100 protein-coding genes, 1 other RNA gene and 1 other annotated feature (1 of these 102 running past the window's edge) are annotated in these 115,343 nt (G+C 48.8%); of the genes, 13 read left to right on the top strand and 88 right to left on the bottom strand.

The window, feature by feature from the left end; translation table 11 throughout:
* From rnpB to AM231_RS03860, 29 genes are all read right to left on the bottom strand, one after another.
* An RNA gene (gene rnpB / locus AM231_RS16575) (RNase P RNA component class A) lies at positions 1-182 on the bottom strand (it extends 225 nt beyond the left edge of the window).
* A gap of 118 nt (positions 183-300) precedes the next feature.
* Positions 301-1,416 carry a Nif3-like dinuclear metal center hexameric protein gene (locus AM231_RS03990; protein WP_054401418.1) on the bottom strand — a complete coding sequence of 372 codons (1,116 nt, stop codon included), beginning with the start codon at positions 1,414-1,416 and terminating at the stop codon, positions 301-303.
* A complete protein-coding gene (locus AM231_RS03985) occupies positions 1,392-2,150 on the bottom strand; it encodes a tRNA (adenine(22)-N(1))-methyltransferase (protein ID WP_054403525.1) in 759 nt (252 codons plus the stop codon). Before AM231_RS03985 ends, AM231_RS03990 begins: the two co-directional genes overlap by 25 nt.
* Positions 2,151-2,415: 265 nt before the next feature.
* Complete coding sequence (rpoD, locus tag AM231_RS03980) at positions 2,416-3,546, bottom strand: RNA polymerase sigma factor RpoD (protein WP_054401417.1); 1,131 nt, start codon at positions 3,544-3,546, stop codon at positions 2,416-2,418.
* Positions 3,547-3,588: 42 nt separating this feature from the next.
* The gene (gene dnaG, locus AM231_RS03975; RefSeq protein WP_053489134.1) at positions 3,589-5,409 is read right to left on the bottom strand and encodes a DNA primase; all 1,821 of its coding nucleotides are present in this window, start codon (positions 5,407-5,409) and stop codon (positions 3,589-3,591) included.
* 41 nt (positions 5,410-5,450) lie between these two features.
* Complete coding sequence (locus AM231_RS03970) at positions 5,451-5,930, bottom strand: YaiI/YqxD family protein (protein ID WP_054401416.1); 480 nt, start codon at positions 5,928-5,930, stop codon at positions 5,451-5,453.
* Positions 5,931-6,157: 227 nt separating this feature from the next.
* A complete protein-coding gene (gene glyS, locus AM231_RS03965; RefSeq protein ID WP_054401415.1) occupies positions 6,158-8,236 on the bottom strand; it encodes a glycine--tRNA ligase subunit beta in 2,079 nt (692 codons plus the stop codon).
* A complete protein-coding gene (gene glyQ, locus AM231_RS03960) occupies positions 8,229-9,116 on the bottom strand; it encodes a glycine--tRNA ligase subunit alpha (protein WP_053489137.1) in 888 nt (295 codons plus the stop codon). Before glyQ ends, glyS begins: the two co-directional genes overlap by 8 nt.
* A gap of 355 nt (positions 9,117-9,471) precedes the next feature.
* Positions 9,472-10,227, bottom strand: coding sequence for a DNA repair protein RecO (gene recO, locus AM231_RS03955; protein WP_054401414.1), 756 nt, complete (start codon positions 10,225-10,227; stop codon positions 9,472-9,474).
* Positions 10,228-10,263: 36 nt separating this feature from the next.
* Positions 10,264-10,404: a YqzL family protein gene (locus tag AM231_RS27970; RefSeq protein WP_082341536.1), complete on the bottom strand. Its 141-nt coding sequence runs from the start codon at positions 10,402-10,404 to the stop codon at positions 10,264-10,266.
* A gap of 134 nt (positions 10,405-10,538) precedes the next feature.
* Positions 10,539-11,441, bottom strand: coding sequence for a GTPase Era (gene era / locus AM231_RS03950; protein WP_054401413.1), 903 nt, complete (start codon positions 11,439-11,441; stop codon positions 10,539-10,541).
* Positions 11,442-11,508: 67 nt separating this feature from the next.
* Positions 11,509-11,916: a cytidine deaminase gene (cdd, locus tag AM231_RS03945; protein WP_053489140.1), complete on the bottom strand. Its 408-nt coding sequence runs from the start codon at positions 11,914-11,916 to the stop codon at positions 11,509-11,511.
* An 18-nt stretch (positions 11,917-11,934) separates the two neighbouring features.
* Entirely contained in the window at positions 11,935-12,321 is a 387-nt protein-coding gene (locus tag AM231_RS03940; RefSeq protein ID WP_242615066.1) for a diacylglycerol kinase family protein, read from the bottom strand.
* Positions 12,321-12,818, bottom strand: a complete 498-nt coding sequence (ybeY, locus tag AM231_RS03935) for an rRNA maturation RNase YbeY (RefSeq protein ID WP_053489141.1) — start codon at positions 12,816-12,818, stop codon at positions 12,321-12,323. Before ybeY ends, AM231_RS03940 begins: the two co-directional genes overlap by 1 nt.
* Positions 12,819-12,820: 2 nt before the next feature.
* Positions 12,821-15,127 carry an HD family phosphohydrolase gene (locus AM231_RS03930; protein ID WP_054401412.1) on the bottom strand — a complete coding sequence of 769 codons (2,307 nt, stop codon included), beginning with the start codon at positions 15,125-15,127 and terminating at the stop codon, positions 12,821-12,823.
* 14 nt (positions 15,128-15,141) lie between these two features.
* Positions 15,142-16,113, bottom strand: a complete 972-nt coding sequence (locus AM231_RS03925) for a PhoH family protein (protein ID WP_053489143.1) — start codon at positions 16,111-16,113, stop codon at positions 15,142-15,144.
* 6 nt (positions 16,114-16,119) lie between these two features.
* Positions 16,120-17,313 (bottom strand): sporulation protein YqfD, encoded by a 1,194-nt coding sequence (gene yqfD / locus AM231_RS03920; RefSeq protein WP_054401411.1) that lies wholly within the window; start codon positions 17,311-17,313, stop codon positions 16,120-16,122.
* Positions 17,310-17,603 carry a sporulation protein YqfC gene (yqfC, locus tag AM231_RS03915; protein ID WP_053489145.1) on the bottom strand — a complete coding sequence of 98 codons (294 nt, stop codon included), beginning with the start codon at positions 17,601-17,603 and terminating at the stop codon, positions 17,310-17,312. The genes yqfD and yqfC overlap by 4 nt, the downstream gene beginning before the upstream one ends.
* A gap of 192 nt (positions 17,604-17,795) precedes the next feature.
* Positions 17,796-18,371 (bottom strand): hypothetical protein, encoded by a 576-nt coding sequence (locus AM231_RS03910; RefSeq protein ID WP_242615065.1) that lies wholly within the window; start codon positions 18,369-18,371, stop codon positions 17,796-17,798.
* A gap of 35 nt (positions 18,372-18,406) precedes the next feature.
* A complete protein-coding gene (gene floA, locus AM231_RS03905; RefSeq protein WP_053489147.1) occupies positions 18,407-19,414 on the bottom strand; it encodes a flotillin-like protein FloA in 1,008 nt (335 codons plus the stop codon).
* Positions 19,415-19,506: 92 nt separating this feature from the next.
* Positions 19,507-20,868, bottom strand: coding sequence for an NfeD family protein (locus tag AM231_RS03900; RefSeq protein ID WP_053489148.1), 1,362 nt, complete (start codon positions 20,866-20,868; stop codon positions 19,507-19,509).
* 233 nt (positions 20,869-21,101) lie between these two features.
* Positions 21,102-21,542 carry a GatB/YqeY domain-containing protein gene (locus AM231_RS03895; RefSeq protein WP_053489149.1) on the bottom strand — a complete coding sequence of 147 codons (441 nt, stop codon included), beginning with the start codon at positions 21,540-21,542 and terminating at the stop codon, positions 21,102-21,104.
* A 16-nt stretch (positions 21,543-21,558) separates the two neighbouring features.
* Positions 21,559-21,732, bottom strand: a complete 174-nt coding sequence (rpsU, locus tag AM231_RS03890) for a 30S ribosomal protein S21 (RefSeq protein WP_005547957.1) — start codon at positions 21,730-21,732, stop codon at positions 21,559-21,561.
* Positions 21,733-21,917: 185 nt separating this feature from the next.
* Positions 21,918-22,277: a histidine triad nucleotide-binding protein gene (locus AM231_RS03885; RefSeq protein ID WP_053489150.1), complete on the bottom strand. Its 360-nt coding sequence runs from the start codon at positions 22,275-22,277 to the stop codon at positions 21,918-21,920.
* 281 nt (positions 22,278-22,558) lie between these two features.
* Positions 22,559-26,011, bottom strand: coding sequence for an AAA family ATPase (locus AM231_RS03880; protein ID WP_054401410.1), 3,453 nt, complete (start codon positions 26,009-26,011; stop codon positions 22,559-22,561).
* Positions 26,012-27,190: an exonuclease SbcCD subunit D gene (locus AM231_RS03875; RefSeq protein WP_053489152.1), complete on the bottom strand. Its 1,179-nt coding sequence runs from the start codon at positions 27,188-27,190 to the stop codon at positions 26,012-26,014.
* A gap of 47 nt (positions 27,191-27,237) precedes the next feature.
* On the bottom strand, positions 27,238-31,326 hold the full coding sequence (addA, locus tag AM231_RS03870; RefSeq protein ID WP_054403523.1) for a helicase-exonuclease AddAB subunit AddA: 4,089 nt from the start codon (positions 31,324-31,326) through the stop codon (positions 27,238-27,240).
* A gap of 29 nt (positions 31,327-31,355) precedes the next feature.
* On the bottom strand, positions 31,356-34,889 hold the full coding sequence (addB, locus tag AM231_RS03865) for a helicase-exonuclease AddAB subunit AddB (protein WP_054401409.1): 3,534 nt from the start codon (positions 34,887-34,889) through the stop codon (positions 31,356-31,358).
* 329 nt (positions 34,890-35,218) lie between these two features.
* Positions 35,219-36,589, bottom strand: coding sequence for a class I SAM-dependent rRNA methyltransferase (locus tag AM231_RS03860; RefSeq protein WP_054401408.1), 1,371 nt, complete (start codon positions 36,587-36,589; stop codon positions 35,219-35,221).
* Between the two features lie 190 nt (positions 36,590-36,779).
* Here AM231_RS03860 and AM231_RS03855 point away from each other — a divergent pair, with 190 nt between their 5' ends.
* Positions 36,780-37,751 carry a Na/Pi cotransporter family protein gene (locus tag AM231_RS03855; protein ID WP_054401407.1) on the top strand — a complete coding sequence of 324 codons (972 nt, stop codon included), beginning with the start codon at positions 36,780-36,782 and terminating at the stop codon, positions 37,749-37,751.
* Here AM231_RS03855 and AM231_RS03850 read toward each other — a convergent pair.
* The 18 genes from AM231_RS03850 to gpr form a co-directional block, all read right to left on the bottom strand.
* Positions 37,748-38,203, bottom strand: a complete 456-nt coding sequence (locus AM231_RS03850; protein ID WP_053489157.1) for an NUDIX hydrolase — start codon at positions 38,201-38,203, stop codon at positions 37,748-37,750. The genes AM231_RS03855 and AM231_RS03850 overlap by 4 nt on opposite strands.
* A gap of 85 nt (positions 38,204-38,288) precedes the next feature.
* Entirely contained in the window at positions 38,289-39,632 is a 1,344-nt protein-coding gene (gene mtaB / locus AM231_RS03845; protein WP_054401406.1) for a tRNA (N(6)-L-threonylcarbamoyladenosine(37)-C(2))-methylthiotransferase MtaB, read from the bottom strand.
* A 2-nt stretch (positions 39,633-39,634) separates the two neighbouring features.
* Entirely contained in the window at positions 39,635-40,405 is a 771-nt protein-coding gene (locus AM231_RS03840; protein ID WP_053489159.1) for an RsmE family RNA methyltransferase, read from the bottom strand.
* A gap of 72 nt (positions 40,406-40,477) precedes the next feature.
* Positions 40,478-41,170, bottom strand: a complete 693-nt coding sequence (locus tag AM231_RS03835; RefSeq protein WP_053489160.1) for a site-2 protease family protein — start codon at positions 41,168-41,170, stop codon at positions 40,478-40,480.
* Positions 41,171-41,172: 2 nt separating this feature from the next.
* Positions 41,173-42,150: a 50S ribosomal protein L11 methyltransferase gene (gene prmA, locus AM231_RS03830; RefSeq protein ID WP_054401405.1), complete on the bottom strand. Its 978-nt coding sequence runs from the start codon at positions 42,148-42,150 to the stop codon at positions 41,173-41,175.
* Between the two features lie 183 nt (positions 42,151-42,333).
* Positions 42,334-42,534, bottom strand: coding sequence for a YfhD family protein (locus tag AM231_RS03825; RefSeq protein WP_054401404.1), 201 nt, complete (start codon positions 42,532-42,534; stop codon positions 42,334-42,336).
* Positions 42,535-42,581: 47 nt separating this feature from the next.
* A complete protein-coding gene (locus AM231_RS03820; protein ID WP_053489163.1) occupies positions 42,582-42,953 on the bottom strand; it encodes a hypothetical protein in 372 nt (123 codons plus the stop codon).
* A 228-nt stretch (positions 42,954-43,181) separates the two neighbouring features.
* The gene (gene dnaJ / locus AM231_RS03815; RefSeq protein WP_053489164.1) at positions 43,182-44,300 is read right to left on the bottom strand and encodes a molecular chaperone DnaJ; all 1,119 of its coding nucleotides are present in this window, start codon (positions 44,298-44,300) and stop codon (positions 43,182-43,184) included.
* A 92-nt stretch (positions 44,301-44,392) separates the two neighbouring features.
* On the bottom strand, positions 44,393-46,231 hold the full coding sequence (gene dnaK, locus AM231_RS03810; RefSeq protein WP_054401403.1) for a molecular chaperone DnaK: 1,839 nt from the start codon (positions 46,229-46,231) through the stop codon (positions 44,393-44,395).
* A gap of 89 nt (positions 46,232-46,320) precedes the next feature.
* Positions 46,321-46,932: a nucleotide exchange factor GrpE gene (gene grpE / locus AM231_RS03805; protein ID WP_054401402.1), complete on the bottom strand. Its 612-nt coding sequence runs from the start codon at positions 46,930-46,932 to the stop codon at positions 46,321-46,323.
* A 63-nt stretch (positions 46,933-46,995) separates the two neighbouring features.
* Positions 46,996-48,531, bottom strand: coding sequence for a TCP-1/cpn60 chaperonin family protein (locus AM231_RS03800; protein ID WP_054401401.1), 1,536 nt, complete (start codon positions 48,529-48,531; stop codon positions 46,996-46,998).
* 13 nt (positions 48,532-48,544) lie between these two features.
* Complete coding sequence (hrcA, locus tag AM231_RS03795; protein WP_053489168.1) at positions 48,545-49,579, bottom strand: heat-inducible transcriptional repressor HrcA; 1,035 nt, start codon at positions 49,577-49,579, stop codon at positions 48,545-48,547.
* 109 nt (positions 49,580-49,688) lie between these two features.
* The gene (locus AM231_RS03790; RefSeq protein ID WP_053489169.1) at positions 49,689-50,150 is read right to left on the bottom strand and encodes an N-acetyltransferase; all 462 of its coding nucleotides are present in this window, start codon (positions 50,148-50,150) and stop codon (positions 49,689-49,691) included.
* A 76-nt stretch (positions 50,151-50,226) separates the two neighbouring features.
* Positions 50,227-51,393 (bottom strand): radical SAM family heme chaperone HemW, encoded by a 1,167-nt coding sequence (gene hemW / locus AM231_RS03785; protein WP_054401400.1) that lies wholly within the window; start codon positions 51,391-51,393, stop codon positions 50,227-50,229.
* Positions 51,394-51,593: 200 nt separating this feature from the next.
* Positions 51,594-53,411 (bottom strand): translation elongation factor 4, encoded by a 1,818-nt coding sequence (lepA, locus tag AM231_RS03780; protein ID WP_053489171.1) that lies wholly within the window; start codon positions 53,409-53,411, stop codon positions 51,594-51,596.
* Between the two features lie 89 nt (positions 53,412-53,500).
* On the bottom strand, positions 53,501-53,911 hold the full coding sequence (locus tag AM231_RS03775; protein WP_054401399.1) for a hypothetical protein: 411 nt from the start codon (positions 53,909-53,911) through the stop codon (positions 53,501-53,503).
* A gap of 105 nt (positions 53,912-54,016) precedes the next feature.
* Positions 54,017-55,339 (bottom strand): stage II sporulation protein P, encoded by a 1,323-nt coding sequence (locus AM231_RS03770; protein ID WP_054401398.1) that lies wholly within the window; start codon positions 55,337-55,339, stop codon positions 54,017-54,019.
* A gap of 179 nt (positions 55,340-55,518) precedes the next feature.
* Positions 55,519-56,520: a GPR endopeptidase gene (gene gpr, locus AM231_RS03765; RefSeq protein ID WP_053489174.1), complete on the bottom strand. Its 1,002-nt coding sequence runs from the start codon at positions 56,518-56,520 to the stop codon at positions 55,519-55,521.
* A 163-nt stretch (positions 56,521-56,683) separates the two neighbouring features.
* Between gpr and rpsT the strand changes: the two genes are divergently transcribed.
* Positions 56,684-56,956, top strand: a complete 273-nt coding sequence (gene rpsT, locus AM231_RS03760; protein WP_053489175.1) for a 30S ribosomal protein S20 — start codon at positions 56,684-56,686, stop codon at positions 56,954-56,956.
* Between the two features lie 142 nt (positions 56,957-57,098).
* Here the strand turns inward: rpsT and holA are convergent, their stop codons facing one another.
* The 6 genes from holA to AM231_RS03730 all read right to left on the bottom strand — a co-directional run bounded on the left by holA (position 57,099) and on the right by AM231_RS03730 (position 64,616).
* A complete protein-coding gene (holA, locus tag AM231_RS03755; RefSeq protein WP_053489176.1) occupies positions 57,099-58,118 on the bottom strand; it encodes a DNA polymerase III subunit delta in 1,020 nt (339 codons plus the stop codon).
* A gap of 294 nt (positions 58,119-58,412) precedes the next feature.
* Positions 58,413-59,711, bottom strand: a complete 1,299-nt coding sequence (locus AM231_RS03750; protein WP_054401397.1) for an anti-sigma factor family protein — start codon at positions 59,709-59,711, stop codon at positions 58,413-58,415.
* A complete protein-coding gene (locus AM231_RS03745; protein ID WP_053489178.1) occupies positions 59,708-60,256 on the bottom strand; it encodes an RNA polymerase sigma factor in 549 nt (182 codons plus the stop codon). The genes AM231_RS03750 and AM231_RS03745 overlap by 4 nt, the downstream gene beginning before the upstream one ends.
* A gap of 182 nt (positions 60,257-60,438) precedes the next feature.
* Positions 60,439-63,177 (bottom strand): ComEC/Rec2 family competence protein, encoded by a 2,739-nt coding sequence (locus AM231_RS03740; protein ID WP_082341535.1) that lies wholly within the window; start codon positions 63,175-63,177, stop codon positions 60,439-60,441.
* Positions 63,178-63,413: 236 nt separating this feature from the next.
* Entirely contained in the window at positions 63,414-63,932 is a 519-nt protein-coding gene (locus AM231_RS03735; protein WP_053489179.1) for a deoxycytidylate deaminase, read from the bottom strand.
* A gap of 48 nt (positions 63,933-63,980) precedes the next feature.
* Complete coding sequence (locus AM231_RS03730) at positions 63,981-64,616, bottom strand: helix-hairpin-helix domain-containing protein (protein ID WP_054401396.1); 636 nt, start codon at positions 64,614-64,616, stop codon at positions 63,981-63,983.
* A gap of 175 nt (positions 64,617-64,791) precedes the next feature.
* On the opposite strand from AM231_RS03730, the gene comER reads away from it, so the two are divergent.
* The gene (gene comER / locus AM231_RS03725) at positions 64,792-65,634 is read left to right on the top strand and encodes a late competence protein ComER (protein ID WP_054401395.1); all 843 of its coding nucleotides are present in this window, start codon (positions 64,792-64,794) and stop codon (positions 65,632-65,634) included.
* Here the strand turns inward: comER and leuS are convergent.
* From leuS to AM231_RS28955, 21 genes are all read right to left on the bottom strand, one after another.
* Positions 65,615-68,056, bottom strand: a complete 2,442-nt coding sequence (gene leuS, locus AM231_RS03720) for a leucine--tRNA ligase (RefSeq protein WP_054401394.1) — start codon at positions 68,054-68,056, stop codon at positions 65,615-65,617. The genes comER and leuS overlap by 20 nt on opposite strands.
* Before the next feature lie 90 nt (positions 68,057-68,146).
* Positions 68,147-68,408 (bottom strand) — a binding site (T-box leader).
* 39 nt (positions 68,409-68,447) lie between these two features.
* The gene (locus AM231_RS03710) at positions 68,448-69,365 is read right to left on the bottom strand and encodes an AraC family transcriptional regulator (RefSeq protein WP_242615063.1); all 918 of its coding nucleotides are present in this window, start codon (positions 69,363-69,365) and stop codon (positions 68,448-68,450) included.
* A 38-nt stretch (positions 69,366-69,403) separates the two neighbouring features.
* Positions 69,404-70,489, bottom strand: coding sequence for a Gfo/Idh/MocA family protein (locus tag AM231_RS03705; RefSeq protein WP_054401391.1), 1,086 nt, complete (start codon positions 70,487-70,489; stop codon positions 69,404-69,406).
* Between the two features lie 23 nt (positions 70,490-70,512).
* Positions 70,513-71,682, bottom strand: coding sequence for a Gfo/Idh/MocA family protein (locus AM231_RS03700; protein WP_054401390.1), 1,170 nt, complete (start codon positions 71,680-71,682; stop codon positions 70,513-70,515).
* A gap of 25 nt (positions 71,683-71,707) precedes the next feature.
* Positions 71,708-72,574 carry a sugar phosphate isomerase/epimerase family protein gene (locus AM231_RS03695; protein ID WP_054401389.1) on the bottom strand — a complete coding sequence of 289 codons (867 nt, stop codon included), beginning with the start codon at positions 72,572-72,574 and terminating at the stop codon, positions 71,708-71,710.
* 328 nt (positions 72,575-72,902) lie between these two features.
* A complete protein-coding gene (locus AM231_RS03690; RefSeq protein ID WP_054401388.1) occupies positions 72,903-73,673 on the bottom strand; it encodes a class I SAM-dependent DNA methyltransferase in 771 nt (256 codons plus the stop codon).
* A gap of 44 nt (positions 73,674-73,717) precedes the next feature.
* Positions 73,718-74,620: a CvfB family protein gene (locus AM231_RS03685; RefSeq protein WP_054401387.1), complete on the bottom strand. Its 903-nt coding sequence runs from the start codon at positions 74,618-74,620 to the stop codon at positions 73,718-73,720.
* Positions 74,617-74,964, bottom strand: coding sequence for a ribosome silencing factor (gene rsfS, locus AM231_RS03680; protein WP_053489190.1), 348 nt, complete (start codon positions 74,962-74,964; stop codon positions 74,617-74,619). The genes AM231_RS03685 and rsfS overlap by 4 nt, the downstream gene beginning before the upstream one ends.
* On the bottom strand, positions 74,961-75,542 hold the full coding sequence (gene yqeK, locus AM231_RS03675) for a bis(5'-nucleosyl)-tetraphosphatase (symmetrical) YqeK (protein WP_054401386.1): 582 nt from the start codon (positions 75,540-75,542) through the stop codon (positions 74,961-74,963). Before yqeK ends, rsfS begins: the two co-directional genes overlap by 4 nt.
* A complete protein-coding gene (gene nadD / locus AM231_RS03670) occupies positions 75,526-76,116 on the bottom strand; it encodes a nicotinate-nucleotide adenylyltransferase (protein WP_054401385.1) in 591 nt (196 codons plus the stop codon). The genes yqeK and nadD overlap by 17 nt, the downstream gene beginning before the upstream one ends.
* A 74-nt stretch (positions 76,117-76,190) precedes the next feature.
* Positions 76,191-76,481 (bottom strand): ribosome assembly RNA-binding protein YhbY, encoded by a 291-nt coding sequence (yhbY, locus tag AM231_RS03665; RefSeq protein WP_054401384.1) that lies wholly within the window; start codon positions 76,479-76,481, stop codon positions 76,191-76,193.
* 100 nt (positions 76,482-76,581) lie between these two features.
* Positions 76,582-77,448: a shikimate dehydrogenase gene (gene aroE / locus AM231_RS03660; RefSeq protein WP_054401383.1), complete on the bottom strand. Its 867-nt coding sequence runs from the start codon at positions 77,446-77,448 to the stop codon at positions 76,582-76,584.
* A gap of 81 nt (positions 77,449-77,529) precedes the next feature.
* The gene (yqeH, locus tag AM231_RS03655; RefSeq protein ID WP_054401382.1) at positions 77,530-78,657 is read right to left on the bottom strand and encodes a ribosome biogenesis GTPase YqeH; all 1,128 of its coding nucleotides are present in this window, start codon (positions 78,655-78,657) and stop codon (positions 77,530-77,532) included.
* Positions 78,654-79,184, bottom strand: coding sequence for a YqeG family HAD IIIA-type phosphatase (locus AM231_RS03650; protein WP_054401381.1), 531 nt, complete (start codon positions 79,182-79,184; stop codon positions 78,654-78,656). The genes yqeH and AM231_RS03650 overlap by 4 nt, the downstream gene beginning before the upstream one ends.
* A gap of 240 nt (positions 79,185-79,424) precedes the next feature.
* Positions 79,425-81,662 (bottom strand): transglutaminase TgpA family protein, encoded by a 2,238-nt coding sequence (locus tag AM231_RS03645; RefSeq protein WP_054401380.1) that lies wholly within the window; start codon positions 81,660-81,662, stop codon positions 79,425-79,427.
* Complete coding sequence (locus tag AM231_RS03640; RefSeq protein WP_054401379.1) at positions 81,659-82,906, bottom strand: DUF58 domain-containing protein; 1,248 nt, start codon at positions 82,904-82,906, stop codon at positions 81,659-81,661. Before AM231_RS03640 ends, AM231_RS03645 begins: the two co-directional genes overlap by 4 nt.
* Positions 82,907-82,908: 2 nt before the next feature.
* Positions 82,909-83,865, bottom strand: a complete 957-nt coding sequence (locus tag AM231_RS03635) for an AAA family ATPase (RefSeq protein WP_054401378.1) — start codon at positions 83,863-83,865, stop codon at positions 82,909-82,911.
* Positions 83,866-84,019: 154 nt separating this feature from the next.
* Entirely contained in the window at positions 84,020-84,370 is a 351-nt protein-coding gene (gene spoVAE, locus AM231_RS03630; protein ID WP_053489200.1) for a stage V sporulation protein AE, read from the bottom strand.
* Positions 84,371-84,374: 4 nt separating this feature from the next.
* A complete protein-coding gene (gene spoVAD, locus AM231_RS03625) occupies positions 84,375-85,388 on the bottom strand; it encodes a stage V sporulation protein AD (RefSeq protein WP_054401377.1) in 1,014 nt (337 codons plus the stop codon).
* 6 nt (positions 85,389-85,394) lie between these two features.
* Positions 85,395-85,883 carry a stage V sporulation protein AC gene (gene spoVAC / locus AM231_RS03620; protein ID WP_054401376.1) on the bottom strand — a complete coding sequence of 163 codons (489 nt, stop codon included), beginning with the start codon at positions 85,881-85,883 and terminating at the stop codon, positions 85,395-85,397.
* A 238-nt stretch (positions 85,884-86,121) separates the two neighbouring features.
* Complete coding sequence (locus tag AM231_RS28955; RefSeq protein WP_165593369.1) at positions 86,122-86,289, bottom strand: hypothetical protein; 168 nt, start codon at positions 86,287-86,289, stop codon at positions 86,122-86,124.
* A gap of 144 nt (positions 86,290-86,433) precedes the next feature.
* Here AM231_RS28955 and AM231_RS03615 point away from each other — a divergent pair, with 144 nt between their 5' ends.
* The gene (locus AM231_RS03615; RefSeq protein ID WP_054401375.1) at positions 86,434-87,507 is read left to right on the top strand and encodes a M42 family metallopeptidase; all 1,074 of its coding nucleotides are present in this window, start codon (positions 86,434-86,436) and stop codon (positions 87,505-87,507) included.
* A 135-nt stretch (positions 87,508-87,642) separates the two neighbouring features.
* Here AM231_RS03615 and AM231_RS03610 read toward each other — a convergent pair whose 3' ends face one another.
* Entirely contained in the window at positions 87,643-88,605 is a 963-nt protein-coding gene (locus AM231_RS03610) for an acetylxylan esterase (protein WP_054401374.1), read from the bottom strand.
* Between the two features lie 292 nt (positions 88,606-88,897).
* Between AM231_RS03610 and AM231_RS03605 the strand changes: the two genes are divergently transcribed.
* Positions 88,898-89,734, top strand: a complete 837-nt coding sequence (locus AM231_RS03605) for a sugar phosphate isomerase/epimerase family protein (RefSeq protein ID WP_054401373.1) — start codon at positions 88,898-88,900, stop codon at positions 89,732-89,734.
* 87 nt (positions 89,735-89,821) lie between these two features.
* Positions 89,822-90,097, top strand: a complete 276-nt coding sequence (locus AM231_RS03600; protein WP_054401372.1) for a hypothetical protein — start codon at positions 89,822-89,824, stop codon at positions 90,095-90,097.
* Between the two features lie 271 nt (positions 90,098-90,368).
* On the opposite strand, the gene sigK is transcribed toward AM231_RS03600, so the two are convergent.
* Entirely contained in the window at positions 90,369-91,070 is a 702-nt protein-coding gene (sigK, locus tag AM231_RS03595) for an RNA polymerase sporulation sigma factor SigK (protein ID WP_053489208.1), read from the bottom strand.
* Between the two features lie 414 nt (positions 91,071-91,484).
* Here sigK and AM231_RS03590 point away from each other — a divergent pair, with 414 nt between their 5' ends.
* A complete protein-coding gene (locus AM231_RS03590; RefSeq protein ID WP_054401371.1) occupies positions 91,485-93,059 on the top strand; it encodes an FAD-dependent oxidoreductase in 1,575 nt (524 codons plus the stop codon).
* A 70-nt stretch (positions 93,060-93,129) separates the two neighbouring features.
* On the opposite strand, the gene AM231_RS03585 is transcribed toward AM231_RS03590, so the two are convergent.
* The gene (locus AM231_RS03585) at positions 93,130-93,834 is read right to left on the bottom strand and encodes a 4'-phosphopantetheinyl transferase family protein (RefSeq protein ID WP_054401370.1); all 705 of its coding nucleotides are present in this window, start codon (positions 93,832-93,834) and stop codon (positions 93,130-93,132) included.
* A 185-nt stretch (positions 93,835-94,019) separates the two neighbouring features.
* On the opposite strand from AM231_RS03585, the gene AM231_RS03580 reads away from it, so the two are divergent.
* Positions 94,020-94,784 (top strand): aminoglycoside adenylyltransferase domain-containing protein, encoded by a 765-nt coding sequence (locus AM231_RS03580; protein WP_054401369.1) that lies wholly within the window; start codon positions 94,020-94,022, stop codon positions 94,782-94,784.
* 109 nt (positions 94,785-94,893) lie between these two features.
* Here the strand turns inward: AM231_RS03580 and AM231_RS28950 are convergent, their stop codons facing one another.
* The 11 genes from AM231_RS28950 to AM231_RS03530 form a co-directional block, all read right to left on the bottom strand.
* Positions 94,894-95,067: a hypothetical protein gene (locus tag AM231_RS28950; RefSeq protein ID WP_165593368.1), complete on the bottom strand. Its 174-nt coding sequence runs from the start codon at positions 95,065-95,067 to the stop codon at positions 94,894-94,896.
* Between the two features lie 239 nt (positions 95,068-95,306).
* A complete protein-coding gene (locus AM231_RS03575; RefSeq protein WP_054401368.1) occupies positions 95,307-95,576 on the bottom strand; it encodes a hypothetical protein in 270 nt (89 codons plus the stop codon).
* Positions 95,577-95,896: 320 nt separating this feature from the next.
* Entirely contained in the window at positions 95,897-100,585 is a 4,689-nt protein-coding gene (locus AM231_RS03570; protein WP_054401367.1) for an S-layer homology domain-containing protein, read from the bottom strand.
* 131 nt (positions 100,586-100,716) lie between these two features.
* A complete protein-coding gene (locus AM231_RS03565; RefSeq protein WP_054401366.1) occupies positions 100,717-102,255 on the bottom strand; it encodes an extracellular solute-binding protein in 1,539 nt (512 codons plus the stop codon).
* A gap of 94 nt (positions 102,256-102,349) precedes the next feature.
* A complete protein-coding gene (locus tag AM231_RS03560) occupies positions 102,350-103,267 on the bottom strand; it encodes a carbohydrate ABC transporter permease (protein ID WP_054401365.1) in 918 nt (305 codons plus the stop codon).
* Positions 103,268-103,283: 16 nt separating this feature from the next.
* A complete protein-coding gene (locus tag AM231_RS03555; protein WP_054401364.1) occupies positions 103,284-104,255 on the bottom strand; it encodes an ABC transporter permease in 972 nt (323 codons plus the stop codon).
* Positions 104,256-105,105: 850 nt separating this feature from the next.
* On the bottom strand, positions 105,106-106,713 hold the full coding sequence (locus tag AM231_RS03550) for a response regulator transcription factor (protein ID WP_054401363.1): 1,608 nt from the start codon (positions 106,711-106,713) through the stop codon (positions 105,106-105,108).
* 36 nt (positions 106,714-106,749) lie between these two features.
* Positions 106,750-108,543, bottom strand: a complete 1,794-nt coding sequence (locus tag AM231_RS03545) for a sensor histidine kinase (protein WP_054401362.1) — start codon at positions 108,541-108,543, stop codon at positions 106,750-106,752.
* A 29-nt stretch (positions 108,544-108,572) separates the two neighbouring features.
* Positions 108,573-110,129: an extracellular solute-binding protein gene (locus AM231_RS03540; protein WP_054401361.1), complete on the bottom strand. Its 1,557-nt coding sequence runs from the start codon at positions 110,127-110,129 to the stop codon at positions 108,573-108,575.
* A gap of 265 nt (positions 110,130-110,394) precedes the next feature.
* Complete coding sequence (locus AM231_RS03535; RefSeq protein WP_054401360.1) at positions 110,395-110,829, bottom strand: hypothetical protein; 435 nt, start codon at positions 110,827-110,829, stop codon at positions 110,395-110,397.
* Between the two features lie 42 nt (positions 110,830-110,871).
* Positions 110,872-111,492: a copper amine oxidase N-terminal domain-containing protein gene (locus AM231_RS03530; protein WP_054401359.1), complete on the bottom strand. Its 621-nt coding sequence runs from the start codon at positions 111,490-111,492 to the stop codon at positions 110,872-110,874.
* A gap of 203 nt (positions 111,493-111,695) precedes the next feature.
* Between AM231_RS03530 and AM231_RS03525 the strand changes: the two genes are divergently transcribed.
* From AM231_RS03525 to AM231_RS03505, 5 genes are all read left to right on the top strand, one after another.
* On the top strand, positions 111,696-111,881 hold the full coding sequence (locus tag AM231_RS03525; RefSeq protein ID WP_054401358.1) for a hypothetical protein: 186 nt from the start codon (positions 111,696-111,698) through the stop codon (positions 111,879-111,881).
* Positions 111,882-112,022: 141 nt separating this feature from the next.
* Positions 112,023-112,370 carry a hypothetical protein gene (locus AM231_RS03520; RefSeq protein WP_054401357.1) on the top strand — a complete coding sequence of 116 codons (348 nt, stop codon included), beginning with the start codon at positions 112,023-112,025 and terminating at the stop codon, positions 112,368-112,370.
* Between the two features lie 237 nt (positions 112,371-112,607).
* Positions 112,608-113,099, top strand: coding sequence for a cation:proton antiporter regulatory subunit (locus AM231_RS03515; protein WP_054401356.1), 492 nt, complete (start codon positions 112,608-112,610; stop codon positions 113,097-113,099).
* Between the two features lie 3 nt (positions 113,100-113,102).
* Positions 113,103-114,347, top strand: coding sequence for a cation:proton antiporter (locus AM231_RS03510; RefSeq protein WP_054401355.1), 1,245 nt, complete (start codon positions 113,103-113,105; stop codon positions 114,345-114,347).
* A 93-nt stretch (positions 114,348-114,440) separates the two neighbouring features.
* Positions 114,441-115,232, top strand: coding sequence for a YitT family protein (locus AM231_RS03505; protein WP_242615062.1), 792 nt, complete (start codon positions 114,441-114,443; stop codon positions 115,230-115,232).
* The last annotated feature ends 111 nt before the right edge of the window (positions 115,233-115,343 follow it).

Genomic DNA, 115,343 nt, shown 5'->3' with positions numbered 1-115,343 from the left:
GGGGTCTCTTACACCTCGGTTCCATCCTTGCCTGTGCCGCACTAAGGCGGCCATCGGCGGTCCATTTCTGTGGCACTATCCTTCAACTCGCGCTGACTGGACGTTATCCAGCACCCTGCCCTGTGGAGCCCGGACTTTCCTCTCGCGGCTTTGACGCCGCCAGCGATTGTCTGTTAAACTTTCCGGACAACATTACATATTATATCTTGATTTAAGAAGGGACACAACCCTTAAACTTTAACATTAGGTGCTCAATTTCCCAGTAGTGAAAGAGAGTTCTCTTATACTTCCTATTTCGGCTCATACAAACTGGAATGGTTCTGTATCGATACGAGAAGCAACAACTCGAGTTGCGTATTTATGCTCCTGCAGCTTCTGCTCCATCCATTCGGCTACCTTGACCTTCATGATCTTCTCTGCATTATGCCCCGGATCAATGATCGCCAGCCCCGCTGCCAGCGCATCTTGTGCTGTATGATAATCCACATCCCCGGTTATCAGAACATCTGCACCCCGGAATAGGGCCTTCATCATATAGCGCCCGCCAGAGCCGCCAATAACGGCAGCCTTGCGTATGGTACGGTCAAGCTCTCCTACGACCCGAACATGGGGCACATCCAGCTTCTCCTTTACCACCTCTACCAGTTCAGCCAGCGTTTTAACTTCCTTGAGTTTCCCGACCCTGCCAAGACCGAGAGACCTCCCCTTAAGATCCATGGAATAGAGATCATAAGCAACTTCTTCATAAGGATGAGCTTTCAGCATCGCCTGAATCACTTTGTTTTTGATATCATGGGGAACAATCGTCTCGATCCGGACTTCGTTCGCCCGCTCAATCTTACCTTGCTTGCCTTGAAAAGGATCGCTGCCTTCTCTTGGCATAAAGGTACCAAAGCCTTCGATATTGAAGCTGCAATGACTATAGTTCCCAATCCAGCCTGCACCTGCGCCCAGCACGGCATCCAGTACCTCTTGATGGTGGCTCTTCGGTACAAATACCACCAGTTTGGATAGCTGTTCATTATGCATGTCGTGGATAGGCGCTGTGTTTACGATCCCTACAGCCTCGCCCATCCAATCGTTCATACCGCCCTCCGTTACGTCCAGATTGGTATGGCTTATGTAGACCGCGATATCATGTTTGATAAGCTTCTCGTATACCTTGCCCATCGGCGTATCTGTCTGCAGCTGTTTCAGCGGGCGGTATATAATCGCATGATGCGCGATAATTAAGTCAGCCCCCAGCTCGATGGCTTCATCGACCACTTCTTCATTAACATCCAGTGCGACCAGTACGGTGCGAATGTCCTTTTGCAATGTTCCAAGCTGAAGACCAATCCGGTCATCCGGCTCGGCCACATGTTTTGGAGCCAGTTGCTCCATGTATTGAATTACGGTTTGTCCTTTGGCAAGCATGCCAGCACCTCCTGAATAAACTCTATATCCGATTGAATCTCACTGGCCTTATCGGCTGCTGTTGTAAGATCGGACCGTGATAAGGATTGAAGAATATGAGCCATCTTCTCAAGCTCTGATCTCCATTTATCATAGAACACCGAATTCGGGGATTGGGTCAGCCAGGGACCCATGCGTAACAGCCAGTTCGTAGATAATCGAACACGGTCGCCAATCGTTCTCTCCGTATATACCCTTTCGTTCGTCAGTTCTGTGGCTTCCGCAGGTTCTGCGACCAGAACCTCATAAATTTTACCGTCTTCCTCTAAAATAAATTCCTCAACGAGCACCCAATGATGGGAATACAGCCATTTACGCAAAATGTCTTCCCCGACATTCGGCTGAAGGACCAGCCTCCGCACACCGGCCAGCTTATCGAGGCCACGATCCAGTATCGAGGTAATCAACCCGCCCCCCATACCGGCAATGGTAATTACATCGGCCTCTCCTGCCGATAGCACATCCAAGCCGTCACCTCTTCTTACGCTGATGACATCCTTCATCCCGGATTCCATGACCTGCTTTACAGCCGCCTCATAGGGACCAAGATTGACTTCACCCGCAATCGCTTGGATAGCCGCTCCGCTTTCAACAGCAGCGACAGGGAGAAGGGCATGATCGGAGCCAATATCCGCGAGTCTGCTGCCGGGTGGAATTTTGCCCAGTATTTGCGTTAATCTTTTTGATAATTTCAACGTTGACACACCTTATCTCCTAATTTTTCGTTCAAATTACAGCCTATTTCTTACCCTAACAGAGACCATGCCAAACTGCAAACCAGCAGCTGCGTTTGCAAAGATTCTTCCAGTGTTATTTGCATTGGGCCGGGAAAAGAGCTAAAATAAAGACCAATAAAACAAAAGAAGGAAGAAATTCCAGAACCAAGGAGTTCTCCTCTTCCTCTTCAAACTCGAAAAAAAGGACCCGCTGCCGTTAACTGCAGAAGGTCCGTTGATGGGGCTATTCGAGAAAATCCTTTAGTCGCTTGCTGCGACTTGGATGGCGAAGCTTGCGAAGCGCTTTGGCTTCAATCTGGCGAATCCGTTCACGGGTCACGCCGAACACTTTGCCGACCTCTTCCAAGGTTCTTGTACGGCCGTCATCAAGACCGAAACGAAGACGCAGTACATTCTCCTCCCGCTCTGTCAACGTATCAAGCACATCTTCGAGCTGTTCCTTCAGAAGCTCGTAAGCAGCTGCGTCGGCAGGAGCCAGTGCTTCCTGATCCTCGATAAAATCCCCCAAATGGGAATCGTCCTCTTCACCGATAGGCGTTTCAAGCGATACCGGTTCTTGGGCAATCTTCATGATTTCCCGGACTTTCTCAACGCTGAGTTCCATTTCAGCAGCAATTTCCTCCGGCGAAGGCTCTCGTCCAAGCTCCTGCAGAAGCTGTCTGGATACACGTATCAGTTTATTGATCGTCTCCACCATATGCACCGGGATACGGATCGTACGTGCCTGGTCAGCGATAGCACGGGTAATCGCTTGGCGAATCCACCAGGTCGCATACGTACTGAACTTAAAGCCTTTCTTATAATCGAACTTCTCCACGGCTTTGATCAAGCCCATATTGCCCTCCTGAATCAAGTCCAAGAACAGCATTCCGCGTCCAACGTAACGCTTGGCGATACTGACAACCAGTCGCAAGTTTGCTTCGGCCAGGCGTCGTTTGGCTTCCTCATCACCATGTTCAATCCGATTCGCGAGTTCAATCTCATCATCAGCGGAGAGCAGCGGGACTCTGCCAATTTCCTTTAGATACATACGTACAGGATCATTAATCTTGATCCCCGGAGGCAAGGATAAGTCATCATCAAATCCAAATTCCTCATTCTCATGCGTTTCCGAATCTCCTGACTGGCGATGAGGGCCCTCTTCGTCATTCTCATTCACAACATCAATTCCAAGATCAGCAAGCTGCTCATAAAACTCTTCCATCTGCTCCGTATCCTGGTCGAATGGCGATAACTTCTCCATAATATCTTTATAGCTCAATACGGATCTCTTTTTACCCTGTTCAATCAACTGATCCTTGACTTGATCCAGCGTAAATTCCGTTTCTAATTCAGTATGCTGATCATTCGCCATCTTTCGACTCCCTCCTCCCTAGATACAACAATGAGCGGGTCTTCATTGTCTCTCCAGGGCAATAATCTCACTTGCAATTTGCGCGGCTCGCAAGAAATCACCCGAGCGTTCCGCTTTTATCATCTCTTCTTTTTTCTGGTTGATCTCTCTCTGCTGCGGAAATTTCAGCACCTCACGTATGCAATCATCAAGCACTTGTACATTCCACTCTGCTGGTGCTTCCATCATCATGATGGAGCTGACCGTCATTTCTAAGCGGTCGTCATGGAGCGATGACATGAATCGGCTGATATCCGGAGACTTGCCCTGTGCGTAAAAAGCATATAGATAAGCAGCAATCGCCGCATGATCTTCAATATTAAACGCTTCTCCCAGGCGATCTCCTACGTATCGCGCAGCCTCCGCATCCTGCAGCATCAGCGACAACAGCCGCCGCTCAGCAGCATGGTAAGCGGGCAGAAGTGTCGGGGTGGGCACGCGTCCTTTTTTATGCCTACCATTATTCCACCTATTTTCCTTATTATCCCCCTCATCCATCTTTTTTTGCATCATCGATTGCCGAAGCAGATTGCAATCCTGCTTAAGGCTTTCGTAGGAAAGATGGAGCTCAGAAGATAATTCCCTCAAATATACTTCCCGTTCAGTTGAGGAATTCAGTGCTGCGATAATCGGCAATGCCTCTTTGGTGTATGCGATTTTCCCGTCTTCTTCTAGCAGTATATGGTTTTTCTTCAGATATATAAGCTTAAATTTCGTTGTAGAAACAGCACTCTCTACCACATGCCTGAAACGCTCTGCACCGAACTTTCGAATATAATCGTCAGGATCCATTCCCTCGTTCATTAAAGCGATTCGCACTCTGAGACCAACACCTTCAAGGAGTGGAATGACCTTAAGTGCAGCAGCCATTCCGGCTTTGTCACCGTCATAGACAACAACCACTTCTTCAGCCAATGATTTCATAATGGCCACTTGATTTTCCGTAAGAGAGGTCCCCATTGTTGCCACACCATTATGAAGCCCTGCTTCCCATGACGAAATCACATCGGCATAACCTTCAAATAACAGAATTTGACGCAATTTACGTATGGATGTTTTTGCCTGGTGCAAGTTATACAATGTGCGGCTTTTATTAAATAAAATTGTTTCCGGGGAATTCAGATATTTCGGTTGGCCTTCCCCTAGTATTCTCCCTGCAAAAGCAATCACTTTGCCGCTGCGGTCATGGATCGGGAACATAATGCGTCCGCGAAAACGGTCAAGATAGCCTTCTTGTTCGTGTCTTGCAGATAATAAGCCACCCTTCTCCATTTCTTTTAAGTCAAAGGATCGCTTCGTCAAGAATTGAACCAACGTATCCCAACGATCTGGCGCATAACCGATCTGAAACTGATCAATGAGTTTGTCGTTCATTCCGCGGGATCGTAAATACTTCATCGCCTCTGTGCCGTGCTCCGTATTCTTCAGCAGGAAGTGATACAGCTTGGCACTAAGCTCATTCGCTTCAAACAATCGTTCTTTCTCCGGATTACGAGGAATTACGGGAACCCCTTGACCTTCCGGTAACGAAATATCATTCTCTTCTGCCATGGTCTTCACAGCTTCGGGGAAAGAAAATCCTTCGATTTCCATTCTGAACTTAATGGCATTCCCGCCCTTGCCGCAGCCATAGCAGTAAAAGATTTGGCGTTCCGGTGTAACCGTAAAGGAAGGGGTCTTCTCTGAATGAAACGGGCACAGGCCCTTCAGGTATTTCCCCTGTTTGGTAAGATGCACGTATTTACTGACCGTGTCGACAATATCGCTCTTGGCCAGAACTTCCTCAATGACATCATCCGGAATATTGCCTTGTCCGGTAATCATCCAAACCACCTTCATCTCTTTTGGCACGTAAATAGTATTCGCTACGGGTGGACATTCTCCTGCAATTCATGCAAAAGTTTTGTCAGTTTATGTTGAAAAAACCTCCGGTCTTCGTCAACCAATTTTTTGGGACCTTTTCCGTACCTTCCTTGCTTTCTCGCTTTGGCTTGATGGTGCCGGGAATCGAGCATAAAATCAATATCCGAATTATGGAAAATCCGACCCCGAAAGGATATAACATGGCATGATTTGGCAAGTGCAAGGGCAGCCAGTCCATAATCCTGCGTCACTACGATATCTCCTCTGGAGATATGGTTGGCAATGTAGAGATCCGCACTTTGGTCACTTCGATCCACCTGGATCGTTGTAACTCCTGTCTCCGGCTGCTGCAGATGATCATAGGAAGAAACAAGCAGTACCGGCACACGGAATGCAAGGGCCGTCTCGGCAATTTCTTTCTTAACTGGACATGCATCCCCATCAACCACGATCGAAATGGAGCAGCTATCGTTCATTCGCATCACCAGCTCTATCTAATCTTAGAATCATCTTTATAACTGTATATTATTATATACGTCTTTGGCCGAATAAAATCCTGCTTCACAAATAAACAATGCGGCAGCTATTGCTTGCTCCCCTCCAGCAATACCTGTTATGCATAGCGAAAGCGCCATCCGGCGCTTCTGCGCAGGCTGTCGCTTTCACTGAACAATGCATTATAACATTTGCTTAATCATACTGCCACCAACTACCACACCAATTTTGTGAAATCGGCGTAGCGTTTTAAATCACCGTCGATTCCCGAGAGCAAGGCAAGACGATTTGCACGGACTGCTTCATCTTCGGCCATAACCATGACGGAATCAAAAAACTTCGTGATCGGTCCTTTCAATCCACTGAGCAAGGACAGCGAGCGTTCGCCATCCGCTGCCTCTAGTGCAGCTTGGTAATCGTTACGGATCGCTTGCCAAGCTTCATATAGCTCGCTCTCCTCAAGCTCTGTAAACAGTTCCGAATTAACAGCAGCCTTGCCTGCCTTGGCAGCCAAATTGCTTACCCTATTGAAGGACTCAACCACCGTTTTGAAATCCTCAACATTCTCCACAGCATGCATGAGGGCATGGCCGCGGGATACAACCGACACAACATGATCAAATCCGGCTGTAATGACCGCATCCACCACATCATAACGCTGATCTTCAGACAGCAGCTTCTTCACACGCAGGCCGAAGAATTCCTTAAGGTCTTTACGGATTTCATCAGTGGAGCGCTTCAAGGCCCGAATGTTCTCATGAACCTCCAGAGCTATGCCAAACACATCCGATAACGTTACGGGTAGTTGATGCTCCAGTATAATTTGTACGATACCTGCAGCCTGACGACGCAGTGCATATGGATCCTGGGAGCCGGTTGGGATAATGCCGATGGAGAAGCAGCCTACAATGGTGTCGATTTTATCTGCAATGCTGACGATGGATCCGACTTGAGTGGAAGGGACTGCATCTCCCGCAAAGCGAGGCTGGTAATGCTCAAAGACCGCTTTAGCCACATCTTCCTTCTCACCGGCTTTTCTTGCGTAATCTTCGCCCATTACGCCCTGCAGCTCAGGGAACTCATAAACCATCTGGGTAACCAGATCGAATTTGCAAATATCCGCAGCTCGGCTTACAGAATCTGCCGTATCTGCCGAGATATTAAATTTTGCTGACAGCTGATCGGAAATCCGGCGGATTCGGCGGACTTTATCGCCGATGGTACCGAGTTCTTCATGGAACACAATGCTTTCCAGCTTCGACAGCGCGTCTTTGATCTGCAGCTTCTGATCTTCCTCGTAGAAGAATTTCGCATCTGACAAACGTGCGCGAAGCACCTTCTCGTTTCCTCTTGCAATAACGTCCAGCGAACGTCTGTCTCCGTTACGAACCGTTACGAAGAATGGAAGCAGCTGTCCCTGGTTATCGAGTACCGGGAAATAGCGCTGATGCTCGCGCATCGAAGTAATCAGTACTTCCTGCGGGATATGAAGGAACGAAGAATCGAATGTTCCGTACAACACGGTTGGAGTTTCAACCAGGAACAAGACCTCTTCAAGCAGGTCATCCTTGATTGCGATATTCCAGCCTTTCTCCTGGGCCAAATTCTCGATCTGCGCCACAATCATATCTTGGCGCTCCTTCACATCTACGATGACATGCTGTTCACGAAGAACATCACGATATGCCGAGGCCTCAGAAATAACAACAGCTTCACCACCAAGGAATCGATGACCACGTGTTACGTTTCCTGCCTTTACACCCGTAATTTCCAGATCGATTATATCACTGCCCAGCAAAGCGACCATCCACTTTATCGGACGTACAAATTTAAATTCGTGTGCTCCCCAGCGCATGTTTTTTGGGAACGTCATCGAAGTTAAGATACCATGAAGTCCTTCAGAAAGAATCGACTTCGTCTCTACACCGACGCTATTCTTGGTCACATAGATATACTCCACCCCACCGAGTTCCTTAAACGTAAAGCTTTCCGGATCTACGCCTTGGCTCTTGGCAAAACCAAGCGCAGCTTTGCTCCACTGGCCGCTCTCATCCAAAGCGATCTTGCGGGAAGGGCCTTTCACTTCCTCGCTGATATCCTCCTGCTTATCGGCAACGTTTTGTACCCATACCGCTAAGCGGCGCGGCGTAGCGTAAGCCGTAACTTCTCCATGCCCGATTCTGGAAGCATCCAGCCATTTAACCACTTTGTCCTGTAGCTGCTCCATTGCGGCGCGCAGAAACCTTGCCGGGACCTCTTCCAGACCAATCTCGAACAGTAAATCTCTAGACATGCTCTGCGCCCCCTTTCTTAATCAGCGGGAAGCCCAGCTTCTCGCGTTCCTCCAAATATGTTGCCGCTACCTGACGCGCCAGGTTCCGCACACGCATAATGTATCCCGTTCTCTCCGTAACGCTGATCGCGCCTCGAGCATCCAGCAGGTTAAACGTGTGAGAGCACTTCAGCACATAATCATAAGCCGGGAAGACAAGATGCTGGTTCATCGCTTTGTTTGCTTCTTCCTCGTACATGTTAAACAACGTAAACAGCATTTTGACATCCGATACTTCAAATGTGTACTTCGAATGCTCATATTCCGGCTGATGGAAAACATCCCCGTATGTGATGCCGTCCACCCACTCCAGGTCGAACACATTCTCTTTATCCTGAATATAGGATGCAAGACGCTCCATCCCGTAGGTGATTTCTACAGCGACCGGATTGGCGTCAATGCCGCCAACCTGTTGGAAGTAGGTAAATTGGGTAATTTCCATCCCATCCAGCCATACTTCCCAACCCAGGCCCCATGCACCGAGTGTCGGGGCTTCCCAGTTATCCTCAACAAAACGGATGTCATGATCAAGCGGATTGATGCCAAGACGCTCCAAACTCTCCAAATACAACTCTTGAATATTATCAGGCGAAGGTTTCAATATAACCTGAAATTGGTGATGCTGATACAAACGGTTCGGGTTCTCCCCATAACGACCGTCAGCCGGGCGGCGGGAAGGCTCCACATATGCCACATTCCACGGCTCAGGTCCGATTGAACGCAAATACGTCATCGGGTTCATGGTACCGGCACCTTTTTCCGTGTCGTACGGCTGCACGATGATACAGTTCTGTTCGGCCCAAAACTGCTGCAGCGTCAAAATCATTTGTTGAAAATTCATGATTTTTGCTCCTTTTCTTTCTTTTTCAATTCCAAATTCGCAATTTCTCTGTACAACAAAAAGCTCTCGTCCTACGCCTGTTGCACAGACATAGGGACGAGAGCTGTAGCTTCCCGCGGTTCCACCCTACTTGGCCTTGCTAATGGTCGCCGACAATTCTTAAGCGATAAGCAAAACCCACTTTATCGTTTCACCATGCTCCCGGGTGCCCTGTTCATGAATATCTCCTGCCAGGCTTCCACCGCCCCCGGCTCGCTATCACGGATGGATTACTCACTACTTTCCCGTTCAATGCATGTCAGTATTCAAAAAACTAATAAACTGATAAATATAATACCTCATTCTATACCTTACGTCAAATGTTGTACTTGTCCATTTGATCGAGAAAATTTTGCGACTTCAGACGTAATCCCAGCTGCATGTCCATGAGCGCTCTCAGTACTTTTTTGAGCTCGGCTTTCGTCTCATCCTTTACATCGATGTTGCCCAGCCGTCTTAAATCCAGTTTGCCAAACATGCGCAGCACCTTCAATGTTCGGGGCGAGATCGCCATGGCTGGGGGATCCAGATGTTTGCAGTAACGGCACAGTACCCCGCCCAAGCGGGGACTAACCAGCATATCTTCATCAGCCCTGGGTTGATTGCACGAAATGCAAACACCCAGCTCAGGCCCATAGCCCGCTGCCTGCAAAATTTTCATCTCGTACAAATTGATGATGATTTGAGGATCCTTATCCTCTTGAAGCGCCTGTAGACAAGCTTTTAGCTGATGAAACCAAAAAGCGCCCGTCTCCTCATCCTGCAGCACCCGATCCAAGAGCTCGCAAGCATAAGAAGCATAGGCCGCTTTAATTAAGTCTTCCCGGAGCTCGTGATGGGACTCCATGATCTCCCCGGCGTTCAAGGTTCCTAGCCCGGTGCCATTCCGAAAAAACACATACTCGCCATACGTAAACAGCTGGGTCAGAGCAGCATGCCGGCTTTTCACCTTTTTTGCTCCTCTGACCAGCACGCCTACCTTGCCCGATTCCTGGGTGCAAAGTGTAATGATTTTGTTCCCTTCTCCGTAGTCCATGCTGCGGATGACAATCCCTTCCGCCCGATATAGCATGCGCTTTCCCCCAACCATTCCTGGAGCAACCAATAATTATTCGTCTTCTTCATAAGGGGCCGCCTCATCTTCAACGGATGCAGCTGTAAGGACCGTTTCGCCTTCGGTTTCCTTATACAGCAAATACGCATCGACATCTCCAGTCATCGCAAAATACTTCCACGAAAAATCTCGCATTCGTATTCATCCTCTCTCTCGGAAATGACGTATCGCATATACGAAAATTAGGATGTACATTCATGGCGGATTTATGAATTGCAATTGTTGGCAGGCGGCCACAGTGCATAATCTACGTATAATTCTACCGAGTATTATTCTCCACGGTGAAATCCGAGATCTCGAAGAACGCGTTCTTGATTGCGCCAATCTTTTTTTACCTTGACCCAGAGCTCCAAGAAAATCTTGGACCCTAGAAGCCTCTGAATATCTTGACGGGCTTGTCTGCCTACTTCTTTCAGCAATGCCCCCTGCTTGCCGATGATGATGCCTTTCTGGGAATCACGTTCCACAAATATAACAGCTGAAATATATACCGTTCCGTTCTGTTCAACCCGCATATCTTCGATGGTGACCGCGATGGAGTGAGGCACTTCCTCTCTTGTCATGTGTAAAATCTTCTCACGAATCAGCTCAGCGCATACAAACTGCTCAGGATGATCCGTAACCTGGTCCTCCGGGTAATATTGGGGACCCGGCGGCAAGTAACGCTGAATCTGATCCAGCAGCGTATTCACATTACTGCCCAGTTTTGCTGATATCGGCACAATTTCCGCAAAGTCATGGAGCTTCCGATATTGTTCAATAAGAGGAAGCAGCGCAGGCGGCTCTATCTTGTCAATTTTATTCAACACTAAGATAATCGGCGTCTTGATTTTCTTCAGCTGCTCTGCGATATACCGGTCTCCCCCGCCAATTCCCTCGGAAGCGTCGACCAGAAACAAAGCGGCTTCAACTTCACCCAGCGTGCCGAGTGCAGTCTGGTTCATATAATCCCCGAGCTTGGATTGACGCTTGTGAATTCCCGGAGTATCCAGGAAGACCACTTGGGATTCATTAGTCGTATATACACCATGAATTTTGTTTCGAGTCGTTTGCGGCTTATCCGACATAATCGCAATCTTTTGGCCGATGACTTGATTCATGAGCGTTGATTTTCCTACGTTCGGTCTTCCAATTATAGCCACAAAGCCCGATTTAAACTGTTTTTTCTGCATACCATTCCTCCGCTACTGTTCATGAACACCTGTTGTTTAATTCTATATATTCCGTAATCTTGATTTCCTATTCCTTATTCAAATCCCAAGGTCCGAAAGCGCCCGGCAGCAATTCGCTGACGGTCATTTCCTTGATGTCACCCTTCATATTCCCCATGAACACTTTCATATCCGGTTTGCACAACTCGACCAGTACCTGGCGGCATATTCCGCATGGCGTACACGGTCCATCTGTATCAGCAACAATGGCGATAGCCTGGAAGCTTCCCGCTTCATGACCATCCGCAATGGCCCGAAACAATGCTGTTCGCTCTGCGCAATTCGTTGGACCATAAGCCGCATTTTCCACATTACAGCCTAAATGCACATCACCCCGCGCATCCAGCAGTGCAGCCCCAACACCGAATTTGGAATAAGGGATATAAGCACGTGTGCGTGCTTTAATTGCTTCCTGCATTAACAATCCTGCTTCCATGTGTCATACCTCCTAAGGTTAAGTGATCAACCTATGCTGTAGCCAATCCCATACTGGTTCATAGAAGACGATAATCCCGATTACGACGGCAAATACCGCTGCAACTAATGCTGCACCGGCTGCAGTATCCTTAGCCACCCGGGCTAACACATGCTCTTCAGGAGAAATCAAATCAACCACCGCTTCCACAGCGGTATTCATCAGCTCCGCCACGAATACCATAGCAACCGCCACCAGCAGGAATAACCAGCGTACTCGATCCAATTGCAGCATTGCTGCTGCAATGAATACAATCAAGGCAGCAGCAATGTGAATTTTCATATTGCGTTCGGTTTTAACGGCAGTCGTTATGCCGCGCATGGCACACCCAAAGGCTCTGTATAACGAGTATCTATGCGGCTTCACTATCTTGTCAATCCTACTTCTGCAAGTACAGCCTCCTGTTTGCCCATCATTTCGGCTTCGCTTGCCTCATCCTGATGATCGTATCCAAGCAAATGCAGAAATCCGTGGACAAAGAGAAAACCTAACTCCCGTTCCAATGAATGTCCGTATTCCTCACTTTGCAGCTTTGCACGAGGGACAGAAATAATTATATCCCCTAGAACATTCGGTATACCACCCGAAGCATCGTCCTCTTCAAGCTCATAAATGATCTCAAGTTCATCATTTGTGATCTCATTCATGGCAAAGGATAATACATCCGTTGGACGATCGATCCCCCGATACTCCCGGTTCAACTGATGGATCTGTTCATCATCGACAAAGGTTAAATCGACTTCTCCATCACTTACCCCTTCGGCCTCTCCAGCCTTCTGAAGTATCGCTTCGAGCAGAGCGATCAACTCATCGCTAATCTGAAAATTCTCTTGTTCATTATTCCATGCCAGCTGCAGGCTCATTCTTAAACGCTCCTTCTCTGTTCATCACTTGTTGCGGGTGTCCCAGACGTTGCCGGAGCTTCACCCTCGGATGGAACGGGCGGCTTGGGCCGTTTCACATCTTCCGGATACTCAATCCGGGAGTGGAAAATCCCCATGACCGTTTCCTTTAATGTCTTGGCGATAATATCCAGTTCCTTCATCGTTAAATCGCAATCGTTAAACTGGTGATCATCCAAGCGTCCTTTGATGATCTTCTCGATCATCGATTCCACCTGTTCCACCGTCGGTTTGCGCAACGATCGGACTGCTGCTTCCACGCTATCGGCTATGCCGACAATCGCAGATTCTTTGGATTGAGCCTTCGGTCCCGGATACCGGAAATCATCTTCTGTAAAATCGGGTTCTACCCCTTGCTCTTCCGCTTGTCGCACCGCTTTATGATAAAAATAATGTAAGAATGTTGTACCATGATGCTGCTCCGCAATATCCCGAATCGGTTTGGGCAGCTTGTACTCCTTAAGCATTTCCACACCATCTCTTGCATGGGCAACGATGATGGATTTGCTCAGTTTGGGTTCTATAGAATCATGAGGATTCTCCATATTGTTCTGGTTCTCAATGAAATAGATCGGCCGCTTGGTTTTCCCGATATCATGATAATAAGAGCCAACGCGGCACAGTAAACCATTGGCGCCTATTGCTTCAGCTGCAGCTTCTGACAAGTTTCCAACCATTACACTGTGATGGTAAGTGCCTGGCGTTTCCGTAAGCAGCTTGCGCAGCAATGGATGGTTCGGATTTGACAATTCTACAAGCTTTAGCGCTGAGAGGATACCGAAAGTTACTTCAAAGAAAGGCATTAAGCCGATCACCAGTATCGCCGTCAATAGACCGCCTGCAATGGCGAAGCCGATTGAATACAAGGTTTCTGAAGTCGTCCATGTATCGTTGTTGACCAGCAGCATGATGAATACAATCAGCGCACCAAAGAGTGAGGACATAATGCCCCCCTTCAGCATGGTAGAGCGCTGGCTTGCACGGTGGATTGAGAAGATCGCCACACATGAAGTTACAGCTGCATATAACCCGAAATGAAAATCAAACACTTCCCCTTGCACATTCAATATCACACTCGCCAGAATGCTGAAAATGATGACGCTGAAATAGGCCAGCGAGGTTTCCAGCAGCAGGGTAACCAGTATCGCTCCAATCGCCACAGGCGCAAGATAACCTACGTAGATTTGGGAATCACTCTGCAGGAACGCCGTCAAATGCATAGTCACCAGTGTAATAAAATATACCAGAACAAGCATTAACAGCTGTGCGTTGTTATATTTAAATTTGCCGGGTTCAGATTGCCGAATGAAGGTGAGTATGCCCAGAGACAGTAAGATGGACAGAAGCAGTACCCCCAGCTCCGGCCAATAATTAATGTCATCTTTCAGCAAACCATTCTTCCCGAGCAGCTCGTAAAGTTCCGGAGTGATGAGCTGGCCCTTCGCAACAAGGATATCTCCTTGCTTAATAAAGACGGTCGGGGTGTTCTCCCGAGCCTCAACCTTCGCTTCCTTCGTAGCGACTTCATCGTAGAACTTATTGGCTGTAATCGTTAAGCTCGCCAATTCCTGAACGACTTCCCTTGCCGTCCGGTCATTCAAAGAACTCGTATTAACTCTTTCAGCAACGCGAGCTCGTGCCGTGTCCGCATCCACAATTTCATTCAACATCAATCTGGATACAATTTCGCGTGCTACGGACTTCATCTGAATGATATCCTCGGAATTCAATCTCGGCAGCTTGATGTAAGTTTCTTCCGGTATCCGATAGGTTTGTTCGTTGATCACGCGCTGCATTTCCTGAAGCAGCTCTTTGGAATAGGCTTCATTCGTGCTGTTCGCCGACACAAAGTTCTGTACGAATTCTTTAGCCATTCTCGGAATTTCTCTCCGGTAGATTTCTACTTTTTCAGCAGAACTGACATCCATATCCTGATTCAAACGCTCTATGCGGTCGAGTATTTGAATGACCAAGACATCATTGCGCAGCAGGGGAACATGAGGGTAGATCGGCTGAACAGCCTCCGCCCTTTCCTCTTGTGCCTTCAGGGTTGCCTTGCTGTCCTCAATCTGCACAGGCGCAACGATATTCTTTTCACTTTTGGTATTCACTTGTATGTCGTAGCGCTCCGGTAATAACTTGGATGCTAGACTGATATAAAAGAGTAAAGCTAGCAGCAAAAACAGAATATAGCGTGTTGCCACGCTATATTTCCATCCGCTGTTTTTACCCCATATGGACTTGTCCGTCGATGGTTCTTTGGAGGCCATTGCGACAATCCCCTTTAATCTTGGTTTTCTGCTGCTTTATCATATGCGACGATGATTTTTTGTACTAAAGAGTGCCGTACAACATCCTGTTCCGCAAAATAGACGAATCCCACTTCTTCAATCTCGCTTAATATCTTCTTAGCTTCAATAAGTCCTGATTTCTTGCCTCGCGGCAGGTCAATCTGGGTTACGTCCCCGGTAATGACCATCTTCGAACCGAAGCCAAGCCGGGTTAAGAACATCTTCATCTGTTCAGGTGTAGTATTCTGTGCTTCATCCAGAATAATGAATGAATCATCCAGTGTACGTCCACGCATGTATGCAAGAGGCGCTATTTCGATTAAACCACGTTCAAGCGCTTTCGCAGTCTGATCCGGACCCATAACATCATACAACGCATCGTAGAGCGGTCTTAGATATGGATCAACCTTCTCTTGCAGATCTCCAGGCAGAAAGCCCAGACTCTCTCCTGCCTCAACTGCAGGCCTTGTGAGTATAATCCGTTTGACAGCCCCTTCCTTGAGGGCAGCAACAGCCAGGACGACCGCCAAATAGGTCTTCCCTGTTCCGGCAGGACCGATGCCGAAGACAATGTCCCGTTTCTTGATCGTGGTCACGTAGTGCTTTTGACCAATGGTTTTTACACGGATAGGCTTACCCTTGAAGGTAGTCGTAATTTCGCCTTTGTATAGATCGAGCAGCTGATCGGCTCTCAGGTCCTTGGCGAGTTCCACAGCATAAAGAATATCACGCTCGGTCAAAATGTAGCCGTTACGTACAAGCTGGAGCAGAACTTCAAACAGCTGCCCGAGACTCTCTACATTCCGATGCTGTCCCCGAATCGTGATAACCGCTTCCCGTGAAACAATCGTAGCAGGAATTTCTTTTTCGATTAATTTAAGGAATGTATCTTGTGGTCCGAATAACGCCAGACCTTCTGATGCGCTTTGAAGTAAAATTTGAATGCTGGTCGTTTGCTGTGACAAATAGCCTCATTCTCCTTGATCATATACTATGGGAAGTTCTTTCGCGATGGTCTCTTCCACCTCGAAAAGCACTTTCATATAAACTTTACCATTCTCTCTCTTATCATGCAAAATTTTTTGGCTTATGAATTTAGAATTCGCTCCATATTTCGCCAAAATATCGCGGCGTGCCCCCTCGATTCCTTCCTTTTTGGCTTCTTCCTCGGTAATCGATCGCTGTACCTCGGTGACCTCCATTATTTTTTCGGTCATCCAGCCAAGAGGCAGGCTACGGGACCTCCAGGTAAGGGGATCATAAAAGGTCAAGGTCTCCTGCTGCGAGAACGGTATCTTTCCATAGCCCCATAACTGAACGGCCCGGTCGCCAAATACGACGTAAGAACGCTTCTTTCCTTCCCCTGTATAAACCTTATGCGTTGTGACCAAGGGAATCTCGATATCGTATTCATGCCACACCAAGCCTTTCACTTCACCTTTGGCTACAATGCGCTCTGAGTTTTCCTCATCCCCAAGAACGCCGGAGATCAGTATATCGCCCTTCTTCACCCGGCTATTGATTGCAACTTTAGGGACGCCCTTCTCCGCATATATATAGGTGATGACAGCATCCCGTGTACTGATTAGATGCCTAGGATTCTGAAGCGGCGGTTTCTCCGGCATGGAAGCCTCCACAATCTGTATACGTATGCGTGTCCCATTGCGTTCCACTCCTACCCAGGAAGCTCCCGGAAGACGTGCGGTTATATTTCCTGACAGCTTGTCCATCGATTGCAGCTTGAATATCCATTGAAACGGGTATAATCCTTCCTGTTTAGCTGCATCTAGTACATCTTCCGAAGCTATGGTTGCATTTCCTTCGACTTCTACATTCCATACCATGGAGGAGAGAGCCAGCAATATGGCAAAAAACATAACGACGCCGATCACAAACGCTTTACGCTTTAATAGTCGGCGAGCCCTGAAAGGATACCCGTTCCGCTCCTTGATGCGTGTTCGGCAGCCTGTCCGCTTTAACAGAGGGCGGAGTCTTCTGAAATCCTTCAGCAGCAGCTTAAGCTCTGCTGAATGCGCCCCTGTTGGTGTAACGTCCCAAACCGGAATGCCCGCCTTCGCCAACGAATTGATGAATGCTTCTACATGCTCACCGCGAACAGTAAGCGTTAAATATCCCCGAAGGTGAATCATCGTCGGAATCTTCACGGTTTCTCCCCCATTCCTATGTATTGGATATGATGAATGGTGCCAATGATGGTCACTTCATGACTTTGAATAGCCTGAATCGCGAGTCCGGTCCCTGAAATCTCCAAAGAACCCTCGCTTAAAGACAACACGAGACGTTCCCCGGAAAAATGCCGTACTCCGCGATGATTTTCGATATGCAGCTCTTTATTGCCAACCAGGGTCAACCGCGGTAGATCAAATAACAGGTCCTGTGGCAAATCAAGCACTTCTTGAGTCCATTTCTGCAGCTTGCGGCTGATGCGGGACATATGAAGACGCTCCCCCTTCCTGTACTGTACACCTTATGCCCCGGAAAGCATTTTTATGAAATCAAAAGTAAAAAGACCGCCCCGTCAAAAACTGACGAGGCGGTCTCCCGCTCATGTAACTATATGAAATTTCCACTTATCCCCTATAAGAACAAAAGGCAACTTGTTTGGCGTCGTTAAGACTCCTACGATTTATCGACGGGGATTCATGGGGCGCTTGGCTCGCGGAGGCCCCAGGATTTCAGTCCATACAATTCCATTTCGAGCTTGTTCAGCAAATACCGACAGCTCATTATTCCGCCGCTCATGCTCTTCCTCATGGATTTCAACAACGGTTTCAGGTAACGCAATGGTCATTCTGTCCAGCTCTGAATGAATTCTGTCCAGATCCGACTGCATCATCTGCACCCGATGATCCATGCCGTCAGGTTGATGCTTCATATCTTGTTCACGCCTCATACGATCTATCTCTTGATGCTCCAGAGAGTATCCGTTCCCACTCTCAGCCTCTTCTTCATTCATCCTGTCCACCCGTGTACTTTCCTGAACAGGCGCAGGACGAGATACTCGTGGGGATTGTACCCGTCTTGCTTCAGGTCTTTGCGACCCGCGCTGCCCCTGATGTCCTTGATCCGGTCTTGCAGGACGTTCTCCTTCGCCACCGAAGGATGGCATCCGCGGGTTCCCTTCCTCAGGGTTTTTGCCGCGCTTTGCAAGGGCGGAGATGATGAAGAAGCCTATAATAGCTACAATGTGTAAATTATTCAATATCCAGCTCACTATAGGCTCACCTCACTTCATGGTTACTTGGTTTTGTTATCCCCTGAGCTATCATTATTGTCACCCATTTTACCGAAGGAGCCTCTCATTTGCGTGTCGGCTTCAATGTTCTTCAGGTTCATATAATCCATCACACCGAGCTGACCGCTGCGCAGCGCTTCAGCCATAGCGAGCGGAACTTGGGATTCGGATTCCACCACGCGAGCTCTCATCTCGACAACGAGTGCCTTCATCTCTTGCTCTTGGGCTACCGCCATCGCGCGGCGTTCTTCCGCCTTCGCCTGGGCAATCCGCTTATCGGCTTCCGCCTGTTCGGTCTGCAAGTATGCACCGATGTTCTTGCCTACATCCACGTCTGCGATATCAATGGACAGAATCTCGAATGCAGTACCAGCATCCAGCCCCTTGGACAACACCGTTCTGGAAATCGAATCCGGGTTCTCCAATACATCTTTATGAGAATTACTCGAACCGACAGTTGTAACAATCCCTTCACCAACGCGGGCAATGATCGTTTCTTCTCCAGCACCCCCGACCAAGCGGTCAATGTTGGCACGTACAGTTACACGAGCTTTAACTTTTACTTCAATACCGTCTTTAGCAACTGCGGCAACAGTCGGTGTCTCAATGACACGCGGGTTAACACTCATCTGAACAGCCTGCAGAACATCGCGTCCCGCAAGGTCAATCGCGGCAGCACGCTCAAATTCAAGCGGAATATTCGCACGTTGAGCTGCAATCAAGGCGTTAACCACCCGGTCTACGTTACCCCCTGCCAGATAGTGACTCTCCAATTGGTTAATGTTTAATCCCAATCCTGCTTTTGTTGCCTTAATGAGCGGATTTACAATCCGGCTTGGCGTTACGCGCCGCAGGCGCATAGCTACAAGCGTAATGATTCCAATGCGCACGCCGGAAGCGAGCGCCGAAATCCAGAGCATTAACGGGAAGAAACTGAAAAACACACTGAGCACGATGATCGCGACAACCCCGATCAGAAGTATCGTTATCAAAGATCCATCCAAATCCATTTACACTTCACCCTCCATGATTGTTATTTACTAGCATACCTCGAACGCTAAAACATCAGTCCTATTCATACTACACAATTCCGTGGGGATGTTCACCCTTTTTCTTCCTCTACTACAATTCTCGTCCCATCTGTCTTGATAATGCGGACTTGACGGCCGGCTTCAATGAACCCTCCAAGTGTAACGACATCAAGCCGTCGTCCCTCAAGCTCCATCGTGCCAGCTGGCCGGAGCGCTGTAAGGGAAGTTCCGATTAAACCGATTAACACATCGCGGTCTTCATTCGGAATATATCCCTGCTCCTTCGACAGGCTGTCGCTAAGTATAAATTTGCGCCATACCCCTCGCTCTTTGAATACGAGAGCAACCACGATAACCGCCACAAGAGCGCAGGCCGCTGCTATACCAAGAGACAGAGCAACATGAGATGTACTGTACGCCGCCATGACCACACCTGCAATCAAACTGACGGAGCCGATAATACCCAAGATGCCAAAGCTTGGTACGAATAGCTCCATGGCCAGCATCACAATGCCGATCACAAACAGCAGCCAGGTTTCCCAACCAGCAAATCCGGCTACCTGGTTACCGAAGAAATACAGTACAAATGCAGTTACGCCCAGGATTCCAGGTACTCCAAAACCGGGAACAATCAACTCGATAATAACACCGGCAATACCGATGAACAGCAGAATAGCCATAACACTACGATTCGTTAAAAAGGTAGCCAGCTTTTCCGAAAACGTTGGTTCCATCCGAAATACATCCTGCGTTGAATAGTCCATCCAAGCAATGACCTCTTCGGTGCTGTTGGCAATGGTATCCGCATAACCGGTCTTAAGGGCTTCATCATTCGTTAATGAAATAATATCACCCGCTTGCTTCGTCAATCCGATTTCCGGCACCTCGATCTTTAGATTAAGATCGGCCATGCCCTTGGCAATCTCGGGATTGCGCCCTGAAGCTTCAGCAGCACTGGCCATGCTCGTTTTCCACCAGGAGACCAACTTGGCATCCTCAACCGGATTCCCACTCGCGTCCACCATATAGGCAGCACCAATCATGCTGCCATTTGCCATGGCAATCTTGTCGGCATTGAGCGCGATATAACTACCGGCCGATGCTGCATCGCCCGTGATGTATGCTACGGTCGGAATCTTGCTGTCTCTCATCATGGTCGCAATTTTACCAGCCTGCTCGACAAGACCGCCAGGTGTGTCAATCTCAAGCACAATAAGACCCGCCGACATCTTCTCCGCTTCCTTGAAACCGCGTTCCATAAAGCTGGCTAATCCGCGTTCAATCGGCTGCTTGACCGGAATTACATATACAGCCCCATTGTTTGCCGCGGCTGCTGAATTCATGGGAAACACATACAGCCCAAACGATATGAACAGCATGACCAAGGCCGCTGCACAGGTCAGTAATTTACGTATTCCCATCTGTTTCGTCATTTTTCCCCCTCCTTTTCGAGTAATGTAGTCAATGTTATCCTAATACTTCGACAAACTAGGTTCATTGACCTGCCTATACCACTAACATATGTATATACTTGGCCTCATATGGTAGTTATTACGAATCAGAAGCCATTTCGTTTCAAAAAGTATGCTGGATTTAAATTCCATGAACATGGCCACACATAAAGAAAAAACACCCCTTGATTACAAGGGATGTTTCACTTATGTTGTTACAGAAATTGTTGAACAACTTGATTAACAAGCTTTCCATCTGCACGCCCTTTAACTTTCGGCATGAGAGCGCTCATAACTTTACCCATCTCGGCTTTTGAAGAAGCACCGGTTTCCTGGATGGTCTGCTGTACAATGACTTTAATTTCTTCTTCAGTAAGCTGTTCCGGGAGGTAGGCGCTAAGGAGCTCAATTTCTGCTTTTGCATCGGCGGCAAGATCGTCGCGTCCCGCTTTTTCAAATTCTTGGAGGGCATCTTTGCGCTGTTTGATTTCACGACTAAAAATATCAAGCACTTCGTTGTCATCCAAACTTCGTTTCAAATCTATTTCAAGATTTTTAATCGTCGAACGAACCATTCGAATCGTTGAGAGTTTGAACTTGTCCTTACTCCTCATCGCTTGCTTCATATCTTCGTTCAATCGTTCGCTAAGATTCATGCTAGTTCAGTTCCTCCTAAAACTTTCTCTTACGAGCAGCCTCGGACTTTTTCTTGCGCTTTACGCTTGGCTTTTCATAATGCTTGCGTTTCTTCACTTCAGCCAATACGCCATCTTTAGCAATGGAACGCTTGAAGCGACGAAGTGCAGCATCAATTGTCTCGTTTTTGCGAACTTTAGTTTCAGACACCAGTTTTCCCTCCCTCCGACCAGACCGTCCAAGAGCATAACACGGTTCATCAAACTTCATTATAGGGCAAACAGAAATATCGTGTCAACCTTGGGCGCGCTATTTTACGATACTCTCAATAATTGGAACTACCCCGAAGCGCTCATATGCTGCGGGGTTGTTATCGTTCTTTTTATGAAAAAAGTTTATGTATGAGCTGGCGAAATGCCGGTTAATGCGCCAAGACGGCGACCGCCCATCAGATGATAGTGCAGATGGAATACCGTTTGTTCCCCATCGGGTCCGCAATTATTAATTAATCGGTAACCGCTATCTGCGATGCCCAGCTTCGCTGCAGCTTCTTTAGCCGCCTTGTGCATCTCGCCAATCAGCAGCAAATCTTCATCCTGAATATCATTCATGGATTCGATATGCTTTTTGGGAATAATTAAGATATGAACCGGTGCTTCAGGATTAATGTTTTGAAATACAAGCACCTTATCGTTCTCCAGTATCTTCGTTGATGGAAGCTCACCCTTTACAATTTTACAAAAAATACAATCCATTCCCGGTTGCCCCTTTCATTCGTTTAGATCGTCTTTATCATATAAGAAAATGAACAGAGCGTCCAATGGATGGCTTCTTCTGGCAACAAAAAAAGAGAAGCACCCCTGGAACGCAGTTGTCCAGTAAGGAGGCGCTTTATCACGAGGACAAGGGAAAAGATGGGAATCCCTCATGATCAAGCGCCTGCCCGGTGCTTCTTTCAAATGTCGGCTTAGCTGTACTATAACAGCGCCTTGTTACTGTTTCAGTGATGCAAATCACACCACCTGATCTCATCTGGCTACATGGATTCTACTTCCAGCTGAGAGCCGGCTCCTGCCTCCTCCGCTGGCCGCACAATCAGCTTGCGCGGCAGACGCGAACGAAGCTCAGGCACGTGACTGATGATGCCGACGGTAAGCTTATCGTTATGGAGCCGTTCCAGTGCGGTAATAACCGTCTCCAGCAGCTCCGGATCCAGTGTGCCAAAACCTTCGTCAAGGAAAAAGAATTGCAGCGGGTATTGCCCCCGCAGCTGAATTTGTGCCGAGAGCGCCAAAGCTAAAGCCAATGAGGTCAAGAAGGTCTCACCACCAGAGAGTGTAGATACCGGACGACGGACGCCGCCATTGGCATCGTCCCGGATGACAAATCCGCCACCGGAATCCACCTCAAGCGAGTAACGCTGCTTAGTCAGGTAACGCAGACGCTGGGAAGCCGACTGGCTCACCTGCATCAGCTGTTCCTCCGCAATATATTCCACAAAGGCGTTACCGCGCAGGCAGGACTGTAATTTGGACAAGCGCTCGCTCTCCCGTTGAAGAGTAAATCGCCGCTCCTCCAATTCCATAAACCGGATATGACGTTTACGAAGGTCTTCCAAATCCCGCTCAGCGCGCGCTCTTGCCTGCAGAGCCTCCTCATCGGCTAAGCGAACCGCCTGCAGCCTCGCTGAAGAGCGATTCCAATCCTCTTCCTGATAAGGGTGGGTGCCAAGCTTCTCTTCGACGTCACGGAGTCTCAGCGTCCATTCCCGTTGCCCTTCCCGATGCTTCTCCACCAGCCGGACGCATCGTTCGCTTTCTGCTGGGGTTAAACAAGCTTCCATGACGGCATTCTCCGAAGCAAAAGGCGAATCTGCTAACTGACTCTCCCAAGCCAGCTTAGCTGCTTGATGCTGCTCCTGTGAAGTTCTTTCAGCCTGTTCGGCAAGCGCTGCCTCCTTGGCTGCACGCTGTGCCGCCTCCTCAGCCTGTCTGCAGTGGATCCTGGCTTGTTCAGCGGACTCCTTCAGCTCCGCCATTTTGGCCCGGCACTCGGCCAGCAATTCCTCTGCCGGCCGGTCACCAATCCAAGCTTGGAGACGCTCTTCCTTATCCTTCATTCCATCCGCTTTCCCTTCACGTTGGGCATCCCATTGAATCAGCTGCTTCTCCAGCTCATTAAGCCGCTGTTCCAAGCGCTGGACGGCCTGCTTCTTCTCTTCGATAAATGGAACGCTGCGTTCAAGCCCTTCCTTTATCGACTCAGACTCCGCATCCTTCTCCTGCATTTGCTGAAAGCGAACGGCTGCCTCCTCCAACAGGAATTCAGGCTTGCCCTCCTGCCAGGAATTCAGTATGTCTGCTGCTTCCGCTTCCAGACCGGCAAGCTGATTCCGTAGCTGGTTTTGCTGCAATTGACTATTTTCAAGCGAAGCCTTCTGTTTCATCATCTCTTGCTGACAAATAAGGAGGCTCTGCTGGGAATTGGAAGCTTCCTTGCGGCAATGAGCCAACGCAGCTGCCTGAGATTCGGCCGCTTTCATCAGCCATGAAGTATCCGATGCAAGCTTGTCCACATCTTCCAGATGATATTCGGCGGTAACGGTGGATATAGCCGCCTCCTGCCATCCCTGTTCCTGTACTCGCTCGTCCGTGTTAATGTCAAGCTGCTCGTCCCCGGCATACGGTTCCATTTGCGAACGCAATTGACCTACTAGCGCTTCTGCTTCCGTATGCTGCCCCCGCAAGGTTAATCTGGCCTCCTGGATTTGATGCGTGAACTGTACCAGCCGATCCATCTGATCATCCAAGGTCTTCGTGGACTGACCGGACCCAGCCGCCGGAAGAGGATGATGTTCACTACCACATACAGGACAAGGCTCACCTTCCCGGAGTTCAGCAGCCAGCGAGAGGGATAATGCATGGAGCTGTTTCTCACGAAGCGATTGGTTCATCAGCTCCTGCAGCCTGGCGGACGCTGCTGCAATTCGATCAGCAAATGCCAAAGCATCCGCTACATCTAGCTGTAAGCGACCCGCTTGCGAAGAGAGCTGTATGTACTGCCGCCGCAATTCCTCTTCCTGCTTCCGGTAATGGCCCAGTTTGTCTTTCTGCTCCTTCACCCGGATCACTTGCGACTGCTCCTCGGACTCCACCTTATGCTTTTGCTTTCGGTTAGCCTCCAGTGCCTGCACCTTCTGCATTGCCATATGAAGCGTCTGACGTTCACTTGAACGAACCTCAAGTCCCTTCAGCTTATTCTGCAATTCCTCCTGCCGCTTGCGCCCGCGTTCGAGCAGTTCTTGCTCCTTCTGCAGCTGTACAGTTACCCCTTCAAGTTCTTTTCGCGCTTCCACCCGCTGCATATCCAGCCGGGCCAGCTCTTCACGTAATACGTCACGATCCCTCTGCAGTACAACCGCTTGCTCCAACTGCTGCTCTCGCAGCACCAGCTTGGGTTCCTCTGCGCGAAGAGCTGCCTGGGCAGCTTCGTCTGCCTTGTACGCAAGCTCCGCCGCCTTCTGAGCGGATGCAGCTTGCTCCGTAAGATCTTCGGCTGTGCGGCGCCGAAGGTCCCAGGCCTTGCCGGATTCCCGCCATGCTTCAAGCGCTGGAAGAACAGCCGCTGCAGCCCCAGTCAGTTCAAGCTGGCGTTCCAGCTGCTTCATCTCTTCCTCATGAAGGGCAAGCTCATCCAACTTCCCCTGGAGCCGCCGTTTTTCCAAATCCAGCTCCCGGATCTTCCCCAAAGCTTCATGCGCTTCCATGGCAGTCTGCAGTTGATCCCGGGAGGACGCCGCATGTTTCTTGGCTTCTTCAAGTGCTCTGGTCGCTTCATCCAAAGCTTCTACCCCTGCATGACCCAATCCCTGCTGTTCAGCTTCAACGGATTTAAGTGAACTATCCGTATCCTTGACTCGGCGGCTGAGCTTGATCGCAAGCTGGTCGCCATAGCGCTCGAGATGAAACAGCCGCTGCAGCATCTGCCGGCGTTCACTCCCCTTTAGCGAGAGAAATTCAGCAAACTTGCCTTGAGGGAGAACAACGGCACGGGTAAAGTCATCCATCTTCAATCCAATTTTCTCTTCAACACAGCGGGTAACGTCAGCCAGCTTATCCGCCATGACTTGATCCCCTTCGGGTGTAACCTGAATAAATCGGCTGATGGTATTGCTGACTGAAAGCTCATTGACCCTTTTGAATTTGCGTTCTACCCGGTATCGCTCCTGACCTGCAGCGGAGGACAGATCAAACGTGAAGGAGACGGACAAACTGTCCTCTGAATGATTCATGATCCCCTGGGTCCCGTTAACTGCCCGCTCCACTTTTCCGTACATGGCCAGGGTAATGGCATCCAACAATGTAGATTTACCGCTCCCCGTTGGGCCGAATATACCAAAGAGTCCTGTTTCACACAGCGTTTCAAAATCAATCTCCTGCGATCTGCGGTAGCTCTGAAGGCCGGATAATTTCAACAAAATCGGTTTCATCTAAGAGGTCACCTCCGTCCCGTCAGATTCCTCTTCCTCTATAAGCTCCAGAAATAAATCGACCAGATGGTCTTCCGGCTCCGCGCCACCCGTTTGCCGCTGATAAAACTTCCGGAACAGATCCGGCAAAGGCAGCCGGGAACGCTCGCTCTCAAGCTCCAGCGCCGCCATCTCCGGATATACCGGCCGGATGTGGATAATGCCTTCCCTGCTCTTGCGCAGCCGCTGGATATCAGCAAGCCCCATCGCTTCTGTCAGGGTCACTTCAAGATCTATAAAAGCATCAGGATCTCGCTGCTCATCAAGCCAGCGGTACACTTCTTCCAAGCCGCCTTTAGCCTTCCAGCGTACAAGCGGGCGGCCGCAGCTGAGAAACAGCTCCTCGATCTCGGGCACCCCGCCTGGCGACACGTCAACCATAGTCACGGATTTGGCTTGTCCCGCCTCCGAGAAACTGTAGGCCAGCGGGGAACCGCTGTAACGGATTATCCCTTCTCCTTTTACAGCCTGGGAGCGATGCAGGTGACCAAGCGCTGTGTAGGATGCACCGACAGAGAGTGCCGACGGATCGACCGTATAGGCTCCCCCAACCTGAATTGGACGCTCGGATTCACTCTCAACGCCGCCAAGAACATAGATATGGCTCATCGCTAAGTTGACCGTCTGCGGGGTAAATTCCCTTGCCATCATCTTCATTAGTTTTCCGACTCTTTCACTATAAGCACGGCGGAGTTGATCCTCATCTCCGTCAACCGCGAGCAGCTCGTTAAGCCTGGCCTCAGATGGATAGGGAAGGGCTGCAATCTTGGCCGTTTCTCCGGTGCGTGCAGCAGTGACTGTCACCGCTTCAGCGATCGGAGTCCCGATCAGCGTTATGCCTCGGGTGGCAACAAGCGGTGTAACCGAGGCTACCCGCTCCGGCTGATCATGATTACCAGCTATGACCACCATAGGGCGGCCTCCCTCTGTAAGTCTAGCAGCTGCATCGTAGAATAGCTGCTCCGCTACAGCAGGCGGATTGACGGAATCATACACATCGCCTGCCATAAGGATGAGGTCTGCCTGCTGATCATCTGCCAGCCTGACCAGCTCATCCAGAAAGCGTTCCTGTTCTGCGATCCGGCTGCGGCCTTCGAGTGTACGCCCCAGATGCCAGTCGCCCGTATGCAAAATACGCATCGCTAATCACCTCTCTTGCTTCAAACTTTTAATAAATATATGAATGGTTATAATTGAACGGCTTGTCCTCCATCAAAAAAGAACAGCCATTTTTCATGCACCGGCTCGCCTAAAATATCCTCCAATGCTTTTGCGTACAGATCGAGCTGGAAACGATACTGCTCCGTTAAGGCGGTAACACCGCCGCGGTGCTCCAGCACGCGGTCTGTCTTATAATCAAGAAGCACAAGCCTACCCTCAAGTCTGAACAAGCAGTCCACCACCCCTTGGATTAGCACTGTTTCATCCTGAAGCAGCTGCATATCCGGTTTGTCCTCATCTGCTGGGTCTGAGATTTCATCCATGAAGGCGAGTCCATGATAGGCTTCACTAGCAGGGAGTGCGTAAGAAAATGGCATCTCGCGCCAAATATCTTCAGACGCCAAGAGGTTTTTCCCTATCACGCTGTCAAAAAGGCTGCTAATTTCCACCGGCTCCACAGCGGATGCCTGCTCGGTGGTTATGATTTCTTTCTCTAGAAGGTAGCGGATGGTTTCTTCGATCTCAGGTAGCGGCTCTGCTGCTCCCTGAGATCGTTGAAGAGGTACATGCTGCATAATCGTGTGATAGACCGTTCCTCGCTCTGCAGGCGTCAGCTTCGTCGATTCCATAAATTTTGGCCTGCGCAGGTTCAGCGTGAAAGAAGATCCCGCTCCCATACGTTCCTTGCTCTGTTGTTTCACAGCCTGTTCCTCCAGTAAATCCAGAGAAGGGCTGTCCTGTAATGCCAGCAGCTTCTTCATCTCCGTAACCGATGTCTTGGCCGATATTCGGCTAACCGCCTCATAGGGATAGCTCCAAGATAAACGCTGATGTATGTTTGCTCGCAAACCATCTGACAGTGCTTCTTCCGTATGGTTTTCGGATTTCACAGCAACAGGCTCAAGCTTACGGAGGGCATCCAGTATATGCTTCCGATCATCACTTTCCGCCTGATCATGATCCAAATGATCTCCCATGCCCTGCGCCAAAGAGTCTGGAGTTTCCACTGAAAGAATCCATTCCGTTTGGTCATCCCGTAACACGCGTGAATTTGACTGACCGGTTAGACCCGCCTTTTCTCGAAGTGCTTCTGCGGATGAATGTCGTATCAGGGCGGGACCGATCCAGTCCAGATAACTCCGTCCCCGGGCCAGAATGTAGTCCGGCAGAAGAAGCTCCGGGTACACATCAGCTTGTGCCCATGCAGACACCTTCTTCGGTAAATCCTTCACCGTACCGACTAGAACCATCTTCTCTTTAGGCCGTGTCAGCGCAACGTATAAGACCCGCATCTCCTCAGCCAACAGCTCTAGCTGCGATCTGCGCCGAATCGCCAGATTGGGCAGCGTGGGATAGCTTACACGCATGTCTTCATCCACGAACTTCGGTCCAAAACCCAGTTCCTTATGCATCAGGAAAGGGGAGTTTAAATCCTGTTGATTGAAGTTCTTCGATAACCCTGCTACGAATACAACCGGAAACTCCAATCCCTTACTCTTATGGATAGTCATTAGTCGTACAGCGTTGCCCTGGCTTTCCACACCGCCCGCGGCGCCCAGATCTCCTCCGCGCTCCCGAAGCCGTGAAATAAAGGTCAGAAAACGGAACAACCCTCTGGAGGCAGTATCCTGTTCATACTGCACCGCCCGGTCATACAAAGCCGTCAGATTGCCTTGGCGCTGCTTGCCGCCCGGCAAACCGCCAACCCAATCCAAGTAACCCGTTTCACTGTATATTTGCCAGATCAGATCACTAAGGCTCCCCTGGCGTGCTTCCTGCCGCCAGCGCTGCAGCCGATCCATAAACAATCCAAGTTTATATCCCAGCTCCGCTGATATTTCAATGGTCTGTCGCTCTTCCGATAACGCCGCATCAGGTACCTGACTGCCTGCAACCAGCTCATGACTTGCGGCCGCTTCAGCCAAACCTGACAGTTCGGCACCCGGCCTCCATCTTCCGTCGACGAATTCGATAGAATGTGCTGTATTCATAACAGATGTCTTGGCACTTAACGACACCGCTGCCTTAAGCGCATCATAATAAGTCCCTTTGGCGCACAGACGCACCTGAGCCATCTCTTCTTCCGATAATCCAAGTATCGGTGAGCGTAAGACGGAAGCCAAAGGTATGTCCTGCAGGGGATTATCAATCACTTGAAGCAGCGATAAGACGATTTCGACTTCAGTCGCCTGGAAATATCCTTTGTTCTGCTCGCCGAATGCCGGGATTCCTGCTTGCCGCAGCTCCTCAATGATCAGCGGTGCCCATACCATAGCAGAACGCAGCAAAATGACCATATCTCCATAACCTGCAGGCCGCATCGATTTCAATCCCTTGTCGTAAATCATGAGCGGCTTCCCGCTTTCGCCGGTCATTTCCCGGATTCGGCGGGCAATGGCACGCGCCTCCAGCTGGGCGGTTTCCATTTCGAGTACCTCCGACTCGAGAGGAGCCCCTTCTTCTTGAGCAGCCGATTCATCAGAAGATTCTTCTGGCCCTTTTCCGAGACGGTCAATCAGCAGTAATTCAGGTGTGTAGGGATTAGCCTCTTCCCCCACCTCCTGTTCCGGAAAGGTAGCACCGCATACAAGCTCTGCCCGCGCATCATAAGCGATCTCGGCTACGGACTCATTCATGATCTGCCGGAACAGCAAATTGACGGCGTTCACCACTTCCATTCGGCTGCGGAAATTTCGCGCCAGATCGATTCGGATACCTCGTTGGGGGGACACTTCATCTGAAGAAAACGTCTTGTATTTGTCAAGAAACAGTCCAGGCTCTGCCAGACGGAACCTGTAAATGCTCTGCTTCACGTCACCAACCATAAACCGGTTTCCCGGCATATCTCTTGCAATCAGTCGTACAATGTCCTCCTGTACGCTGTTCGTATCCTGATATTCGTCAAGCAGCACTTCATCAAACTGCTCGCGGTATTCCATCGCCGCATCAGAAGGCATCGTATGGCCCGGGACAGAATCGGGATGGCGGAGAATTTGCAGGCAGTAATGCTCAAGGTCATTAAAGTCAACCATCCCTTTAGCCGCCTTGGCTTCCCGGTATCGCTCGCCAAAAGCGATAACCGTCTCAGACAGCTCCATCATTAGCGGCGCTGCTGTGTGAAGTTCCTGCAGAAATTCCGCTGCCGGACGACCGAACAATGCGCTCTTCAGCTCGTTGACGGTTTTCTTCACATTGTCCCGCAGCTCTTTCACCTGCTCTTGAAGCTCCGGCAGCACGTCATCCTTCCGGACGGATTTGAGTTTGCCAAAGGACGCATCACGGAATAACCCGTACAGCGATTCCCATGGCGAAACATCGATCGATTCAAGCAGGGAAACCACAAGTTGCAGGTCCTCTTCCAGAGTGTCCACATACGGCGCAGGCCCTCCCGGCTGCATGGCAATCGCCCTAGCTTGCTGGAGCAAGCCGGCCGCTCCATTCAAAGCCAATCGTGCATCAGCTAAAATGCTCTGGACCCATGGCGTTTGTCCAAGCGCCTCGGTATCTTGCACCTGGAAGCCGGCAGCCGTCTCCCTAAGCCAGTGTGCCGGCCACGAGTGACTCCGGGAGAAATCATAGAGACGCTGCACAAGACGGTATAGCGCATCGTCTGTTCGCTCGCCGCTGAACCAGTCCGCCAAACGAAGAAAGAGACTCTTCTGATTTCCCTCGGCCTCGCCGTACTTCTCTTCAAACAGCTCCTCCAATATATCTTGCCGCATCAGATCGGCCTCATGTTCATTGAGGATCCGGAATCCCGGATCCAGGGGAATTAATTGGTAATAACGCCGAATGACCTCCATGCAAAAGGAGTGCAGCGTCGTAATTGATGCCCTGCCGAGCAGAGCCAGCTGACGGCGGATATGCTCATTGTCCGGATCACGGTCCAGCTCACGCTCAAGCGCTTCCCGGATTCGTCCCCGCATTTCAGCAGCGGCGGCTTTTGTAAAAGTAGCCACGAGAAGCCGGTCTACGCTGAAGCCCGCAGAAACGTCTAGTATTTTGCGTATAATCCGTTCAACAAGCACAGCCGTTTTCCCAGACCCTGCTGCCGCCGCAACCAGCATGTCATCGCCTGATTGTACAATGGCCTTCCACTGGTCATCACTCCACATGCTTCCCTCGGGTTTAGCTATGATCTCACTCACGAGTTCTCTCCTCCCTTCGGATGCCCTAGCAGATCCCAAACCTGATCTCTACCGGGCTTGCCCAGCAATTGATATTCGCTGCCCTCAATCGCCTCGTCAAACTGACATACAGGCCGGAAAGAGCAGTATGTGCAGGCCGTTTCCTGCTGGATACGGTAAGGTTCAATAGAGACGTCACCGCCCGTAATACGCATGCCGATCGTCAGCATATTCTCCCGCACGGCGGATAATAAAGTCTCCCATTGGTCAGGCGTTGCGACAGCGGCGCTGCTGTAGAAGCTGCCATCCGTTTTGACGGCAACCGGCAGAATGGCAGAGTGTCCTTTTTCAAGGGAGGTATCCATAAGAGAAATAGCTTCACGATCTGCCAGCAGCAGACCCTTCATTTTGTAGCGTTTAAGCAATTCTTCTGCCGCTGTCTCGGGCGTCATGCCATTAGCCGATTGCAGCACCGGATCATGAACGTGGAAATACAGTGTCCCCGCAGGCAGAGCCTGTTCGCCGAGCCAGTCCTCCGCAAATGTCAGCAGCACATCCAGGTAGGTCAGCATTTGCAAGGATAACCCGTAATAAACCTCATGCAGACGCAAATCCTTCTGGCTGGATTTATAATCAATGACCCGGAGCATGATGCCTTGCTCTCCTCGAGCCATATCAACACGGTCAATCCGTCCGACAATCTCCATCTTGACCCCATTCGATAATTCAAATGTCAGCGGTGGAAGCGGCTTGCCCGGACCAAAGTCGAGCTCCAGACCGATCGGCTCGAATTGGCCGCGTCTTGCTTGTTCGCCCAGGATTACGGACGCTCTGCCTACGATGTTCTTCAGCTTGCGTGAAATATATCCGTATCGTTTGGAGCTCAGCAGTATTTCGCCCTGAAGCATCGGAGCGAGCCGATCGACAGTGGCTTCCGCCTCACGCAGACATTCCTCTGCTGTCAGATCCCCCCAGCTTCGATGCTGTGATTGAAACTTCACCGCCATGCTGCTTAGGGCAGCATGAAACAGCTGACCAATGTCAGGAGCCTGGAGCCGGTACAGCTGTCTCTCTCTCAGCTTCAAACCATGAGAGGCAAAATGAGAAAACGGACATGCGACAAAACGTTCCATTCGGGATACGCTTGTTCGAAGCTTCGTACCATATAACTGCCTGCTGGTCTCCTGCTTGAGAGAACGTGCTTCATTCCGGTAAGACAAGGATGAGAGCATCGAAGATAGACGCAGCCTTAAATCAGGTTTCTCTGCATACCAGTTATAAACATGCCACCACACATCCGGGATGTCTTCTCCGTTCTTCCAGTCGCGCAGCCTGCCCGTTAAGTAAGCAAGCGTATTGTCTGGATGCGATGCATAGTGTTCCTGCTCAAGAGCCGTTTGTCCAGCATGCGGCGTAGGAAACAAAGGAATTTCCTCCAGCTGGAACATCAGCTTCAGCTGACGGATTACCTCGGAGGGCAACAATGGTTTGCCTTCTTCGTCCGCTGCAGGGTAACTGACCCACAGCTGCTTGCTGGCTGAAGTTAGCGCATGGTAAATGAGAAACCGCTCATCCAGCAATCTCCGGGAAATACTCGGAGCAAGCTCCAGTCCCTGCTCTTCAAGCTGGACCCGTTCCGGTTCTGTCAAAATGCCATCATCCTGAAATTGGGCTGGAAGAACACCATCATTAATCCCGAGCAGGAAAGCGTACTTCAACCCGCTCGTACGTGTCCGATCCATGCTGCCTATGAGTACCTGATCCAGGGATGGAGGCACAAGAGCCATTTTCATTTCCGTTAGGCCTGTGCCCAAAATGCCTGTAAACATATCGGTGCTCAGCTTCTCCGCACCCATCATCTCTACAATCTGGTCAAGCAGGCCAAGCACAGCTCCCCACACCTGACGATGCTCCCGCGCTTCTTCGGGTCGCCCTGCATCCAGAGCTGCCCTGCTTAAGAGTTCCAATTTGTCCGGAACGGCGGTTTCCTCCAACAGCCGATATACAGCAGTGCTCTGTTCCGTTGCATTCTTGGCCTTCTTCATCCGTTTCTCAAAAGCATGCAGGGGACCTGAAATCATCTTCCTCGCATACTCGATATCCTGCATACCAGCCTGATTAGCCGTCTTGCTCTCGCTCTCTCCATCTTCTAAAGACAGGCTGGGAATCCCTTTCCACGGACGGCCATCTGTCCAGCGAGAGCCGTGAATGCCGCAAGCAAGGACATGGTTCTCCAGACGGTCCATGTCTTCGCGGGTAAGAGAGCCGTCCAGCGGCAGCAGCAGATCTGTTTTGACACAGCGAAAGACATCTTCATACCGCCACCGTCGTTCGATGACATCCAGAGCGGCGCGAACAAATTCAACGAGCGGATGGTGCAGTTCACTTCGCTTCTGGTCTAGGAAATAAGGAACGCCGTATTCTCTGAATAGAGGGGCCATGAGATGCTCATACTCCCCCATGCTACGAACAAACACGGCCATATCCCGGTATCTTGCCCCTTCTTCCCGTGCGAGTCGGACCATTTCGCGAAGGGCTCCTTCAATCTCCGCACGGCGGTGGCTGGCAGCATGCAGAAGAAGACCTTTCCCGGTATCGATTCGGCTGCCCTGAGCTTCAGTTCCAGCAGTTTCGTTCCAGCGTATCTTCCGATCGTAGCCACGTTCGAGATGTGCCAGCATAGGAGATTCCTTGAACCGTGGCAGAACATCCGGACGAAGCAGGCGATGCTCTGTATCCAACCCCAGCTCATCAGCAATCCCTCTAAGCTTTATGTATGTCACCGCGGTAGGATGAAACAGATCCAGCTCATGCGGAATATGCCCGTTCATATAGGGCTTGTCCAGAGTCAGTGCAATGGTTACATGACGGGCATGCGCCATGATCTCCCGAAGCACCCGGTATTCCTGTGGCGTAAAACCGTAGAAACCATCGATCCAAATATCAGCATGCTTTATATATTCAGATTCCGTCACGCCCTCTGCCAAGGAAACCAGCGTGTCTTCCTCATCCATGTACAGCCTTGAAATCTCAAGCTCAAAATCACGAAAGACCGTTACCATATCCGCCAGCTTGCGCCGCAGCGTGGGGGTATTTCCTTGTACCGAGGCCATCTGCTCAAGCTGCTCCTCCACACACGAAGCATCAATGCAATATCGCTTCATTTCCGTGTACAGTTCACTCAGCTTACCAACAAAGCCATGCTGCTCTCCCGATGCACCGAACAATGGAAGCTCCTCTTTGCGTCGCCGTAAAATTTTATACAGCAGCATTCGCTTACCTTCTTCACTGATCGCCATTTTGGCCGCTCCGCCGGTTTCCTGCATAACTCGATAAGCGAGTCGACGGAAGCTGAGCACTTGTGCCCGCATCATTCCACGCACGCCTCCTGCATTCACAAGTGCATGCTCCGCTTCGTAGGACCCCTGCTCAGGCACGATGAGAATCATGGGATTACCCTTCGGGTCCTGTTCCAATCGATCGATTATCTCTTGGCGAATTGCCGCACTCTTACCACTGCCTGACCTGCCGATAACAAATTGAACACTCATGTTCTGCCATGCCCCCTCTACATCAATTTAGTCTACTAAAAAGGGCAATTCCATCCGTCCATAAAACAGATATAGCTGCGGTGAAATCATCCCTTATACCGATGAATCTATGTTTGAATATTTATATTAAATTCAGCCTGATAATGAGTTCTTTATCCTAAAAGATGCTGATTACTAGTATAGCATAAGTATGGAAGCATGGAACATACGTTTGGATTTCATTCCCTTTCCAAAATATTGCCGGAAACCAAAAAGGACCCTGCCATGATGGTTACCCATCCCATGCAAGATCCTTCTCTTGATGCGCTGCTAATCGCAGCCATAACCTGTTACAATTTTGATTTGCTGCGCACTTCAAATACGGCAAACTTCAAATAATGCCCTTCGTCAACTCCCAGAATTTGCGGATGATCCTTGCCAGCTGCGCGCCATTCTACCAATCGGAGAATTTTGCCGGCATCTTTCGCCGCTTCCTGGATCGTTTCCAGGAACAAATCCGGGCGCATATGATACGAGCAGCTCGCCGTCACCAGATAACCGCCCTCATTCACCAACTTCATGCCATGGAGATTGATGTCCTTGTATCCGCGGCAGGCTCCTTTAACCGCTGATCTGGTTTTGGCAAACGCCGGTGGGTCCAGAATGACCACATCCCAAGAGCGCCCGCCCGCAGTCAAAGGTTTGGAGGTATCCACCTTCTTGTCCCCTTGGGAACGCAGCTCCCGTTCTTCCAGCCCCTTCACCTGATTGCGCAAATATTGGAAGGCATCATCCACCACAAACTCCACGCGATCTTCGAATCCATTCAATTCCACGTTCTCTTTAGCACTTTCAATGGCATGCTCCGAGATATCGAGGCAGGTGACTTTCTTTGCGCCGTACTTGCATGCATGGAGCGTGAAACTGCCCGTGTGCGAAAAACATTCCAGCACTGTAGCACCGTCCCAATACGGAAAAGTTACTTCTTTTCCGCTTTTGTTCACCGGTAAAGTTTTTGTCTCACCATCACGCTCAATCGCCTGAAGTGTAATCCCGCTTCGGCTTCCCCAACCAGTCATTAACGGTTTAATGGATGCTCGGTTCTCCCGCTGATCAAAGAAATATCCGGTCTTCTGGCCCTCTTCGATATCGACTTTGATCTTCAAGCCGTTCTCCGTGACGGTGACGTGACGTGGGCATTCCCCATACAGAATTCCTTTGCGCTGTTCCAAACCTTCCAGTTCCCGAATGGACACATCGCTCCGCTCATAAATCCCTTGGGGATGCAGCACCTCAACAAGAGCGTCCACGATCTCCGTACGGCAGCGATCCATGCCCAGCGTCAGCAGCTGCACAACCAGCACGTCAGCAAATCGGTCTACGATCAGACCCGGCAAAAAATCAGCCTCTCCGTATACGAACCGATAGGCATTCTCATCAGTGATAAACCGTTCCCGATGTTTCAGGCACTCCTGGAATCTGGCAGTAAAAAAAGCCTTGTCCATTTTCTCAAGCGGCTCATACGAAACGGTACGCACGGTAATTTGAGATTGAGGATTGTAATAACCCGAGGCAAGAAACCGGCCTTGATGGTTTAGCACCGAGACGATGTCGCCGGGTACCGGTTCACCTTCCACCGAAGCAATTTCGCTTTTATAAACCCAGGGATGTCCCTGCTCCAGTCTCTTTTTTCGACTGCGCTCCAAAATAACCGATGGCACTTATATGTCACTCCTTAGATTGTCCCTGACGAATTCAATAGGCATGCATGTCCGCCTGGGGTCATATACGTAATTAGAAAAAGCACCTGCTCAAACCTAGCTGAGAATTCGATTCAGGTACTTTAAATGCATAATGCGTTGTCTTAGTATTCGTATCTTTACATTTTATTTCTCAAAAAAGGAGAACATCATGCTATCCTCACTCTGGTTTCCTGTCTGTTACGGTCTTGTCCTATTCCTGTTTGGTATGAAGGTGATGGAAGTTGCCCTCCAGCGCTGGGCCGGTCCACTGCTGCATAAGTGGCTCCACAATGCGACATCAACGCCTATTAAAGGCATGATCGCCAGCACGGTGGTTACAGCTCTGCTGCAGAGCAGTACCGCGGTTACCGTGCTGGCAATCGGCTTCGCCAATGCCGGTTTGTTAAGCCTGGCCGGTACCCTAGGGGTTATCCTCGGCACAAACATCGGCACGACGGTAACCACCGAGCTCATCAGCCTGCAGATCGGACAAGCAGCCATGCCCCTCCTTGTCCTCTCACTGATGCTATGGGTTGGTGCCGTCATCGCAAGTGAACGCGTGCCTTCAAGCAGCGACAATATAAAAAATCAATTGGTCCGCGGTCAGTTCCTGTGTCTTGCGATCGCCGGGTTCTCGCTGGTATTGCTAGCGATACAAATCATGCAATCCATAGGCCCGACACTGCAAACCCTCGGTTTGTTCCAGTGGTTTGTGGATCATGCCTCGCAAAGTGTTCTCTGGGGCATTGCAGCCGGCATGCTCTTGACTGCTCTCATGCACAGCGGCACTGCCGTGATCGCTATGGCTATGGGTCTAGCAGCCAGTGCGTCCCTGCCTCCAGTGATCGGGGTGGCGATCGTGCTTGGCTCCAACGTAGGCACCTGCGTCACAGCTCTGATAGCCGCCATAGGCAGCAGCCGGGCAGGGCGGTTTGTAGCCTGGTCCCACATGGGGCTAAATGTCGGTGGAGTCCTGCTCTTTACTCCCATGATATCGGGTTTAACCACCGTATCCGGCTGGCTCGCGGCAGACCCTGCTGGACAAATCGCCCATGCGCAAACTCTGTTTAACATTGTATGTTCGCTGATTGCCCTTCCTCTATGCTATCTGCCCTTCTGGAGCAAGCGGGCACAGACCTAACCCTTCATATCCTCATCCGCAGGGATGCTGACTTCAAGCAATGCGAGTGCTTTACGCAGAATAATATCATTGTTATTATAGCCGTTGCTCCGCTGCTTCCTCCATGCCGATAGGGGTTCGAACCAATCCACCCCGTTGATTTCCTCGACTTGGGGTTTTAAGGTGCCTCCTACTGCCTTAACCAGGTAGTAATGAACTTCTTTATCAACCTGACCGAATTCAGGATGCTGATATTTATAAGCAATAATGTCCACTGGAGAGGTGATGGATCCGACGATACCTGTCTCCTCGCAAATTTCTCGGAGAGCCGTCTGCTCAACCGTTTCTCCTGCTTCCATTTTCCCTTTGGGAAGCGAGGTTTTTCCATAACGGTCCAAGATGAGCTGGACTTGAAGCGCCCCTTCATGGTGACGGTATACAACGCCGCCTGCGGAAATTTGTGTGTATGTCACGTCCTATTCCTCCTTCATGTACAACAAGGATTCCACTTCCGGTAGCCAGGAAATGAAATCCTTGTCTGGATGGCTGCTATTGTAATTACTGGGCAGCTGCCTTTAGTCCATGATCCACGATGCTAAGGAGTTCGCCCTCGCATTCATTCACACCGGCTTTGGTCACTTTTACACGACACAGTTTGCCTTCGAGCTCAGGCGAACCATTGAACACAAGCTGCAGATAGTTATCACTATAGCCCTGCATCATGCCGCCCTGAGGAGCTCCCTTGTATTCTCGTTCCGGAATTACCTCGAGAATCTGACCCACAAAACGTTCAGCATATGCAAGCTGCAGTTGCTCTGACAAATCAATCAGATCATGCACGCGTGCATTCTTCACTTCGTCGTCCACCTGATCCTCCATCCGTGCCGCCGGCGTACCGGTCCGCTTGGAATACGGGAACACATGCATTTCGGAGAACTGAATCGCCTTCATGAGGTCATAGCCGTTTCGGAACATCTCATCGGTTTCGCCAGGGAAGCCAACGATAACGTCCGTCGTAATGCCCACATCGGGCATGGCTTGACGAATCAAGCCCATCTTGTTATAGAACTCTTCAGTTGTATATTTACGGCGCATCCGTTTCAGTACCGTATCATCCCCCGCTTGCAGCGGTATATGAAGATGGCGGCACATTTTGCTGGAACGGTTCAGAACATCCAGCATCTTCTCATCAATCTGACTTGCTTCAATGGAGCTGATCCGGATTCGTTCCAAACCGTCCACGCGGTCAAGATCCCATAGTAGATCTGATAATCGGTAATCCTCCAGATCATCGCCATATCCGCCGGTGTGGATACCCGTCAGCACGATCTCCTTATAACCGGCATCAACAAGCTGATGTGCCTGCTGTATAATGCTCTTCGGATCACGGCTACGTGAAAGACCGCGGGACCAAGGGATAATGCAGAACGTGCAGAAATTGTTGCATCCGTCCTGAATTTTAAGAAATGCGCGAGTACGCTCTGCGAAATCCGGAACGTCCATTTCCTCAAATACCCGGGTCTTCATAATGTTGCGAACAGCATTGATCGGCTGACGCGTTTTTTCGATATCGTGAATGAATTCCATGATTTTATCGCGATCCTGGTTCCCGATCACAAGATCCACACCCGGGATATCCAGAATTTCTGCAGGCGAGGTTTGCGCGTAACAGCCCGTTACAGCCACGATGGCCTCGGGATTGCGGCGAACCGCTCTTCTAATCATCTGACGACTCTTCTTGTCCCCAGTATTGGTAACATGACAGGTGTTAATCAGATAAACATCAGCGGTTTGTTCGAAGTCCACCTGGTCGTAGCCTTCATTCTTGAAGTATTGCCAGATGGCCTCGGTATCATAAAAATTGACTTTGCAACCCAACGTATAAAACGCTACGGATGGCATGTTCAAACGCCCCCCATTTCTCCAGATTCATATAGTGCGCAGGCAAGCGCCGTCATGCCGGCTGTCTCGCAACGCAGGATCCGTTTTCCAAGTCCAACAGATACGGCCCCTGCCTCCTCAGCAGCCCGGCTTTCCTCTTCCGTAAAGCCGCCCTCCGGCCCAATGACCAGCAGCAAGCTGGCCTTAGAGCCGAGCTCCGGCAGCGCCTGCTCCACAAAAGGCTTCAACATGTCCCTAAGCTGGGAACCATGCTCTTTTTCATAACAAAAATAGATTGCATCATAGCCAGAAAACGAGGCTAGCAGATTTTTCCACGACAAAGGCTGTTCAACAGACGGGACCCGGTTACGGTGGGCCTGTTCCGCTGCCTCCTTCGCAATCTTGCGCCAGCGCTCCAGCCGCTTGCCTTCTTTCTTGGCATCATACTGAACAATCGTCCTTTCCGACAGAAAAGGTACAAAGGATACCGCACCGATCTCGGTACACTTTTGGATAACGGTCTCCATTTTGTCGCCTTTCGGCAAGCTCTGAGCGATGCTAACTTGCAGGTGCGGCTCTTGAGTCATCTCCAGTGGTTCAACCACAACAGCAGCAACACTGCCTGCCTCAATACTCTCAATTTCCACCACGGCCTCGCGGGATACCCCGTCGCTAACAATCAATTGATCACCAAGTCTGCCTCGCATGACCTTGGTAATATGACGGGCATCATCGCCCGTAATCTCAACACGTTCTCCCTGAAATTGCGCGGGAGTCACAAAATATCGCTGCATCTCTATCCTCACCTAACTCCAAAATCGCCAAACCCCATCATACAACTTTTCGAACAAACTGACCAGAGAAAATCAGAGCCGGTAACCACCCGTCATCATAATGAACATATCCAGAAATTTGGATGACAGCGCATGTGCCGCATCATATAGAGGCTTGATCGTATAATCCTGAAAAACAGGCAACAGTATGATCAACAGGAATACTAGGATCGACCATTGCTCAAACTTCTGAATCTTCGCACTCATCCGCGGAGGAAGTGCATTCTCAAGAATTCGGTATCCATCCAATGGAGGCAATGGAACAAGATTAAACAGACACAGAAAGAAATTAAGTAATATAAATATATTAAAGAATAAATGCACCGCTTGATCCGTCTTCGTAATCCCTTCTGGAGGAATTATCCCTGTTTGATACAAAAGTGCATATATAAGCGCCCCCAGGATTCCGAGCACAAGGTTGCTCAGCGGACCTACTGCCGCGACAATGATACTCATACGGCGCGGGCTGCTGAAATTATCGCGATTAATGGGTACCGGACGAGCCCAGCCGAAACCGGCAACAAGCAAAAGAACGATCCCCAAGAAATCAAAATGCACAGCTGGGTTCAGCGTAACCCGTCCCAGCAGCTTAGCCGTAGGGTCTCCGAATTTATTTGCAAAATAGGCATGAGAGAACTCGTGCACGGAAAACGCGATGATTAGAGCAATCAGGTAAAAAGGAAGTTGTTCCAGCGGGTAAAATAGCAGTTGATCCAAAACATTCATGATTAGTTCTTCCTCGCCACGAATGCAACCCAATCATCTTCACGACAAATATCCGTAATTTCAAAACCGGCTGCAATCAGAGCCTTCTCCACGACCTCTTCCTTGTTCTTGTAAATGCCCGATGCGATATAAGCACCTCCCGGCTGGAGAGCCTGGTACACATCGTCTACAAACAACAGGATAACCTCAGCCAAAATGTTAGCTACAACGATATGAACCGGGAGCGTAACACCCAGATCCGATTGATCGGAAGAATCCGTAAGTACCGAGAGCAAGTCACTTTCCTTCACCGTAATCCGATCTTCCAAACCGTTCAGACGGGTATTCTCTTTTGCGCTGGACACAGCTACCGGGTCCAGATCGAGTGCCAGGATTCGTGAAGCCCCCAAATGCGCTGCACCGATGGAGAGAATGCCTGAGCCTGTCCCAACGTCGATGACTTCCTCTCCGCCCTTGATCACCATCTCCAATGTCCGCAGGCATAAGGAAGTCGTCGGATGTGCCCCTGTGCCGAAGGCCATGCCTGGATCCAGTTCGATAATCGATTCTTGGTCGGATTCTGGCGTGTACGTCTCCCAAGTCGGCTTGATCGTCAATCGCTCAGATACACGGATCGGCTTAAAATATTGCTTCCAGGCAGTAGCCCATTCATTCTCATCCACCGTTTTCATCTCATATCTGACTTCGCCAGCATCAATGCCGAAATCTTTCAGCTCATCAACGCGGGGCGCAATTTCATCGCGGATTGTGTCCAAATTCACAGTCTCATCAAAGTACCCCTTGATGACAGCAAAGCCTTCAGGAATATCGTTAAATGGGACAACTTCATCAAACCACTGTCCCAAAGAGGTATCCCGCTTCTTGTTCGTTGTACCGGATTCCTCAATAGAAACGCCTCCGGCTCCTGCCTCATGCAGGAAATTCGTAATCATCTCCACGGCTTCCTCCGTGGTATGTATCGTCAATTCATGCCATAACATCTATTACCGTTCCTCCTCATTCATACATAAATATTATTGTACTATATAGAGGACCCTGGATACAAAATTTGCACTGAAATTGAAAGAGGCCATGTATTTCCAGATTAACTCAAATAAAAGAAGCCCTCCCTTAAAACCTCCATAATCAGAGGGCAAGGTGGGCTCTTTCGTATTTGGAACAAACTAATCTACGTTTTTACTGGTTTCATCAAGGATTTTCTTCAATTGGCGTTCGTCCGCGGCCTCGCTTCTGCGCAAGGCTTCAACATCATCGCTGTCCGCTTCCATAGCCGAAAACTCAACATCCTCGGCTTTGGCGGATTGAAGGGCAATCATCTTTTCGGTTTTGCTGGAGATTTTCCCTTTCTTTACGCGTCTCATCATGGCTGCTGTTCTCCTCTTCATTAAAAATGAGTACATGGCCTGCTCTGTTAGATCATGCCGCCGGATTCTTCGATTAAACGCATGGCTTGCGGGAATACGTTTTCGTCTAATACAACCGTCAACAAAATATCACGGCCCTCGGTCCCGTCCTGGCCTCCACCACTCATACCGCTGGCGGATGGGTCTGCCGCTCCAAGGATACCTGCACTAGGCCCCGAAATATCCGCATTTAGAGTCAGGGTGGTTAAGCTTGTAATCTTGCCAGTCAACGGATTCATCGGATCGTTCAACTCCCCGCCGGGATCGGCGCTGAACCGGTCGATGGACATATCAGCAACCCGCAGCGATTGTAATTTACTGGCTGCATGCTGGGCTTCTTCCGGGCTTTTGAAATACGCCAATATATTCTTCTCTGTCACTTCATATCACCTGCATTTCCTCTTCATTATTCCGGGTGGAGACTACTTTAGGTTGCTTCATCGCAAAGGGAATTATTCTTGAGAAAATGCTCTTGTCGCTACAGCCTGAGGCTTCTGTACATTGCCCTTGCCTTATACAAAGAAAGCAGCAGGCCAAAGGTTCGATATAACCTTTAGCCTGCTGCTATTCTTCTTAATCCTAAATGGGACTAAGCCCTGGATTCTATATTAGTCACCACGGAATGCTTTTTTTACGCGGTCAAAAAAAGATTGCTCCTGCTCGTGGGTCTGCTCGCCATCAAGTGAAGCAAATTGACGAAGCAGCTCCTTCTGCTCATCGCTCAGCTTGCTTGGTGTGATAACCACAACCTTGACATGCTGGTCGCCCTGTCCCATGCCGCGCAGCCGGGGCACCCCTTTGCCTTTCAAACGGAAGAAGGTCCCCGTCTGAGTCCCGGCAGGGATCTTCAGCTTCACTTTCTCGGTCAGCGTTGGGATTTCTATTTCATCGCCAAGAGCGGCTTGCGCAAAGGTAAGCGGCACTTCGCAATAAATATCGTCGCCTTCGCGTTCGAAGAAGTCATGCGGCTTCACGCGAATTACGATGTACAGGTCCCCGGCCGGACCGCCGCGGAGTCCGCCTTCGCCTTCACCTGTCATGCGCAGCTGAGCTCCGTCATCCACACCAGCAGGCACACGCACATGAATCTTACGCTGCTTCTTCACTTTACCGTTACCGTGACAAGTCGTACAGCGTTCTTTTATAATCTTTCCAGTTCCGTTACAGTTCGAGCAAGCACGGCGGTTCACCATACGCCCAAATGGTGTATTTTGCACTACCTCTTGCTGTCCGCTGCCGTTACACACCGAGCAAGTTTGCGGCTGCGTGCCTGGCTTTGCCCCTGAACCGTGACATGTATCGCATGTCTCCGTTCGTGGAATGGTAATATCCGTTTCTTTACCGAATACGGCTTCTTTAAATTCAACCGTCATCGTATATTGCAGATCGTTCCCCCGTTGAGGCGCATTTGGATCACGGCGTCCATTGCCGCCAAAGAACATATCGAATATATCTCCAAAACCGCCGAAATCCCCGGAGAAGCCGCCCCCGCCCATGCCTTGGTTCGGATCAATATGACCGTACTGGTCATAACGCGAACGCTGCTGGCTGTCGCTTAATACATCGTAAGCCTCTTTCACTTCTTTGAATTTGGCTTCCGCGTCAGCCGCTTTGTTCACATCCGGATGGTATTGGCGAGCCATTTTTCGATACGCCTTCTTGATATCGTCCTCCGATGCGTCCTTGCCAACACCGAGCACCTCATAATAATCACGCTTATCAGCCACGGTTTCACCCCAATCTCTTTATTACTCTTTACATAAGGAAAGCCAAAGTGCGAAGATGCGCAGCTTTGACCTTCCCATACAATCTATTCAGATTAACCTTTGTTTTTATCTTCGTCAACAACCTCGTATTCCGCATCTACGACATTATCGTTCTTAGGAGCACCAGCATCAGCACCTTCAGCAGCTTGCTGCTCTTGAGCCGCTTGCTCATACAACTTCACGGACAGCTGTTGTACGATTTGAGTCAGCTCCTCAACGGAGGCGTTAATCTCTTCCAGATTATCGGATTCAAGCGCCTTTTTCACTTTGTCTTTTGCTTCGTTTGCTTTTTCCACTTCGGAAGCATCGACTTTGTCTCCAAGGTCCTTGATGGTTTTCTCAGTCGTGTATACGAGTTGGTCAGCGTTGTTGCGAGCTTCAACCAGCTCTTTGCGTTTACGGTCTTCCTCAGCATGAAGCTCGGCATCTTTCATCATTTGTTCAACTTCAGCATCGCTCAAGCCGCTGGAGGAAGTGATGGTGATCTTCTGGCTCTTGCCAGTACCTTTGTCGGTTGCCGATACGTTAACAATCCCGTTTGCATCGATATCGAAGGTAACTTCGATTTGTGGTACACCGCGTGGTGCTGGAGGAATATCTCCAAGCATAAAGCGTCCGAGCGTTTTGTTGCCGGCAGCCATTTCACGCTCACCTTGCAGCACGTGAATTTCTACGCTTGGCTGATTGTCAGCATACGTGGAGAACACTTGAGATTTGCTCGTTGGGATCGTGGTGTTGCGGTCGATCATTTTTGTGAACACGCCGCCTGCGGTTTCGATACCGAGGGACAGCGGAGTTACGTCGAGCAATACAACGTCTTTAACGTCACCAGTCAATACGCCAGCTTGAACAGCTGCACCAAGTGCAACCACTTCGTCAGGGTTTACGCCTTTGTGAGGCTCTTTGCCTGTCAATTTCTTGATTGCTTCTTGTACGGCAGGAATACGAGTAGAACCACCAACAAGCACAATTTTGTCAACATCGTTAGCTGTCAGACCTGCATCGCTGAGCGCTTGACGAGTTGGGCCAAGAGTACGCTCAACGAGGGAAGCGGACAATTCTTCGAATTTAGCACGAGTCAGGTTGATCTCAAGATGCTGAGGTACCCCATCAGCAACGGTGATGAACGGCAGGGAAATTGTAGTTGTCAACACGCCGGACAATTCTTTTTTCGCTTTTTCCGCAGCATCTTTCAGACGTTGAACAGCTGCTTTATCCTTGCTCAAATCAATGCCTTGGTCTTTTTTGAATTCTGCTACCAGATAGTCAATGATCACTTGGTCAAAGTCGTCACCACCAAGCTGGTTGTCACCGCTGGTTGCTTTTACTTCGAAGAAGCCATCGCCCAGTTCCAGAATGGATACGTCGAAGGTACCACCGCCGAGGTCATATACCAGGATGGTTTGATCTTCGGACTTCTCCATGCCGTAAGCCAATGCAGCAGCTGTAGGCTCATTGACGATACGCAGCACTTCAAGACCCGCTATTTTACCTGCATCCTTTGTCGCTTGACGCTGGCTGTCATTAAAATATGCAGGAACCGTGATAACCGCTTGGGTTACGGTTTGGCCAAGATAAGCTTCCGCATCCGATTTCAGCTTTTGCAAAATAATGGCGGAAATTTCTTGTGGTGTGTAGTCTTTGTCATCGATCGTTTCTTTGTGATTCGTACCCATGTAACGCTTGATGGACATGATTGTACGATTCGGGTTGGTAATAGCTTGACGTTTTGCTGTATCTCCGACGACACGCTCTCCGTCCTTCTTAAATCCCACAACGGAGGGGGTAGTGCGCGCTCCTTCCGGGTTAGGGATAACTACTGCTTCTCCACCCTCCATAACGGCCACGCAGGAGTTGGTTGTTCCTAAGTCGATACCAATAACTTTGCTCATAACAAAAATATCCTCCTTATTCATTCATACGAATCCTCGTATGATCCTGATCAATTTTTTATATATGATAAACGACTATCAAAAGTCATTTACATGCTGACTTTAACCATAGCAGGTCTCAATACTTTATCTTTCAACATATACCCCTTCTGCACTTCTTCAACCACGATGCCTTCCTCGTACTCCTCGCTCTCCACTTGCATGATGGCTTGGTGGTACTCGGGATTGAATGGCTCGCCAACGCTCTTCATAGCTGACAAGCCTTCAGCAGCGAGGACTGATTCCAATTGGCGGAAAATCATGTTGACTCCCTTGGAGAAGGATTCAAATTCCGGATTCTCCTCGGACGCCTGCAGGGCACGCTCAAAATTGTCGATAACAGGCAGAAGCTCTGTAATCAGTTTGGAAGAGGCATATTTGCCTAATTCCTCCTTTTCCTTCTGCGTGCGGCGACGGAAATTATCGAAATCCGCCTGAACCCGTAAGGTCCGCTGCTGGTGCTCCTGCACCTCTGCCTGAAGTTTCTCAATTTCGGCGGAATTTGCAGTTTCACCTGTTTCCTCCACAGTCGTTTCCTGTTCGGAATTCACTGCTTCCTCCGAAGGTCCGCTCTCATCTGAGTTCGGCTTATTCTCCAATGTTTCTTCTAATATTTCTTCTGCTGCTGTATCTTGAACGGCATCCTTATGCTCATTATTCAAGACGCCTTCACCTCCTTATATTAAAAAACGGGTTAGCTGTGATTCTTATATATGACATTATCGTTATTCGCCTATTTCTTTCATCTTGATCACGTGATGAATGCGCAGTACGGCTGCCGCTACCTCGCCCGCTGCCCGCAGGCCATGAAGTTTGACCAGAGCCGGATCAAGCACACCCAGCTCTTCATAATCGACAACGCGGCCGCTGTCACAATCAATGCCCATCCCATCGGAGACGGCACGGATTTGTGCCGCGCGGACCTCTTCCATCTTCTCGAGCGGGTTGTAACCGGCATTCAGGAGAATCTGTGACATGGGTTTACGCAGTGCCGCTGAAACGGCCTCCATGCCGAATGCTTCCATCCCTTTCTGGGTTTCCCGAATTCGTTCAAGATCATAGGATACGGCGAGTTCGCTTGTCCCGCCGCCTGGAAGAACGCCACCGGATACGGCAGCCTGCAGCGCCGATGCTGCATCACACGCAATTCTGGCTGCCTCGCCTACAACTTCAGAGGTACTGGCGCCCACAATTACAGTCACTATACGATCTTGGCTGCCGCAGGATAAACGGATTTTTTCAATGTGTTCGTCATAAGTCACACGCGGGGTATGACCGAGGAGAACCGCCAGCCCCTGCGGATCTTTATGTAACGCCTTCCGACGTATGGGGGTAGCACCTGTCATGTCGCTTACCCGGCGAAGATCCGCACGTGACACACGCGGTACAACCATCATCCCGTGATCCAGGCAGAATTGCTCCGCATCGGGATGGATTCCTTTTTCAAGAAGGATCAGCTTAACGGACATTTCGGACAATTTCTCCAAATTTGAAGCAAAAATGCTTCTCAAGTCCATATACTGTGCGAACCCCGCTTCAGTAGTAAGGGCTTCTTCACCGATATCATCCGGTTCAAGCGAGTCATACAATACAAGCACTTTGGCATCCTCGTACGACCTTGACTCCCTGGAAAAAATCGGCCGCTGCCGGAGCAGAACCCCCTCGAACACTTCATTGTCGGCATTCTCCAGCGCAATTATACTGTCTGCAAGCGAGTAGGCGGGGTCCTGCAGACGGGTTATTCCGGCTTTATGAGCGGCATGCATAATCAGTTCCACGATGTCTTTTCGTTCACGACCGGCAACGTACACCGTCCGTTCCAGAAGAGGATCGTTTAGTCCTTCGATCACCCGCACCCTGCTCGCTAACAGCTCCAGAGATTTCTCAACGCCCTGACGCAAGCCCTCTACTACCTTGGATGCAGGCACACCCCGCGTTATGCGGGATACCCCTTCTTGAACGAGAGCGCCTGCAAGCACGGTGGCCGTCGTGGTTCCATCGCCTATTTTCTCCTGCTGTGCACGTGCCACCTGAATGAGAAGCCGGGCTGCAGGATGGGTGACATCCATCTTGTCCAGAATCGTCACCCCGTCATTGGTAATAACCACTTCCCCACGGGGACCGACCAACATCACATCGAGCCCCTTGGGACCAAGCGTGCCTTCCACAGCGGACGTGACGGCCCGGACGGCATTGCTGTTATTCAGCAGTGTAGAATAACGCTCATCTCCATCTACTTGGCTATGTTGTCCTTGGGTCATCTGTCTCACTCCTTTATTTATACCAGTGTGACAGCAATTTCGTCAGATCATGGGATAACACATTCAAAATGCCGATCACTCGCGCGTATTCCATTCTTGTCGGACCGAGAATACCGATGGAACCAAGCGCTTTTCCATCTATCGAATATGTCGCGGTAATCAAGCTGCAATTGGAAATGGCTTCATGCGTATTCTCCGTACCGATCTTCACTTGAATGCCGTGCTCCCCGGGAGCAGGTGCCATAAGCTTCATTAGAGCGGGCGTCTGCTCCAGGAGCTCAAATATTTCCCTAACCTTGTCAACATCCTTGAACTCCGGCTGATTCAGCATGTGAGTCGTGCCGCTGAGATATACGCCGCGATGATCCGGTTCGTTGTTTAGGGCGATATCCAGCATACTCATAAGATCTTCATAATGTGATATATGCCGCTGCATTTCCTCGCCGATTTCCGTGTACAGCCTTGTCTTGAGCTTATATAGAGGCACGTTGACAAGCTTCTTGTTCAGAAGATTTACCACTTGCTCCAGCTCCGAAACAGACACGCCCTGCGGAATCGAAACGATCTTGTTCTCGACTTGCCCTGTACTGGTGACGATGATGGCTACAGCTTGGTCCTCATGAAGAGGGAGAAGCTGGAAATGACGCAAAGACGTATGAAAGACTTCCGGTCCCAGCAGGATGGAAGTGTAATTGGTCATCTGAGACAGAATGCCGGCTGTATGCTGTATCATCTGTTCCATCACGTTCAGCTTTTCTGCAAAAAATGATTTCATCATATGCAGTTCTGCAGGGTTCAAGGAAAACGACGACGTGAGATGATCAACATAATAACGATATCCTTTATGCGACGGAATTCGTCCAGCTGATGTATGAGGCTGCTCCAAAAAACCGAGTTCCTCCAGATCAGCCATCTCGTTACGGATGGTTGCCGGGCTATAACCGACATCCCCACGCTTGGAAATGCTTCTTGAACCCACCGGCTCGGCAGAACGGATATAGTCATCCACAATGGCATTCAATATCATGCGCTGACGATCTGTTAACATGTCGCTCCCCTCCTTGCTGACTGCTTACTTTTCATCTTCGTTAGCACTCATCGTCAACGAGTGCTAACCGATATAACAAAAATACCAAACCGACCTGAGGATTGTCAAGTCAGTTCAGTACTTTAAGAACAGCTATTTCATCACAAGCATGCTGCTTCTTGCAATGGATGCAATCGGTCCATACCTTCTCCGGAAAAATCTCCTTCTCTACAACAGAAAAGCCATTCTTGATGAAGAAGGATACTTCATATGTCAAGGCCATCACTTTGGGAAGCTGGCGACGTCTCGCTTCTTCCAGAAGGGAATCCACCAACATGGATCCAATGCCTTGCCCTTTATGGCCTTCAGATATACCTAGCGAACGAATCTCAACCAAATCGCTCCCCAACTGGCATAATGATCCGCAGCCAATAACCTGTCCTTCAGACTCGGCCACAACGAATTCACCAATTTGCCTCTCCAGCACTTTTTTGGAACGGGGCAGCATAATCCCCTTTTCGGCATAACCCTGAATCATCTGATACAGCGGTTCGACATCTTCTAACTTCGCCTTTCTGCATACCGCTGACATTGTTGTCCGTCTCCCCTTTACACACTCCGTCATGTTATGAATAAATATACAACAGAGCGCATATAAGTTCAATAGATTAATTTGACGACAAGCTGCCTATAAATTCTGCGAATACATCGTTCCCGAAGAGAATTCCTTTGCTGCTCAGCTTATAACCATCATCAGTGGAATCCAGAAGTCCCGCACCCAGCATTTTATTCAGGGGCTTTGCGAATACCTCTTCCATAGAAATTCCGAACTGCTGCCTGAACCGGCTACCTGAAACGCCATCCAACACGCGAAGTCCAACCATAAGGAAATCCTCCATCGCCTCTTCCTTTGATACTTCAAAACTCTCCAAGCGCGGAAGTCCTTGGTTCGCTGCTTCATTATATGGGTTAACGCCCTTAATGTTCACATGGCGCTGACGTCCGATGTATCCGTGTGCTCCCGCACCCAGACCATAATAATCCTCGTTACGCCAATACGTCATATTATGCCGGCTCTCAAAACCAGGTTTGGCAAAATTACTAATCTCATATTGCTTATATCCGGCCGCCTTCATCCGGTCCATTAATAGAAGATACATATTCAGCTCGTCCTCCTCATCCGGAAGCGGCAGCTGATTTCGCTGGTACATCGTATGAAACAGCGTATTTTCTTCAACCTTTAAGCTGTAAATCGAATAATGCGGGAGTCCAAGCTCCAACGCTTTATCTATACTTTCGGCGAGCATATCGAGCGTTTGGTTCGGGAGCCCGAACATTAAATCGATGGACATGTTATTAAAACCGGCAGTTCTGGCGTTTTCCAAACTTCGGTACACATCATCTGTATCGTGAATCCGGCCAATCCCGCTCAGTAAGGTATTCTGGAACGCCTGCACACCGAAGCTGATCCGATTTACGCCTCCTTCACGCATAACGGACAGCTTCTCCAAATCTGTAGTGCCAGGATTCGCTTCCATCGAAAACTCGATATCGTCGGACCAATTCGGAAAATGACGCTTCACGCTCTGCAAGAAGTACTCCATTTCATTTGGCTTCAGCACCGTAGGTGTTCCGCCGCCGACAAAGATACTCTTAATTGTTCCCGGCGGATGGGCCGAAACCGTCAGCTCCATCTCTTTATCCAGCGCTCGCAGATAATCCATCACTGGCTGATCCTTCAATACGTAGGAGTTAAAGTCACAGTAAAAACATTTATTGGTACAAAACGGAATGTGAATGTACACCGCTTCCGTCCGTTGGTCATTAACCGTCATTCTTCTTTTTCCTCCTGCAATACTCTGGCATGACTTACTAACTTTAAGTAACTTCTTAGAAGTTCCTTTTCTACTATAACGCTATGCCTCTTATAATGAAAGAAAGGAAAGCCGAAAATCGGCTTTCCCATCATTTACATCATAAAAGGCTGTCCGTAGGACCGGCGTTATTTCAGTTGTTTCGTATCGTGATCGGCGGATTACTTGTCGTCGATTTTCAGTACCGCCATAAAAGCTTCCTGCGGAACTTCCACACTGCCGACTTGCTTCATCCGCTTCTTGCCTTCCTTCTGCTTCTCAAGGAGTTTACGTTTACGGGAGATGTCACCGCCGTAACACTTCGCGAGCACGTTTTTGCGCATCGCCTTGACCGTTTCGCGGGCCACAACCTTGGTACCGACAGAAGCTTGGATCGGCACTTCGAACATTTGGCGAGGGATCAGTTCGCGCAGCTTCTCGCAGATCGCTCTGCCTCTGTGATAAGCACGGTCCTTATGCACGATGAAGGACAACGCATCCACCTGCTCGTTATTCAGCAAGATATCCATTTTCACCAGATTGGATCGACGGTATCCGGACAGCTCATAATCAAATGATGCATATCCTTTGGTACTGGATTTTAATTGGTCAAAGAAATCATACACGATTTCCGACAATGGAATTTCATAAGTAATCGTAACGCGCGTCGTATCCATATATTCCATGTTTACAAACTCGCCGCGTTTGTTCTGGCATAGTTCCATGATCGCTCCAACATAATCATTCGGAACAATGATGGCTGCCTTTACATATGGCTCTTCAACATGATCGACCTTGCCAACCTCAGGATAATGGGAAGGATTATCGATCTGAATCTCTTCCCCGTTGGTCAGCATAATACGATAAATTACACTCGGCGCGGTCGTAATTAACGGTATATTGAACTCGCGTTCAATCCGTTCCTGAATGACATCCATGTGAAGGAGTCCCAGGAAACCACAGCGGAACCCGAATCCGAGCGCACTGGACGTTTCCGGTTCAAAGCTTAATGAAGCATCATTAAGCTGCAGCTTCTCGAGCGCTTCGCGCAGGTCATTATAATCCGAAGTCTCAATAGGATACAAGCCGCAGAATACCATCGGATTGATCTTGCGGTAACCAGGTAGCGGCTCTGCGGTAGGACGCTTGGCGTCCGTAACCGTATCACCGACCTGCGTATCGCCAACGCTCTTGATGCCAGCAACGATGAATCCGACATCCCCAACATTAAGCTCATCCACCATAGTCATGCGAGGCATGAATGCCCCCACCTCAATGACTTCAAAGGACTTGCCGGTTGCCATCATCTTAATCTTGGAACCAGCCTTGATACTTCCGTCAAGGACACGCACATATACAATGACACCTTTGTATGGGTCATAATGGGAGTCGAAGATCAGCGCTTTAAGCGGTTCTTCGGAATCACCTGCAGGCGCTGGAACTTTCTGAACCACCTGCTCCAAAATTTCCTTGATCCCGATGCCCGCTTTGGCCGATGCCAAGACGGCATCGCTGGCATCCAGCCCGATGACATCTTCAACCTCTTGCTTAACCCGCTCGGGATCCGCGCTAGGCAAATCGATCTTGTTAATGACAGGCAGAATTTCAAGATTGTTATCCAGAGCCAGGTATACGTTGGCTAGTGTCTGGGCTTCAATTCCCTGCGCAGCATCAACTACGAGCAGAGCGCCTTCACAAGCGGCCAAGCTTCGAGATACCTCGTACGTAAAGTCGACGTGTCCCGGAGTGTCGATCAGGTTCAGAATGTACTCCTCGCCGTTATCGGCTTTATAGTTCAGTCGAACCGCCTGCAGCTTGATGGTAATACCGCGCTCTCTCTCCAGATCCATCGTATCCAGTACTTGTTCTTGCATTTCACGCGTAGTTAATGCACCCGTAAATTCTAAGATACGGTCGGCAAGAGTTGATTTCCCATGGTCTATATGTGCAATAATACAGAAATTACGAATTTTTTGTTGTCTTACTTGTACGTCCGTCATGCCTAACCCCCAACAACCACCAGATGTTTTGAATCAACTTATTATACCAGTTGAAGGGATGTACAGCAATGCTGAGATAAAAGGCATCCTTAATCCGTAATGGTTCCGAACATCGACACGACCCAGCGTATGCTTTGATCAGACAGCTGCTGGAGCAGCCCGGCGGTTTTATCGGCAAGTACATCGGCAGGAGGTTGGGATCGTTCAGGCAGCAGAATGTCTCTAGGCGACGGCTCATATTCAGTCCATCTCTTCCGGATCTCTTGTTCTTGAGCAGCAGAATCGATTACCGGCGGATTCTGGCGTTTACCTCCCCAACCATTACCTGGATTGAGTTCGCCTTGCAGATCTTGCACTTGACCCTGCTGCACACTCTGTATACGTCCTGCCCCATCTTCCGGCGCTGGCGTTTTTGATCCACCAAGCTGCATGCCGACCAATATACCGATGCCAGTCCAGATGATCAGTGCCACAAACCGTTTGCCTAATCGCGACATCATCTGTCCCTCCTCGATTTCCCATGATTCCTGCTCTGCTTATATAAATGTTTGTTACCAGCCCCCATTGTCCTCAATGCTGCATGCTGTAGTTGGTATCGGTCTTGACTAAGAGGAAGCTGTTTTTTTCTTCGATGAATCAACGTTATTTTTCACACTGGCCTTCTCGGCCTCTTGTTCCTGCCAATACACCTCTGCAATGATGTCTGCCAACGCTTCGGCAGTACGCTGTAATTCTTCCTTCGTGTTATCAATGCCACCAATTTCGATCAGAATACTGTTCGGCGATAGGGATTGATTATACTCTCCGTTCCCTTGATCTGCTGATTTACCCCATACACCTCGGGAGACTCCAGGATATGACTTTTCCAGCTTGGCATTGATTTTACTGGCAAATGCTTCGTTCTTTCTCCAATTCTCATTGGCATGTCCGATGATAAAGTAAACCTTGGCGTATTTCTCGCCGTTTACAGTAGCCGTTGTTTTGTTATAGCGCTGCGAATCCCGGTGGATATCTATTAAATAACTGATCCCGTCATTCTGGGACATGGCCTCCATGGCCATCTGCCGCGAGTATTTATAGGAGAAGTTATAATTGTATCCTTCAACGGTAGATTGATAGTCGCTCTTATCATGCAGAGTGCCAATACCGTTCGCTTCTAGCTTTTTGCTTAGAAAACTGCCCACCAGCATCACATTCTTAGTTGGAGCGACGGTTCCAGGATTGTCTGAAGGATGGGTAAGAAGCGGATTATAGGCTTCCTGTGGATGGGAATGATAGATGAGTACGGTTTTCTTACCATTTGTCGTTTTTCCATCCTTGGAGGTGCTGCCAGGCTTATTCTTGCTACCAGGGTCTCTTTCCAGACTCTGATCAGGGACATCAGGACCTTTACCTTCATTACCAATCTCTCCTTGATCTGGTGCAGAGGCTTCTTCCTCGGCTTCGGAAGAATCTTGCTCTAGCTGCTCTGCAGAGAGATCCGGCCGATAATCAGCTGGGGCTTCGCCATCCTCGTTACCGGAGCCGTGGGACAACTGCACAGGTTGATTGGCCTTCATGCCGGGAAGTTCACCCGCGATGAGGCTCTTCGGATCCCGCGGATTCACGCTTGTAAGCAGTTCAAAGACGAAGGATGACATTTTCTCGCTGGAGAAGCTCGATGACTCCTTGGAAGCTGTCATATGCGGCATTTCCATGCCAATCATATCAATGAAAAAACGACTGGATAATGATGCGGCCAAACCTTTCATTGATGATACCGGTGAAGAATTTAGCCGCTGTTCTGCCATTCCTCCAAGCCCTAGTAAAATAAAGAATATAAAAGAGCCTAGCATCAAAATAATAAGTGTGCGCCCCATGCTCAGACCTTCCATGAACTTCCGCTTCAGTCTGGCAATGTTCCAGATACGAAACTTGCGATGATTCATATTGATGTCCTCCTCGGTTCGCCGGGAGCTGCGGCTCTCGCTACTGCCGCTTTCGCTCCCGCGACTCTGTAATCTCTTATACTTCGAATCTATGAACCGGAGAGAATCAATAGAACTAGATCCTTAAAAAATATAAAGGCTCCGATAGATTCGGAGCCGGTTTTAATATTGATGTTCGTTCAGTGTGTGTACGCCCCAACATTGCCAGGATCCACTGCTTCATGCAGCGCTGCGTTAAGACCACTTGCTACAATGTTGGCAATGTCCTCTATGAATTCGTCAATCTCTTTGGGGGTAACAATGAGATCATGACCCAGAGGCTCAAGAACTTCCTTTACCAGTGCCAGACGCTCACCCTCGGGTATATCGTGCAGCATACCCATAATCTTGCCGGTTTCAGGTGCATCTTTGCCAAAGTGGGATTTCATCAGCTCTATGGCGTTATTCACGATAGTAGAGGCATAGCAGACCGTTGGAACTCCGATCGCAATACAAGGGACGCCGAGAACCTCCTGAGTCAGTCCCTTACGCTTATTGCCTACACCGGAGCCGGGATGAATTCCGATATCGGCAATCTGAATCGTCGTATTCACTCGCTCTAAAGAGCGCGAAGCCAGTGCATCGATCGCGATGATCAGGTCCGGACGAGTCTGCTCCACAATGCCTTGGACGGTTTCACTTGACTCAATTCCTGTCAGGCCAAGTACGCCAGGTGCTATAGCGCTGACTTGACGATAGCCCGGAGCCACACGATCCGGCATCAATTCGAAGAACTGCCTGGTCACCATCACGTTCTCCACCACGAGGGGACCAAGCGAATCCGGCGTCACATTCCAATTGCCGAGACCGACGATTAGAACGCTTGCCTTCGGTCCGATTCCGATCCGTGACATGAACGCCTCGAATTCCCGAGCGAAGACAACGGATACTTGTTCCTGAAGCCCGGTATCTCCTTTGCGAAGATCAGGCACCTCCAATGTCACGTAATGACCCTTAACTCTTCCGATTGATTTTGAGGCCTCGTCGTTTTCAACATCCAGTCTTGTAATCTTGATTCCGTCTTCCTGCACCACATCCTCCATAACTCCCGGTATCGGTGCATTGCTGTTGCCCCCTGCCAGCTCTCTTGATTCCACGGCCAAGTCCGTTCGGACTGAATATTTTTGCAAATCCAGATCCATCTAAATTCACACTCCTCCTCTTATTAATAATAGTGTGCGAGAGTAAGGAGGAGATTATGCAGAAGTCCTCAATGAGTATTGCTTTTTGTCCACCCCCATGCTAAAATATTTTAAGTTGTGAACCATTTCGCTCTATTGAAATGCCTTACAGGAGGTGAATGTAATGCCAAACATCAAATCCGCGATTAAACGTGTAAAGACAAGTGACAAACGCCACGCGCTTAACATTTCTCAGAAATCCGCGCTTCGCACAGCTGTTAAAACTGCTGACGTAGCACTGAACGGTACAGAAATCGAAGCTGCTAAAGTTGCTTTCCAAGCTGCTTCCAAGAAGCTTGATAAAGCCGTTACGAAGGGCCTGATCCATAAAAATGCAGCTGCCCGCAAGAAATCCCGTCTGGCGAAAAGACTGAACGCTCTTACGTCCCAAGCGTAAGTAACGTTTGTTGAATACGACATGAAAAAAGCCCTGAACAGTTCACACTGCTCAGGGCTTTTTATGATAAAGAACAAGAGTGTACGATATATACGTGTACACTCTTGTTCTGGTAGCTACAAATATTATTGCGAGCGGGAGATTAAGCACCGAGTCGCAACAGAAACATTTCAATTCCGAGTACCTTGTCAATGGCCCCCGTCTTCATCTGATAATCCAGATTAGCCAAGTGATTCAGTATACCCTCGAGACGGGCTGTCTCAAATTTCCGGGCTTGTTCACCCGCAATTTTTACAGCATACGGATGCAGCCCGATTTGTGAAGCAATCTGCTGCTGTGAATAGCTCTGGGTAGACAAGGTCTTCACCTGAAGAATGATCCGGAATTGTCTTGTGATCAGCGCGGCAATTTTAATCGGTTCCTCCCGCTGTTTCAGCAATTCATAGTAGATCCCGAGTGCCTTGTCCAATCGAAGATTTGCAATATCATCTACTAAGGCAAATACATTCTGTTCCGTGCTGCGGGCCACCAGCATATCGACGGTTGCGGCATCAATGGTTCCGCCAGCACCTGCATACAGACATAGCTTTTCAATTTCTCCAGATAATGCTTGAAGACTAGTTCCTGCATTTCGAACAATTGCCTCTGCCGCACCTTCACGCAGCGTACAGTCGTCTTTCTTCACTTGCTTGTCCACCCAACGAAGCAAATCCTCCCCACCGAGTGGCATGAAGGACAGTGCAACCCCAGATTTTTTGACCGCCTTGACTACCTTTTTACGCTCATCCAGCTTTTCTTGCCCAACCTGAAAGACAATTACGCTATAGTCAGCAGGATTGGTCACATAATCCAGTAAAACCTCCGGACGATGATCCACTTTCCCGTTATCCTTTGCAGCTGTAAAAAAAGATGAATCCCGAACAAATATCAGTTTCTTTTGAACCATAAAAGGAACCGTCTCCGCTTCTTCAACAACAGCTTGGATCGGCACTTCCCCTAAATCCATATGAACAATGGCAAAATCACGATCTTCCTTTGGGATCAGCTGAGCCTCCAGAAGCTCGGCAAATTCCTTCATTTGAAATTTCTCGCTGCCGTACAGCAAATAAACGGGAGATACATCTCCTTGTCTGACCGCTTTGGCTGCCGCTTTGGCATCCATCGGCGTCCCCCCTTCCTACTCTGTACACTATACCAAAAAAGAATATCCAAAAGCGATAGCTAAACACACACAATTAAGTCAGGACTTAACTTGCGCGGAAAACAAAGAGACCTCGGCTAATATTCAGCAGCAAGGTCCCTTCGTCCCAACACATCTATATAAACGCCGGCGAGCATGCTCTAGAAACACCTTGCCGACGGTCATACGACGGTAGTTGGTATAACACTCTCTTCAATCTATATAGGATATTCATATCTCCCGGCATGTGTGCGCCGATTTTGTTTATCTCTTTATCTATTTCTGAGTCTTTGATTGATTATCCGATGTTGAAGCTGGAGCCTGTTCTTTCTCTAAGGAATAGACATTCTCAACTAATTCACCATTATTCTGCAGCTTATACTTAAACGTTAAGCCGTCATCTGACCATTGACCGGAAATGAAGCTGCCCTTGAGTGGAATCTTTGCAACCGTCTCAACCGCTTCAGGTGAAGTATCATCTCCGGAAGGTAGATGATAGATGACCAACTGATCAACCTCAACCGAAGCTGTATACAGACCGTCCGGTGAGGACCACTGCTCCGGTACATTCACGAGCCCATAATGCGTTGCAGATAACTGGTCGGAGGATTCATGGCTTTCCACAGCGGGATCGCCTGAATCCGTGCTGATCGGCGGCAACTTATCTGACCTGGTATCCATGGATTCAGTAGGTGCCTTCTGAATACTCATGCTATCTTCGTTCTGTTGTGGTTCGCCGACCTTGGGAGCTTGTTGGTTTGTAGCCCTATTCTGCGCTTCTGTTTCATTTGCTACAGGTTTATCCGAACTTCTAGATTGTGCCTTATCAGCCTTATCACTTTTCTCAACGGGAGGGTCGGACACAACATCTTTCTTCTGGTCCCCAGTCTCAGTCGGAGTCGATGACTCGGCTGGCTGAGCTGCTTCCTCCGGTTTATTTGTAACGGAATCGGGATTAGATTCAGTTGACGAATCTGGAGGCGAGTTTCGTGGACTTACAGAGGGAGCGTCCCCCTCGTTTTCCATGCCCCTTGTTTCCGTACCGCCGTCCATAAACAATTGTTCCTTATCCTGCTGATCCTGGTATTCGATCCCAGCTCCATTCTCCGTCGTTCCCGCGCTCGTTGTACTTGCCGCTTCATAAGGAACTTCAGCGTCGGACATCATTTTGGGTTCATGAGTAAGTATAGCTGCGCCGAGTATCATCATAGCAGCTGCAGCCCCGATTGCAGTTCTCCCGCCAACGGTACTCCACCAGCTGCCCTTACGGCGCGGCCGCCGAATTTCCGGCATCATCTCCGCTGGCTCTTCGATTTTCACGGCTGGAGGCACGTCAAGGTTCTGGCGATCACGGTCAATAGCATCAAGTCTAGGGATAATAGCGTCAACTAGACTGACAGGCGGAGTTACGGCTGGTAGTTCCTCAAGCTCTCTGTTCAATGATTTTAATATGGTAAAGGTCTCTGCACACTCGGGACACACAGCAATATGCTGATACATCTCGGCCGTCTCCTCGGGTGTGAGGTCTCGGTCCAAATACCGATGCATCCGTTCCACCACCTCTTGGCAATTCATCCTGATACACCACCTTTCTGATGCTCTTGGAGCATGTTCTGCAGCTGCTGCCTGGCTCTAAACAGATATGATTTCACTGTATTAAGCGGAAGATTCAGGCAATCAGCAATTTCGTTGTAGGATAGGTCCTGCAAATACCTTAAGACAATGACGGTCCGATGGTGATCCGGCAGCAGATTAATGGCCTCTTTGATATCCTCAGCCAAGTACCCCGACATCACTTCCCGTTCAACGTCGAGCTTATCCCGAAATACCAGATCATGTTCATCGATGGAAACCGTCGGCTTGGTTCGGCGAAATTTATCAATGCATATGTTAGTGACAATTCGCTGGACCCATGTCTTGAACTGGGCTTTCTCCTCGTAGGAGTTGATCTTCGTATATATTCGTATAAGTGCTTCCTGTGCCGCATCCATGGCATCCTGTTCATTTTTCAGAATATAATAAGCAGTCCTGTAAACATGTTGCTCAATTTCTCGCAATAGGGTGATTAGAGCGTCGCGATCGCCCGATTGAGCGGCTCTTATGAGTCCCTGCTCCACCACAGTGGATCCCCCTCTCCCTGCATACATACAGACGGATAGAATTAAAAAAATGTTGCAGTATGTAACCTATTATTTTTAGGAAACTTCATCTAACTATACCAAATATAAAGATCGTAGTCATCTCTACGTTTCCCTATAGGGATCATACTACGATTATAGGTGGAAAGGACAGAAAGGCAGCATTATGGCAGCTTCGTCCTTGTCTCAATATTTCCATTCTTGACCCTCATCTGAATCTCACCATGCAGATTGGTTTGGTAGATAAGAGAGGGAGATTGCTCCAAACGGTCGACGACATCCGGATGAGGGTGACCGTACATATTGTTGACACCGGCTGAAATAACCGCAGATTTCGGCTTCCAAGCGTCCAGCCATATAGCCGAGGTAGATGTTTTGCTTCCGTGGTGGGCCACTTTCATGACATCAATCCAGTTCTCATCACCACCGGCAGTGTCTCGTGATGAACCGGCGCCGCTAACAGACTGCTCTTCTAGATGCAATAATATTTTCTGTTCGGCAGCTTGGTCCGTATCTCCTGTAAACAGAAAACGGATGCCGTTCATTTCAAGAATAAACACTAATGACACATGATTCTGATCCTTCATGAACGGTAAAGCCTCTGCGGACTCTCCCTTATCAGGGAAAACGGGCGATAAGAACTGTATGGTCGTGTCCTTGCCAAGCTCCCAAATCCCACGGTCTGCTCCAGCCTGATAAATCGGAATTTTCTGCTTAATGGCACTAAGCATCAGCTGTTGAAAAGAAGCAGATTGAGCCAAGGTACCATTGAACACGACGGCCTTCACAGGGATCTCTTCCAGAACTGCCAAGAGCCCACCTATATGATCCTGGTCACCATGAGTTATAAGCATATAATCGATCTGGTGGACGCCTCGCTTCTTTAGCAAAGGAACCACCACTTTGGCTCCCACCTCAAAAGGAGCTTTTCGTTCCTTCCATGCATCCTTTTCTTTACGAAAATTCACCGTCCCACCACCATCGACGAGAATATGCTTGCCTTCCGGTGTGGTCACCAGAATCGAATCTCCTTGTCCCACATCCAAAAATTGTACGAGCCCCGTTCCACGCCCGGGTTCAGGCGATTGATAACCATTAATCAGCAAAATAACCATAGTTCCTGATAGCAGAATGATCGCAGTTCTTGATGCATATTGCTCGACATAATCACTTGCGCGCAGGAAACCTCTCCATCGTAATGCACTGGCCAATTGGTCCGCGAGCGGCAGCATACCCGATGGATCTGGCGTATTTGCTCGAATGCCTCTCGATAGACGTTCCTCCAGAGGAACCGTATCATCATCGGAACCACGCTGCTGCTCTTCACGCACATCTGACCTCTTTTTCAAAAAGGTAAGCAGGAAATACAAGACGAAGTAATAACATAAGATCCAAGCCAGCGAGGGGGAGGGCCACAAAGTCATGAAAGCAGATGAACTACTCATAAAGTCTACAATCCGAAAATTTATCTCATTAATCCATTCTGTTACAGCAGCTATCCAGCCCGCTCCGCGCATCCATACCCAGCTAAGCAGCAGTGACACCATACCCATTGGAAGCACCACCATGCTTATGACCGGAACTAGGAGCAAATTAGCGAATACGGAGATCAATGACACTTGGTTGAAGTAATAAATTGTGAGCGGAAAAGAAATCAGCTGTGCAACCACGGTTATTCCAACCGACCCCGCAAGCCAGCGGGGCAGGAATGTCAAGAGAGACATCAGCTTCGGAACGAATATCATGATCCCCGCAGTGACGATGAACGACAGCTGGAAGCTGACATTTAGGAGAAAATATGGATTCCACAGCAGCATAACCAGCGCAGCCACACTGAGAATATGCAGACCGTCCTTTAACATTCGTCGTTTGGCTGCATACAAGCCGATGACCCCCATCATGCCCGCACGGACAATGGAAGGGCTCGCCCCCGTAAGAAGGACATAGACGGGTATTAGCCATATAACTACAGTCAGCGAGGTTTCTCTTGTCATCCGAAGTGAATTGCAAACAAAGATAAGACATCCGACAACCACAGCGACATGCATGCCTGATATCGCAAGAATATGAGTCAATCCCAATCGCGAGAACTCCATAAAAGTATCGGGATCCAGATCGTCCTGATTGCCAATGACCAGCCCTTTCATAAAGCCTGCATGAATGCCGCCGTACAATTGTTTTAACTTATCCCCAAGCCTTTCGCGAACAGCATCATTCCACCTTAGAATATGACCTGTTCTCCACTTATCAGGGGAGGTGACTTTCGCTTGGTCTGCGCCTTTCACCTTTAGCATCCAATGAATCTTCTGAGTGCGTAAGTACTGAAGATAATCAAAGCCGCCAAAGTTCCGCGCCTCTCCCGGTTTTTGCAATTCTCCGCTCAATTGAACCCGATCACCGCGCTGCCATTGCCTAGCTGACTCCAGCTCTACTTGGTCCAGAAGCTTTACTTGAACCATAACGATGTCATCAGTCTTTAGCATTGTGTTATCATCCGAGTTCGCTGGGGACATTGCTTCCGCGGAAGGCTTCGACAGGATAAGCTCAGCTTGCTGCAAGTTAACCTTAAAATCCGCCCGGTCACCATCCACCTCGACAGGTGATGATATGATCCCATCTGCAATAACAGGAATACGATCTACCGTTTCATCTTCAGTGAGCACAGACTCGAAATCACTTACATTTGCTGTGTCATACCATTCCCAGTAAATGCCTGACACAACCAAAGAGAACAGCATGCAACATGTGTACAGGTGCCCTGCACGCACCCATTGACATACCACAAGCAGCAAAAGAATCAGCCCGGCTACTGTCAAGTACAGCCTCCATCCATCATACAGACATGCAGCACTGCTGCCGATAACCCATATTACGGCAAATGCAAGCAATGGTCTTCGTTTCATGTTTTGAACGTATCCCTTCCTAAAAAAATATCAGAAAAAGAACGTTTATCGACGTCCTTTTTCAACAAACTAATCCGCATATAGCGGATGTTTCCCCTCAGAAGATTGGATATCGAGCCTCCGAAGTCGATGGTTCTATATAAAAAAAGAACCCTTGGCTGCTTGATGCAGTCAAAGGTTCTTCCTCTGTGGTACCGAATTTAATTTCTTATATGCGATCTAAGCGATCCCTAGCGTTAATTCTCTACTGTCATCAAGGTTTCGCGTGGCGGCTCATATGCTTTAAGCTGCCTGAACAAGATGCCCTTCTGTTCCATCATACGGGAAACCTTCTCCGAATCCTTCGGATAGGGACGATGGAACACCACCTCGACAATGCCGCTGTTGGCGAGCATATTCGCGCAGGTCCAGCACGGTTCATCCGTCACATACACCGTGCTGCCTTCCCTATCGATGCGATCGGTGAAGAGCAGCAGATTTTGTTCGGCATGAATCGTACGGATGCAGCGCTGTTTTTTCACCATGCTCTCCTTGCCTTCCTGCACGACCAACTCATAATCCTCCACAATCATACAGCCTGCCTCGGAACAATCCGGCACGCCCATCGGGGCTCCGTTATATGCCGTCCCAAGCAGCTTCTTCCCCTGGACCAAGACTGCCCCTACATGTCGCCGCGAACATTGAGAGCGGGTAGACACCATAAAAGCAATATCCATGAAATAGGTATCCCAATCTTTACGTTGATCTGAACTCATCATCTGTCACCTGTTTCTTATCAATATCTCCTTTATTGTAGCACATAGCTAAAGTCCAACGTAAGGCTTCATCTTCTCCAGAATTTTAGGACCGATGCCTTTCACATTCATTAAATCCGCTTTGCTGCGAAAAGGGCCAAATTGATTCCGGTAATCTATGATAGCCTTCGCTTTTGCTTCGCCAATGCCAGGCAAGTCCATCAAGGCAGCTGCATCCGCCGTGTTGACATTGATTAGTCCGTTTTGATCTGTCGGTGGGGTTGTCTGCATAGATGATTCATTAGCGGGCAGGGGCTGCTGTGACTGCAAACTGCCGTCTACTGCCTCAGAAGGAGTCGTAGACGAAGCAGGCGGGTCGGTAGATGCAGCCGGTGGCGCGGGATCGCTGCTGCTCATCCCTACAGTACCAGGACTTTGACTTGATGCCGGGCCGTTCACAAGCACCTCTGAATCTTTAATGGCATTCGTATTGACCACAGCTGCGGTCTGTCCCGACTCCTTCTCTTTTGCATCAGGTCCAGACACTTTGGCATTTACTTTCTCCTCTATTACAAGGGCTTCCTCCAGCTGATCGTTCAACACCTGCCAGCCCTCCAGCCCCTTATCGCTACCACCGGCAAATAGTATGAATCCGCATCCCGCAATGGTTGCGGCTAGACTCCAGCCTAGAGGTATCCGTTTCATTATGATCACTCCTTATTATCAAAGTTCACATTGTCCAAAACCTAACCCATAACATTGAGTTATCCTGCGGCAAAATTGAGATGAAAAGCCGTCATGAACCGGCCACTTCCCTGCATACATTAAACGTAAGGACGGTACATTTCTGCCGTAAAGCGCGAAAGGAGGGAACTTTCACATGAAGGTCGGTTTTATCGGTACGGGCAGTATGGGTAGTCTGTTGATCGATGCCTTCATTCATTCGGGCGCACTCCTGCCTGAGCAAATTCAGATCAGCAACCGAAGCCCTGAGAAAGCACACCAACTGGCAAAACGCCATGCCGGTTTGACAGTATGCAGCTGTAACGAGGAGACAGCTTCTTCGAGTAATGTACTATTCTTATGTATCAAACCGCTTGAGTTCAGATCGGTCATTAATGAAATTAAGGACCAGCTTGAAGAAGGGCAAATTGCAATATCCATCACGAGTCCCGTGCAATTGATTCATCTGGAATCAACTCTCAATTGTAAAGTCGCCAAAATCATCCCGAGCATCACAAACCTTACCGGTGGCGGAGCATCATTATGCATGTATGGTTCCCGAATAAAAGAAGAAGACAGGCAGCTTATAGAAAGCCTCCTGTCTTACATCAGCAGGCCCGTCGAGATACTGGAATCGCACACGCGAATCACTTCCGATTTCTCCAGCTGCGGGCCTGCTTTTTTAAGTTTATTCATGGAAAAATGGATTGATGCTGCCGTTGAGATGACCGGAATTGACCGCAGGACCCTTAATGCGTTAGCCGGTGAAATGCTGCTTGGCACCGGCAAACTGTTAACGGAGGAGGGCTTCTCCCCCGAACAGCTGCAACATCGGGTGGCGGTTCCCGGAGGCATCACAGCCCAGGCTTTGGCACTGCTTGATTCCAACCTGAGCGGATTGTTCTACCAATTGATCAAAACCACACACGACAAGTATGAGGAGGATCTGGTAAAACTGGATGCTGCCTTCGGTTTTACGATTAACCGGCCACGATATTGACCAGTTTTCCCGGTACGGCAATAATTTTGCGAATACTCTTTCCTTCCAGCGCCTGCTTGACATTCGGAAGGGAGAGGCTATGTTGTTGCATGGCTTCTTGGTCCATGTCTTTTGCAATCTTGGCACGTTCTACAATCTTGCCATTAACTTGAACAACGATTTCCACTTCTGCCTCTACGGTCCAAGCTTCATCAAACTCAGGCCATGGCACGTAGGTTACACTCTCTGTATAGCCTAAGCGACTCCACAGCTCTTCAGCCAGATGAGGTGCAAGCGGGGACAAGAGCTGGACGAAGTTCTCCATCGCCTTGCGTGGAAGCACATCCGTCTTGTATCCCTCGTTGATGAATACCATCAGCTGGCTGATTGCTGTGTTAAAGTGCATCTGATCAAAGTCATGCGTCACTTTTTTAATCGTTTTGTGAAGCGTACGTTTGAATTCATCCGTACCCTCCCCGTCCACGATTTTAGGGTTCAATTGACCGTCGTCGCCAATGAACAGACGCCATACACGGGAGAGGAAACGATGCGTTCCTTCAACGCCGTTGGTGTTCCACGGCTTCGTCGCTTCCAGCGGCCCCATGAACATCTCGTATACGCGCAGTGTGTCAGCGCCATACTCGTTTACGATATCGTCCGGATTGATGACATTACCGCGGGATTTACTCATTTTCTCATTATTGTTCCCCAGGATCATGCCCTGATTGACCAGCTTTTGGAAAGGTTCTTTCGTATCAACGACACCAAGATCATACAGAACCTTGTGCCAGAAGCGGGCATACAGCAAGTGAAGCACCGCATGCTCCACACCACCGATGTACAAGTCAACTGGCAGCCATTCCTTCTGTTTCTCCTTGGAGCACAGCTCATCATTGTTATGCGGATCAATGTATCTCAGATAGTACCAGCAGCTGCCAGCCCATTGCGGCATGGTATTGGTTTCCCGGCGGGCCTTCATTCCCGTTTCAGGATCTACCGTCTCCACCCAATCCGTAACGTTAGCCAGCGGTGACTCGCCGGTACCTGATGGTCTGATCTGTTCCACATCCGGAAGCAGCAGAGGAAGCTGATCCTCAGGCACAGTCTTCATTGTACCGTCTTCCAAATGCAGAATCGGGATCGGCTCGCCCCAATAACGTTGACGGCTGAACAGCCAATCGCGCAACCGGTAAGTGATCTTCTTCTGACCCTTTCCCTCTTCCTCCAGCCATTCGTTCATTTTCTGGATAGCCTCTTCATTATCCAATCCGTTCAAGAAGCCGGAGTTCACATGCACACCGCTGCCGGTGTATGCTTCTTCTTCAACATTTCCTCCCTGAACGACTTCAATAATCGGAAGACCGAATTGTTTCGCAAATTCCCAGTCACGACTATCATGTCCTGGAACTGCCATAATGGCCCCGGTCCCGTAACCGGCAAGTACATAATCCGCAATCCAGATCGGCACTTTAGCACCGCTTGCCGGATTGATGGCATAAGCACCTGTAAATACGCCCGTTTTATCTTTGGCCAGATCCGTACGCTCCAAATCGCTTTTCCGAGCCGCTTGGTCCTGGTAAGCCTTAACGGCTTCACGCTGATCTGCCGATGTAATCTTGTCTACGAGGTCATGTTCCGGTGCCAGAACGCAGTAGCTGGCGCCAAACAACGTATCAGGACGAGTTGTAAACACCTCCAGGTGACCATCATAACTCTCGATTTCAAAGCGGACTTCAGCACCTGTGGATTTGCCGATCCAGTTGCGCTGCATATCCTTCAGGCTCTCGCTCCAGTCCAGATCCTCCAGATCCTCAAGCAGCCGCTCTGCATATTCAGTAATACGCAGGATCCATTGGCGCATCGGCTTACGAACGACCGGATGTCCTCCGCGTTCGCTCTTGCCGTCAATGACCTCTTCATTCGCGAGCACAGTACCGAGCGCTTCGCACCAGTTCACTGGAACTTCAGCCACATAGGCCAGACCGCGATTATAGAGCTGAATAAAGATCCACTGGGTCCATTTATAATATTCCGGATCCGTCGTACTGATCTCACGATCCCAGTCATAAGAGAAACCGAGAGATTTGATCTGGCGGCGGAACGTATTAATATTTTGAATGGTAAACTCACGCGGATGTTTGCCCGTGTCCATAGCATACTGTTCTGCAGGCAAACCGAAAGCGTCCCATCCCATAGGGTGCAGCACATTGTAGCCTCGCATCCGCTTGTAGCGGGACACGATATCCGTTGCTGTGTACCCTTCCGGATGTCCTACGTGCAAGCCTGCACCTGATGGATAAGGAAACATATCCAGTGCATAAAATTTCGGTTTGGATGATGTGTCTTCCGTTTTGAAGGTTTTGTTATCATCCCAGTATTGCTGCCACTTTGGTTCGATGGCCTGCGGCTGATAGCCGTGGCCGGTTGGTTGATTGTCCGTCATACTTCATTGCTCCTCCTTCGCAGTCAAGAGACAAAGGCCTCTGCCTATGCCCAAAAAAACAAAAAAACCTCGTCATCCATAGCGCTGATCGCTAGGGACGAGAGGTTTGATTCCCGTGGTACCACCCTAGTTAGCCAAAGGCATGCCTTGCCTTTCACTCCCTTTGCATCCTTATCGCGGATGAAACGACGATGCTTCATCGGCCGAATCTGCCGGAAATACAGCCCTCCGACGGCCGGGTTAACACCATTGCTCCGAGGCGAGCTTTTTCCTATCGTCAACCGGTTTTCACCAGACACCGGCTCTCTGCATGATCGAAAATGGAATGATTGATCCTCATCATCGCGTTTAATTTCGGTTTTAATGTCGCTATTATAACCAAAAAGATGGATCAAGTCAACGGAAGCTCGCCCCCGCTCTTACGATAATATTCGGGTGTCATCCCTACTGTAGCCTTGAACAACCTGCTGAAATGAGCTAGATGTTTAAACCCTGCCGCTTGGCTGATATCCGTTATACTCAATTGAGGATTTAGCCTGAGCATGATCTTTGCCTGGTTAATCCGCCGATGATAAAGATACGTAAACACCGTTGTGCCGGTAACTTCTTTAAATAAAGTAGATAAATAATGTTTTGTGATATGCATATCGCGGGCGATTCTTTCCAGCGTCAGATCGTTCATATAATTCCCCTCGATGAATGAAACCACATGTTGGACATGTCGTTCTTTCTCTGAGATCGAATCCTGATCCTGGACAGCTGCCTGACACCAGTCGGCTATCATGTACAGCATCTCCTGGATGCGCAAGGTCATTCGCTCTTGACTAAAGCCGGCATTGGACGTTGATAAACGGTTCATATCTGCCAGTATACCTTCGAACTCGTCCCGGTCCGCCCCTATCAGGTTTATGCGATGATTCTGCAGTGTTTCGAAGGGGTCCAGGACGATCGATTTGGCTGTATCTGATAATCCCTTGCAGATCCAGGCAGGATCAAAATGCAGAATACTTCTGACATATCTGGAACCGGGCTCTACATTCGGGCAGTGGAGCACGAGTCCATTCATCAGGAGCAGATCCCCCGGCTTCAGAGCAAATATAGAATCGCCGATCAAATAAGTGCAGCGTCCTTCATGGAAATAAAAAATCTCATAAAAAGGATGTGAATGAAACTGCCCGCTCGATATGGGCTGCTCGTTGAAATAAGTAAGATCGATAGGCTTATTAAGCTCCATACGATCGTATCTAGATATTTTATTGGAAGATGAGGTCATAGAGAATTGCCCCTTTAGCGATTTTGGAGTAATCATCTCCTGCTTGCCCCTCAACCTTAACGGGGTTTTCTCTATTATAAATGATTTTGATGAATGCGTATGGCTTCATTCTGGGCAATAACACATAATTCTCCGGCCTTGAAGGCGTGCTCTTGGGACATGGCATTTTCTGTTCGTTCCAGACAATCCAGAACAAGCTGCCCGAAAAATGGATAGCCTACCTTGCCCTGAAGCTCCATATGAAATTCGCCGTCACGATTCACCAAATACAGATGATCGCCTTGAGGATGCCTTGCGATATCAATATATTTGCGAAGCTCGATGTATCCTTCCGTCCCAAGTATAAAGGTTCTGCCATCCCCCCAGGTACCCAAGCCTTCGGGTGTCAGCCAGTCAACACGGAAATAATTCGTGGCCCCATTGTCTCCGACAAGCGTCGCATCTCCGAAATCCTCCAGCTCGGGATAAGCCGGGTTCGCATAATTACCAACCTTGCTGCTGATTACCCTGGCATCACGGCAGTCCGCATAATACAAAAACTGTTCAATCTGGTGAGAACCGATATCACAAAGAATGCCTCCGTACTGATGGCGACGGAAAAACCAATCCGGACGAGAGGCGGCGTTTAAACGATGTGGCCCTGTTCCCATCACTTGCACCACTCGTCCGATAGCCCCGTCCCGAATCAGCGTTCCTGCATGGACTGCACTTTCCACATGCAGGCGTTCGCTATAGTAAACCATATACTTTCTGCCCGTCTCCACGACTTTCGCACGTGCAGCGTTCACCTGCTCCAGCGTGGTAAACGGCGTCTTATCCGTGAAATAATCCTTGCCATGCGACATAACCTTTAGACCAAGCTCGCATCTTCCCGAAGGTATGGCTGCTGCAGCAACCAGATGAACTTCCGTATCTTCCAGCACCTGGGCCTCGGAGAAAGCTACCTCCACTCCAGGGTATGCCTTGCAAAAAGCTGCAACCTTCACGGGGTCTTGGTCATACACCCACTTCAGCTTCGCCCCGGCCTCAATCAAGCCGTTGCACATGCCGTAGATATGGCCATGCTCCAGGGACATGGCTGCAAATATAAACTCCCCAGGCTTGCACACCGGCTGGGCCTTGCCCACCGGCGCATAGAGCATTCCATTGCTGCGATCCATACCAAGAGCCTCCCGATTATAATTTAGTAAGTGCCAAACGTCTTGCTCATATCCACCGGGCCAATCTCCTTGACTGTTTTCCGGATGGACGAATTCGCTATCTGTTCTTGCAGCATTTCGTAATACAGGTCTTCGTCCAAGGGCAGATCAACCCAATTGTCAGTCCAGGTGGACAGATGCATGGCGTTCGATAACGTTAATCCGCGGATTCCCTCTTCACCTGGTGCAATCAATGGTGTTCCATGTAAGATAGCATCCGCGAAATTTTGGATAATGCCGTTATGCTGCGGGTTATCACCTGAAATCGGTACCTCGCATTTCCAGCATTCCGGTTCACCGAAACCGCCGGTATACTCCCGATTGAATTCGGACTCATGAACACGGAGACGCCAGAAGGTAAGCTTCCCGTCTTCGATGACGATTTTTCCGCGGTCCCCCGTCACTTCATATCGGTTCGTTCCCGGCGCTTCACCCGTTGTCGTAATGAACACGGCTGTGGCGCCGTTCTCGTATTCCGCGTACGCTGTAACGTCATCCTCCACTTCAATGTTCCGATACTTGCCAAAAGAGCAAAATGCCCGCATTCTCTTTGGCATCATGCCGGTTGTCCATTGCCACAGATCCAACTGATGCGGAGACTGGTTGATCAGTACTCCCCCGCCTTCACCTGCCCAAGTGGCGCGCCATCCGCCTGAATCGTAATAGCTTTGAGACCGGTACCAATTCGTGATTATCCAATTCATCCGCCTGATTTCCCCAAGCTCTCCGTCTGCAATGAGCTCTTTGAGCTTTTTGTACAGCGGATTGCAGCGCTGATTGTACATGATAGAGAACACTTTTCCGCTGTTTTTTGCCGCGCGGTTCATTTCCCGCACTTGCTTCGTGTAAACGCCTGCCGGTTTCTCGATCAGGATATGAAGACCGTGACTCAGACACTTTATCGCCATATCAGGATGAGCATAATGCGGAGTGGCAATAATCATTGCATCGATCTCGCCCGACGAGATCATAGCGTCAGCATCACTCCAGGGCTTTACATCTGCAGGCAGCGTAGCTCTCGCTTCATCCAACTTGGCGGGATTCAAATCACATACTGCACTCAATCGTGCACCGACAATCTGTCTCGCAGCCAGCGATCTGGCATGTGAAAAACCCATTCCTAGCCCTATAACCCCTACTCTTACCTGATCCATATCTTATCCCTCCTTGGTAAGCATCTCACACACTCTGTTTGTGATCTGTCCACTCATTCATTTGCTCGGCAAAACGCACCAGCATCTCCCTGGATTCAAAAGTGCCACTAAAATCTTCAATACCGTAGTAACCATCGTAGCCAACCGACTGCAAATCCTGTATCACTTGTCTCCAAGGCACGGCTCCTTCCGAAAGTGCGGACCATTCTGCAGACCATACAGCTGAGGTACCATCCACAGATGGCGTTTTACGGTAGCCCCCATTTTTAACATGAACATGCGCAAGATACGGCCCAAGAAGCTCCAGACCCATACGGTAGTTTTCGTATCCTTCATAAACCATGTTGCCCGGATCATACAGCACGCCGATATGCTGTGGATTGAAATGGGATACGAGACGGTGCGCCAACCCGGCACTTGGCGCGATCGTTAAATGATGAGTTTCTACTAATGCCTTAACCCCATAAGCCGCTGCGAGCTCCTCTACTTCGTGTAAATACTGAACCGCCTGGTCATACAGCTCATTATAATTGCGCTTCCGGTCATACCCCGGGATACCTGCGCGAATAAAGGAGGCACCAATCAGCTTGGCTGCTTGCATGACCTTCTCCGTCGCTTCCACATCACCACACGACAGATAAGGGACGACTGCAAGACTGCGTCTCTCATATTTGTCCGCTGCTTCCCGAAACCCGAGCCAATCCTCCTGGGTGCCACCAGGATCCATCGAGCAGCGATTGTGCCTCCAAAAGGATGGCTTTTCCTCAGCGGCATCTGCCGGAACTTCCTTGAAGCGCCATTCGATGCTCTCAATACCGGCATCTGCTGCAGCGTTTGCCAATTCTTCAGGTACTAAATCAGGAGTAGCCACTGTAAATACAGACAGTTTCATCCATACTTCATCCTCTCTCAACCTATTTTCGTCTAGTGCATTTAACTCTCGTTGTATTCATTTTCAGTTATCCCAAACCTATGAGATTGCTAGAATCGCTCTGAATGAAGGCGTTAACAAATCTGTTGATCCTATTTCTCCAACATCGTAGCACAGCCCATTAAGCAAACCCAGACCTCTTCTAATTAACCTTAACAACAGTCAAATAAAATGGAAAAGAAGTATCTTTGAATACAACTGCTCTGCAGTGTGTACTCCCTGATATCTAAAAAAGGCACTCCCTCCGTCCGGAACAGACGAAAGAGAGTGCCTTCACAAAAATATTCACTTATTTTACAGCAACATAGAATAGCCGGGCAGCATCCTCGCCCGCCTCAACCCACTCAAAATCAGCGTAACATTTCACATCCCGAAAACCGGCTTTAACCAGTTCAACCTTCATCCACTCCGGATCATATCCCCGCTGCACATGCGTTTCCTCAAAACGGCGATAGACCGAAGAATCTTCGTTATCTCTTGCAAAAATGGATAGATGATGTTCAATTTCACAACGACGCTCATCGAGATCGCATGTCCATATATAGGACACTTCGCGTTCATCCAGCACGAATGGTTGCTCTTCGTCATACCGGCGCAGCGTATTAGGGTGATGCACGTCAAACAAGAATGTACCGCCTTCCTTAAGACCGCTATAAGTCCTTGCGAAAGCGGAGCGAATGTCCTTCTCCTCTAACAGGTAGTTCAGACAATCGCAAAATGAAATGATGGAATCGACCTGCTCGGGCAGCTCCCAAGATCGCATGTCCTGCTGTACCCAGCGAATACTGCCTTCTCGGAACAACCGGTGGCCCTGCGGTGTGCCTTCCAGCTTGCGTCTGGCGACGGACAGCATATCCGCCGACAAATCAATTCCTGTCACTTCAAATCCCGAATTAACGAGCGGAATCGTGATACTGCCTGTACCGCATCCCAGCTCTACGACGCTCTTTGGCATTCCGTGCTGATCCCAAGCCGTTCTTGCAAAGCGGATCCAATCCGGATACGGCATGTCTTCCATGAGTTGATCATATACGTAAGCAAACTTGCGGTAAGACAACATGATGACACCACTTTCCTAGAAGCTTTCACCTACCAAAGCCTCGGTTATTCGTTAGAACCGGAATTTTCCTCTTGTTTGACCATGTAGGTCCAGCTTTCCTTCTGGGTAACGAGCCCGTCCTTCATCAGCTTGCCAAGAGCCCGTTTAAAAGCGGATTTACTGATCCCAAAACGCTGCTTGATGATATCGGGCGGCGTTTCATCCGAATACGGCATCGCATGACCTGGACGCTCCTCCAGAAAAGCAAGCAGCCGATCCGCATCATCCGTCCGGCCAATCTCTTTTTGCGGAACCATGGACAGATTCACTCTGCCGTCTTCCCGGATATGACTGACCCGAACCTTCACCTCTTCGCCAAGACGCAGCATGCGTGTGCGTTCAGAGGAATGGATCATGCCAATCGCGCCAAAACCGATCACGCCGCCATCAATGATGACGAATGTACCCATCTGGAGCGGTTTATACACCAAAGCAGTAAACCACTGGCCTTTCCACGATTCAGGGGCATGAAATGCCAGCGGAGCAAGCTCTTGTTCTCCTGCAAGCTTCGCACGAAGCCGGCCTTGCTTATCATGTTCCATGAGGACAAACACGTGATCTCCCACTTGCGGATGCAGCTCACGCATTTCCGGCAATTCCCGGATGGGAAGAAGCAGCTGCCGCCCAAGACCCATCTCAAGGAAACATCCGAGACGCGGATGAACGTCCGCCACTTCAAGCTTTGCGGTTTCACCCAGTGTAAGATAAGGTTTCTTCATCGTTGCGGCCAGGCGGTCTTCCGTGTCGAAGAAAATAAAGACCTCCACCGTATCCCCCGGCTTAACTTTTTCCGTAAGCTCAGAATAGTGAAGAAGCACATCCCGATCTTCACCATCCAGAAAATATCCGTATGGAGACACCTCTCTGGAGACGACGAGCTTCGTCAATGTGCCGGCGATCAGACTCATACGTTCTCCACCACTTTAGCATCCGACCATAGACGCTCAATGTTGTAGTATTCCCGCTCATCGCGATGGAAAATATGAACAATCACGTCTCCAAGATCCATCAGCACCCAACGTGCAGCGTCCATGCCTTCCAGACCGCGCATGGCTACGCCCGCATCATGAGCCTGTTTACGGATTTCGGTTGCGATTGCTTGAACCTGGGTATCCGAGTTACCATGACAAATGACAAAATAGTCTGCAATCAATGAAATGCCTCTAAGATCAAGGACAACGACATCCATCGCTTTTTTATCTTCAGCGGCAGCCACGGCTACCTGTAACAATTCATTCGGTTTCAACGTCATGAATTCGCCTCCTCCAATTGCTTAATTAGATCGTTGCGGGCTAATACCGTCAACGGGAAAATAATTTGTCTGCGTGAAAGCAGAAAGCCAATCGTCGAATCAAAACCGGCTGCGAGGGCTCCTTCAAGGCTATGGTTGGCCAGTTCGCGGATATTATTCACGCCGGGGAAATCCCGTCCCGGTTCCATGTAATCCGCAAGGCAAACCACCTTATCGAGCAGCGTCATTCCTACGCGCCCCGATGTATGGTAACGGATAGCGTCAAGCACCTCGACATCCGTTACGCCATACTCGAGCTCCGCGACGAAGGCGCCTACCTCAGCATGCCAAAGCCGCTTGTCGTAATGCAGCAGCTCTTCGGAGAGCGCGTGCTCCACCATCATTTGATGAAGCTTCTGTATAGGCCAGTATTTGGCCACGTCATGCAGGATGGCAGCCAACTCGGCCTTAACCGGGTCTGCTCCGTACCTGTCAGCCAGAATAACCGCGGTTTCCATTACACCTCTAGTGTGCTCCCAGCGCTTGGCCGGCATCTGGGAGGATACGGCTGCTATGAGTTCATCACGGTTGTATGCCATAAATACCGCTCCTAACAATATAATCATATACACGATCCGGTACCATATAACGGATGGAAGATCCTGCAGCTGCCCTGTTCCGAATCATGGTGGACGATATTTCGATCATCGGCATTTCCGCCGTAACCACTGCTGTTTGCAGAAAGTCTGGCAGTGCCTCCACCGAAAGATTAGTACCCGGACGGTTGACCCCTATAAAGGTGAGCATTCCCGCCAGCTCAGTAATCCGGTCCCACTTGGGAAGATACGCTACCATATCTGCTCCGATGATGAATGAAAAATCATGCTCAGGATACGTATTCCGAAGTTCCCTCACCGTGTCCACCGTATAGGATACCCCTCCGCGCTTCACTTCCCAGTCGAGCGTACGGAAAGACGGATGGCCGGCAATCGCTTCAGCCGTCATTTCCAGCCTCATCAAACCGGTCACACCCGCATCCTCTTTATGCGGAGGAATATGGCTTGGCATAAACCATACCTCGTCCAAACCGTAAGCATCTCGTGCCGATTCCGCAGCAAGCATATGTCCAATATGAATGGGATCGAAAGTTCCGCCCATGATCCCTACCTTCATTCGGGTTCACCTCCCCTAAAGTAAGAGAGTTTAGTTCCTTGCAAATCCCCTGCATCCAAAGAGCACACGCTCCATTATGGCAGTTCGATTGTTTTGTGATCTTTCGATTCTTTATACAGTACGATCGTCTTGCCAATGACTTGCACAAGTTCGGCATCTGCCCCTTCGGCAAGCTCCTGAGCGATTTCACGAGGATCTTCGAGACAATTGTTGAGCACGGATACTTTCAGTAGCTCCCGCTTCTCGATCGCCTCGGAAATATGCCGGATCAGATGTTCATTGCTGCCTCCCTTGCCTACCTGAAACAGCGGGTCCAGATGATGCGCAAGCGAACGTAAATGTCGTTTTTGCTTTCCTGTTAACATGCTTGGTCATTACTCCTTAAATATTCAATTATTATAGCGTGCTTCGTGTTGAAAGCTATATTGTAGCTTTTGCCTAAGCATTAATCAATAAACAAAGATATTATGACTCAGGCTGGAAGCTTCTTAACACCGCTTCCTTCATGGCTTCTACTGGTGCTGCTTGTCCTGTCCAATACTCAAATGCGTACGCGCCCTGATTAACGAACATTCCCAGGCCGCCATGCACTGTGCATCGCCGAAGCTCCGCTTGCCGCAGCAGCTCGGTCTTCAGAGGATTATAGATCAGGTCGCTGACAACGATTCCTTCAGGGATAAGTTTCGGCGAAACAGGTATTTCAGTAATGTGAGGAAACATGCCCACTGAAGTTGTATTAATGATGATGTCCGCTTCGAGCAACGCTTTGTTGGCTTCATCCTCTCCGTATCCCCTCAGATCACCAAGCGAGCTCCATTCTGCGGCCAGCGCCACAGCCTTGGCCGATGTCCGGTTTACAATGGATATCGAACCGGGACTTTCCCCTGTAAGAGCGTGTATGATTCCCCTGGCTGCGCCGCCCGCGCCGAGTACGACAATATGTTTTCCCTTAAGATCGGAACAGGCTTCCTCCTTTAAGGAACGGACATACCCGATACCATCTGTATTGTATCCTGTCAATTTACCGTTATCATTGACGATCGTATTCACAGCACCGATGCGCTGCGCTCCTTCATCAATGACATCCAGATACTTCATAACTTCCACCTTGTGCGGGATCGTGATGTTCACACCTCGGAATCCCAGTACTTTGATTGCCTGAATGGCATCACTTAATCCTTCCGGACGAATATGCAGCGGCACATAGGCACCGGATAATCCCATGGCAGATAATGCTGCCTGGTGCATGGCCGGTGATTTCGAATGTCCGATCGGATCCCCCATCACACCCAAGAGCAGATAATCATGCTCGATCAATGCATTCACTTTCATTCTCTCCTGCCTCTCCCATGAATAAACGGGCGTTGACCCAAGGTTTAGTCCCTTTAGTGTTATCCAGCATTCTGACTATACTTATATCAAGGAAGGACGGGCCAGCACCTTGATTCCTTTGGGCACATGGACTGCTACCAGAGCTCCCAGCTCACCATTGATCTTGATCCAGCCAAGTCCCGAAATAAACACATCCTGTCGTGTACCCTTTGAAATCCGGATTTCATGTCTTGTCCATTCCGGCATTTCATCAAGCCGTTCCTTGGTCGGAGGGGATAACAGTTCCCCTGCATGCTCGGCAAACAGTGAGTCCGCCCGTTCCAGCTTGGTCCGATGAATGCCTAGTCTGCCGCTGATAAAACAAGTAAAGGATTGGTGCTCTCCTTTCAGAAAATCAAACCGGCCAAACCCTCCAAAGAACAATGTCTGTCCTTCATTCAACTGGTATACCATCGGCTTCAGCGGGTTCTCAGGCATGATCGCACCCAAATCCTGGCGGCTGACAAGCTCGCTATAGCGCCATGGATAAACGATACCCGGCGTATCAATGATATGCCGTCCGTCATCCAGCGGAATATGGACCATATCCAGCGTTGTTCCTGGATAACGGGAAACCGTCAGCTCCTGATCCAAATCACTGTAATCGCGGATCAAGCGATTGATCAAGCTGGATTTACCCACGTTCGTGGCACCGACGACGTAGACGTCACGATCGCCTCTATGGTGTGCAACCGTCTCGAGAAGCCGCTCAAAGCCTTGATTTTTCTTTGCACTGCATAGCACAATATCTTCCGTTCTCAGGCCATGCTCCTTACACTGTTTCTGCACCCAATTTAGAACCTTGTTCCAATTGGTGACCTTCGGCAAAAGATCGGTCTTATTCACGGCCAGTATGACCGGATTGTTGCCGACAAACCGCTGCAAACCGGATATGAGACTTCCTTCAAAATCGAATAGATCCACAATGTGTATGACCAGCGCGTTCTTACCGCCGATCTGCCCAAGCAGCCGTAAAAATTCATCCTGGTCTACGGCAACCGATGAGGCTTCATTATAATTCTTGATCCGGAAGCAGCGCTGGCAAATGACCGGATCGCGATCCCAGGCCTTCTCCGGTAAATACCCCGGCTTGTCCTGCGCCGCACTTTGAAGTGGTATGCCGCAGCCGCTGCACTTCTTGATGTCTTCACCGCCAGTAGGCAACGTCATAATTTAGGTTCCTCCTCCATCCACAATCCTTTTTTGCGCAAACGGGTTAATGCGATTCGCTCCACCCGGCGATTCACCATTCGTGTAAACCATCCCTCATCATGAATGGCAATAGGCATAACCAGAACCGTGTACAATCCGAGACGATTCCCGCCATATACATCGGTCAGCATCTGATCACCAACCACAACCGTTTTCTCTGGAGCAAGCTCCATCATGCTCATCGCTTTGCGAAAAGGAGTATTGCTTGGTTTACGAGCTTTATGCACAAACTGGATATCCAGCGGCGTCGCAAATTTTGATACACGTTCAAGCTGATTATTCGAAACGATGATGAGCTGAAAACCGATCTCCTTGACTTTTTTGAACCAATCGACCAGTTCGGGCGTTGCCAGTGGTGCCTTGGCTCCTACAAGGGTATTGTCCAAATCCGTAATGATTCCTCGATACCCCTGTTTATATAGTTCCTCAAGGTTAATATCAAAAACCGTGTTAACACGGAGCTTTGGAATTAACATTTCAAACAAGTTCGTCACCTCAATTTCATACGAAAAACTATACCATATTCCGGTTCCTTAGTAAAAATAATCACGAACCCTTTCCTTGGGCCCGAACGAGTCGTATTCTTTGTCAGTAAAAGACCACCCGGCTGCTGCAAAAGCAGGTCGGGCGGTCTGTCATGACTAAATATCAGGAAGCAATCCATCTAAAAGCTTTATCCCTATTATTATAACAAGAACATTCCTTCCCATGCACCATCGTACAATTTAAGATGAGAGATATTCTTGGGGCACGATGCGCACGCCCTTCAGCGTCTTCTTCAATTCCTCTGCATCGTGCTGGACCGAACGCCACTGCTCCTCCTTCACTTGGGCAGGACTATATCTGGCAGTTTCGAATTGCAGGAGCAGCGCTCTAAGCAAGGGCTCCAGTTCAGGGTGTGAAGTCGTCCAACGACGAACCGACTCTCGCAAAGTTTCATGTTCCTGCCTCACCATACCTCTGCGGTGCGCGGCACGTATCCAACGTTCTGTTTCGGCAATCACCTTATCTGCTGCTGTCAACGGCTTGCCCGCGCGGATCCTTGCAGAGACAAAACGAAAACGGATGCGCATTCTCCATAAGATATACACAATCCACAGCACAATAACCCCGAGAGCAGCCATAACCACGGGTGTAACCCAGCCTGGTTGTTGATCATCGGCAGAGGAAGCCGGAGTGGTTACATCTTCTTCCTTCTCTTCTTCAACCTCTTCATTCATTACAGGATCAGCATCTGAGTCCGCCGTCAGGATCGGCATGCTGAAGCCCGGTGTAGCTTCAATAGGAACCCAGCCATATTCGCCAAAGTATACTTCAACCCATGAATGAGCATCGGCATTCGTAACAGTATAGCTCTCAGGCTCTATCATCGTCTGGCCGTCCGCCATGGGGTAATCCGGAATCGCCGCCCTTCCCGGGGCGTAGCCTTTGACCCAGCGTGCAGGGATATCCAGAGACCGCGACATCATCACCATAGCGGTAGAAAAATAATCGCAATACCCTTCCTGTATCTCGAACAGGAAACCATCCACAAAGTCATCACTCTTCTTGCGCGTAAGATCAGGCGTGTTGGTGTAGGAATAATTGGTTGTTAAGTAGTTCTGTAAGAGCATAACCTTCTCATACGGCGTATTTCCTTCCGCCGTAATTTCTTCTGCCAGGTTTTTAACACGGTGTGGAAAATTCCTTGGTACCTGAAGATAAGCTTTATCAATGGACACTGAATATAGTTCATCGAAGGTTTTGGTGCTAAGCTCCTCTATGGGGATTACCGGCACGTCCGACGTTACGGTGTAGCTTTGCGGATAGTCTGAATTCCGTATTTCATCCAGATGCAATTCCGCTCGATCCGCCACCCAGCGAAGCCGATCCGAGTCAATACGATCATCCATGCTGTCTAGCTGGCGAACCGTATAGGCGCCGAACAACACCGGATATACCGTATCATTCAGCATGGTGACCGACTGCTCCAAGGTTTTGGTGGGCACGAATACACGCGTTTCTTCAGTCAATTCCTTGCCAATGTCTACCCCAGACCCCGAACGCTGATTGTCAGCGCTATCCGTCCATCCAGTACCCGAATATACGGTTCTCGTCTCACCACGCCAGTAACTGCGTTCGTCAGTGGTAATCGACATCACAGGAGAATAGTCAAAATTAAAGCCGCCGCCAAGATTGTTGTCTTCTCTTCCATATCCGGACGTGCTTTCCGTTAACGACTCATACAAAGTACCTGACCCGGTTATGCCACTGCTAGATAGTGGTACACCATTCCATTCTCTCCAGGCCGTATATGGATCAACTAATGTCGGTTTAACGTACGGCATATTTACTCCTGCCACGATAATCAAAGAAATAATGACCAGAATATTAGCTACAATCTTAAAGGGAGATTTGGATAGCCTAACCCAGCCTTGGGGAAAACGCCTCCGAAACCGGTTAAAATGATTGGTTACGAGCCAGCACAATCCGACGGCGGCAATCCAGGCAACCTCATCCCATAGCACGATTCTTGTAAATGAATCCAGCACAGCTAAACCGATAACGTTAAGCGCAGTTACAAAGAGCACACGACTTTTCGTTTTGGTCCAGCGCGCAACAAACAGAAAAACAGCCCAAGTGCTAACGGCAAACCACAGATACGGGAACAGAAGCATAATCTCCTTAGTAAGGAAACCACCCGTTACAAAAGAAGGGACCGCATTGCCATGAGTGGACAGCAAGCTGTACACAGAGTACAAGATCAGAAGGAACTGGACAAGCATTCGGTATCCTTGCCTTATCGGCAGCAGAGCCTCGGTCACTGCCGTGATGGTCAATGCTGCAATAACGATAGCCGTTGTTTCAGGCAGCCAGATCGTTTTGGCAAAGGATACCCACTGCATTCCGATAATCCATATCCATAGCATCGTTAGCGCGGCAAAGAAGACAGTGGATAACTTGTCCTGCCATAACTTCATCATGTCCCACCTCCCAACACCGCTGGCAGCTCTTCAAGGGAAGAAACAGAATAGCTTGAGATCCCCCGGGATTGAAGGAGCGCTATGGAGTCATCCCGTTGATTCTGTTTACGGGGGTTGGTGATTTGAAGGAAACAGGGATTCATTCCCCGGGTCTCTACCCAGCGCATGATCTCTGAAGCATCCTTGCCGCTCATTGGGCTGATTAATAGGAATAAAGCTCCCTTAGGAAAATGGCGGTACGATGTCTCCAAAGAAGCCATCAGTTTGCTCTTCCGGTTGTAATCGATATCAACCAAGTGCTGAATCATCCGCATTCGTTCTCCGGCGTTATCAGCAGGAGGAAACATTCTTGCTTCCTTGGCGGTCGTGAACAAGCCCGTACCCGCATGCTCTTTGGCACCGTATTCGATCAACGATGCTGCAGCTGATACGGCAAGTTCAAACTGCTGGGCATGATTATACCCTTCCGCAGTGCAATCCAGAACGATCAAGGTTCTGGGAAAGGATTCATGCTCAAACTCCTTCGATTTCCACGTGCCGGTTTTTGCCGTTGCGTTCCAATGGATCCGGGAGATCCGATCGCCATATACATAATCGCGGACCCCGTTAATCTGCGTTGTTTCGCGTCTTGAAGCAGAGATCGTAGTATGAGTGCCTCCCAATCTGGAATTTCGAATGTTTCGCTGCCATTTTGGAATATATACAGTTCGCGGCAGTACGTGGAAATTCGTCTGCACTTCTAAGCGTCCCTTGTGCTCCATAAGTCCGAATATATCCTCGCTTATGAATTCCGTCTTGGAAAATACATACCGCCCCCGCTCTAACGGAGGAGTCTGAAAGACAAGCTTGCCCGCCCCGCGGAGATTGGGTATTACGCTGTCTTCAAAAGACCACGAGTCACCGTTATGCCTTTGCAATACTTCACGGACGATTAAATAGGGTGTAGGCAGAAATCCCGGAATGTGAACCTCCAGCTTCACACTCACCTGCTCACCTGCATGAAGTTGTTCCACTCCGCGTTCCGCTCCCCCCCGTACGCTCCGCTGCGCTATGACACGATTCACTCCGCCAAAGCCGGCTCCGATCAAATAGATGGAGAGAAGGCTGATCATGGAGAAGAGCATAATCGAGGTTTTGCCCCCCTGGAATAATACATACAATAAAGACAGGCACCACACCGCCAGCACCGCTGCCAGTCTAGACGGCTGCATGCCATTCATGATTAACGAAACAGCACGGCGCATGCCTATCTCCCCATATGTACAGGCACTTTGACCTGACGCAGTATGAACTCTAGCACAGACGAGGGGCTGGCATTATCAAGTCTGGCTTCCGGACGCAGCATGATCCGGTGTGACAGCACATAAGGAGCAAGGATCTTCACATCGTCGGGCAGTACATAATCCCGCTCTTGCAGAAAAGCATAAGCTTTTACAGCATTCATAAAGGATAAGGTCGCCCGTGGACTAGCACCAAGCATAACAGCAGAATGCTCACGCGTTGTCCGGATAATATTCAGTAAGTAATCGGCTACGGGCTCACCGATGAATACTTCACGAATTTCAAGCTGAATAGCCGATATCCTGTCCATATGTGTCACCGGTTGAAGCTTGTCCACCAGTTGTCCGTCGCGTGAGCGGTACATCAATTGCTTCTCTGTAGCAGCATCAGGGTAACCCAAGCTTAGTTTTAGCATAAACCGGTCCAGCTGGGCCTCAGGGAGCATATAGGTACCTTCAAAATCAATCGGATTCTGGGTCGCACACAGCATGAAAGGATGCGGAAGCTCATGGGTGGTCCCATCCACAGTCACGCTTCTCTCTTCCATGACTTCTAGCAGGGCTGATTGCGTTTTGGTTGTTGCTCTATTTATTTCATCCGCCAGCAAAATGTTGGTCATCACCGGACCTGGACGGAAATAGAACATTTCATCCCTGGGATGGAATACGGAAACCCCCGTAATATCACTCGGGAGAATATCAGGGTTACATTGAATACGGCGATAGTCACCCTGCATGGATTTAGCCAATGCCTTGATCAGCTGGGTTTTTCCTGTGCCGGGTACATCCTCAATCAGTACATGTCCGCCAGCGAGGAGCGCTGTAAGGAGCAATTGGATTTCAAATTCTTTTCCTAGCAGGCACGATTCCAGATTTTTGCGTACCGAAGTAATAATTTTCATCGATTCTTGACTTACGGGCATGTATGACTAACCTCCTGATAGGGGAATAAATACTTAATTTAGTACTATTGTACATGATCGTCCTCCGGGAGTACATTCGAAGAGAGATTTTGATTATTAAATAGAAAAAAAATCCCGGCATATGCCAGGACCTTCTTTTTTCGAGCTATAGAAATTACCCCTTCGGTCGAACAAATAAAGCCGCCAGAAAAGAAAAAATGATGGCCGAGGATATTCCGGCACTGGTGACCTCAAATATCCCCGTTACGACCCCGATCCATCCGTCTCTCCCGAGCTCCGTCAAGGCACCGTGCACAAGCGAATTGCCGAAGCTCGTGATCGGTACGGAGGCCCCTGCTCCGGCAAATTTGACAAGCGGCTCATACAAGCCAAAACCGTCCGCGACAGCACCCGAAACCACTAATGTGCTCATGGTATGCGCAGGTGTCAGTTTAACAACGTCCATCAGGATTTGCCCAATCACGCATATCAAACCGCCAATAATAAACGCCCATAGAAACTGCATCGTATTATCCTCCCATCTCTAAGGCTACAGCGTGCGCAATACATGGAATGCTCTCACCCTGCTGATATGATATCGGCGACAATAAAGCCCCGGTAGCTACGATAAGAACCTTGTTTAATTCGCCTTTACGCATCCGATTCAAAATATGTCCGTAGGTAACGACAGCGGAGCAGCCGCAGCCACTTCCTCCTGCATTGACATATTTCTGTTTTTCCAGGTCATAGATCATCAAACCGCAATCCGCGAATACCGTACCGTCCATGATGACATCATTCTGTTTCAGAAGGTCTTTGGCTATGGGAAGTCCGACCGACGCCAGGTCACCGGTTACGATCAAGTCATAGTCTTTAGCCTGCCGTCCCGTGTCTTTGAAATGCTTCGTGATCGTATCAGCCGCTGCCGGCGCCATCGCTGCTCCCATATTGAATGGGTCTTTGATCCCCAGATCAACGACCTTGCCGATGGTGGCATAAGTGACAGCAGGACCATCCCCCTTGTCCGAAACGACGGAGCAGCCAGCACCCGTTATCGTATACTGCGCGTAAGGCGGTTTCTGAGATCCGTACTCTGTCGGATAACGGAACTGCTTTTCCACCGTACAGTTATGGCTTGCGGTACCTGCCATGACATACTTGGCTCCACCGGCTTCAACGAGCATGGAAGCGACCGCCAGACTTTCCATAGATGTGGAGCAAGCACCGAATACACCGATGTAAGGGACCCCCATCTGTCTGGCGGCAAATGAACTGCTTATGATCTGATTCATTAAGTCTCCGCCCACAAAAAACTGGAGCTGGTCTTCCTTAATGCCCGCCTTCTCGACCGCTTTCCTTGAGGCGTCCTCCAGCAGTTTTCGTTCTGCCTTCTCCCATGTTTTCTCATTAATTTCTATATTGTCGTACACATAATCAAAATCATTAGATAGCGGCCCTTCGCCTTCCTCTGGTCCTACAATCGTTCCTGTGCCAATAATGACGGGTTTGTTCTCGAACTGCCAGGTTTGGCCGATCACCTTCATCTCATGTTATCTCCCCTCGATGCCAAAGATAGCGTAAATGATACCTATGATAAAAGCAGCCACGGTACCAAAGACAATGACAGAGCCCGCCAGCTTAAACATGCTGGCCCCCACGCCAAGGACCAAACCCTCTGCACGATGCTCTAACGCCGCGGAACACATGGAATTCGCAAATCCCGTGACCGGCACGGCACTGCCTGCTCCAGCCCATTGCGCGATTTTATCATACACGCCAAAACTGGTCAGAATAACGGAGAGTATAATCAGCACGGCTACCGTCGGATTGCTTGCTTCGGTTGTACTCATATGGAATACAGACATGAAAAACTTCTGTATGCATTGACCGATCAAACAAATAAGACCTCCCACCAAAAAAGCGCGAAAACAATTTTTAAATATGGCGCGGGGAGGTTCGTGTTTCTTGGCAATCGCCTGATATTCCGCCGAACTCATGGTGGTGATATCGGATTTAGGCTTTTGATTTGAGCCAGACATTTTAATGCACCTCCGCTTTGAATAAGTATGTGATCTTTCTGATCGCTAAAAGAGCTGCTGTGGATATCACTGATATCATTATGCTTTGGTTGAACTTACTTTATGATTGGAAAATCATCCTTCTCACGTGGAATCTGGAGCTTGTCTTGGCAACGTTCGTGATGCTTAACACGAAAATCAGCCTTCAGGAGTATCCTGAAAGCTGAAATAAGATTCGCTGCCATTATTGCTTGGACAGTTAGGCTAAGAGAATGTACTTCAGCAAAATGACGAGTAAAATAAACAAGACGATGATGAGCAGAAGTACTCTTAGTTCGGAACGTGCCTCATATTCATTAATCCATTGGCGGTTCATATTCTGTTCTGCCCCTCCTCTGAACTGCAGGTTCACCCGCTCTTCCATCATCGTATTCTGCTATGGAAAGACCGGTGCTTGTTTCATTGCTTATCACAGCACAGGACTCAGGCTTTGTAGACTTTTTAGATATATAGGGGCATACTAGAACATGAAAAACTCTTACATACCTTTTCAAAAAGGAGCGACTTCACAATGAATGAATCAACACTTGAACTTTTTCGTACGCTAACAGAATTCCCTGCTGCACCTGGCTTTGAAAGAGAACTTCGTTCTTGGGTCAAGGATGCCCTCTCTCCATATACAGATGAGTTCGTGCAGGATCGGCTGGGCAGCCTGTTCGCTGTTCTCCGCGGTAATGATGAAGGTCCAAAAGTCATGGTGGCAGGTCACATGGATGAAGTCGGATTCATGGTAACCGGCATTACCGAGGCAGGTATGGTCCGTTTTCAGCCGCTTGGAGGCTGGTGGAGTCAGGCTGTGCTTGCTCAGCGCCTGCAAATCATCACAGACAATGGCCCGATTACTGGTGTTGTCGGCTCCATTCCTACGCATCTGCTGGATGAAGCGCAGCGAAGCAAACCGGTCGACATCAAAACGATGTATATTGATATTGGGGCCGACAACAAGGCAGAAGCCGAATCATTTGGCATTCGGCCAGGACTGCAAGTGGTTCCGATTTGTGAATTCACTCCATTGGCTAATCCCAAAAAAATCATGGCCAAAGCGTGGGACAACCGTTATGGTGTAGGCCTTGCAATCGAGCTGGTTCAGGCGCTCCATGGTGAGAAGCTCCCTAACACGGTATACGCCGGGGCGACCGTGCAAGAAGAATTGGGCCTTCGGGGAGCACGCACTTCTGCTAATCTGATTCAGCCGGATATTTTCTTCGGACTGGATGCCAGCGCGGCGAATGATATGATGGGTGACAAGAGCCAATTCGGTCAATTAGGTCAGGGCGCGCTGCTTCGAATTTTAGATCCGACGATGCTTACTCACCGCGGCATGGTGGAGTACATTCAGGATACGGCTGAGACGAACAAGATAAAATACCAATACTTTGTCTCACCTGGCGGCACGGATGCGGGTCAAGTTCATCTTAGCGGCATTGGCGTTCCTTCCACCATCATTGGCATTTGCTCACGTTACATCCATACTTCTTCATCCATTATCCACACGGATGATTATGATGCAGCCAAAGAACTTCTGATCAAGCTCGTCAAAGGTCTGGATCGCACAACACTCCAAACGATATTGGACCGGGCTTAAGTTAATGGCTAATGAAAAGGGTACCCTGCTGGTCTAATGATGACCGCAGGATACCCTTTTTGCGTGTTATTCCCTTATGTATGTCCACGTATTTGAGACAGTTCACAATGACATATGGGAGATTCCCCCCATTTATTAAACCTTGTTTAAAATTCGCTCCAGAAACAACATCCCCTCCCGCTTCTGATACTCATTGACTTCATGTCCGGAGAAAGGATAGTCCCTTATTTCTTTTTCAGCTTCTATTCGATTGTAAGCAGCATATATGGTTTCGGGCATGCAAACCGTATCCTTCCATCCGACGGATACCATGACCGGCACTTGAATTCGCGGCGCAAGATTTAACATATCAAAATATGCGAGGTGCTCGAGGATTTGATCCAATTGCTCGGGATACCGCTTAATATACTGGGCGATCTCGTTCAGAGAGCTAACCGAATGCAGAACCCCATAATCCATTCTGCACATATTGGGAATATCCGCCACTATAGCTGCAACTTTGGAATTCAAAGCCCCTGTCATCAGTGCCAATCCCCCGCCCTGACTCCCGCCCACTACGGCGATTTTACTCGGGTCAACTCCCGGTTGCTGCGCGGCAACGTCGATTGCTCTGGCTGCGTCCATAGAAATTGCCATATAGTACGTACGATGGATATCTGTTATTCCCTGCGACACCCAGCCTTTAACTACACCGCTGTCCAGCGGCATCAGATTTCCGGTTTCCCCGCCCTGTCCCCTGACATCCACCGCAAACACCGAGTAACCCATCATCAGCCAATGAGCATATCGTTCCGGAAATCCGCGGTCCCCAGTATAACCCGGGAAGGTTACGATACAGGGAGAGGGGTTATCTTGCGACTGATCCGTTCGCGTAATATACCATGCATGTATGGGGGTTTCGTCATAACCATGGTAGGAAACTTTGGATACTTTCATATGAGGAAAGGGAGATTCCTCTGATTGAGTCATCATGTGAAGCGGCTTGTCGGCATATGCCGTCAGCACTTCCTCCCAGAATCGATTTAAAACCTGCAAATCGATCGTTGGTTTCGGACGCAAGTTGCCAAGTTCTTTCTTACGCTGCTTAATGGTGTTCATCCTGAGTTTAAATCTCCTTTTCGCCAGTAGAGTGGAAGTTCCTGTAACATGGTTAATTCGGCAAAACATTTGTATCCCCTTCGTACCGATAAGAATTCATCTCGATTTATTATGAAAACTAACGAATCAGCCTTGCAGTAACTTGCCTGAAACTATTATAAAATTTATGATAAACGATCATAGATTTATAGAGTCGAACATATCATAATAGAAACTATGGAATACTAGTGGACTCATATAAACGGAGCAACCGAAACAAAACGACATCTTACAGCGAATGGAGACGATGAATATGTTGCAAGGATTAACAAGCGCAGGACTCGGCCAACTTGAAAGCGGTGTCCAGTTGATCGAACTAGCGTCCAAATATGAGTTTCAATGTGTGGATATCGATGCCCGTGATCTGGTGGAGCGCCTCGGGAGAGAAACTGCAATCGAATTGCTGCAAACCAGAAAAATAGAGATTGGTGCTATCGGGCTACCAGTAGAATGGCGAGGGTCCAACGAACAGTTCTTAAGCGGACTTGAGCAACTTCCATCAGCTGCTGCTGCTGCAAGTGCTCTCGGCTGCTCTCGTTGCTGTACATATATTCTTCCTTCTACAGATGCTCCTTCGGCTCATTTCATGGCGCTGGCTACGACAAGACTTCGGGCATGCGCTAGCATTCTGGGGGCATATGGCATTCGATTGGGCCTTGAGTTCGTAGGTCCACATCATCTGCGCACCCAATGGAAAAACCCGTTCATTTGGACAGTACAAGAGACTTTGGATTGGATTGATGCGATCGGAGAACCTAACGTGGGACTACTGTACGATGCATATCACTGGTACACCAATGAAATGACTGTTGCCGATATAAAGCAGCTTCAGGCACAGCAGATCGTTCATGTTCATATTAACGATGCCAAGGACATTCCAATCCAGAACGTCCTCGATAACGACAGGCTCTATCCAGGAGAGGGCATTATCGATTTGCCAGGGTTCCTTCAAGCATTGAACGAGATCGGATACGCAGGTCCAGTTACGCAAGAAATTCTGATGCCTTACACTCCGACGGGAACCCCAGAGGAACTGGTCGCCAAGTCTCGCCAAGCCTTCAACAACGTATTCGGTGCTGCAGGACTGTAATCCGTCGTTTAACGGATACGCAGAATGATTCCTCTTGAGCAGGGCATACTGAAAAGGAAATGAACAACCTGCTCGGGAGGTTTCAATATGCACGGATTTGAAAAGGAAAATCGATCAGAATACACGGACCTGTCAACTGTTGAGTCCCAGCGGAATGATCTGACCGCCGAGGAGTTCCCTGAAGGCTCATACGGATCCAGCCTGCAGACCGAAAAACTTGGTAAAAGCACCCCTTGGAGAGAGGATCAAAGACCGCCCAACTCCTTCGATTACGAAAATAGAGAGCTGCACAAAGAGATGACGAGGGATTATCCATCCGAGGACCAGATCTTGCAAACAGAGCTGGATGAGAATGAATCCTGACTACTCTGATGTTGCTTCATATCCCTTCTTTATCCGTACAAAAGGAAAAGGAGCGGGCAGCTTGATAGTTTATAGCAACCCGCACCGTGCTGAAATGACCAACAACAAAACGGAAGCGAGCCTCATTCGTAGAAGAGGCTCGCTTCCGTTTGTTAAAATGCGCTGACCGGGATCTGAAATGAGGGCAGCTCATCATTTTGTGAAGTTCAAATACAGGAGCTGCAAGCCATCTTGAATGATCCGTTCATGATGAAATTTCATCACAGTTCCTTCAACGTTTCTGCTTATAAAACTCGTGATACAGCTTCATCAGCGCCCGTTTCTCAATCCGCGACACATAGCTGCGCGAAATGCCGAGCTCCTTGGCAATCTCCCGCTGCGTCCGTTCCTCACCGCCAGCTTCAAGTCCAAATCTTCCAATGACAACTTCCTTCTCTCTGTCATCCAAAATATCCAGATTGCGATAGATTTTGCTTTTCTCAATCTTCAATTGCACCGCATCCACGATATCATCCGCTTCACTTCCGAGAATATCTATAAGAGTAATTTCATTGCCCTCTTTGTCCGTTCCTATCGGATCATGCAGTGATACGTCTTTTCGAGTCTTCTTCAAGGAACGAAGATGCATCAGTATCTCGTTCTCTATACAGCGAGCTGCAAATGTTGCGAGCTTCGTCCCTTTGTTCGGACGGAAGCTTTCAATCGCTTTAATCAATCCAATCGTCCCGATAGAGATCAGATCTTCAAGGTCTTCACCGGTATTATCGAACTTTTTGACAATGTGCGCAACCAGCCGGAGATTATGCTCAATGAGTTTATTGCGTGATTGAGCATCGCCTTCGGCCATACGCAGCAGATGTTTAGCTTCCTCCTCTTCGGTCAGAGGTTGTGGAAACGCATTGTTTTTCACATACGAAATGAGCAGGGTCAACTCTTTAATGAACAAAGCTATAGCGGTAAACAATCCAGGCACTTTAGGACACCTCCTGCGAAGTTACAATGCAACCGGCCCTTATCGCGCTCGGCTTCTCGGTCTTCTCATTGTATGTAGGCAGGGGCCCAGAAGTGCCTGTACGGGTAAAAGTGGTCTACAAATTAAGAGAAATCGAGTTGTTGTTCTCCCAAATAAAAATTAGCAAGTTCTACTGCTTCGCCCTATCTTCCTTACACAGCATTTTTTGCGACAGAAATCATCTTCCGAAGCCGGCCTTCGCACTTTATCGCAGCGAAAATAACGCAGGTGAAGGTAAATCGGCATCAGATTACCAAAAAAGGTCACCTGTGTCCCGTACTTTTCCTGCAGGAGAGAATCTACAATTAGAATAGTCACTTGTTGTGCTGATCTTGTTAATCATATACGAAACCATCCCAAAAGGAGAATCTGTCAATGATACGAGAAATGCAGGCCGATATCGTCATTCTGGGCGGCGGGACAGGAGGAACAGCCGCTGCGCTTGCTGCCGCCAAATCGGGAAAGACGGTCATTATGACCGAGGAAACCATCTGGATCGGGGGACAGTTAACCAGTCAAGCGGTTCCGCCCGACGAGCATCCATGGATTGAATCCTTTGGCTGCACTCGCAGCTATAGGCAGTTCCGCGAAGGCGTCCGTCAGTATTATCGCGACTTTTTCCCCATGACTCCCAAGGCCAGAGCCAATATGCAATTGAACCCTGGCAGCGGTATCGTCAGCCGGCTGTGCCATGAGCCTCGCACGGCTCTTGCCGTGCTGCATCAAATGCTGGCTCCATATATACACAGCGGACGGCTTAAAATCCTGTATCAATATGCCGTGGAGTCTGCTGATGTTTCAGGGGATCGCGTGAACAGCGTGACCGTGCGCCATCTGGAAACGCAGGATCAGATTGCACTTCACGCCCCGTACTTCGTGGATGCCACTGAGCTCGGCGATTTGCTACCGCTGGCTGGTATTGAGTATGTTACCGGCGCGGAATCGAAATCCCAGACAGGGGAACCGCATGCTGTTGAGGGTGATTCACTGCCGCAGGACATGCAGGGCATTACTTATTGTTTTGCCGTGGATTATCTGGAGGGAGAGGACCACACGATCGAAAAACCAGCTCTTTACGATTTTTGGCGAGAGTATAAGCCCGAATTCTGGCCGGATAAGCTGCTGAGCCTCTCCGCCATCAAACCGTCTACAAATGAGCCAATCGAGTATGAGATTTTCCCGGGACATGGGAAGTTCCCGCTCTATCAATATCGACAAATCCTTGACCCGAAGCATTTCGCTGAGGGGACTTTCGAAAGCTCGGTGTCGCTTGTGAACTGGCCGCAAAACGACTACTGGCTGGGCTCCATTATCGATATTCCGAAGGAAGAGGCTGACCATCATCTCTATGAAGCCAAGCAGCTCAGCTTCTCCCTGCTGTATTGGCTTCAGACCGAGGCGCCACGACCGGACGGCGGACAGGGATATCCCGGGCTGCGCCTTCGTCCCGATGTGGTCGGAACAGAAGACGGGATGGCTATGTATCCATACATCCGTGAATCCAGAAGAATTCAGGCCGAGTTTACAGTGCTGGAACAGCATGTGGCAACCGAATCACGGCCTGATGGCGTAGCAGAAACGTTCCACGATTCTGTTGGCATCGGCTGCTACCGGATCGATCTGCATCCGAGTACGGGCGAGCGACCTTATATTGACATCTCGTCTCTGCCGTTTCAAATCCCACTGGGCAGCTTAATTCCGAAACGGATGAAAAATGTGCTGGCAGCCAGCAAAAATATCGGCGTCACCCATATTACCAATGGCTGTTACCGGCTGCATCCCGTCGAATGGAATATTGGCGAGGCTGCCGGATATTGTGTCAGCTACTGTCTGGACCATGACATTCTGCCGACAGATGTGCGGAACAATGAAGATAGATTAACCAGCTTCCAGCAAAAGCTTGTGAACGAAGGAATTGAGCTTGCATGGCCCGAACTTCGGCCTGTCTGATACGTCACTGCTATACAAACCAAAAAAACCAGCTCAAGGTTATCGCTTGTGCTGGTTTTTCCTGTCCCGCTCATAATTCCTCAGCGGTTACGAATTGAATGTTCATCGGGAAATGAGGACTAATTCCGCACACTGACAGCTTGTAGCCTTCTTCTAATACATATTGTTTAAAATAGTGCGGCTCTCCGTTCTCGCCGATAACTGGCGCCCATTCCCCGTCTTGCTGCACCAGCACAAATGAATCCAACGGCAAAGAGAGGCCTTTGCCTACGGCCTTGATATAGCTTTCCTTTAACGTCCATAGATCATAGAATAGCGATAGCTGAGCAGATATGCAGCAGCAGGCCATCAGTGCATTGTATTCGGTTGGATGAAAAAAACGCTTGGCAATGTCCATATTGACCGTTCCTATTTTCTCCACATCAATCCCAACTGGCTTGTTGCCGACAGCCCCTACGATCCAGTCGCCAGAATGAGAGACGTTAAAATGCAAATGGTCATAATTCTTCAAATACGGCTTGCCATAAGCATTTTTTATGATTTCGATGTCAGTCTTTTCCCGTCCCAGTCGATCCTGAATCATCCGCTTAACCAAGGCATCGCCAAGGACGGAACGTTGATAATCGCTCGCCCTTCTGAATTTGGATACATACGCCTGTCGGTCAGGCGATAAGGTACGGAACAAGAGACGGAATGTCTCATCAGATATAGAGGCCGAATTCTTGATAACATATATTTCGATAGCGTTTGTTTGATCAATATGAACAGTATCCATACACTCGTCCTTTCAACAAATCATAGTCCCTATTCACTTCGTGACGTACGTTCAATTCCCCTGCATGCTTGAAAAGCATGACGCCATTCCAACTATTTTTCGCCCGCGTACGCCGATCATTGACAAGGTCAGAAGGCTCCAAACATAATAAATAAAACAAATGAATAGCTGAAGGTGGAAATCAAATGGACACACAAATGGTTTTAGACCAAACGGTCGAATTGTTCAAAGAGGAGCTTCACGACAATCTGATTGGCATATACTTACATGGTTCATTAGCGATGGGCTGCTTTCACCCGGAGGGTAGCGACATAGACCTGATCATAGTTGCTGCGGAGAAGTTATCCCATGATCACATGAGACGACTTGTTGAGAAAATTATGGCCTTAGAAGATACGATGGCCAATCGGCAAGGTTTGGAGCTCAGTCTTGTTCTGGAATCCAGCCTGAAGGAACTCGTCTATCCGCCACTATTCGAACTCCACTACTCTGCTTTTCATCGTGAGAGGTACCTGACCGATGACCATTACATATGCGGAGGGTTTGCAGACGCCGACCTGGTGGCTCATTACACTGTGATCTATCATCGGGGCATTGTCTTGTACGGCAAACCAATTCGAGAGGTCTTTATGCCCGTTGACCGGCAACATTATGTGCAAGCCATCCTAAATGACGTTGAACATGCGGTACAAGACATCGCCGGATCCCCAACCTACTATACGCTGAACCTCTGCAGGGTGCTGTATTATCTGAAGGAGAATGTTGTTTCCTCCAAAAAAGAAGGCGGCGAATGGGGACTTTGTGTTCTTCCGTCCGAGTACCATTCGATCATTGAGCGCGCCTTGGACGCATATCGCCAAGGGGATCAGTCCCACGTGGATTCCGTACCCGATGAACTCATTCCGTTTGCAAAATATATGTTGGAGGAGATCCACAGAGTTCTGGATTAGACAGCGATCGAAACCATTTTGTCCCCCTCTTAAACTGGACATAGTAGTTGGTAATTGTTGTCCTGGATCATCATTGTCAAAGAAAAAAAGACCGCCTATTAGGCGGTCTTTAACCACTGCTCACAAATTGGATTATACCAATGAGAGTGAATAGAAGAAATATAACAAGTATAATGATGAATACTGTTCGAAGTAACTTGGAGCCCTTTGAGCTTACCTCAAGCTGCTGCTCCACCGCATTCAACCGATCCTTAAGCTCTTGGATTTCGTTCTCTTGTTTCATTCCAGCCTCCTTAAAAAGTTCTTCAACTCTATATATCCATTTAATAAACACGGACTATATCCTCATTTCCATGCTGCAAAATTGATGCAAGAGTTCACCAAGGGAAATATTTCAAGATAAAGCCTTTATATTATCTCATTTCGACATAAAGGGGGAATTTTCCTTCAGTCCACCTATAATCCACCTCATGACTAACGATACGCAGGTTTAATTTTATAACCATAGTTTACACTTATCATTTATGATTCTTGTCTTCTTCCTGAGAAGGGCACTGCCAATTGCAATTTAATCAGCGCTTCTTCAAGAATTTCTAACGGGTCATCAGCTTTCTCAACCCTCTCACAAATTCCGATGGCTTCTTCTACCGCTTTATCAAGTTCATCGGCCCGTTTTTTCTCTTTGGCTGCTTGTTGAAGCCAGTATTTTAATACATCGAGCTCTGCCAGACTCTGTCCTTCTTTACCTAACCTTTTACAATACTCCATATCTTCATCCCAGTTTCTGCTCATTCTTCTGCCTCCTGGATTTTAGTTATTTATATATTACCTCAATTCAACGAAACTTCCATTTAGTTCCTGCGTATTCCTTATATAGAGCTAAGTCGTGATTAGATCAGAATCAAGAAAATCATCTGAAATGAGGTTCATACCATGAAAAAGATGAATTGGCCTGGAAGAACAAAGTTGGAGCGCCTCGGGATGACTGCAAATTTCATCTTCGATGTTATTCTCTATATCCCACGTTTAATTATAAAGCTGTTTTAAGAGCAATCCTCTCACTTTATATATACACCAAGACCCGTTCGACATCGTCGAACGGGTCAGCTTGTTTAACGGTTTATGAACCCTGCCATCATCAGCATTCTGGTTAATACCACCGCTCCTTCGGCCCGGGTGGATCGAGCATCCGGAACGAACCGATCAGCTGAGCGTCCCTCCATCAACCCAGATTTAACTATAGCCGACACGGCCTCTTCAGACCAGGAGGCTATGCGGTCACGATCCTTGAACCCTTCCAATATGGAGTCCGAATCTCCTGTCCCCAGATCCGTGCCAGCCAGTTTCATTGCTCTTAACAACAAGACACTCATCTGCTCGCGGGTAATCTGCTCGTTCGGACGGAACGAACCATCACTAAAGCCTTCAATCAGTTTATTCTCCACAGCTGTGGCGACAGCGGCTGCATACCAGTCGTTTGTCTTCACATCCCTGAAGCTCGAATCGGCTCCCTGATCGTTCAGCCCGAGTGCACGGACGAGCATCGCCGTAAACTGTGCTCGTGTAATCGGCTCGTTCGGACCAAAGCGCGTGTCGCTGAGCCCCTCAATTACTTTTTTCGAAGCCAGCAGCGTTACGTCCTTGTAGGCCCAATGGCCGTTTAAATCCGTAAAAGTCTTCTCATGGGAGACAACGGAATAAATTCCGCTTTCACTCCATTTGAACTCCACCTGCGATTTACCGTTTGACGTTCGTATCAGAGTTGGTACGAAGGCCAGCTGTCCGGATGCTGAGTCCATACGCAGTACTGTTGTCTGGGCTGGATTGACGACATCTGATAGAAGTTTGGTGAACTTCGCGTAGCCCCCCTTAAATGCTGGCAATGGCGATAATTTATCACCCTGCTTCCATGCTAAAGCTATAGTAAGTGAAACATCCAGTTTAGAAGCCCCTTCCTCCAAGGCTGCGTTCACCCGATCCTCTTCTTCTTTCGAAGCGAGACTGAGGCGAATCTGCAGATGATCCGCTGTGTTCTGCTTTTTCATAGCTTCGGTCAGCGAATTAAGCGGAATCTCCACCTGACCAAGGGCCGTTTTCAACAGGATGGTACCCATCGATAGGTCCTTTATTGCAGCACGTAGTCCTTGAACAGGGAGTTGCAGAACAACGGAATCCGATGCATCGGTCACCGAATATGTGAGTACTCGTGAAGATGCAGGCAGCTTGCTAAGACGTTCGATCTCATTCAGCATGTGCTTCTCGTTCGCATCCGCTACGATGACGGTTCCTCCATCCGGTGCAGTTTCTTTCTTGATGCTCAGAGACTCGGATGGTGAAGGTTCTGGTACTTTGGGTGGCGACGTTGGTGTGCCTCCTCCGGATGAGCCAGAAGAACCCGATGAACCGGAATCGCCGGGCGACCCGGGTTGACTAGGCTCTGTGCCGCCGTCATCCGTAGAAGTGCGAATCACCTCAAATGATTTGCTGTTGGTTTTGAAATCATCGACGAACACATCCACGGTGACCGCATTCACGCCGGTTTGAAGAGGAACATGGGCTGTGAATTCACCGCTGGAGGACACGTCAGCATCCTGCCCATTCACCTTGACGGTTGCTTTGCCGGGTCCGAGAACTTCCACCAGCCCTTTGAGGGCAAGCTGGCTATCGCGTGTCTCCCGGCCCTCGTCATCCATAAGCCCGCTCAATACGGCTGAACGCACCTGATCTCCTGTATTGTAAGCATTGGCAACGAGCTGACGCAGCGTTCTTGTGCCTGAAGGGTCCAAGGTGGAAATAACGAAACCTCCGGAAGGAATGATGCTGTTATTCTCTTCAGGCGCCCCCCAGCTCCAGTTAATGGCTTGTTTTCGATTAACTATGCGGGTTACATGACCTGTGTTATCCACAACCACTTCAACCCCGAAACGGTTCGTTCCTGTAGAATACCCGAAAGCTTCCGTCATCACATTGACGTTGCCCTCTATCCGGTTGATATTGTAAAAATCCCCCTCAAAGAACGTGTCCGGATTACCTGGCAAGCTCATGCCGAGCTGGTAGTCCTTCACCCATTCTTTATCTTGGAGAGCCGCAGCCGCGATCGGCCAATTGACCTGGGATGCATCAAATAGCATCAGTCCGTTGGTAGACCTCAACCCTGCCTGAAACACCTCACGTTGTACGGCGGGCGCCTGCACGTTGTTCATTGCTATACCTGCATAGAGAGGGATTTCTCCATTCGTTACAATATTGCCGAGTGTGATGTATTTTTGGATTTCCTGACTCGTCGTTTGATAAGCTCCAATCATGAGAAAATCCAGATACTCGATATACCCGGTATCATAATATTCCGGCGTATACACGGATTCGTCCGGCATGCCAAGTGCGGGATTGAACCGGAAGTTCTTGCTGCCCCAGTTTACACCGTTCAAATAATACGTCTCATACCAGGATCCCACATAGGAGGATACCTCAATCTTTCTCCCTGTAGATACTTCGTAGGAATCCACCATTGCCTTCACTTCACCGAAGAAGCTCTGAATCGTACCTGAGCGGAATTCCCACCAATCCTGAATCAGCGGACCATACTGCCTTACATTATTTTCATAGTAAAAAATATCGTTTGGCCAATTAACAAGCTGCTTGCCGCGCGCCTGCAGAAATTGCTCGAACTTAAGTCGAGTTTCTTCACTGAAATCGGCTCCTTCGTTATCATAGCGGCTCCGGTCATGGATAACACCGTCCACATTGTAGTTCTTGATGATCTCTTCAAATGTTCGAAGCTGATAGTTCCGTACCTCGTCATTCGCAGGGTTGACAAAGGCAACCAAACCTTGCTTGTTGCTCTCACGCAGACGCTTGATCTCTCCGTTGTTCTCTGCGAAGTAAACACGTTCTTCCCAATCCAGATGATCATTAAGAACCGCATACTCGTTATGAGCGATTGACCCTTCGGCAAATACATTGATCGCTGCATGAATTTCTAATCCCAGAGCATGGCCATGATCAATGAACTCCTGCAGCAGATCCAGATCCGGGCTTGCTCCTGCTTTTTCGGGTGCCTTGATCTCGCTGACGTAAGGTCTGTTTGTCAAATCGTTCTTCTTGTACGATACATAACCCTCAACGCCTTTCACGTCGAAAGCGATGGAAGTAACACCTGAATCCTTAGCCTTTTGCAAAAAAGCTTGAACCTGTTCACTCGTCTTGAACTTTCTTGCATTGGACGCCTGATCCACCCAGAGAATGACTTCTTTGTCCGGTGAGAAATCTGGTCTTGCAAAGATGGCAAGATGCCGAACATCCTGTTCCATATCATTTTTTAACACTTTGACTTCGATATAATTGGTGCCTTTCGTTAATGTATAGTTATGAGTAAAACTTCCATCCGGTTCAAAAGAAATCTGCTGATCGTTCACAAGCAGTTTGATCGCGGAAATATCGTCGATATTGTCGATGCGTCCCTTAATCAAAGTACTTCCTTCCGTTACGGTATACATCGCCTGATTTTCAAGCGTGAGCCGTGCAATGAGACCATTGCCGCTCATGATGTCGCGTACCTGCACCACTTCCCCGTTTTTCCTTAGCTTGATCATATCACCGACCTTAAAGTTTTCAGCCAAATAACGCTTTATATTATTGCCCGCGTAGCTGCTGTCCTGCGCCATCAGCACATAACCGCCCTCAGGTATTTCAAGCTCAGTCGGCCCCGTCCAAACGGGTGGCTTGCCATTAATTGAAGGATTAATAACTTGCAATACGCGGTTATTAACGTCCACCTGTACAGCAACATTGGTTTGAGGGATCGTAATGGAACTGCCATAATCCCTTGTAAAAATCGCCACGATATTTGGAACCCCGGTTACATCCTTGTCAACATAGTCGATTTTTTTGCGCGGACCTTGAATGCCGATTGTGATGTCCTTGGGAGCCGCTTCCACCTCAATATAATCCTCACTCTCGAGTGGTTCGTAAAGAATATTCAAAGTACGAACTGCCAGCTCATTGTCCCCTTGATACAGTTTTACGGTCACTGAATTAGGCCCTGGATCCAAATAAACATTCACTCGAAACACACCATCTACTGTAAGGGCAGTCTTCTCTCCATTGACCGTTACACTTAATTCTTGGTTTTCCGCATAATTGGCCACAAAGCCGGCAATCTCCATGACCGGGATATCCACGGTTTCATTCTCGGATGTAATCATATGAAGTTCCGGAGGCAGGGGATCTGGGCCTGGACCAGGACCAGGCTGCTCAGGCAAAAAGTCATCTGCCTTTACTTCCCCGCCGGCCCTCATTAGCTTCACCGCACTTCCGGGTTGATTATGATTAAAAAGTGGCTTTTGATATGCGGATTGATCCCATGGAGTGCTGCCGCCTGCCAATACAATATAGCCTCCGGCAGGAATCGGCAGCAAAATGCCAGGATTCCAGACTGTCGGTGGATCAGCATCTGGTCCAACCCTCTCCAATACTTGACCGTTTGCATCCACGACCACCGCGACATGGAGTGTGGGAACCCACACTTCATTACTGTACACGGATCCCGTAACCGTTGCACCGCTTGTGTACAGCGCGAGATAATCGTCCCGGCCTTCAAGCGGGACACCGGCCACGTTAATATCTGTGAACTCCAGGCTTGCTCCATCTGAAGAAACCAGTGTTACTGGCTCTGGACCAGCGCTTTGAACCGGAAAAATCTCGTTGTCCGCGTACACAGCAGAACCAATGGGAACTAGGAGCGAAATGACCAGCGACAAACTAAGAAGCAGAGCGATCCGCCTTTGAAACAAACGATACATCAATGATTACCACCTTTCTCTTCTCAGATTTAGTGTTTTTACTTTCCCAGAAATTCAGCCAACACCCTCTCTTTATGTAAGTTTGAAAAAAGCAGCCGCTAACGCAGACTGCTTTTTTCAAATTGAATCACTTACTTCGTAGATTGAAACCATTCATTCGCGGCAGCTACCATTTCGGTACCACCTTCAGCTCTCCATTGAGCAAGGAATTGATCATAGGCATCAATCGGTTTCGCTCCGGAGATGAATTGCAGCACATTATCATCAAGCATAGTCGACAATTTCAGCTGGTTTTTGGACACGGCATCAATAGGCGGAGCTGTCGACATAGGATCTACCACGATAATTCCTTCGGCATTTTTCTGATACTCTTCGAAATGCGCCTGAAGAACAGGATCTTTACGTACACGTGCTTGCCAGTAGATCGGATACTTTTCTTCGTCTACCCCGGTTAGGAAGTTGCTTGCATTATTCAGTTCATCGTTAAATATCGGCAGAATCGGATAGTATTTCTCATCCTTAACTTCATGGTGAACGCCTTCCTTACCAAGCGCTATGCCTTTAAATGTCTCAGGCTCCAACTTCGCATTGAGGAAATCCATGGCAGCTTCCTTGTTCTTCGAAGACTTCAGGATAGCCACATACCAAGTTGTGTTCGTTTTAACACCCATAGCAGCCTTACCATCTTTGCCCTTCAGGTATGGAATAATGGTTGTTTTTGCTTCCGGGGAATTTTTCGTCAGCGCGTCAATCGTTGTCCCGGCGCTCCACCAAGGCAGTTCATACATCGCAGCTTTACCACCCGAAAATTTTTCAATGGATTTCTGAGCGGTATTAATCGGAGTCTCGGTATCAAGCAATCCTTCTTTGTACAGTTTGTTCATAAAAGTAAGATATTCTTTCATTTCAGGCAGTTCAGCCCGATGCATCAACTTACCATCGACTTCCTTCCAATCGGTGAAAACGCCAAATGTTGCGGCAATGTTGCCATAGATAGCAGGGGCTTTATTGCTCACCGTGAGTGGAATAACATTCTTCTTCTCTTTAATTGTTTTAAGCACATTGTAAAGCTCATCGGTGTTTGTAGGTGTAGCCAGGCCTAATTCATCCATCCAATCCTGTCTGACCACAAATGCCTCACCGATGCTTACGCCTGCCCCTGTCTCTGGAATACCAAAGATTTTCCCATCAATCGTTGCACTGCCAAAGGACTCTTGTTTTATGGATTGTTTAATATAATTCCCATGAGATTCAAGAAGCTCATCGATTGGCTCCAGGGCTCCTGCGGATGCGAGATTATAAAACTGCATGGCATTCAATTTCACGATATCATAATTATTTTTACCGGATACAAGAAGGTTTAGCTTCTCATCCGCGTTCTCTGCCGGTAGCAGTTCATATTCTACATTAAATCCAGTTCTCTCCTGGATGTATTTGGCTACATATTCTGTCTTCGGATCAAACAATCCGTACTGCATAATCATGCGCAGATTTGGTTTGTCGGCCGTTTTGCCTCCATTCCCCTCATCTTTCGGCGTGGTTGCCGGTGTGTCCGATGGTTGAGCCGCCGGTTGTTCTGTCGCGCTTCCTCCCCCGCCGCCGCAGCCGGATAATGCCAGCGTGAATCCGAGAATCCCGGCCAGTATTGCAGATCTTTTCATCTTGATCATGGATAACCCTCCTTATGATTGAAAAATCCAATGAATTCTGCCACCTGGGCAATACGAAACGCATCACCACCTTTATCAAAATCTCGTATGAGACCTAACCTTTAACCGAGCCTACCAGGACACCTTTTACAAAGTATTTTTGCAAGAATGGATACACGAGCAGAATCGGGATCGTTGCCAGCAAAATCGAAGAAGCTTGAATGGACTGAGGCGTTGCGTTAATCGCTGCATCAACATTGTCCTTCAGGAAGTCTCCACTGGACGAAACCAGCAGTTCCTTTAAGTACAGCTGCATCGGTTTAATTGCCGGATCGGTAATATAGATCATCGCTGCAAAATAGTCATTCCAGAAAGCAACTGCAAAGAACAATCCAATCGTTGCCATAACCGGGAGTGACAAAGGTATAATGACCGAAACCAGAATCCGAATATTTCCCGCACCATCCAGCTTGGCGGATTCCTCAAGTTCATCCGGAAGGCCCTCAAAATAGTTTTTGATAATGAGCATGTTGTACACATTCACCATAGCCGGAAGAAATAATACCGGAAAAGAATTCACCAAATTCAAGTTTTGCATCAGCAGGTACGTCGGAATGAGTCCGCCGCTGAAAAGCATCGTGAATACGAATATCAGCAAAAGTCCTTTCCTTCCACGGAGCCGATTTTTCGATAACGGATAGGCTGTCAGCGTGGTCAGAAGTAGGCTGCAGGCTGTTCCGACCACTGTCAAAAATACAGATATCTTAAGCGAATTCAAAAACATGGAGTCTTGAAGCACGTATTTATATGTCTCGAATTGAACCCCCACCGGGAACAGTCCCACTTGTCCAGATATAACGGCGCTCTCGCTGCTTAAAGATTTGGCAATCAGGTTTAAGAAAGGCAGCAGTGTTGTCAAACCCATGACGATGAAGAAAACATAATTGAATACCGAGAAGCATTTTTCCGAGAATGATGTTTTAATGACACCCCGGGTGGTGTTTGTTCCTTCTAAAGCTTTTTTGTGATCCATTTGCCCCACCCTTTCTTTACCAAATCCCGCGTTGTAAGTATTTTCTGCTCAGGGAATTCCCTACGATGACCAATGTGAATGAGATTACGGCTTCAAACAAGCCAACTGCGGTCGAGAAGCTGTAGTCCTGGTTGCCCAGACCTTGCCGGTATACATAAGTTCCAATGACATCTGACACTTGGTACACCACCGGATTGTACATGACGAGAATCTGCTCGGTCCCTGCTTCCAGCACATTCCCCAATCGCAGAATAAACATAAGAATGATAATGGGGGAGATGCCTGGCAATGTAATATGCCACAACTGCTTCCATCGGCCAGCTCCATCAATCTTTGCCGCTTCGTACAGCGCCGGATCAATCATTGTAAACGCTGCCAAATATACGATCGTGCTCCAGCCTGTTTCTTTCCAGCCAGCCGATGTAATCAGCACGCTCCGGAATACACTGTTATCCAGGAAAAATGCAATCTGTTCCATACCGAGAGATACCAATACCTTATTGACGATGCCTCCGTTGGTCGAGAGAAGATCGATAAACAATCCGCCAACAATAACCCAAGACAGGAAGTGCGGAAGATATACTACGGTTTGTACCGTTCGCTTAAATGCCATATTCCTCAGCTCATTGAGCATCAGCGCAATCACGATGGGGAGCGGAAACAAGATTACGATTTTCAGAAAGCTGATAATCACCGTATTTTTGAATACCTGAGCAAAGTCCGGCGACGTAAACAGCTTCTCAAAGTTCTTCCATCCCACCCATGGGCTATCAGCAAATCCGGTGAATATGTTAAAATCTTTGAATGCGATTGTAATCCCGTACATCGGCGTGTATTTAAACAGTAAAATGAACAAGATGCCGGGTACGAGCAGTAAATATAAATCCCACTCTTTCCATATATCCGACCCTAAACGGCCCCAGTAGCCTCTTTTTCGTTTCAATTCTCTATGCGGTGGTGCGGGCGATGGTTCTAATGTGGGTTTCATCGACTCGTCTCCCCCTTTCTAATGATTCAATCTCCTTCGTTCTTTTAAATTGTAATCCGCACCGCAAAAACGGAGTAGGCGAGGATCATTACTATTTATGGTAATATGATGTTGTGTTGGGGCAGGGCGTCAGCAAGCATGTCATGAGGATGGCGGGTGCTGCCTATGATGCTGACTTATCAGCTGATGCTATCGACGGAACCCTTTGCTAGAACCACTCGAAAACCCCTTATAAAGAAGAGAGCTGATCATCACTCCGCATGCGGATTGTTCTTCCGATCCCTGTTACCCCCGGATTTCTCTGAATGGATTAAGCAATGTGGAAATCCGGTGATAAAGGGGACCGCTGGCGCTTCTCCAGAACAATTCCGCCTGCTCCGTTGAAGCTTACTCAATCATGTTGTTGGCATTCGATGAACGGCATAGCCGTGCTTCGTCGCCAGAACGAGGCCAAGCTCTGCGCCGAGCTTGGCCTTCCCCCAGCCTCAACCCCCGGTGGGCTTCCGCCCTGCCCTGGGTTGGGGTTGGGGGGTAAAGCAAAAGAGCCGTTCGGGATGTATGCCCCGAATGGCTCTTTTGGTTGGTTTATGTAACTGCGCATGCTCTGCTGCGCTACGTTCTCCCACCTCCCCCACCTACTTGGGGGAGGATGGAGGCCCACACGGTAGAGCGGAGAGGACGAATCGATTCCGGAGAAGCGATAGCGGTCGCCTTTGGAGCCGAATTTCTTCCCCTATAAACATTCGTTCAAGGAAATTCAGCGACAACAGCGATTGGAGGAACGATACGTCAGCGCAGCGGCAAGAGCGAAGGGGTTCGCGACCTTACAACTCCAGCCTTTCCCCAACGCTCACCCCTTGACTTCCCCCGGGTTCACGCCCCAATACTTCCGGAACACCTTTGTGAAATAGCTGACATCGCGGTACCCGACCAACCGGGCTGCATCGTATACCTTCTGCCCTTCCTGCAGCAGTGTTTTGGCTCGCTCCATTTTGCGTTCCATCACATAGCTGGAGAAGACAACTCCCATTTCCTGCTTGAATAACCGGCTGAGATAGGATGAATTGATGTAGAGCCGGTCTGCTACTGTATGCAGGGTAATTTCCTGGTCAATCTCCTCTTCGAGCAGATTTAGAATATCCTTAACGACCTGGTTGCTCGTCGTTTTTCGCTGTTCACTCATAAACGAGACGATATGTTTAACCGTGCGTTCCAGCAGAGACCAGGTTTGCATTTTGGTACTAAGCAGCTTAACGTTTTGAAAATATTCGATATCCTCGCCAACGACTCTTTTTACTGTCCACCCTTGCTTCTGGATCATACGGGTGAAGAAGCTGTTCATATAAAGAACCGCCTCATGAAACTCATCCGAGGACTCAGACTTGGTGAAGGCTTCCTCCCATAACCCCTTTAACGCCTCGAGCGCTTTCGTTTCATCTGCGGTTTCAAGCGCAATCTCCAGCATTTTCTCCAGATTCTGCTGCACCATGACGCCTTGCATATCCTGTTTCAGCTCACGATACGGAATAGCCAGATCATGTCCATAAACAACACGTTCCTGTAGGGCCCGACAGGCCTGTGCGTACAATAAGCTCATTTCTTCAATCGTCCCGATGGAAGCACAGATACCTGCACTTGCCGTTAGCTTCAGCACTTCCTTCGTTTGGGAGAGCAGCTTGGACACATCCGCATTCAACCGCAGCATCGCCTCATTCGCATCTTGGTCCTCCTCGACAATCATGACCATCAGCAGCATATTGCCTGAATCCGATGTGATCCAGCGGGAGGGATGTCCCAACAGCTCCTTCGCCAGGCACAGCATCGTAAACTGCAGCAGTTCGGCATCCCCTCGCTGAAACCGCGTCTCATCCTCGGGCAGGGGATCCAGATCCACCACGGCTACCGCAATGCGATCGTCCTCCTTTAACGAAATGAATAATTCCCTGCTCTTCCGCAGAACATCCTGTTTCGTAAATTTACCATTCATCCATTGAATAAAAAATAGATTCTGCAGATGTGGAAGGTTATGCTTCCACTGTTGCTCCAATGCCGCCTTACGCTGCCACTGCTCCAAATCCTGGCGAAGCTGTTGTCTCGCTTCGAGTACGGCCTCGAGAATATCTTCCTCGCCTGCGGGCTTTAACAAATATTTGGAGACCCCGTACTCAAGCGCCAGCTGTGCGAATTCAAAATTATCATGACCACTGAGGATGATCGTTTTCATCAACCGGCTGATTTCTTCTCGGCTCCGAAGCTCACCCAGGAGCGTCAGACCATCCATTTCTGGCATCTGCACATCAATTAGCATAATATCCGGTCTTTTGCGGCTAACGAGATCAAGTGCCTCTAAACCATTCGAGGCCATGCCTACTACTTCAATCCCATGCTTGTCCCATGGGATATTGTAAGCCAGTGCCAGGCGCAAGCGTGGTTCATCTTCTACAATCATCAGATTCAAACGATTACATCCCCCTTTTTCAAACGCTTGAAGTCACTACGCCAAATTAACTTCCCTGCAGCGATCCAGCGGAATGGATATGGTTACTGTAGTGCCCTCGCCTGATACGCTGTGCAGTGTCAAATGAGCTTCATTGCCATAATACAGCTTCATTCGGCCCAGCACATTTCGAAGCCCAAACAGATCCTTGACATGTTCCTCATCTTGAGTGGATGCGGGCATATTGCGGGAGCCCAACATCTCCAGCTCATGCTGGATATAACTTAAACGTTCCTCCTCAATTCCTGGACCATTGTCCTGTACGCTGATAATCACAGTTTGTCCCCTATCAATTCGGCTGGAAATGATCAGATTTCCTCCAGAAGACTTGCCTTCCATACCATGAATTATAGCATTCTCGACTAATGGCTGAAGCAGGAGCTTCAACAGCGGAACTCCCTTGCTCTCGTCCGAAATCTGATACTCCACCGTGAAATTATCCATAAAACGAAGCTGTTGAATCCGGATATAGTAATGCAGATGAGTTATGCTTTCTTCAATAGTGAAGACCTGCCTGCCCTTGTTAAGGCTCAACCGGAAAAACTTCGACAGATTCATCACCATCTCGCTGATTTCATCAGCATCGTAGTTTTTGGCTGTCCAATAGATGGAATCGAGAGTATTGTACAGAAAATGCGGGTTGATCTGTGATTGTAGAAACTTCAGCTCCGTTGTCGTTAATCGCAGCTGTTGTTCGTAATGATCTTCAATCAAATGCTTCTGGACAACCGCCATCTTGTTAAACGACTGGATGAGAAAACCGAATTCGTCCTTCCGCTTTGTATCAACATGGATATTCAGCTCCCCGCTGCTGAGCCGCTTCATCCCGCGCGACAATTTCAGTACAGGAGAGGCAATTCCACTGTAAACCAACCATGAAATAATGACAGCCAACAGGATGCTTAGTCCGATAATAGCAACGGTGAATAAGCGAAGCTGGTCCGTCTCTTTGTACAGCTCACTTTTGGGCTGAACCAATGCGAGGCGCCATGCTGAATAATCCGAGTCAATCGCTACAGTCATATCCTTGTCGGATATGTGCTCCTCATACACTTTTCCAGTCTCCACCACCACTTCGCCTTTTTCATTCAGCAACGTAATCCGGCTATTCTCGGAGGGCAGCAGTGTCTTGATAATATTTAGCAGCCTGCTTTTATTAAAAGAAACCATCAACAGGTTCGACTGCCGCTCACTGTTAGAGAGATCCATGGCCCGAATCAGAGAGATACTATCCGTATTCGTCATCTGGCCAAAGGTAATGCCTTCTGCTACCGGGGAGTCGGACATGACGTAGGAGACCCCTGTTCCATTCTGCCGGGCAGCCTCGACAAGCCATTCCTGCTGCGTCTCGCTCGTCAGCTTTTTTCCGCCATAGTGGGTGGATATAAACATATTCGATGCCTGATGGTATACCGAAATATGGGATACGAAGAAGCGGTTAACGGATACGTAATTTGATAACTTCTCCAAAATATCAGAGAAGTCGACGATCGACTGTGGTGAAAAATTGACATTATTCTTGTTAAGTAATTCATTTATTCCTAGATCACCAGCAATCAGTGTTGAAATTTCCTCTACGTTTTGCAGGGCCAGATCAAATTGATTCATCGCCGAGGATAACGCCAACTTGGTCCTCTCGACAGCTTGCATATAGAGAATGTCGCGGGACCTTTCCACCGCAAACAAGCTGATGATGACAAGCGGGAGCAAGATCAATAGAAAATAACCCGTTAAGCGAGTTTGAATATGTTGTGAAAAGCGATCCCGAATCCAGCGAATCACCGCTAGCATTCAGCTCCCCCCTCTCTTGGCATTCAACATTATTGTTTGGAATACCACTCATTCACTTCCTTCGTGATTTCATCTCCTCCTTCTTCCTTCCAGGTCCTCACATAATCATCGAAAGCATCCAGAGGTTCAAGCCCCATGATGATCTTTGTAAACACATCTTCCAAGTTCTTGAGCTTCTTGTTGTATTTCGTCATCGCTGGTGTGGGTACTCCGTAGAATGCATCGGGAATTATGTGTGAATGAATCAGCTGTAAATTGTTATACAGATTAAAATCGCCTAATGAGTCCAGCCGCTGCTTAAATAGTTGTTGATCCGGCACATCAACCAGAGACTGATATATTCCACGATATAAATGCTTGTCGTGAAGAGCAAAGTCAGTCACGATGGCTCCATTCTCCCAGCGCCAAATTTCGTTCTCAAAGCCAAGCTTCAGTGTTTTATAATCGCTAGCAATGAAATCCAGAAATTTAATCACTTGGGCAGCTTTCTCCGATTCGGCGGGAATGACATTGTAACCGCGGATAATGTTCTTCCCTTCCACCCCTTTGAATCCTTTAGGTCCTGTAGGATAAGGGAGAGGAATCCATTCCGCCTCCGGATCCTTGCTCATATTGGCCGCGATCGGTCCTCTCGTGTCGTACCACGCGGCAGAGAATAACCCCACCTGGCCGTTTTCTATTTTTTCGAATACATTATTTTGCAGGTTCAGCGGAAACTCCCGATCCAGCAGGTTCTCTTGATACAACTTGGCAAAGAACGCCAAGGTCTCCTTCGTCTCAGGCAGAATGCTGCCGTTGACCAGTTGTCCATCCCGTTCAAACCACGTATTTCGCTGTGTACCGAAAGCACCGAAGAAGGGAGAGGACCGTCCAAGATTTGATGTCAAGGTAAGCCCGATCGTATCCGGCAAGCCGTTACCGTCTGGATCATCCAATGTGAAGGCGCGAATGACTTCGTAATATTCCTCCAACGTTTCGGGCGGTTCCAAACCAAGTCGATCAAGCCAATCCTTTCGGCCATACATTAACTCTGCGCCTGTCACTTCGTTCAAGCTCGGAACCGCATAGATTTTGCCTCCATATCGGACCCGATCCCACACCTCTGCCGGAATTTTCTCTTTAAGATGAGGACCATATTCATCGATCAACTCGTCCAGCTGCATAAACGCTTTCTGCTTGACATACTTGTCGAACCAGACCGGCTCATACGTATGGAGCATGTCAGGTAAGTTTCCTGAAGACATAATCACATCCATTTTCTCGTTATAAACCTCAGTTGGCGGTAATTGAACTCCGATCTCAAGCCCTGTTTGCTCCTCGATATAGTTCAAATACGGATTGTCGTTCTCGTCCATGCCTTCCGGGAAGGGCATCCCCAAGCCGGATATGACGATATTGATTGAATTACTCTCTGACGGTTTCTTTAGCGGGTCATTTTCTATGCGGCCCGGTCCATTACACCCAGCAGCAAGGAGCAGCAAGAAAGCGCATACAGGAAGGAATAGAACTTTACCTTTAAGCAGCCTTGATCTCTTTCGATGCCTTTGTTGAAAAAACTCATCATTCCAGGACTTGTTCAATGGCATATGTCCCCACTCCCATCAGCTAGTAAGAAATCCTTCCATAAAACGATTATATTATGAATAAGAGTCTTTATTAACATTCTGTAACAAAGTGCTGCTCCCTTCACATAGAACAGAGAAAAAACCGTCCCTGGTTATTTCGAACCAGGGTACGGCTTCATTGTACAGACCTTCATCCCGACATCTAATTCGGTCGACTCATGAACGTATAGCACTACCGCTGTCCTCGGCCGCTCTCGAATCTATGTCCAAGCTAGTCCCAATCTTATTACTTCGGTTCGGCTTGGTCCTGGCCATTCTCCAAGAGAGGGATTTCTTCACGCTGCTCCTCGTCAGACTTTACTTGAATGATTTCGAAAGTCTGGCCGCAAGAGGCACAGAATTTAGCATTGATTGCCGAACTGTTCCCACAGCTTCTGCAAACCTTCTCATCAGTAAGATTAGCAATATGAAGCAGGTTTTGTTCAATTTCAAATTTCAACTGATGTATCCTGGCAACGTAATCTTGAATACTTTCCTGATCAGGCGGCCAATTTCCTGCTTCGGTTGCAGCAAATACAACCTTGCCGATTTCCAGCAGCTGTTCATCAATATCACTTTTCTTTCCGCTATTTTGCAGTTTTAACCGATTAATCTCGACCAGCGTTTTGGCTTTGTTCCCAGCGTCAGATACGCCAGCCTTAAATTTATCAAAGAAACTCAAGCAAATGCCCCTCTCCCTAAATTAGATAAAAACGTAATGTTGTTATCCTCCGAATGAAATTCTTAGCGTTTTATCATAATCCGAATAATTTATGCCAGCACCAAGACCTCTTGCAAATACCTGTATAGGGACATATGTCACGCCATTGATCAATTTCGGGGCAACCGTAACCGTTTCCGACTTGCCATTATAATAAACGGTTTTGCTTCCAATCGTAAGAGTCATTTTATGATTGCCTCTTTGGACGCCAATACTGCCAGCGTCACGATTCCACGTAACTTGTGCTCCCATTCCTTCTGCAATTTCACGCAGCGGCACCAAATTGATGTTGTTATAAACCAACGGCTCACTGTCAAACTTCACCTTGCTGCCGTTAAAGTATACGCTAAGGCCGGATTTCGTATAAGCCGGAGCCGCAGGCTTCGGGGCAGTCGATTTGGTTGTGCTCTTTTGAGAGGATTTAGGAGCGGATGCAGCCGACTTGCTGCCTGATGAACTCCCCCCGTTATGATAATGATACTCGCCATAAGAAAGCCCCCAGCGTTCACAATTGGTGCGACAGGTATGTCCTCCTCTGGCATCCGTTCTTCCCGGATGGGCAGACACGACCGAGCTTGATATAAGCAATAAAGCGATGGTGCAGCATATCATTTTTTTCTTCATGACAAAAACCCCCTGGCATCATTTTCCTCTCTATATTCTAGCATATTCTTATATAGCAGATTGCTATAAAGAATTGCATTATATAAAAAGAAGATGGTTTCCAGGTGATAAGGTGCATTGTTTCAGTTCCTCTCCCCATGTTTATTCGTTACATATAACCAATTGTTTTGTGGCAATCTATTGCCAGAAAGGAAGGATGCCTCATGAGCAATAAGAAACCCATACTAGACGGTCGCTTCCCAGGCGTGGACCCTATCCCGGAACCCGACCACCCGGATCAAGCCGCAACAGACAAGCTTGATGACCTTGTCCTTGGGCTATTGGGAGAAGAAGACAAAGCGCATTCAAATCCTGAAGCAGAGAACAATGATAAACTTCGTAAAAAATAAAATAGCGGAACGCTCTCCATCTATTAGATCGATAACAATCGATCTACAAAAGTGTTCAAAAATAATTTATCGTTCTCGTTATGAGAACGATTATTTTTATGTTATGATGAAAAAGAGCTTAGGACGAAGGGGGCAGAAGCCGTGCAGCGTTTATTTAAAACAGCAAGAATCACAGGAATGCTGGTACTTATGTTGGTTACGGCTCTGGCTATCCACATTCCCTTCCAGGAGTATTATAGCAGTGAGACTTTAGATGAGCGGCCTGCGTATAAAGACGGCCTGCTACTAAAAGCGACTGTTCTGAAGCATTCCCAAATGGTTACCAAAGTTAAGGCAACCGGCAATTCTTTGCCCTTGTTGTTCTTAATAATGTCGGCCGCCCTTCTGCAGCAGACGCTCAAATCACGTCTGCCCTATCGGTCGATTATACCGCTTCGACTCCGGCTTTTATTATTATTCCCCATTAAATTCACCTCAAAATTCGTTTGAGACCATTCCCTTTCCAATTTCGCAGTCATACGGACTGCGGTATCTTTAAATCGCCCATTTTTTTGGAAATCTTAAAATAAATCCGACATCCCTTGTGCATTATCATTGCTTGGGATTATTAAAGACTGTTTAAAAATCATCCGCAAAGGCTGATTTATTTGACTGTGTGTATTTTTTGTAAGTTGTCTGACCAATCTGCGAAACCATAAATTAAGTGTTATTTAGGAGGGGTTAACTGTGCATGTACGCGAAACGGATTTACCCGGAATCGGTAAAAAATTCATGATTGATACCCGGGGAGGCGACAGACTTGTCATCATCATTCATGATGATGGCCGGCGGGAAATGTACCATTATGAGCATGACGATCCCGATGAAAGCATCTCAATGATTTCCCTGGATGATGACGAGGCGCGCCAAATTGCCGCGATCGTTGGCGGTCTAACCTATAAACCCAAAGCGCTTGAAACAATTGATATGGCTTTGGACGAATTGATTATTGAGTGGTACCGCATCGAACCTCAATATTATGGGGCAGGTAAATCGATAGGTGATCTGGACGTGCGTCAAGCCTCAGGTGCAACCATCATTGCGAGAGTTGATAAAAACAGTAAACATATCAACCCCGGACCAGACGTTATGATAACACCGGATTCGACACTGGTCGTTGTCGGTGAACGTCAGCAGCAGCGGCTCTTTAAACAAATCTTGATGAACGGACGTGGTTGATGGATGGATCATTTGGTTTTAGAAGTTGGATTAGCGATCGCCTTGATCGCCATAGCGGGGCTGCTATCAGCTAAACTCCGCTTTTCCGTCGTCCCTTTCTATATCCTGGTGGGGATGGCGGTTGGTCCTCATGCTTTTCACTTTGGAACATTCGATTTTCGTTTTATAGAAAGTGCACCGCTCATCGACTTTATGGGCAGAATTGGCGTACTATTCCTTCTATTCTATCTCGGCTTGGAATTCTCCGTCGGAAGATTAATTAAATCAGGTAAGTCCATCATTGTCGGAGGCAGTATCTATATAGCGATTAACTTTACGCTCGGACTGATGATTGGTATATTTGCTGGATTTCCCCTAGCCGAAACACTGATTGTCGCAGGAATAACCACAATCTCGTCAAGCGCTATTGTTGCTAAGGTGCTGGTTGACCTGAAAAGAACCGCGAATCCCGAAACTGAAATGATTCTCGGTATTATCATGTTCGAGGATGTTTTCCTCGCTGTATATATCTCTATTCTGTCCGGCCTCGTATTGAGCGGATCATCATCTCTGGGCGGAGTACTGATATCTGCGGTGATTGCCCTCGGATTTATGCTGCTTATCCTTATTGTTGGTCGAAAAGCCGTTCCGTTCTTGAACCGGGTTTTAAACATCCGTTCCAACGAATTATTCGCCTTGGTTGTCTTTGCCGCTCTGTTCTTACTGGCAGGTTTCGCGGAAACGATTCATGTTGCCGAGGCAATCGGCGCCCTACTTGTCGGTCTCGTTTTGGCTGAGACGGAGCATCGGGAACGCATTGAGCATTTGATTTTACCTTTCCGCGATTTTTTTGGAGCCATATTCTTCTTTAGCTTCGGTTTAACGATTGTGCCATCCGAGCTAGGCGGGGCTGTGTGGTTATCACTTATCGCCGTAATCATTACGCTCCTCGGTAACTTTATTTCAGGGATGCTTGCAGGACGCAGTGCGGGTTTATCTTCCAAAGCGTCCTCCAACATCGGTCTGACGATTGTATCCCGTGGTGAATTCTCGATCATTCTCGCAAATATGGGAAAGGCGGGAGGGCTTGCGACCTTTATTCAGCCCTTTGCAGCCCTGTATGTCCTAATACTCGCGATACTCGGACCGCTCCTCACCAAGGAGTCCAAACATGTATATAACTTATTAAATAAAGTATTTAAATTTAAAGATCATCGGGAGAAGAAACCGGTTAAACCGAAGCTAAAGGACGAAAGTGTTAACGGTTAAAAGGGGGATAGTGCCATGGTTCCAGCTCCAATAAGCACAGCGGACCATACACATGTGGTCTCCAAACATGTTAGTACCCGCAGGAGATTGGTGATGGCTGCTATCGGTGGCCTGATAGCAGCCTTCGGATTGGATCTATTTCTTGTTCCTGGCGGAATTATTGCAGGCGGCGTGACCGGGATCTCCGCGCTCGCTTCGCATCTGACAGGAATTCATACTGGCATGTTTGTGTTTGCCTTAAATTTACCTTTGCTTTTGCTTGCCTACCGTGAATCGGTCAGGAGAAAAGTCAGGATTGCAGCGGTAGGACTCCTCAGCTTCTCGATTTGCTCCATCCTGTTCTTTCCGGTTCCAGCCCTTATAGACAGCAAGATCGGGAGCGCAGGGATTGGCGGTATTTTCCTTGGACTCGGTATCGGAATCGGCCTTCGCTACGGCGTTATCCTGGATACGCTCCAGATGCCCAAAATAACTCAGCCGTTGTCTGAAATGTTGACCCGATTGAGGCTGCCCTACATCCATGTCGCGATCAATCTATTTATACTGACACTGGCAGGACTGCTGCTTGGCTGGGAAAGGGCAATGTATTCTGCCATCGCTTGCCTGACAGCACTGGAGACCGGACGTATTACTACCTCAAGCCTTCCACTCCGACGGGAGGTCCGTATTCGCACCTTATACGAAGCGGACATCAGGCATAACATGAAAGCTATTATGGGGTATGAATCCAGAGCGATAGAACCTGGAGACGATACTACGTTTACCGGTGACTCCATCGGTGCGGAAGTTCTGGTCTACCGGGTTCATATCCTGGAGATGCCCAGACTTAAATCCATCGTAAGAAGTTTGGATCCGAATGTCGAAATTACGATCATACAGAAATAAGTTTCACTCTTCCATATAAACAGGCCGACTAAGAAATGAAGTGCCCCCTGTCAAGTAGACAGACTTAAAAACAAAATCATCAGTATTCCATATCCCCTCGGGTTATCAAGA

The sequence above is a fragment of the Paenibacillus solani genome (assembly GCF_001277345.1).
GTDB lineage: Bacteria > Bacillota > Bacilli > Paenibacillales > Paenibacillaceae > Paenibacillus_AQ > Paenibacillus_AQ solani.
The sequence above is the reverse complement of the archived record's forward strand: the minus strand, read 5'-3'. Positions and strand labels throughout refer to the sequence as shown.

Bases quoted from the DNA above. Each gene is read 5' to 3' on its own strand.
- glyQ (WP_053489137.1), bottom strand. From the start codon at position 9,116: ATGAATTTTCAACAAATGATTTTGACGCTGCAGCAGTTTTGGGCCGAA.
- AM231_RS27970 (WP_082341536.1), bottom strand. From the start codon at position 10,404: ATGCGAGATTTTTCGTGGAAGTATTTTGCGATGACTGGAGATGTCGAT.
- era (WP_054401413.1), bottom strand. From the start codon at position 11,441: ATGCAGAAAAAACAGTTTAAATCGGGCTTTGTGGCTATAATTGGAAGA.
- AM231_RS03730 (WP_054401396.1), bottom strand. From the start codon at position 64,616: ATGAAACGGATACCTCTAGGCTGGAGTCTAGCCGCAACCATTGCGGGA.
- AM231_RS03750 (WP_054401397.1), bottom strand. From the start codon at position 59,711: ATGAATTGCCAAGAGGTGGTGGAACGGATGCATCGGTATTTGGACCGA.
- AM231_RS03530 (WP_054401359.1), bottom strand. From the start codon at position 111,492: ATGAAGAAAAAAATGATATGCTGCACCATCGCTTTATTGCTTATATCA.
- AM231_RS03930 (WP_054401412.1), bottom strand. From the start codon at position 15,127: ATGGCCTCCAAAGAACCATCGACGGACAAGTCCATATGGGGTAAAAAC.
- AM231_RS03775 (WP_054401399.1), bottom strand. From the start codon at position 53,911: ATGATGTCGCGATTAGGCAAACGGTTTGTGGCACTGATCATCTGGACT.
- AM231_RS28950 (WP_165593368.1), bottom strand. From the start codon at position 95,067: ATGAAACAAGAGAACGAAATCCAAGAGCTTAAGGATCGGTTGAATGCG.
- leuS (WP_054401394.1), bottom strand. From the start codon at position 68,056: ATGACGGACAATCAACCAACCGGCCACGGCTATCAGCCGCAGGCCATC.
- rpoD (WP_054401417.1), bottom strand. From the start codon at position 3,546: ATGGCGAATGATCAGCATACTGAATTAGAAACGGAATTTACGCTGGAT.
- AM231_RS03990 (WP_054401418.1), bottom strand. From the start codon at position 1,416: ATGCTTGCCAAAGGACAAACCGTAATTCAATACATGGAGCAACTGGCT.
- AM231_RS03835 (WP_053489160.1), bottom strand. From the start codon at position 41,170: ATGAATGTTTTGGATCAACTGCTATTTTACCCGCTGGAACAACTTCCT.
- AM231_RS03635 (WP_054401378.1), bottom strand. From the start codon at position 83,865: ATGCCCGTAAGTCAAGAATCGATGAAAATTATTACTTCGGTACGCAAA.
- yqeH (WP_054401382.1), bottom strand. From the start codon at position 78,657: ATGACGTTGCCTACTGGCGGTGAAGACATCAAGAAGTGCAGCGGCTGC.
- AM231_RS03645 (WP_054401380.1), bottom strand. From the start codon at position 81,662: ATGATGAAGTTATGGCAGGACAAGTTATCCACTGTCTTCTTTGCCGCG.
- dnaG (WP_053489134.1), bottom strand. From the start codon at position 5,409: ATGATTACCGGACAAGGCAATATTCCGGATGATGTCATTGAGGAAGTT.
- spoVAC (WP_054401376.1), bottom strand. From the start codon at position 85,883: ATGTCTGGCTCAAATCAAAAGCCTAAATCCGATATCACCACCATGAGT.
- AM231_RS03770 (WP_054401398.1), bottom strand. From the start codon at position 55,339: ATGAATCATCGCAAGTTTCGTATCTGGAACATTGCCAGACTGAAGCGG.
- AM231_RS03740 (WP_082341535.1), bottom strand. From the start codon at position 63,177: ATGAAACGAAGACCATTGCTTGCATTTGCCGTAATATGGGTTATCGGC.
- AM231_RS03790 (WP_053489169.1), bottom strand. From the start codon at position 50,150: ATGTCAGCGGTATGCAGAAAGGCGAAGTTAGAAGATGTCGAACCGCTG.
- AM231_RS03640 (WP_054401379.1), bottom strand. From the start codon at position 82,906: ATGCGCCGTGCTGTTTCGTTAATCATGAATGGCATGCAGCCGTCTAGA.
- prmA (WP_054401405.1), bottom strand. From the start codon at position 42,150: ATGTTATGGCATGAATTGACGATACATACCACGGAGGAAGCCGTGGAG.
- AM231_RS03510 (WP_054401355.1), top strand. From the start codon at position 113,103: ATGGATCATTTGGTTTTAGAAGTTGGATTAGCGATCGCCTTGATCGCC.
- AM231_RS03615 (WP_054401375.1), top strand. From the start codon at position 86,434: ATGAATGAATCAACACTTGAACTTTTTCGTACGCTAACAGAATTCCCT.
- yhbY (WP_054401384.1), bottom strand. From the start codon at position 76,481: ATGTTAACAGGAAAGCAAAAACGACATTTACGTTCGCTTGCGCATCAT.
- AM231_RS03875 (WP_053489152.1), bottom strand. From the start codon at position 27,190: ATGCGTATTTTGCATACGGGCGACTGGCATCTGGGGCGTACACTCGAA.
- AM231_RS03695 (WP_054401389.1), bottom strand. From the start codon at position 72,574: ATGAAACTGTCTGTATTTACAGTGGCTACTCCTGATTTAGTACCTGAA.
- yqfC (WP_053489145.1), bottom strand. From the start codon at position 17,603: ATGTCCCGCATCAGCCGCAAGCTGCAGAAATGGACTCAAGAAGTGCTT.
- AM231_RS03685 (WP_054401387.1), bottom strand. From the start codon at position 74,620: ATGAGTCTGATCGCCGGCACATTGACGAAGCTCGTCGTCTCCAGAGAG.
- AM231_RS03900 (WP_053489148.1), bottom strand. From the start codon at position 20,868: ATGACGAAACAGATGGGAATACGTAAATTACTGACCTGTGCAGCGGCC.
- recO (WP_054401414.1), bottom strand. From the start codon at position 10,227: ATGCTATATCGGGCGGAAGGGATTGTCATCCGCAGCATGGACTACGGA.
- AM231_RS03705 (WP_054401391.1), bottom strand. From the start codon at position 70,489: ATGGATCGCAGCAATGGAATGCTCTATGCGCCGGTGGGCAAGGCCCAG.
- hrcA (WP_053489168.1), bottom strand. From the start codon at position 49,579: ATGTTAACAGATCGTCAGCGCATGATATTGAATGCCATTGTGGATGAC.
- cdd (WP_053489140.1), bottom strand. From the start codon at position 11,916: ATGGAAGCAGGATTGTTAATGCAGGAAGCAATTAAAGCACGCACACGT.
- glyS (WP_054401415.1), bottom strand. From the start codon at position 8,236: ATGTCTAGAGATTTACTGTTCGAGATTGGTCTGGAAGAGGTCCCGGCA.
- AM231_RS03540 (WP_054401361.1), bottom strand. From the start codon at position 110,129: ATGCCATTGAACAAGTCCTGGAATGATGAGTTTTTTCAACAAAGGCAT.
- AM231_RS03605 (WP_054401373.1), top strand. From the start codon at position 88,898: ATGTTGCAAGGATTAACAAGCGCAGGACTCGGCCAACTTGAAAGCGGT.
- AM231_RS03570 (WP_054401367.1), bottom strand. From the start codon at position 100,585: ATGTATCGTTTGTTTCAAAGGCGGATCGCTCTGCTTCTTAGTTTGTCG.
- AM231_RS03895 (WP_053489149.1), bottom strand. From the start codon at position 21,542: ATGAATCTTAGCGAACGATTGAACGAAGATATGAAGCAAGCGATGAGG.
- spoVAD (WP_054401377.1), bottom strand. From the start codon at position 85,388: ATGAAGGTGATCGGCCAAACCTGGCAGTTCGAGAACAAACCCGTCATT.
- hemW (WP_054401400.1), bottom strand. From the start codon at position 51,393: ATGACGGTTAATGACCAACGGACGGAAGCGGTGTACATTCACATTCCG.
- addB (WP_054401409.1), bottom strand. From the start codon at position 34,889: ATGAGTGTTCAATTTGTTATCGGCAGGTCAGGCAGTGGTAAGAGTGCG.
- AM231_RS03525 (WP_054401358.1), top strand. From the start codon at position 111,696: ATGAGCAATAAGAAACCCATACTAGACGGTCGCTTCCCAGGCGTGGAC.
- AM231_RS03735 (WP_053489179.1), bottom strand. From the start codon at position 63,932: ATGAGTTCAGATCAACGTAAAGATTGGGATACCTATTTCATGGATATT.
- AM231_RS03575 (WP_054401368.1), bottom strand. From the start codon at position 95,576: ATGAGCAGAAACTGGGATGAAGATATGGAGTATTGTAAAAGGTTAGGT.
- floA (WP_053489147.1), bottom strand. From the start codon at position 19,414: ATGGATTTGGATGGATCTTTGATAACGATACTTCTGATCGGGGTTGTC.
- rsfS (WP_053489190.1), bottom strand. From the start codon at position 74,964: ATGACGTTGAAACCGAATGAATTGTTACAGGTAGCCGTGGCTGCCGCT.
- rpsT (WP_053489175.1), top strand. From the start codon at position 56,684: ATGCCAAACATCAAATCCGCGATTAAACGTGTAAAGACAAGTGACAAA.
- AM231_RS03505 (WP_242615062.1), top strand. From the start codon at position 114,441: ATGGCTGCTATCGGTGGCCTGATAGCAGCCTTCGGATTGGATCTATTT.
- AM231_RS03855 (WP_054401407.1), top strand. From the start codon at position 36,780: ATGCTATCCTCACTCTGGTTTCCTGTCTGTTACGGTCTTGTCCTATTC.
- AM231_RS03610 (WP_054401374.1), bottom strand. From the start codon at position 88,605: ATGAACACCATTAAGCAGCGTAAGAAAGAACTTGGCAACTTGCGTCCG.
- addA (WP_054403523.1), bottom strand. From the start codon at position 31,326: ATGTGGAGTGATGACCAGTGGAAGGCCATTGTACAATCAGGCGATGAC.
- AM231_RS03600 (WP_054401372.1), top strand. From the start codon at position 89,822: ATGCACGGATTTGAAAAGGAAAATCGATCAGAATACACGGACCTGTCA.
- mtaB (WP_054401406.1), bottom strand. From the start codon at position 39,632: ATGCCATCCGTAGCGTTTTATACGTTGGGTTGCAAAGTCAATTTTTAT.
- AM231_RS03545 (WP_054401362.1), bottom strand. From the start codon at position 108,543: ATGCTAGCGGTGATTCGCTGGATTCGGGATCGCTTTTCACAACATATT.
- AM231_RS28955 (WP_165593369.1), bottom strand. From the start codon at position 86,289: ATGATGGAAGAGCGGGTGAACCTGCAGTTCAGAGGAGGGGCAGAACAG.
- spoVAE (WP_053489200.1), bottom strand. From the start codon at position 84,370: ATGCAGTTTCTATGGGCGTTTATTATTGGCGGTTTGATATGCGTGATT.
- aroE (WP_054401383.1), bottom strand. From the start codon at position 77,448: ATGAAAGTGAATGCATTGATCGAGCATGATTATCTGCTCTTGGGTGTG.
- gpr (WP_053489174.1), bottom strand. From the start codon at position 56,520: ATGGATCTGGATTTGCAAAAATATTCAGTCCGAACGGACTTGGCCGTG.
- AM231_RS03700 (WP_054401390.1), bottom strand. From the start codon at position 71,682: ATGGATCAGGTAAGAGTAGGGGTTATAGGGCTAGGAATGGGTTTTTCA.
- yqeK (WP_054401386.1), bottom strand. From the start codon at position 75,542: ATGGCATACAACCGTGATGAACTCATAGCAGCCGTATCCTCCCAGATG.
- AM231_RS03880 (WP_054401410.1), bottom strand. From the start codon at position 26,011: ATGAAACCGATTTTGTTGAAATTATCCGGCCTTCAGAGCTACCGCAGA.
- AM231_RS03970 (WP_054401416.1), bottom strand. From the start codon at position 5,930: ATGCGAATGAACGATAGCTGCTCCATTTCGATCGTGGTTGATGGGGAT.
- comER (WP_054401395.1), top strand. From the start codon at position 64,792: ATGAAGGTCGGTTTTATCGGTACGGGCAGTATGGGTAGTCTGTTGATC.
- lepA (WP_053489171.1), bottom strand. From the start codon at position 53,411: ATGACGGACGTACAAGTAAGACAACAAAAAATTCGTAATTTCTGTATT.
- nadD (WP_054401385.1), bottom strand. From the start codon at position 76,116: ATGAAGGTAGGGATCATGGGCGGAACTTTCGATCCCATTCATATTGGA.
- AM231_RS03825 (WP_054401404.1), bottom strand. From the start codon at position 42,534: ATGATGAGACGCGTAAAGAAAGGGAAAATCTCCAGCAAAACCGAAAAG.
- AM231_RS03555 (WP_054401364.1), bottom strand. From the start codon at position 104,255: ATGAAACCCACATTAGAACCATCGCCCGCACCACCGCATAGAGAATTG.
- AM231_RS03800 (WP_054401401.1), bottom strand. From the start codon at position 48,531: ATGACCCAAGGACAACATAGCCAAGTAGATGGAGATGAGCGTTATTCT.
- AM231_RS03565 (WP_054401366.1), bottom strand. From the start codon at position 102,255: ATGATCAAGATGAAAAGATCTGCAATACTGGCCGGGATTCTCGGATTC.
- AM231_RS03885 (WP_053489150.1), bottom strand. From the start codon at position 22,277: ATGGATTGTATTTTTTGTAAAATTGTAAAGGGTGAGCTTCCATCAACG.
- holA (WP_053489176.1), bottom strand. From the start codon at position 58,118: ATGGATGCCAAAGCGGCAGCCAAAGCGGTCAGACAAGGAGATGTATCT.
- AM231_RS03580 (WP_054401369.1), top strand. From the start codon at position 94,020: ATGGACACACAAATGGTTTTAGACCAAACGGTCGAATTGTTCAAAGAG.
- AM231_RS03590 (WP_054401371.1), top strand. From the start codon at position 91,485: ATGATACGAGAAATGCAGGCCGATATCGTCATTCTGGGCGGCGGGACA.
- AM231_RS03585 (WP_054401370.1), bottom strand. From the start codon at position 93,834: ATGGATACTGTTCATATTGATCAAACAAACGCTATCGAAATATATGTT.
- dnaK (WP_054401403.1), bottom strand. From the start codon at position 46,231: ATGAGCAAAGTTATTGGTATCGACTTAGGAACAACCAACTCCTGCGTG.
- AM231_RS03710 (WP_242615063.1), bottom strand. From the start codon at position 69,365: ATGATTACTCCAAAATCGCTAAAGGGGCAATTCTCTATGACCTCATCT.
- AM231_RS03690 (WP_054401388.1), bottom strand. From the start codon at position 73,673: ATGTTGTCTTACCGCAAGTTTGCTTACGTATATGATCAACTCATGGAA.
- AM231_RS03840 (WP_053489159.1), bottom strand. From the start codon at position 40,405: ATGCAGCGATATTTTGTGACTCCCGCGCAATTTCAGGGAGAACGTGTT.
- AM231_RS03560 (WP_054401365.1), bottom strand. From the start codon at position 103,267: ATGGATCACAAAAAAGCTTTAGAAGGAACAAACACCACCCGGGGTGTC.
- ybeY (WP_053489141.1), bottom strand. From the start codon at position 12,818: ATGAGCCTGCAGCTGGCATGGAATAATGAACAAGAGAATTTTCAGATT.